This window comes from Variovorax sp. RO1 (assembly GCF_002849325.1).
Classification (GTDB): Bacteria; Pseudomonadota; Gammaproteobacteria; order Burkholderiales; family Burkholderiaceae_C; genus Variovorax.
Genome location: NZ_PKMT01000007.1, coordinates 1 through 111417 on the forward strand (window position 1 = coordinate 1; position 111417 = coordinate 111417).

Consider the following 111417-nt stretch of genomic DNA (forward strand, 5'->3'; position numbering starts at 1 on the left):
CGCGCAGGTGCACCTGAGCGCCTGGAACGTCGACGGCAAGCGCCAGCTCACAGGCAGCGCGCCGGCGCGCTTTCCGGTTGGCGGCAAGAACGCCCCGCGCCTGGAGTACGACGACGTGCTCGGCCTGAACGACCGCAGCCGCGGCTGGGACACCAACCGCACGCTCGAGCGCTATGCGGCCTTGATGATGGAAGCGGCCGAATGCCGCGCCGACGTGATGCTGGGCCACAGCACCGTGCGCACCTTGCGTGCGGGCACGCGCATCGAGATCGACGACGCACCCGCGCTGGGCTTGCAGGCCAAGCCTGCGCTGCTGCTGGACACCGTCGAGCATGTGGGCATCAACAACCTGCCCAAGGACACGGCAGCGTCGATTGCGGCGCAGCTGGGCGAGCCGACGGAACACCTGGTGTTCGACCAGCCGTGCGCACCCGTGACGGCCGAGTCCGATGTGTTCGGGCTGGTGTCCGCCGCAACGGGTACGCGCAGCGACGACGCCATCCACCCGCAGCCCCAGAACCTCGCGACCGCGCAGGCCCAGGGCTACGCCAACAGCTTCTCAGGCGTGCATGCCCCTCGCCCCTGGCGCCCCGCACTGGCCGCAGCCGACGGCGCGCGCCTGCACGCCAAGCCCACGGCCAGCGGCGTGCACAGCGCCATCGTGGTCGGCCCGTCGGGTGAGACCTCGCCCAATGGCGCCGACGAGCTGTACTGCAACGACCGAGGCGACGTGCGCGTGCGCTTCCACTGGCAGAACGGATCGAACGACAACGGCAGCAACAACGCCGACAGCGCCCAGGACAACCGCAGCACCCGCTGGATTCGCGTGGCCCAGCGCCAGGCCGGTCCCGGCATGGGCTGGCAGTGGCTGCCGCGCATCGGACAGGAAGTGCTGGTCAAGTTCGTCGACCTCGATGTCGACCAGCCCGTCATCGTCGGCGCGCTGTACAACGGCCGCGGCGACGGCGGCATCGCCCCCACGCCCGGCGGCGCATCGCGAGGCAGCGAGGCCCATGAAGACGTCTTCGCCCAAGCGGGCAACGCCTCGTCCAGTGCCCAGGCCAACCTGGCTGCGGGCCACGCCCCGCCCTGGCACGGCGCCAGCGCCGACGACAAGGGCCACCGCAACGCAGCCGCCCTGAGCGGCTTCAAGACCAAGGAGTTCGGCGGCGAGGGCTTCAGCCAGCTGGTGTTCGACGATTCGAACCAGCAGCTGCGCGTGCAATTGCACGCGAGCACCGCCCACAGCCAGCTGAACCTGGGCCACCTGATCCATCAGGCCGACAACTTCCGGGGCAGCTTCCGCGGCCAGGGTCTCGAGCTGCGCACTGACGGCTATGCCGCCCTGCGCGGCGGCAAGGGCGTCTTGCTGAGCACGTACCACGGCGCAGGCGGCCAGAAGCTGGAGCCCGTGGGCGACTTCGCCGCCGGCATGGCGCTGCTCAAGCAGGTGCAGCAGCTGGGCCAGGCCTTGAGCGATGCAGCCAAGACCCACGAGACCGTGCAACTGGCCGGGCACATCGGTGCCAACAAGGCCAACGAATCGCAACTGGACAAGGAGCGTGCCCCCTACGCCGCGATGGAGCGCACCGCCAGCGGCATGGTCGCTGCCGACGCGCTCGACACCGCCTACGCGGATGCAGCAGACAAAGCCATCGCCACCGGCGAAGGCAAGGTGCCGCACACGAGCGACGCCGTGATCGCACTGGCCGCACGCGGCGGCCTGGCGATGGTGGCAGGTCAGCAGCTGCAGATCGTCAGCGGCGAGACCGCCACACTGGCCAGCGGCGGCGACATCAACCTGGCGCTGGCCGACGTGCTGCGCGTGCACAGCGGGCAGGCCATCGGCGTGCTGGCCGGGGCGCAGAAGGCCGATGCCGAAGCGGGCCTGTCGGTCATCGCAGGCAACGACGACCTGGACTTCCAGGCGCAGCACGATGAGCTGCGCATCCAGGCCAAGGAGGCGCTGAAGATCGCGAGCACCGACCACACGGTGGAGTTCGCGGCCAAGAAGAAGATCCGCATCGCGACCGCGCAGGGCGCGTCGATCACGCTGCAGGATGGGGACATCACCTTCGAGTGCCCGGGGAAGATCACTTATCACGCGGTGCAGCGGAAGTTGGCGGGGCCGGTGCAGAAGAGCTATCCGCTGCCGGCGTTTCCCAAGAGCATCTGCGTGGCGTGCCTCTTGAAGTCGCTCAAGTCGGCGCCGGCCTTCACCCAGGTGGAATAACGCACGATGAATCTGATCGACAAGCACGCGCCCGGATGGATCGACGCCCTGTTTGCGGACGATGGCCTTCTTGCCTCGGATGCTGAGGGATTTCGCTACGCCTTGATCGACTGCGCATTCGCCCCGCAATGCCATCAGCTGCTCAAGAGCCACCTGGGCTCCGGCTCTTTGCGGTCGCTCTACGAGAACATGCCCGGCGCTTCAGACGAAGCGATCCGGCATTCACCGATCCTGCTGAACATCGACGCTGTCGAGAGGCCTTTGCTCGATCGTGTGCTGCAGCTGACGAATGGCTTGCCGATGCTCAGCTTCATCCACTCGGGCGAACCGCTCGAATCGCTGTTCGAACGCTTGAGCCCCTGGTGCATCGTGAATGCGGACGGGCAGTATTTCGTGCTGCGCTTTCCCGACACGCGCCGCCTGCCGGATGTGCTGGCTGCGCTGTCACCGTTGCAGCAGATGGCGTTCTGCGGTCCCGGCACCACCTGGCATTTCCGCCAGCGCGACGCGAGCTGGAGAACTTTTCTTGCACCCTGGCAAACGGCCGCTTCCACGTCGCTGCCTCCATGCGCACCGGTGCTCGATGGTGATCAATGCGCGGCGCTCATTGCCGGCAGCGAAGCGGACGAGATGATCGCGAACCTGCTGCAGCTTTCGCCAGCCTACGAAGCGAAGCATTCGCCCTGGGCCCTGCACGCGCTTGCGACATGCGGGCTCGCCGCAGCCAATGCCATGCAGTTCGACACGGTGGCGCAACGGATGAGACTGTGCGAGGTGTTTTGGCAGCAGCCCGAACTCAGCCGCAGCGGTCGCCCGGACCATGAAGCGCTGCGCGCCCTGATGGCTTAGCGCCTCGCAGCAGGAACAACTAACAGATGCTTCTCAAGAACTGGCTCCTTCTTCCCCTCGTGCTTCTTGCATCCCTGGCTGCGACAGGGTGTGCCATCGGCCGTGCCGACACGGTTCCAGCGTCGGTCAGCGGCGTCAACTACACCGACCAGGACATCCACTACCGGCTGTTCGATCCCAAGGATCCGAAGCAGACCACACTTGCCTCCGAAGACATTGGCCCATTTGCCGCCGGAGGCGTGATCTGCTGCTACGAAGTACCGAAGACCTGGGCGCCTGGCATTCAGGTCGGTGTGATATTGCGGAGCTACGACAACGAGGCGGGCGACTATCGACCACCCCAGACCTTCATCGTTGATCTGCCGCCTTACGACAAGAGTGGCAAGGCGGGGGGTGTTTGGTTCATCAACTATCCAGATGGAACAGTGGGCGTGGTCTCGACCGCTTACCGGCCCAACGGCGAGGAGTGGCCTGGGAAGATCAAGGGGTGGCCCAAGCCTTCTTTGGCTTTTCAGAGGGAGTTGTGGGAGCGGGATATGAGGTTGGCGCAGGAGAGTTTCAGGGCGAGCAAGGAGTCAGCGGCCGAGTTCGATCGGAATCCCACAGCCTTTCTCAAGAAAAAATGGGATTTCTATTTGGAAGAGCTGAAGCAAAAACGACCGCCGAAAGAGCTTCAAATGTTCGCGGGTCCAGTTGACCCGGAATTTCTTGCTTACGAACGTCAATGGCGAATGCGGTTGCTGGAGCATTCGCAAGACAAAGTTGATCGACTTCTGAAAGTAAAGCCATGACAACGCAACTCGTAGGTTCGATGGATGCGGCAATTGATGCTGATCTTTCGAATCAAAGAGGTCTTCTCGAAAGCCAGGTTGGCAATATCGGAAAAATCCGTGTTGCCGGACTGCGCAGGAACTGGCTGTTCCCGTTCGTGCTTCTCGCATCACTGGCCATTGGCGGTTGTGCTCTAGGCCACGCCGAGACGGTTCCGGCCTCGGTCAGCGGCGTCAACTACACCGACCAAGACATCCGCTACCGGTTGTTCGATCCCAAGGATCCGAAGCAGACTGTGGTCGCTTCCGAAGAGATCGGTCCGTTTGCCGCAGGAGGCGTGATCTGTTGCTACAACGTGCCGAAGACCTGGGCGCCTGGTATTCAGGTCGGCGTGATCCTGCAGAGCTTCGACAACCAGGCGAAACGCTATCGGCCGCGCCAGACCTTCATTGTTGATCTGCCGCCCTACGACAAGAGCGGCAAAGCAGGGGATGTCTGGTTCATCAACTATCCCGACGGCACGGTGGGCGTGCTCTCCACCGCGTACCGCCCTAACGGTGACGAGTGGCCCGGGAAGATCAAGGGATGGCCCAAGCCCTCTTTGGCCTTTCAGATGGAGTTGTGGGAGCGGGACATGAAGTTGGCACGTCAGGCCTTGGAAGCTGATCAGAGAGCGATGGATGAATTTCGGAAAGACTCAAAAAAATATCTCAAGGAAACGTGGGATCAATTTGAGAACGAGCCCGCTTTTCGAAGCAAGCTAGAGCCATTCTCAGGACCGGATGATCCTGTATTCTTCGCAGATCGAAAGGCCGCACTAGAGAAGCTTGTGGCTTGGGATCTAGAGAAAGTCGATCGACTGATGAAGATCAAACCATGACCGCACAGCTCGTAGCGCCGATCAACGAGGAAGTATTTTCCGACCCATCGAATCGGGAAGTTTTTTTTGGAAAAGCGAGCGTAACAATTCGAGAAAACTACGAAATCAAACGCGAGCTTCGTCCAATAGGTCAACCCGGGAAGTCCTGCGACGTGAACCTGTTCATGGGGTTCTTTTTCGACGGCACGCGCAACAACTACGACCGCAGCACCGACGACAAGGACTACACGCATTCCAACGTTGCCCGCCTGTATGGTGCTTATCCAGGCCAGAGCGTGCCCGGTGTACCGAGCGACCCCGATGCGCAGTGGACCACTGACTCTGACAACTACCAGCATTTCTTCAAGGTGTATGTGCCGGGTGTGGGAACACCCTTCAGACAGGTGGACGACAGCGGCACTGGCAAGGATGCGCTGCTGGGCAACGCCACGGCTCGCTACGGAGAGCGCCGCATCCTCTGGGCATTGGCGCAAGCGCTCAACTGCGTTTACCGCTACCTCACTCAGAGCGGCAATGGGCCAGGGTTGTTCTCCATCGAAGAGGTACTGCAGTTTTGCAAGGCCTTCGATCTCGGGCGAGAGGAACTGCTGGAAGCGGGAAAAGGGCCCGCCGAGAAGCGCCAACGCGAGAACAAGAACCGCCGCACGCTTGAGTCGATGCTCAATAAATTGCACGAGTCGGTCAAGCCGCACATGATTGATCCCGAGACGGGGCAGTGCAGCAAAGTCGATCCGGGGCGCGTGCAACGCATCTTCGTCAGCGCATTCGGCTTTTCGCGGGGGGCAGCGGAGGCCCGGGTCTTCGTCAACTGGTTCCTGGCGATGTGCGAGATCGATGCTGAACTTCGCGGGCAGACCGGGCCGACGCTGGCTTCGTTTCCGGTGACCTTTGACTTCCTGGGATTGTTCGATACGGTCGCGTCGGTCGGGGTGGCAGCTTCGTCCTTGTTCGCTGATGGGCATGGCGGATGGGCTGATGCGGACACTTCGATGCGCATCCCGGCCGACGTGCCCTGTTTGCACATGGTGGCCGCGCACGAGTTTCGTCGCAGCTTTCCATCGGACTCGGTTCACGTCGGCAATACGTTGTCGGAGAACTGCCGGGAGTGGGTGTGCCCCGGCATGCACTCGGACATCGGTGGAGGCTACATGCCAATGGAGCAGGGCAAGGGAGTGGCCGAGGAGGGTGAAGATATGCTCTCGCGCATTCCCTTGGCGCTGATGTACCGCGAGGCAAGAGTGCGGGGCGTGCCACTGAAGCTGGAGCTGGCACGTCCAGTCATCAAGGCGCAGTTCATGGTCGCCAAGGATCTGATTCGTGATTTCAACGCTTACCTTGCCGTATGCCGGGTCAAGGAAGGGGTTCTGCGCGACATCATGGCGGAGCAGCGCAAGCTGTTCATCCTGTGGCGCAAATCATGGGCCGGTCGCCCGTTGGAGATGGATTTTGTCCTGCGCGCGTCGGCCCCAGACCGGGCGGACCTTTTGTCGGCCGACGAGCAGTTCGTCAAGGAAGTGAAGGACTTCGAAGCCTGGCTCAAGAAAAAGAAGCGGATCAGCGGCCGTAACAGCCCGGATGGCACACCGCACGAAATCGACAACGTGCCCGGCATCGATTCGGAGCGGGTGGGCGAGTGGGGCCGCATCGAGCCGTACTGGAACGAGCCCGTGCTCACCAGCAAGCTGTTCGAAGACCGTGTGCACGATTCGCATGCATGGTTCAAGCTCACCGGGCCCGAAGCGGCCGAGTTCAAGGAGCAGCTCGACAAGCTGGTGGCTCGGAAGAAAAGGGCGGACGAGGCGCGCGGGCAGATCGATCCACCCAGAGGCGGGGCGCCCGCCGGGCTGACGCGCCGGCAAGAGCAATGGGTGAACCTGTACCTGACCAAGGGCGAGTACGCGCCCGAATTCACGGAAGGGCGCGAATGGTATGCATGGGGTGCCGGCTACTTGCGCTATCGCCGTGTGTACGCAGGCGCGGACGAGACACGGCTGACTCAGAACCGTCGACCCGCAGAAAGGGAGTCGCCGGAGCCGATGACGGCCTGATGCGAACGGCAGGGCGGTGCCCTGCCGTTCCCTTGTTCAAAACGGATACTGCCGCGCCGTCGTCTGCACCGTAATCCACCGCAGCTCCGTGAACGCCTCCACCCCCGCGCGCCCCCCGAACCGCCCATACCCCGAAGCCTTCACACCGCCAAACGGCATCTGCGCCTCGTCATGCACCGTCGGCCCGTTGACATGGCAGATCCCCGCCTCGATGCGCTGCGCCACGTTCCACGCGCGCGCCACGTCGCGGCCGAACACGGCGGACGACAAACCGAACTCGTTGTCGTTGGCCACCGCCACGGCCTCTTCGACGCCGTTCACCCGCACGACCGCCTTCACCGGACCGAACGACTCCTCGCGGTAGATGTCCATCGCGGACGTGACGTGGTCGAGCACGGTGGCGGGCATCAATGTGTTCTGCGCCTTGCCGCCGCACACGAGCACGGCACCCTTGGCGAGCGCGTCGTCGATCAGCGCGTTGCAGCGCGTCACGGTGCTCATGTCGACCACCGAGCCCAGCACCACCGGGCCTTCGCGTGGGTCGCCCAGCGGCAACGCCTGCGCGCGGGCGGCGAACTTCAATACGAACTCGTCGGCGACAGCGTTGTCGACGACGATGCGTTCGGTCGACATGCAGATCTGGCCCGAGTTGGCGAAGGCGCCGAAGATCGCACCGTTCACGGCCGCGTCGATGTCGGCGTCGTCGAGGACCACGAAGGGCGCCTTGCCGCCGAGCTCGAGCACGGCGGGTTTCAAATACGTGGCGCAGGTCTGCGCGATGAGGCGGCCCACGCGCGTTGAGCCCGTGAAGTTGACGCGCCGCACCGCCGGGTGCGCGACCATGGCCTCGACCACGGCGCCGGCATCGGCCGGCGCGTTGGTGACGAAGTTGACGGTGCCCTTGGGCAGGCCGGCCTCGGCCAGTGCTTCGATGATGAGTGCGTGCGTCTCGGGGCACAGTTCGGACCCCTTGAGCACGACGGTGTTGCCGCAGGCCAGCGGCGTGGCGATGGCGCGCGTGGCCAGGATCACGGGGGCGTTCCACGGCGCGATGCCCAGCACCACGCCGGCCGCCTGCCGCACGCCCATGGCGAGGCTGCCGGGCACGTCGGACGGAATCACCTCGCCGGCGATCTGCGTGGTGAGCGACGCGGCCTCGGTGAGGATGCCGGCCGCGAGGTGCACGTTGAAACCGGCCCACAGCGCCGAGGCGCCGGTCTCGCGCGCCATGGCCTGCACGAAGGCGTCGGCGCGCGCTTCGAGCGCGTGCGCGGCCTTCAGCAGCAGGGCGCGGCGTTCGTTGGGGCCGGTCTGCGACCAGGTGGCGAAGGCGCGATGGGCGGCGTCGACGGCGGCCACGGCATCGGCGGGCGTGGCGGCGGGGGCGCGCGTGGCGATGCCGCCGTCCAGCGGATTGCGCCGCTCGAAGGTCTTGCCGCCCGTGGCGGCGCAGCGTTCGCCGTTGATGAACATGGAAATGTCGGTCATGGGTGTCCTTTGCGAAAGAAGAGGAAGAGGGGTGTTCAGGCCACGCCCAGGTAGGCCTGGCGCACGGCGTCGGAATGCAGCAGCGCCTGTGCCTCGCCCGAAGCGACCACGCGCCCGCGTTCGAGCACGTAGCCGCGGTCGGCGGCCTGCAGGGCCTTGCGCACGTTCTGTTCGACCATCAGCACGGTCACGCCCTGGTCGGCGATGCGGCGCACGATGGCCAGCAGTTCGTCGACCATGCGCGGCGCGAGGCCGAGCGAGGGCTCGTCGAGCATCAGCAAGCGCGGGCCGCTCATCAGGGCGCGCGCCACCGCGACCATCTGTTGCTCGCCGCCGCTCATGGTGCCGGCGAGCTGCGTGGCGCGTTCTTTCAAGCGTGGAAAGTCGTCGAAGGCGCGCGCGAGCCGCTCGGCGCGCAGCCGCGCGGGAATCAGCCAGCCGCCGAGTTCGAGGTTCTCGGTGACGGTCATCTGCGGGAACAGCTGGCGGCCCTCGGCGACAAGCGCCAGGCCGCGCCGCACGCAGGCGGTGGCATCGGCAGACGGCAGCGCCGCACCATCGAGCACCGCTTCGCCCGTGCGTGGCAGCAGCCCCGCGAGCGCCTTGAGCAGCGTGGTCTTGCCTGCGCCGTTGGGCCCGAGCACGACGGTGACGCCGGGTGTCACGTCGAGGTCCAGGCCCTGGATGACCTCGAAGCCGTGGTAGCCGGCCGACAGGCCGCGCACGGTCATGAATGTGTCGCTCATGCCGTCGCCTCCATCTCGTCGCCCAGGTAGGCCTCGACCACCTCGGCATTGCGCACGACCTCGGCCGGCGTGCCGTCGGCGATCTTGCGGCCCTGGTGCAGCACGAGCACGCGCTCGACGTACTTCAGCAGCGTGGTCACCGCGTGCTCGATCCACACGACGGTGAGGCCGTGGTCGTCGCGCAGGCGGCGGATGCGCCGGGCCATCGCATCGACCTCCGCTTCGGTGAGGCCGGCCGCCACTTCGTCGAGCAGCAGCACGCGCGGCCGGGTGCCGAGCGCCATGCCGATTTCCAGCAGCCGCTGCTGCGAGGGCGTGACGTCGGCGGCGATCTGCGTCGCGAGGCCGCCCAGGCCCAGCATGTCGAGGATCTCGCCTGTGCTGCCCAGGCCCGCGATGGGCGCGCGACGGCGCCCGGCGAACTGCATGCCGAAGCGCACGTTGTCTTCGAGCGTCATGTCGGCCATGACGCGCGGCGTCTGGAAGGTGCGCGCGATGCCGTGCGCGGCGTACAGGTGCGGGCCGCGCCGTGTCAGGTCGACATCGCCTTCCACCAGCAGCCGTCCCGAGGTCGGCATGACCACGCCCGAGATCGCGTTGAAGAAGGTCGTCTTGCCCGCGCCGTTCGGGCCGATGATGCCGACCAGCTCGCCCGCGTGCAGCGTCGCGCTCACGGCATCGACCGCAGTGAGTCCGCCGAAACGCACCGTGAGGTCGCGGGCTTCGAGAAGAGGCGTTGCCTTCATGGCGCATGCCTCCGCAGGGCCGCCCGCTTGCGCTGCCACAGCGACGCGAGGCCGTTGGGCAGGTACATCACGCACAGGATCAGCAGCAGCCCCAGCACCATCATGTAGCCGTAGGGCAGCTGCAGCCGCAGCGTCTCCGACAGCAGGCTGAACACGATGGCCGCGGCCACCGGTCCGCCGATGCTGGCGGCCCCGCCGATCATCGCGATCAGCACGGTCTGGAAGCCGATGAAGGGGCTGAACACGGCTGCCGGTTCGATGTAGGTCCAGCGCACCGCCATGGCTGCACCGACCGCACCGGCGAAGGCGGCGGTGAGCGCAAAGCCGGCGATCTTCACGCGGCGCGTGTCGACGCCCAGTGTCTGCGCACGTTGCTCATCGGCGCCGATGCCGGCCAGCGCGAGGCCGAAGCGGCTGCGTTTCACGAGCAGCGCCGTCGCGATTGCAACTCCCGCAATGACCAGCACCGTGAGGTACACCGTCTCGTTCGACGGCACCACGGTGAGCACGCGGCCCACCGTGCCCGAGACCTGCTTCTCGACGAAGGTCACGGCATGGCGGATCAGCTCGGTCATGCCGAAGGTCAGCACCGCGAAGTAGGTGCCGCGCAGGTGCAGCACGGCCGCCCCCATCAGCACCGCGACCGCGCTCGCGATGGCCGCGCCGCTCAGGATGACCAGCGGCCAGGGCAGCACCTCGAGCAGCGTCGCACTCGCGTACGCGCCGAGCCCGAAGAAGGCCGAGGTGGCGAGCGACAGGTAGCGCGTGGCACCGCAGAACAGCGACCAGCTCGTGGCCAGCGCGATGTACATCAGGCAGCCGAGCGCGACCGATGCGATGAACTCGCTCGCGACCCACGGCACGGCGGCTGCCAGCGCGAGGCCGATGGCGAGCACCCACCAGGGCTTGTTTTGAATGAGTGAAATCATCTTCTGGAGAACAGTCCGTTGGGCCGCCAGATCAGCACGCCGATGAACACGGCGTACGACAGCAGCATCTTGAGCGAGGGGCTCGTGTAGTACATGCCCAGCGCTTCGACCACGCCCAGCAGCAGGCCGCCGACGAGGCTGCCCGCGATGCTGCCGAAGCCGCCGAGGGTGATGACGATCAGCGCCGTCACGGTGTAGGGCTCGCCCATCGAGGGCGAGATCTCGTAGGTCATCGACAGCAGCGCACCGGCCACGCCCGACAGGCCCAGGCCGACGCCGAACATCAGCGGGTGCAGCCGCTTGGTGTTGATGCCCACGAGCTGCGCGCCGGTAGGCGACTGCATCAGCGCGCGCACCGCCTTGCCCAGCAGCGTGAGCTTGAGCAGCGCGATGAGCACGAGGCTCAGCGCCAGCGCCACGCCGAACAGCACGAGCTTGTTGGCGGTGAAGCGCATCTCGCCCAGCTGCACCGGCTCGGCCAGGTAGTCGTAGCCGCGCAGGTCGCCGCCCCACACGAGCAGGGCGGTGTTCTGCACGAAGAACATCAGGCCGAAGCCGACCATCAGGCTGCGCGCCTCGAACACATCGACGTTCGGCGCGCGCGCCGCCACCTGCCGGAAGCACAGCCAGTGCACCGCCATGCCCAGCGCCATCAGCAGCGCGAAGGCCACCGGCATGAACAGCAGCGGCGAGATGCCCAGCGCCGTGTGCGCCCACCATGTCAGAAACGCGCCGAGCATCAGGAACTCGCCGTGCGAGATGTTCATGATGCGCATCAGCCCGTACTGCAGGTTCAGTCCGATGGCCACCAGCGCGTAGATGCCGCCCGTGATCAATCCGCCGGCCAGGAGCTCGGCCCATCCAGAGAACGACACGCTGTTATTTCCAGGCCGGCTTGGGCATCAGTTGCGCGGTGGCGCGGTCTTTCGGCCACACCACTTCGAAGTCGCCGCCCTGCCATTGCGACACGGTGCCGGGAATCGACGCGTTCTCGCTGCCCTCGAAGCGGATCGGCCCGAGGATGGTCTTGAACTCGTTCTTCGCGATCTGCTCGCGCAGCGCCTTGCGATCCAGGCCCACTTTCTCCACCGCCTGCTGCAGGATCTGCAGGCCGGCCCACGCGTGGCCACTGGCCCAGCGGTCGGGCTCCTTGCCGAACTTCTTGGTGTGCGCATCGAAATAGGCCTTGGCCTCGGGGCTGGTCTTGCCGTTCCACGAGCCCATGCCGATCACGCCCTCGGTGTTGGCGGCCATCACGTTCTTGTAGAGCTGGAAGGCGGTGCCCACCGAGGCGTAGAAGTACTTCGGGTTGAAGCCCACCTCGCGCGCCTGCCGGCTCGCAAGAATGGTGTCCGGCGGGTAGGTGATGCCGATGAAGGCGTCGGGGTTCAGGTCCTTCATGCTGCGCAGCACGGGCGCGAGGTCTTTCACGCCGAGCGGGTAGCTCTTGCGGTCGAGCACCTGGATCTGCGTCTTCTTCAGCGCGTTGTTCAGCGCCGCGAAGTTCTCCAGCCCGAACAGGTCGTCCATGTAGACGATGGTGATCGTCTTCACGTTCTGCGCCACCAGCATGTCGACCAGCGCACCCATCATCTTGTCGGGCTGCTGCAGCAGCGAGAAGAAGAAGGGCAGGCGCATGTCGATGAGCTTGCGCGACAGGGCGGTGGGCGCGAGCAGCGGGTAGCCGAAGCGGTTGGCCAGCGGCGCGACCGCGAAGTTGGCGCCCGATCCCCAGGGCGGCAGCACGAGGTCGACCTTGTCGCTGCCCATCAACTTCTCAAACGTGCGCACGCAGGTCTCGGTCTCGCTGCGGTCGTCGTAGCCGATCAGCTCGATGGGCCGCTTGGCGCCCTTCACCGACAGCCCGCCCGCGGCGTTGACCTGCTCGGCCCACAGCAGGTAGTTGGGTTCCTGGCTCACCTGCGCGCCCGCGGCCCAGGGGCCGGTGCGGGCGATGGCGTAGCCGATGCGAACGGGGGCGCTTTGCGCGAACAGCTGCGGCGCAACGGCGGCCGCGCCCAGCGCGGTGGCCGTGCCCTGGATCCAGTGGCGGCGGGTGGGGTGAAGCATGAGGGTCTCCTTCCGGGCGTCGGTATGCGCCCGCTGACCGGGATCGTAGAAACGGACGCACTTCGCCGCTGTGCCCGCCGCGCACAAAGCACTTGACGCAGCGTGCAGGGGCCTAGTGGTTAACCCGCAAAGGCGAGGGCCTTGCGGGCACTCCACAATGCGCGGCACCCCGGCTCCGTGCTGCAATCTTTCGTCTTCACTGCTTTCGCCCCATGACCGCGTCCCTGCTCCTGTCCACCGACGAGATCCCGCCGAAGGAACGCGGGCCGCTGTGGTGCGAATGGGTGTGGCGCCACTTCGGCGGGCTGGGTTCCGACCTGTACGGCGACAGCGATTTCGATGGCCACCTCGCGTCCTCGCACGCGGGCGACGTGATCCTCACGCGGCTCGAGGCCAACCGACATCGCGTGCTGCGCACCCCGCAGATGGCGCGCCTGAGCGACGCGCCGTACCTGAAGATCGTCGCGCCCTGGCAGGGCTCGGCCGAGGTCACGCAGCGCGGGCGCGCGGCGGCCGTGCGTGCGGGCGGCTGGACGCTGTACGACACCACGCTCGACTACACCGTGGCCAACCCCGAGCGCAGCGACCACCTCATCGTGATGCTGCCGAAAGACCAGATCGCCTCGCCCGCATTGCCGCTGGGCGACCTCGTCGCGCGGCGCATCGGCGGCGACAGCGGCATCTCGCGCGTGGCGCTGGAGACCATGCGCAACACCTACCTGGAGCTGCCCTACATGAGCGAAGCCGCCGCGCGCGGCGCGGGCGAGCTGCTGATCCAGCTGGTGCGCCTGTCGCTCATGGAGCTCGCGGGCCAGAGCACGGCGCAGACCCAGCGCGAGGCGCTGAAAGACCGCATCCACCGCCACGTGGCGCAGAACCTGCGCGACCCCGCGCTGTCGATCGACGGCATGGCGCTGGCGCTGCGTTGCAGCAAGCGCCTGCTGCACCAGGCCTTCGCGGGCGATGACGACACGCTCACCGGCTACATCCAGCACCAGCGGCTGGCCGCCAGCATCCGCGACCTGATCGACCCCGCGAACGCCGCGCGCTCGATCACCGACATCGCGCTGGGCGCGGGCTTCGGCAACCTCTCGCACTTCAGCCGCGTGTTCCGCGCGCACACGGGCGGCAGCCCGAGCGAGTTCAGGCGGCAGGCGATGGTGCCGCACTGACCACGCGCGCGTGCGCGATGTGCGCCGCGCCGGCGGGCTGCAGCCCGTTGCGTCCGGCGGGGTCGTAGCGCGCCAAGGCCGCGTGGCCGTCGATGTCTTCGAGCAGGTCGAGCCCGGTGCCGCGCAGCAGCGCCGCCAGCGTCTGCGGATCGAAGCCCGACAAAAACTCTTCGCCGACCGAGGCCACGTCGCTGCGCAGCTTCTGGAAGGCTGCGGGGCCTGCGTGCAGCGCGGCCTCGTCGATGTAGGTGAAGACCAGTTCGCTTCCCGGCGCTGCGCAGGTAGCGATATCGCGCAGCGCGGCAAGGTTGGCCTCGCGCGTCAGGTACACCGTCACGCCGAGCCACGAGAAGAAGGTCGGCTGCGCGGCGTTGAAGGGCGAACGCGCGAGCGCCGCGCCGAGGCTTTCGGCCGACAGGTCCGCTTCGACGAAATGCACCGACGGGGAAGGCGGCACGCCGCAGGCCGCGAGGCGCTGGCGTTTCAGCGGCTGCGTGGCCGGGTGGTCGACCTCGTAGATGTCCAGGCCCTGCGCCCAGGCGGGGATGCGGCACACGAAGCTGTCGAAGCCCGCGCCGATCAGCACGTACTGCGTGATGCCGCGTGCGACCGCATCCTGCAGCGCATCTTCCGTGTAGCGCGAGCGCAGGATCACGTCGGGGTAGGCGGCGTTGGCGCGCATCGCGTCGTCGAGCGCTGTTTCAGATGTGCCTGTCGCGGACGCATCACGCCGCGCCAGTGCGCGTTCGCGGAAGGCGGCGCGTACGGTGTCCGGCACGAGGCGCTCGCCCCAGCGGTCGTCCAGCAGCGGCGCGGGCGCGCTGCGCGAATGGATGGACCGCATGAGCGCGGTGGCGAGGGCGGTGCGGCTGGCTTGCGAAGAAGGATTCAAGGGCGGGGCTCCGGTGTTGCGAGGGTGCAAGGGCGCGAAGTTTCTGCCCGCGCGACGCGTCTGTACAGTGCATTGTTCAAAGCAATGACCTGCACCAAATGAATTCCATGGACCTGAACTTGCTGGCCGCACTCGATGCCCTGTTGAGCACCGGCAGCGTGAGCGCGGCCGCCGAGTGCATGCACCTGAGCGCGCCGGCCATGAGCCACACGCTCGCGCGCATCCGTGAGGCGCTGGGCGATCCGATCCTCGTGCGGGCCGGTCGCAAGCTGGTGCCGACGCCGCGCGCGGTGGCGTTGCGCGATCCGGTGCGCCGCCTGATCGCCGACGCGCGCCTGCTGATGCAGCCCGACGGCGGCGTGCCGCTGGCGCGTGTGACGCGCGAGTTCACGGTGCGCGCGCCCGAAGGCATGGGCATCGTCTACGGCGCCACCTTGCTGGCCGCGCTGCGACGCGACATGCCATTGGCGCGCCTGCGTTTCGTGCCCGAAAGCGACAGCGATGCGATGGCCTTGCGCGAAGGGCGCATCGACCTCGACGTGGGCACGCTGCCCGACAGAGGCCCGGAGACACAGACCGCGCTGCTGTACGAGCAGCGCATCGTCGGCGTGGTCGGGGCCGGGCACGAACTGCTGAAGGCGCGCGTCACGCCCAAGCGCCTGGCGGCCCAGCAGCATGTGGCGGTCACGCGGCGCGCCAGGTCGGTCGAGCCCCTCGACAGCCTGCTCGCGGCACAAGGCTGCGCGCGGCAGATCGCATTGACCGTGCCCAGCGCCTATGGCGCGCTGATGGCCGCCGCGCGCTCGTCGCTGGTGGCTTGCGTGCCCGAGCCGCTGGCGCGCACCGTGGCGGCGAGCCTCGGCCTGGCGATGTTCAAGCTGCCGGTGGCCGTGCCGCCCGAGCAGGTGCTGCAGGCCTGGCATCCGCGCGACGAGGTCGACCCGGCGCACCGCTGTCTTCGTGAGGCGGTGTCGGCCGTGTCGAAAGATGCGCGCTTCGGTCCGCTCACGGGCCGCGACGCGCAGGCCCCGATGCGCGGGCGTGCGCTGGCCGCCCACCGCGCACTGCTTGCAGAGTTGCCATGAATGCTTAAGCAGCGGTTGTGTCGAAGAGGGTATCAAACTTAAATCTTCTTGATTAACTGGCTCTGCGGCAGGCGTCGTTCGTTCAAAAAAAAGGTGCCGTAACGCCCGCGAAGCCTCGAGAGTGACGCTTCTCGCTGGTATCTTCGTGCGCGCAATTCAGCTCCACGCCACCACGCCCGTTGTCGACGCATTGGGTACTTGCTTCACATGCCCCTTCGTCACGACCGCATCTTTCCGCGCTACGCGTTCTACTGTGTGCTGGCCGGCCTGGCCGCCATCTATGTCTTCTGCGCCATGGTGCTGGTGCCGGCCAAGATCTACATCCTTCCGTACCTCATCACGCCGGACTTCGTGCGCTACAAGGGCGCGTTCTTCGTGCTGGTGCTGGCGATTCCGGCTGCGATCTATTTGATCTGCTGGAAGGGCAGTGACTTCTTTGCGTGGCTGCGAAGCCCGCAGGTGCTGACGCTGAACGCGCGGGGCCTGCAGTTCGGCACACAGACCATTGCCTTCGCCGACGTGACGCGGCTGCGCCATCGCCACAACCGCAACCACCTGCTGCTCACCACCCGCGACGGAAAGACGCTGCGCCTGCGGCTCGACCTGTGGGACGACGCCTTCGAGTTGCTCGCCGAAGTGGAAGAAGCCGTCGGCGAGGTGCTGCGGCACGACGTGGAGCGGCGCCTGCATGCGGGCGACACCGTGCCCTTCGGCGCGCTGGCGCTGAATGCGGAAGGGCTGGTGCACAAGGGCCAGCTCATCGCGTGGTCGAGCATCGACACCATCCGCACGCAGTCGGACGCCGAAGCCATGGACGTCGACGAGCACCTGGTGATCGTCGCCAACGGCAAGACCCGCAAGATCGATCGCTCGAAGATCGACAACGAGCCGGTGCTGATGGGCTGCCTCATGCAGCGCCTGCCGTCGGCCTGAGCCCTGCTTCTTTTTCTTTTCTTCATCTCCAAAGTACAGCGATACCGGGACTCAAAAAAAATGGAAATCTACAGCTCCGCCAACCAACAGGAAAAAACCCGCCAGGACCGCCCGGTCTTCTACTCCCGCACGCGGCTGATCGCCGGTGCCACGCTCTGGGTGGTGGTGACGGTCGTGCTCGCCGTGCTGTGCATCCGCGCGCAGGACAAGAACATCGGCATCCTCATTGCGGCGGGCTTCGGCCTGCTGGCCGCGTGGCTGGCCGTCAAGTGCATCCGCACGCTGGCCAACATCGCCACGCCCGCGTTCGTCATCGGCCGCCAGGGCCTGACCTTCGAGAACGGCCTGCTGCTTCCGTGGGGCAACATCGTCGAGAACACCTGGGTCAACCAGGACTACATGGGCATTCCCATCGGCAAGCAGATCCAGATCAAGACCGATCTGCCCAAGCCGAAGGCCCGCGTGCTGCGCCGTGCGACGGCGCTGGAGATTTCGGGCGACGAGTACCTCGCCCTGTGCGACGCCTACGCGGCGTAACGGGCAACAGCCGGGCGTTTGAGCAACCCGGCACCTGCTGGTAGGCTGGCGGGCCTCCATCCTCCGGGCTCGCCTTCGCGGGCCCTACGCGCATGAACGCCTCTCACCGCCGGCCGGTTCCGTTGAACAAGGCCTACCGTCTCCTGAACCACGGACCCACTGTCCTCGTGAGCGCCGCGCACGATGGCCGGCGCAACATCATGGCCGCGGCCTGGGCGATGCCGCTGGACTTCGATCCGCCCAAGGTGGCGGTCGTGCTCGACAAGAGCACCTGGACGCGCGTGCTGCTCGAAGGCGCAGGCACCTTCGCACTGCAGGTGCCCACGCGCGCGCAGCTCGACCTGACCGATGCACTGGGCAACAGCTCGGGGCGCGAGATCGCCGAGCGCGACGGCAGCGACAAGTTCGCGGCCTACGGCCTCTCGACCTTCGCGGGTGAGGCCACCGGCGCACCGCTGCTCGAAGGCTGCGCGGCCTGGCTCGAATGCCGGCTGCTGCCCGAGCCGCCGATCCAGCAACGCTACGACCTGTTCCTCGGCGAGGTGATCGCGGCGCAGGCCGACGCGCGCGTGTTTTCTGAAGGGCGCTGGCATTTCGAAGGGCACGACGAGTTGCGCACGCTGCACCACGTGGCGGGCGGGCACTTCATCGTCGATGGCGAGGCGGTCGATGCGAAGGCGCTGCCGCGCGTGACACCGTAGCCTGCATGCCGGAGCTGAGCCAGGTCATCACCGTCGTCGCCTACAGCCTCATGGGCCTGCTGGTGGCCATGATGGGCTCGCTGGGTCTGGCCGCGCTGTGGACCTGGCGCGACTGGCCTGGCGCCGACCGCCTGACCGGCCTGGCCGCGCGGCTCGCGATCCTGACGTGGATGGTGGGTGGCGTGATGCTGATCGTCGGCGGGCTGGCGATGGCCGGGCTGGCGACGTGGGTCATCTTCTGGGCGTCCAAGCCGCTGCCGTCCACCGTGCTCGGCATCGCGGGCTACGTGGCCTCGCGGGCCGTGCTCGTGGTCATGGCGGTGCTGCTGGTGCGCAAGGGCGGGCTGGTCCTCGCGGCCTGGTGGGGCGCGCGCACAGAAGACGGCGCGCCCGAAAAATCCAGCGCTACAGCAGGAAAGGAATGAAGCGCCGCGTGTCGCGCATGTACTCGCGGTAGGCGTCGCCGAAATGCGCGAGGCATTCCTTTTCGTCGCGCAGCGCCGTCAGGAACAGGAACAGCGTGGCCGCCAGCACCAGCGCCAGCGTGAGCCAGGTGAACTGCTTGAGAAAGGCGCCCCAGGCCAGCAGCATCAGCGCCGTGTACATCGGGTGGCGGATGTAGCGGAAGGCGCCGGAGGTCACCAGTGCCGAGGTCTTCTCAAAACCGTACAGCGCCGGGTCGTCGTTGCGCACGTCGCTTGGCTTGCCGTGCGCCTTGAGCAGTCGCACCGCGTGGATGGGCAGCCAGATCGACAGCGCCAGCAGCACGCAAGAAATCAGTTGCGTGGCCGAGAACGGATCGACATGCCACACCGGCAGGTTCAGCACGATCAGCACCAGCATGCATTCCCACGCGAAGAAGCGGAAGAAGCCGTGGGAGCCGGGCTGGCTGAGCGGGCCGCGCGACACGTACAGCAGCGCGGCCGTGCCGACGACAAAAAGAAAGAGCTGGAACCAGAAGAGCATGGCGGCCGAATTTACACGGCCCGCAGGGCTCAGCCGGAGATCGAAAACCCGCCGTCGACGGGAATGGCGGTGCCGGTCACGTAGTCGGACGCGGCGCTCGCCAGGAACACGGCGGTGCCTGCGATGTCCGAAGGCTGGCCCCAGCGGCCGGCGGCGGCGCGCGTCTTCACGCGCTCGTACAGGCCCGGAATCTGGGTGCGCGCGCCGTCGGTCAGCTCGGTCTCGAACCAGCCCGGAAGGATGGCGTTGACCTGGATCTGGTCGGCCGCCCACGAGAGCGCGGTCGACTTGGTGAGCTGCACGATGCCGGCCTTGCTCGCGGCGTAGGCCGGGGCGTAGGGCGCGCCGAAGATCGACATCATCGAGCCGATGTTGATGATCTTGCCGCCGCCCGCGGCCTTCAGGTGCGGGTGCGCGGCGCGGCTGCACAGGAAGGCGCTGGTGAGGTTGGTGTCCATCACCTGGTGCCACTCGGCCAGCGCGAGCTGGTCGACGGGCTTGCGCACCGTGGTGCCGGCGTTGTTGACGAGGATGTCGAGCCGGCCGCAGCGCGCCACGACCTCGTCGAAGGCCTTCTGCACCGAGGCTTCGTCGGTCACGTCGAGTGCGAGCGCGAAGCTGTCGCTGCCCAATGCCTTCAGCGATTCGACCGCGGCGGCCGACTTCTGTGCATTGCGCGCCGCGACGATGACGCGGGCGCCAGCTTTGGCGAGGCCCTGTGCCATGCCGAGGCCGATGCCGCCGTTGCCGCCGGTGACGAGCGCGACTTTTCCTGTGAGATCGAACATCAGTTGGTTTCTGGTTTCTTGGAGACAAGGGTCAGGATATCGTAGCTCGCGACCAGCTCGCCCAGCTGGTTGGTCACCTCCACGTCCCAGGCCACCACGCCCTGGCCCTGGCCGCTCGCGTCCTTCTTGTTGCGGTCGATCTTGCGCTTGCAGGTCAAGCGCGCCTGGATGGTGTCGCCGATGCCCACGGGCTTGACGAAGCGCAGCGTGTCCAGGCCGTAGTTGGCCAGCACCGGGCCCGGCGAGGGCGAGACGAACAGGCCCGCGGCGGCCGACAGCACGAAGTAGCCATGCGCGATGCGCTTGCCGAAGGGCGAGGCCTTGGCCGCCTCTTCGTCGAAGTGCATGTAGAAGTAGTCGCCCGAGATGCCGCCGAAGGCGACGATGTCGGCCTCGCCCACGGTGCGGCGGTGCGTGAGCAGCGAGTCGCCGATGCGCAGCTCTTCGAAGTAGCGGCGGAAGGGATGCACTTCGCTCTCGCGCAGCGCGGCGCCGCGCACGTGCTCGCCGGTGACGGCCGCCAGCATGGTGGGCGAGCCCTGCAGCGCGGCGCGCTGCAGGTAGTGCTTCACGGCGCGCAGGCCGCCGAGTTCTTCGCCGCCGCCCGCGCGGCCCGGGCCGCCGTGCTTCAGCACCGGCAGCGGCGAGCCGTGGCCGGTCGATTCCGCAGCGGCCTCGCGGTCGAGCACCAGCAGGCGGCCGTGCCAAGCGGCAGCGACCGGAATCGCCTTGGCGGCGATGGCCGGGTCGCGCGTGACGAGCGTGCCCACGAGGCTGCCCTTGCCGCGCGCGGCGAGCGCCAGTGCTTCGTCGATGCCGTCGTAAGGCATGAGCGTGCTGACGGGGCCGAAGGCCTCGATGTCGTGTGCGGCGTCGTGTTCGAGCGGTTTGCGGCTCAGGAGCAGCGTGGGCGCGAAGAACGCGCCTTCGCTCACGCCGTCGCCCACGGGCGAGAAACCGTCGCGTTCGCCGTACACCAGCTCTGCGCCCTGCAGCAGCGTGGCGACGCGCTCGGCCACGTCGGCCTGCTGGTCGCGCGAGGCGAGGGCGCCCATGCGCACGTCTTCGCGCGACGGGTCGCCGATGACGGTCTTGGCCAGGCGGGCGCGCAGCTTCTCGGCCACCGCATCGAGGTGCTGGCGCGGCACGATCGCGCGGCGGATGGCCGTGCACTTCTGGCCGGCTTTTGTGGTCATCTCGCGCGCCACCTCTTTCACGAAGAGATCGAACTCCTCGTCGTCGGGCGTCACGTCGGGCGCGAGGATCGCGCAGTTGAGCGAGTCGGCTTCGGCGTTGAACGGGATCGACTGGCGCACCAGGTTCGCGTTCACGCGCAGCTTGGCGGCGGTGTCGGCCGAGCCGGTGAAGGTGACCACGTCGGGGCCTTCGAGGCGGTCGAGCAGGTCGCCCGTGCTGCCGATCACCAGCTGCAGGCTGCCCTCGGGCAGGATGCCCGACTGCACGATGAGCTTCATCAGCGCTTCGGTGAGGTAGCTGGTGGCCGTGGCCGGCTTGCCGATGCAGGGCATGCCCGCGAGGAAGCTGGGCGCGAACTTCTCGAGCAGGCCCCACACCGGGAAGTTGAAGGCGTTGATGTGCACCGCCACGCCGCCGCGCGGCACCAGGATGTGCGTGCCCGCGAAGCCGCCCTTCTTGCCAAGCGGAAAGGCCGGGCCTTCGTGCACGAGGTTGCCCGAGGGCAGCTCGTTGGTGCCGATGCTGGCGTAGGCGCTCAGCGTGCCGGCGCCGCCTTCGATGTCGATCCAGCCGTCGGCGCGCGTGGCGCCCGTGTGGGCCGAGACGGCATACAGCGCTTCCTTGTTGGCGGCGAGGTACTTGGCCAGCGCCTTCAGGCGCTCGGCGCGCTGCTGGAAGTCGAGCTTCATGAGCGCGGGAATGCCGACGCGGCGCGCATGCGCCAGCGCCTCCGCGAAGTCGATGGCCTCGGCGTGCGTGCTCGCCACGGCCTGGCCGTTGACAGCGCTGCGCAGCGATTGCGCGGCTTCCTGGCCGATCCAGCGGCCGGCGATGTAGCTTTGAAGGGTGGTCATGGTGATGTCCTTTGGCTGTTGTGTTGCTCCTTCCCCTTCCGGGGGAAGGCTGGGATGGGGGCAGGCGGCGCTGGTTCGGCGCGGTGCTTTATCGATCGCCGCTGGCCCCCACCCCGACCCTCCCCCGGAAGGGGAGGGAGGAAAACGGGGGCGGCGTCATTTCTTGTTCCCGATGCCCAGGTAGGTATCGATGATTCTTTGGTCGTGCAGCAGGTCGCCGGCATTGCCTTCGAGCGCCACCGCGCCCATCTCGAGCACGTAGGCGCGGTCGGCCACCTGCAGCGCGGCGCGGGCGTTCTGTTCCACCAGCAGCACCGAGACGCCATGCTTGCGCAGCTGCGACACCACGCGCAGCACCTCGCGCACCACCAGCGGGGCGAGGCCCAGCGAAGGCTCGTCGAGCATCAGCAGGCGCGGGCGCGCCATGAGTGCGCGGCCGATGGCCAGCATCTGGCGCTCGCCGCCGGAGAGCGTGGAGGCCATCTGCGGACGGCGCTCCTTCAGGCGCGGAAAGATCTCGAAGACCTCGTCCATGCGCGCGCGCTGGTCGCGCTTGCCCTTGCGCCACTGGTAGAAGCCGCCGAGCAGCAGGTTGTCTTCGACTGACATCTCGCCGAACAGCTCGCGCCGCTCGGGCACCAGCGCCACGCCGCGCGCCACCATGGTCTCGACGCCGGGGCGCGCGATGCGCTCGCCGTCGAGCGACAGCTTGCCGCTCGACACCAGCAAGCCCATGGCCGCGCACAGCAGCGTGGTCTTGCCGGCGCCGTTGGGGCCGATCACGGTGACGATCTCGCCTTCGTTCACGTGCAGGCGCACGCTGTGCACCGCCTCGACGGTGCGGTAGGCGACGCAGAAGTCTTCCAGTTGAAGAATGGGGTGGCTCATCGGGCGTCTTCCAGCAGTTCGTCGTCGGCGCCACCGAGGTAGGCCTCGAGCACGCGCGGGTTGGCCTGCACTTCGGCCGGTGTGCCGGTGGCGATCACGGTGCCGAACTCGAGCACGGTGATGCGGTCGGCGAGGTTCATCACGAACTCCATGTCGTGCTCCACCACGAGGATGCCCAGGCCTTCGGCGCGCAGCTGGCCCAGCAGCTCAGAGAGCGCGCGCTTTTCAAGATGGCGCAGGCCGGCTGCGGGTTCGTCGAGCAGCAGCACCGACGGCTGGCCGGCGAGCGCGCGTGCGATCTCGACCACGCGCTGCTGTCCCAGCGAGAGCGAAGCGGCCGGTGTGTCGGCATGCGCGCCGAGGCCGCAGCGCTCGATCTGCTTGCGCGCCTCGGCCATCAGCGCGGCTTCTTCGGCGCGGTCCAGCCGCAGCATCGCGGCGAGCCAGCCGCGCTTGGCGCGCAGGTGGGCACCGAGCGCCACGTTCTCGACCACGCTGCGCTGGCCCAGCAGGCGCACGTGCTGGAAGGTGCGGCCCAGGCCGCGCGCCGCGAAGGCGCGCGAGGGACGGCCCGACATGGCATCGCCTTCGAGCCGCACTTGGCCCGAGCTGGGGTCGTCCACGCCCGAGATCATGTTGAAGAAGGTGCTCTTGCCCGCGCCGTTCGGGCCGATCAGTGCGTGAATCTCGCCGGCCTTCAGCGTCATCGAGATGTCGTTGTTGGCGATGAGGCCGCCGAAGCGCTTGCTGACCGCGTCGGCCTGCAAGAGCATCGTGCCCGCCGCCGGCAGCACGCGCTGTGCGAGCTGCGCCGCCGGGGCCGTCGATGTACCGGCTGCGGGGGCCTTGGCCACCGGCCGCACCCAGCGGCTCACCAGCCGCGCCAGCGTGGGCCACAGGCCGTCGGCAAAGCGCTGCAGCACGAACAGCATCAGCAGGCCGAACACCACCACCTCGAAGTTGCCGCTGGTGCCCAGCAGCGCGGGCAGGATGTCCTGCAGCTTCTCTTTGAGCAGCGTGATCAGCGTGGCGCCGAGCACCGCGCCCCACAGGTGGCCCGCGCCGCCGACCACCGCCATGAACAGCATCTCGATGCCGATGTTGAGGTTGAAGGGCGTGGGGTTCACGAAGCGCTGCATGTGCGCGTAGAGCCAGCCCGACACGGCCGCGAGCAATGCGGCCAGCACGAACAGCTTGATGCGGTGGCGCGCCGTGTCGACGCCCATCGACTCGGCCATGAGCCGGCCGCCCTTGAGCGCGCGGATGGCGCGGCCTTCGCGCGAGTCGAGCAGGTTGTGCAGCGCCCACAGCGCCAGCAGCAGCACGGCCCAGATCACCACGCCGAGTGCGCGCGGCGAGGCCAGCGAGATGCCCGCGACCACCAGCGGCGGCACGCCCGTGATGCCGGTCTGGCCGCCCAGGAACTCCATGTTGCCGAGCAGGAAGTACAGGCTCAGGCCCCAGGCGATGGTGCACAGCGGCAGGTAGTGGCCCGACAGCTTGAGCGTGACCGCGCCGAGCGCCCAGGCCAGCGCGAAGGTCAGCACCAGCCCGAGCAGCAGGCCGAGCCACGGCACCAGCGCCGAACCGGCGAGGCCGCCGAGCCAGCCCGCGGCCGTGGGCGAGGTGCAGATCCACGCAGTGGCATAGGCGCCCATGCCGACGAACGCGGCCTGGCCGAAGGAGGTCATGCCGCCCACGCCGGTCAGCATGACCAGCCCGGCGGCCACCAGCGCATACAGGCCGATGTTGCCGAGCACCGCGACGGTGAAGTCGGGCAGCCAGCCCCAGGCCAGCGCGAGCGCGACGATGCACGCCAGCGTGAGCGTGCGCGGCGTGACCAGCGGACGGCCCGCGTGGGCCGTGTTGGAAGAAGTGGTGGGCGACGCGCTCATTCCTCGTCCTCCACGTGGTGGCTGCGCAGCGAACGCCACCACAGCACTGGAATGATCAACGTGAACACCAGCACTTCCTTGTAGGCGCTGGCCCAGAACGAAGAGAAAGCTTCCAGCAGGCCGACCAGCAATGCGCCCGCGAGCGCCAACGGGTAGCTCGCCAGTCCGCCGACGATGGCGGCCACGAAGCCCTTCAGGCCGATGAGAAAACCGGTGTCGTAGTAGACCGTGGTGATCGGTGCGATCAGCAGGCCCGACACCGCGCCGATGAGCGCCGCGAGCGCAAAGCTCAGGTCGCCCGACAGCTCGGTGGGGATGCCCGAGAGCCGTGCGCCCACGCGGTTGATGGCGGTGGCGCGCAGCGCCTTGCCGACCATGGAGCGGCCGAAGAACCAGAACATGGCGATCACCAGCAGCAGCGTGACGCCCACCACCACGATCGACTGGCCGCTCACGGGGATGCCGCCGATGTCGAAGCGCACGTCGGAGAACGGCGTGGTGCGCGAACCTTCGGCGCCGAAGAAGAACAGGCCCAGGCCGACCAGCACGCCGTGCAGCGCGACCGAGACGATCAGCAGCATCAGCACCGTGGCATCGGCCAGCGGGCGGTACGCCAGGCGGTACAGCAGAGGGCCCAGCGGCGCGATCAGCACCAGCGTGGTGACCGCCTGCAGGGTCATCGACGTGGGCTTGACGCCCAGCACCAGCACCGCGGCGACGGCCGGGAAGGCGACGCACCACGTGAAAGCCGAGCGCCAGTCGATCGTCGCGCCGCGCTTCCAGCGCCACACCTCCACGACGAGCGCCATGGCGCCCAGCGCCACCAGCAGCCACAGCGTGGCCGGCGTGCGCCCGCCCTGCAGCGCGGCCATCGAGAGCGCACCGAAGGCGACGAACTCGCCCTGCGGAATGAAGATCACGCGCGTGACCGAAAACACCAGCACGAGCGCGAGCGCCATCAGTCCGTAGACCGCGCCGTTCACGATGCCGTCCTGCCCCAGCAACAGGGCAATCTGCAAGTCCATATGAAAACCTTCGGGCGGGGCCCGTGTGTCGAGTCAGTGTCTGTTGCTAGCGCTGTCGGTCGCGCGCGCTGCTGTCTGTCTGCGTCTGTATTGCTCCTTCCCCCTCTGGGGGAAGGTTGGGATGGGGGCTGCCCCCGCATTCGGAGCCGTGCGGCATTCAATGCCGCCGTGCCCCCMCCCCCGCCCYCCCCCGGAAGGGGAGGGAGCAAGGCAGGAAGGCTCAGGGCTGGTATTTCCAGGCGCCGTTTTCGATCTTCACCATCACGCGCGCGCGCTGGTCCAGCCCCAGGTGATCCGCCGCCGTCATGTTGAACACGCCATGCGCGCCCGACACATCCTTGGTCTGCTCGAGCGCATCGCGCAGTGCGGCGCGGAACTCGGGCGTGCCCGGCTGGGCCTTCTTCAGCGCGACCGGCACGGCCGAGCTCATCAAGAGGCCCGCGTCCCAGGCGTGCGCGCCGAAGGTCGAGACCGTGCCCTTGCCGTAGGCGGCTTCATAGGCGGCGACGTAGGCGAGCGCAGACTTCTTCACCGGGTTGCTGGCGGGCAGCTGGTCGGCCACGAGCACCGGGCCGGCCGGCAGGAAGGTGCCGTCGACGTCCTTGCCACCCACGCGCAGGAAGTCGGCATTGGCCACGCCGTGCGTCTGGTACATCTTGCCGGTGTAGCCGCGCTCCTTGAGCGTCTTCTGCGGCAGCGCGGCCGGCGTGCCGGAGCCGGCGACCAGCACCGCATCGGGCTTGGCCGACATGAGCTTCAGCGCCTGGCCGGTGACCGAGGTGTCGGAGCGCGCATAGCGCTCGTTGGCCACGATCTTGATCTTCTTCAGCTCGGCGGCTTTGGCGAACTCCTGCGACCAGCCTTCGCCGTACGCGTCGGAGAAGCCGATGAAGCCGACCGTCTTCACGCCGTTGGCGGCCATGTGCTCGGCGATGGCCAGCGACATCATGATGTCGTTCTGCGGCGTCTTGAAGACCCACTTCTTCTTCGCGTCCATCGGCTCGATGATGCGGGCCGAGGCGGCCACCGAGATCATCGGCGTCTGCGCTTCGCTGGCCACGTCGATCATCGCGAGCGAGGCCGGGGTGGTGGTCGAGCCCAGGATCACGTCGACCTTGTTCTCGGCGATCAGCTTGCGCGTGTTGTTCACGGCGGCCGTGGTGTCGGAGGCATCGTCCAGCACGATGTAGTTGATCTTCTGCCCGCCGATGGTCTTGGGCATCAGCGAGATGGTGTTCTTCTCGGGGATGCCGAGCGACGCCGCCGGCCCGGTGGCCGAGATGGTCACGCCGACGTTGACGTCGGCCCAGGCCGAGAAGGCCGTGGCGCACAGGGCGGCGATCAGCAGAGGCTTGAAGAATGTCATGGTTGGTTTGTCTCCGGGTTGGTATGGGAAAGGCCGAGGGAAAAGCGGGCGTTCAGCGCTCGTCGAAAGACAGCGTGACGCGTTCGGTCAGGGGGTGGGCCTGGCAGGTCAGCACGAATCCCGCGGCCACTTCATTCTTGTCGAGCGCAAAGTTTCTTTCCATGCGGACTTCCCCGTCCACGCACTTCGCGCGGCAGGTGCCGCACACGCCCGAGGTGCACGAGAACGGCACTTCGAGCCCGGCCGCCGACGCCGCATCGAGGATGCTGGGCTGGCCCTCGGTGTAGGTGATCTCGCGCTGCAGGCCGTCGCGCACGATGGTCACGCGCGCCTGCTTGGCATCGCCCGGCTGCGCCTCGTGCACCACCGCGCCGACCTGGTTGGCCGACGTGGCCGAGGGCAGCGCGACGCCGAAGCGCTCGATGTGGATGCGGTCTTCGGGCACGCCCGCGGCGAGCAGCGCGGCCTCGGCCTCGTCGTTCATCTGGAACGGGCCGCACACGTACACCTGGTCGATCTGCGCGGCGGGCACCACCGAGGTCAGGAACTCGCCGATCTTCTCGCGGTTCATCACGCCGAAGCCCAGCGGCGAATCGGTGTGCTCGTCGGAGAACACGTGCTGCAGCACGAGGCGCGTCATGTAGCGGTTCTTCAGGTCCTCGATCTCTTCCTTGAACATCGTGGACTGCAGCTGGCGGTTGCCGTAGATCAGCGTGAAGCGGCTCTTCGGCTCGCGCGCCAGCACGGTCTTCATGATCGACAGGATCGGCGTGATGCCGCTGCCGCCCGCAATGCCCACGTGATGCCGCGCGGCCTCGGGCTCGATGGGCACGAAGAAGCGGCCTTGCGGCGCCATCACCTGCAGGCTGTCGCCGGGCTGCAGGTGGGCGTTGATCCAGTTGGAGAACACGCCGCCGCGCACCTTGCGCACGCCGACGCGCAGCTCGCCGTCGTCGATGCCGGCGCAGATCGAATAGGAGCGGCGCAGGTCCTGGCCGTCGATGTCATGGCGCAGCGTGAGGTACTGGCCCTGCGTGAAGCCGAAGACTTGCTGCAGGTCGGCCGGCACCTCGAACGAGACGATGACGGCCTCGTGCGTGTCGGGCTCGATGGCCTTCACGCGCAGGGGATGGAAGAGGGTGCTCATCGTGGGCGTGCTTCAGATAGGCTTGAAATGTTCGAAGGGTTCACGGCAGGCCATGCAGCGGTACAGCGCCTTGCAGGCGGTCGAGCCGAAGGCCGAGAGCCGCTCGGTGCGCTCGCTGGCGCAGCGGGGGCAGGCGATGCGTTCGCCGGCCATGCGGCCGAAGAGCTTGATCGGCACGGCGGTGGTGGAGGCCTGCTCGGGCGTGAGGTGCGCCGGCGGCGCGATGCCGTAGGCCTTGAGCTTGTCGCGGCCTTCGTCGCTGATCCAGTCGCTGGTCCAGGCGGGTGCGCGGCGCAGCGTGGCGCGGGCGCGGCCCAGGCCGGCCTGTTCGATGGCGGCCAGCACATCGTGCTCGATGGCTTCGGTGGCGGGGCAGCCGGAGTACGTTGGCGTGAGCACGACCTCCAATCCGTCGTCGTGCTCGATCACCTCGCGCACGATGCCCAGGTCGCAGACCGACACGGCCGGCACTTCGGGGTCGGGCACGGTGTGCAGCACGGCCCAGGCGGCCTCGACACGCGATGCCACTTCGGTGGTCACCACACGCCTCCGGGGAAGCTGCGCTGCAGGTGCTGCATCTCGGCCAGGATGTAGCCCATGTGCTCGCTGTGCACGCCGTGCTTGCCGGTGCTGCGGAAGGCGGCTTCCTTCGGCATGGCGAGGCCGGCCGCGTCGAGCACCTGTTGCATGTCGGCAAGCCAGGGCTCGCGCAGTTCGCTCCAGGCCGGGCCGAGGCCGCTGGCGCTGGCTTGCGCATCGACGTCGTCGCTCTCGAACAGCTCGGGCACGTAGAGCCACAGCTGCTTGAGCGCCTTCTCGGTGCGGCGGCGCGACTCGTCGGTGCCGTCGCCCAGGCGCACGACCCAGTCGGCCGAATGCTGTTGGTGGTAGCGCGCTTCCTTCAGCGCCTTGCCGGCGATGGCGGCCACTTCGGCGTCGCTCGATGCGGCCAGGCGCTGCCACAGCAGCTTGAGCAGCGTGGCGACCATGGTGTTGCGCAGCACGGCAAAGGCGAAGTCGCCGCGGGGCAACTCGACCAGCGTGAGGTTGAAGTAGTCGCGCTCGTCGCGCAGGTAGGCGAGCTGGTCTTCGTCGTGCGCGCGGTCAGCCCCTTCGAGCTTGCCGGCGTGCGTGAGCACCGCGCGGGCCTGGCCGACGAGGTCGAGCGCGATGTTGGCCATCGCGATGTCTTCTTCGAGCACCGGTGCGTGGCCGCACCATTCGCCCAGGCGCTGCGCGAGCACCAGGCAGGTGTCGCCGATGCGCAGCAGGTAGTGCACGGCGGGCGTGCGGTTCAGTTCGATCGAGGCTTGCATGGCGTGCCGTCCTGGGCTCACATGTGGTCCACGGACTTGGGCAGTGCGTAGAAGGTGGGGTGGCGGTAGACCTTGTCTTCGGCCGGGTCGAAGAACATGTCCTTGTCGCCCGGGTCGCTGGCCACGATCTGGTCGGAGCGCACCACCCAGATGCTGCTGCCTTCCTGGCGGCGCGTGTAGACGTCGCGCGCCATCTGGATCGCCATCTTCGGATCGACCGCGTGCAGGCTGCCGCAGTGCTTGTGATCGAGGCCGGCCTTGCTGCGCACGAACACTTCCCACAGGGGCCACTCTTGCTTCACTTCGGTGCTCATGCTGCTTCCTTCAGAGGTTGTTTGTTGGCGTGGGCCATCGCGGCTTCGCGCACCCAGGCGCCGTCGTCCCAGGCGTCCACGCGGGCCTGCAGGCGTTCGCGGTTGCAGGGGCCATCGCCGGCGATCACGCGCCAGAACTCGCTCCAGTCGATGACGCCGAAGTCGTGCGACTGGCGTTCTTCGTTCCACTTGAGGTCGGGGTCGGGCAAGGTCACGCCGAGGATTGCGGCCTGCTCGACGGTGGCGTCGATGAACTTCTGGCGCAGCTCGTCGTTGCTGAAGCGCTTGATGCCCCAGCGCATCGACTGCGCCGAGTTGGGCGACTGGTCGTCGGGCGGGCCGAACATCATGATCGAGGGCCACCACCAGCGGTTGACCGCGTCCTGCACCATGGCCTTCTGCGCGTCGGTGCCCTGCTTCATCATTGTCAGCAGTGCTTCGTAGCCCTGGCGCTGGTGAAAGCTCTCTTCGCGGCAGATGCGGATCATGGCGCGCGCATACGGTGCGTACGAGCAGCGGCAGATCGGCACCTGGTTCATGATGGCCGCGCCATCGACCAGCCAGCCGATGGTGCCCATGTCGGCCCAGCTGAGCGTGGGGTAGTTGAAGATCGAGCTGTACTTGGCCTTGCCCGTGTGCAGCGCGTCGAACATCTGGTCGCGCGAGGTGCCCAGCGTTTCGGCGGCGGCGTACAGGTACAGGCCGTGGCCGCCTTCGTCCTGCACCTTGGCCAGCAGGATGGCCTTGCGCTTGAGCGTGGGCGCGCGGCTGATCCAGTTGCCCTCGGGCAGCATGCCGACGATTTCGGAGTGCGCGTGCTGGCTGATCTGGCGCACCAGCGTCTTGCGGTAGTGCTCGGGCATCCAGTCTTTCGCCTCGATGAAGTCGCCGGCGTCGATGCGGGCGTCGAAGCGTTCCTCGAGACGCAGCTCGTCGGCGGAGCGCACGGCCTTCTGCTTGCCGTCGCCTGCGTCCTTGCCCATCGTGTCCATGGCCTGGGTGTACATGTGCGTGTCCTTTCGGTGCGGTGTGTGGGGCGCGCGGGCGGCTCAGCGCGGGCGCGTGTCGATCACGCGGCGGGCCTTGCCGGTCTGCGTGCGTTCCATTTCGTCGGGGCCGTGCACGACCACGCGGGTGGAGATGCCGATGAGCGTCTTCACGCGGTGCTGCACCCAGTCGGAGATGGCATTGCGGTCGGCCGCGGCGGCCTCGTGCGGTGTGAGTTCGCAGTGCACCTCGACCTGGTCGAGCAGGCCTTCGCGGCTCACGCGCACCTGGTACAGGCCGGTGAGGGCGCTGTGTGCGAGCACGATCTCTTCCACCTGCGTGGGGAAGACGTTCACGCCGCGGATGATCATCATGTCGTCGCTGCGCCCGACGATCTTGCCCATGCGGCGGAACGCGCGCGAGGTGGGCGGCAGCAGGCGCGTGAGGTCGCGCGTGCGGTAGCGCACGATGGGCATGGCCTCCTTGCTCAGCGAGGTGAAGACGAGCTCGCCTTCTTCGCCATCGGCCTTCAGCGCGCCCGTTTCGGGGTCGATGATCTCGGGGTAGAAGTGGTCTTCCCAGATCACCGGACCGTCCTTGCTCTCGACGCATTCGCTGGCCACGCCCGGGCCCATCACTTCGGAGAGGCCGTAGATGTCGACCGCATCGATGCCGGCGCGCGTCTCGATGTCGCGGCGCATGGCTTCGGTCCACGGCTCGGCGCCGAAGATGCCGACCTTGAGCGAGCTGTCTTTGGCATCGAGGCCCTGGCGCTCGAACTGCTCGATGATCACCTGCATGTAGCTGGGCGTGACCATGATGATGTCGGGCTTGAAGTCCTGGATCAGCTGCACCTGCTTCTCGGTCTGGCCGCCCGACATCGGAATGACGGTGCAGCCCGCGCGCTCGGCGCCGTAGTGCGCACCCAGGCCGCCGGTGAAGAGGCCGTAGCCATAGGCGACGTGGATCATGTCGCCGGGCCGTCCGCCCGCTGCGCGGATGGAGCGCGCGACCAGGTCGGCCCAGGTGTCGATGTCGTTCTTCGTGTAGCCCACCACGGTCGGCTTGCCGGTGGTACCCGACGACGCGTGGATGCGCGCCACCTGCGTGCGCGGCACGGCGAACATGCCGAAGGGGTAGTTGTCGCGCAGGTCGGTCTTCACCGTGAACGGGAACTTCGACAGGTCGGCCAGCGACTTCAGGTCGTCGGGGTGCACGCCCTTCGCATCGAAGGCTTTGCGGTAGTGCGGCACGTTGTCATAGGCGTTGCGCAGCGTGGCGCGCAGGCGCGTGAGCTGCAGCGCGGCGATTTCGTCGCGGCTGGCGGTTTCGATCGGGTCGAGGTCGCCGGGGGCGGGGCGTTTCACGGTCATGGTGTCTTGTCTCCTCAAGCCGGCACGGCCGGGCGGCCCTTGGCGGTGTACGAGCGGCCGCGGAACATCGCGATGCGCTCGCCGCGCTGGTTGGTGATTTCGGTGTCGTACACGCCGGTGCGGCCGGCCTTCGACACTTCGAAGCAGCGCGCGGTGAGCACGTCGCCCTCGCGCGCCGGCGCGAGGAAGTCGATGGCGAAGCCCGAGGCCACGGTCAGCTCGTTGTACGAGTTGCAGGCGAAGGCGAAGGTGGAATCGGCCAGCGTGGCCATGAAGCCGCCATGGCAGATGGCGTGGCCGTTGAGCATGTCGGGGCGCACGCGCATTTCGAGCGTGGCCTGGCCGGGGCCGACCTCCACGATGCGCATGCCCAGGCCCTTGCTGGCGTTGTCGTTCGCGAACATGCCGTCGCGCACGAACTCGGCGGTCTGTTGCGGGGTGCGGGAGGAAGCGTCGGTCATCTCAGCGGTCCTTGAACACCGGGGCGCGCTTGGCGCGGAAAGCCTCGACACCTTCGCGGTAGTCGTCGGCATTGCCCATCTCACGTTGGATGCGCGCTTCTTCGGCAAGTGCCGCGCCGAGGTCGAGGTTCTGTGCTGCGGCCATGGCCTCGCGGGTGGCGACCAGTGCGCGCGTGGGCATGCCGGCCAGGCGCGACGCCAGCGCAGCGGCGGTGTCGGCCAGGGCCGTGTCGTCCACGCACTGCCAGATCAAACCGATGCGCGCGGCTTCTTCGGCGGGCAGCTTGTCGCCCAGCATCGCGATGCCCAGCGCGCGCGCCGGGCCCACGAGGCGCGGGAGCAGCCAGGTGCCGCCGGTGTCGGGCACGAGGCCGATCTTGGTGAAGGCCTGGATGAAGCTGGCCGAGCGGCCGGCCACGACGAGGTCGCAGCACAGCGCGAGGTTGGCGCCCGCGCCGGCCGCCACGCCGTTCACGGCGGCAACCACCGGCACCGGCATCGAGCGCAGGCGCGCGACCAGCGGGCCGTAGTAGGTGGAGATGACGTGGCCCAGGTCCTTGGGCGCGGCGTCGGGCGTCGGGTCGGGCGCGACCGATGGGTCGGCCAGATCCTGCCCGGCACAGAAGGCGCGGCCGGCGCCGGTGAGCACCACGCAGCGCACGCTGCTGTCGGCGGCAGCGGCTTCGAGCGCGGCCAGCAGTTCGGCGTGCAACCCGGTCGTGAAGCTGTTGAGCGCCGCAGGGCGGTTCAGGCTCAGCGTGCGGACGGCGCCGCTGTCGCTGATGAGTACCAAAGGCTCAGTCATGCGTGTCTCTTTCATCCTTTGTGGGGCCGGATCGGCAGGCAAACACTATTGACCGACCGTTCGGTTGATTTTAGGATCGACCTCGATTCCGGCACAAGCGGGGTGCCTTCAGGGCAAACCCTAGGAAGGTGTGAACGAACCCGGCATGCCCGCTCATCCCGCCCAGACACGCCCCCTCGGCGTTGCAAATGCTCGCCATAGCCCGAGCTATGGCTGCGCTTTGCGCCTTGAGGGGGCGCGCCTGGGCGGGCTGCTCGGCCACGCCGGATTCATTCACACCTTCCCCAGCCCGCGAAAAAACAAGGAGACCGAATGCCCAGCTATTCCATCGACGGCGTGATCCCCGTCGTCGACCCGAGCGCCTACGTGCATCCCACGGCCGTGCTGATCGGTGACGTGATCGTCGGCCCGCACTGTTATGTGGGCCCCTGCGCCAGCCTGCGCGGCGACTTCGGCCGCATCGTGCTGCAGGAGGGCTCCAACGTGCAGGACCACTGCTGCATCCACGGCTTTCCCGACAACGACACGGTGGTGGAGGTCAACGGCCACATCGGCCACGGCGCGATCCTGCACAGCTGCATCGTGCGGCGCGACGCGCTGGTCGGCATGAACGCGGTGGTGATGGACGAGGCCGAGGTGGGCGAGCAAGCCATCGTCGCGGCCTGCGCCTTCGTGCCCGCCGGCATGAAGGTGCCCGCGCGCTCGCTCGCGGCCGGCATTCCGGCCAAGGTGCGGCGCGAGCTCAGCGACGAAGAGATCGCCTGGAAGCTCGAAGGCACGCACACCTACCAGGCGCTGACGGTGCGCAGCCTCGCGAGCCTGCACGAGGTGGCGCCGCTCGCCGAGGTCGAAAAAGACCGGCCGCGCCTGCCCGCCACCGACGTGAAATCCCTGATCGCCACCCGCCGCGGGTAGCCCTGCGGCTTCATGCAAGATCGAGCCTGCTGCATGCCAGCAACCGACAGATAACCCAGGAAGAAGACCCGATGCCGCGTGGAAGATCCGCCACCTACGACGACCAGCGCGAACTGATCCTTGCGCAGGCCGCACAGCTGTTCGCCCGCCGTGGCTACCCCGCGACCTCGATGAACCAGGTCGCCGAGGCCTGCAACCTCTCGAAGGCCACGCTCTACCACTACTACAAGGACAAGAGCAGCCTGCTCATCAGCATCGCCGAGACGCATGTCTCGAAGCTGGCGGCGCTGGTGGCCGAGGAAGAGGCCAATCCGCACACCGACGAGGAGCGGCTGCGCCGCTTCATCTACCGCATCGTCGAGGAGTACGCCGGCGCGCAGGACGCGCACCGCGTGCTCACCGACGACGTGCGTTTTCTCGCAGACGAAGACCGCGAGCGCGTGCTCGACCAGGAGCGCGCCGTGGTCGCGGGCTTTGCGCGTGCCGTGTCGGCGCTGCGCCCCGGCGCGCCGAGCGATGAACTCGCCAAGCCGCTGACCATGCTGCTGTTCGGCATGATCAACTGGATGTTCACCTGGATGAAGCCCGGCGGCCGGCTCGACCATGCGGCCATTGCGCCGATCGTGGCCGACCTGTTTTTGGGCGGGGTGGGGGCGGTGAAGATGCCGCCCGCTGCACCCTCACAGAGCGCTAAAGAATCCGGTTGAACCAGAGCAGCGACAGCCCCGCCGACAGCAGCGTGAGCACCGCGGCGGCCAGCGCGAACAGGGCCGACACCTCGGTCTCCTTCTTCTCGACGGTGAGCTTGGAGCTCAGCGTTTCGTAGACCTTCTTCAGGTCGCTCGCGGTGCCGGCGTAGAAGTACTCGGCGCTGGTCTTGTTGGCGATGGCCTTGAGGGTTTCTTCGTCGAGCCGCACGCGCATCGACCAGCCTTCGAAGCCGATGGTTTCGCCGTCGACCGTGCCCACGCCCACCGTGTAGATGCGCACGCCGCGGTCGGCCGCGGCCTTGGCGGCGTCGAGCGGGTCGACACCGGTGGTGCGCTGGCCGTCGGTCAGCATGATGATCGCGGCCGAGGTGAACGAGCCGGGCGCCACGGGCGTGAACTCTTTCAGCTGCTTCTCGTTCTGGTCGATCGGAATGCCGCGTTGGCGGCTCGGCGCGCTGAACTGCGAGATGTCGATGCCCGCGTCGGGGAACAGCGTGGCCAGCGACACCACGATGGCGTTGCCCGTGGCCGTGGCGCGCTGCAGCTGAAAGCTGTCGATGGCCGTCACGAGGTCGTCGTGGTTGGTGGTGGGCAGCTGCGCCACCTGCGCGCTGCCCGCGAAGGCGACGATGCCGACCTTCACGTGGCGCGGCAGGTCCTTGATGAAGCTCTTGGCCGCCTCCTGCGCCGCCACGAGGCGGTTGGGCAGCACGTCGGCCGCGCGCATGCTGCCCGACACGTCCATCGCCAGGATGATGGTCTGCTGGTTCGACGGCAGCACCACCACCGCCATCGGCCGCGCCGCCGCCACGAGCATCGCGGCCATCGCCACCAGGAACAGCAGCGGCGGAATATGGCGCCGCAGGCTCTGGCCCGGGCCCATGGCCTCGCGCACGATCGACAGGCTGGCGTAGCGCACCGCCATCTTCTTCTTGCGGCGGATCAGCCAGACATACAGCAGCACCAGCAGCGGCAAGGCCGCCAGCAGCCAGAGGAATTGAGGCCAGAGGAATGTCATGCCGCCACCACCGCCTTCCCGCCACCCGCTGCGACCCCGCGAACCCGGCGCTTGCGCAGGTCCGCGAATCGCACGATGGCTTCGACCAGGTCGTCATTGGTCGAGAGTTCGAGGGCGTCGACGCCGGCCCGGGCCAGCGTGGTGCGCAGGGTGGTCTCGCGCTCGGCGGCCAGCCGCGCAAAGCGTTTGCGGAACCCCGCGTCATGGGTGTCGACCCACAGCTGCTCGCCGGTTTCGGCATCGCGCAGCGGCACCAGGCCGAGGTCGGGCAGCTCGAGTTCGAGCGGATCGAACAGGCGCACGGCAATCACTTCATGCCGCTGCACCAATTGGCCCAGCGGGCGCTCCCAGCCGGGCTCGCTGAGAAAGTCGGACACCACGAACACGGTGGAACGGCGCGGCATGAGCGAGGCGGCCGAGGTCAGCAGGTCGGCCAGGCGCGTCATGCCTTTTTGCGTGGGCGCGGCCTCGGCCTGGTTCGCGCGCTTTTCCATCGCGTGCAGCAGGTGCAGCACATGGCGGCGGCCGGTGCGCGGCGGAATCACGGCCTCGAGGTCGCGGCCGTAGACCAGCGCACCGACCCGGTTGCCGTGCCGCGTGAGCAGCCGCGCGAGCACGCCGACGAAGCCGGCCGAAATCTCGCGCTTGGCCTTCAGGCCCGAGCCGAAATCGACCGAACGGCTCAGGTCGAGCACGAACCAGGCGGACATCTCGCGGTCTTCGGTGAACACGCGCACGTGCGGCGTCTGCAGCCGCGCGGTGACGTTCCAGTCGATGTGGCGCACGTCGTCGTGGTGCTGGTACTCGCGCAGGTCGGCTAGGTCGAGGCCGCTGCCGCGCATCAGCGTGCGGTAGTCGCCTTGCAGCAGGCCGTCGAGGCGGCGGATCACGGTCCATTCGAGCCGGCGCAGCGCGCGTTCGGCCCCGCCGGCTTCGAGCGCGAGCCGGTCGTCGTTCGCGGCCTCGGGGGCCTTACGCCACCAGCTTTTCATGTTCGAGCGGTTTGGGGGGAGCGGGAACGGCCTTCATGATCTTCTCGATCAGCCCGTCGGGCGTGAGCCCTTCGGACAGGCCTTCGTAGGACAGCGTCACGCGGTGGCGCAGCACGTCGGGCACCAGCGCGCTCATGTCTTCGGGCAGCGCGTAGCTGCGGCCGCGCAGCAGTGCCAGGGCGCGCGCGCCTTCGGTGAGGCTGATGCTCGCGCGCGGGCTGGCGCCGAAGGTGATGAAGCGGCGCAGGTCTTTCAGTCCGTGTTTTTCGGGCGTGCGCGTGGCCGACACCAGCTTCACGGCGTACTGGATCAGCGAGGGGTCGACGTACACGCGCCGCGCCTCGGCCTGCAGCTCGGCCAGCTGGTCGGTGGTGGCGACCGGCGTGGCCGAGACGGGCGGGCCGATCACGCGCTGCACGATCACGAACTCTTCTTCGTCGCTCGGGTAGTCGACCATCACCTTCATCATGAAGCGGTCGACCTGCGCCTCGGGCAGCGGGTAGGTGCCCTCGGTCTCGATGGGGTTCTGCGTGGCCATCACGAGAAAGGGGCGCGGTACCTTGTGCGTTTCGCCGGCGATGGTGACTTGGCGCTCCTGCATCACTTCGAGCAGCGCGCTCTGCACCTTGGCCGGCGCGCGGTTGATTTCGTCGGCCAGCAGCAGGTTGGCGAACACCGGGCCCAGCGAGGTGCTGAACTCGCCCGTCTTCTGGTTGTAGATGCGCGTGCCCACCAGGTCGGCCGGCACCAGGTCGGGCGTGAACTGGATGCGCTTGAACTGGCCGCGCACGGTGTCGGCCAGCGTCTTGATGGTGAGCGTCTTGGCCAGCCCCGGCACGCCCTCGACCAGCAGGTGGCCGCCCGCGAGCATCGCGACCATCACGCGCTCGAGAAAGCGGTCTTGCCCCACGACCACGCGCTTCACCTCGTAGAGGATCTGCTCCATCAGCTCGGCGGTGGCGGGCGCTGTGGAAAAGGTCGAGGAGGTCGGGTTTTCTGTGCTCATGCGAAGGGCTTTCTTTCGAAGAAATCAGAAAGGCGGCGAGCCTGCCGCAGAGGCGGCGTTCTCGATCGGCACCGCGAAGCCGATGCCGATGAAGGTGCGCTGCTGCGTCGGGTTGAGGATGGCGGTGACGATGCCGAGCACCTCGCCGTCCATGTTGATGAGCGGCCCGCCCGAGTTGCCGGGGTTGGCGGCGGCATCGAACTGGATCAGGTTACCCAGCTCCTGCTTGCCTTCGGGCGAACGGAAGGAGCGCTTCAGGCCCGACACCACGCCGGCCGACACCGAAGGCCCGATGCCGAACGGAAAGCCCACGGCGGCCACCTGGTCGCCGGAGCGCAGGTCGGCGGTGGAGCGCATCACGGCGGGAATCAGGTCGTCGGGAATCTTCTGTGCCTGCAGCACCGCGAGGTCGTTCTCGGGCTGCACGCCGGTGATGACGGCGATGGCTTCGAGGCCATCGGCGAAGGTGACCTTGATCTTCTCGGCGCCGGCGACCACGTGCAGGTTGGTGAGGATCACGCCCTTGTCGACGATCACCACGCCCGTGCCCACGCCGCGCTCGACCTCGCCCGGCGTGCCGCCGTCGGCGGGCGCCTCGGGCGCCTTGCCCTTGGCCATGTTGCGGCCACGCTTCTGGGTCTTGGCCTCGGGCGTGGCCTTCTCGGGGCCATAGCCGACCACGCGCACCACCGAGGGCCGCACGATGTCGGCGGCCCTGGCAGCCGGCGAGGGGAGGGTGTTGGTCTGCAGCGTGCGCAGCACGGCGGCGTCGATGTCTTTTTGCGTGAGCGCCTTGGCGCCGTGGTGCGGTGCCCAGTAGGCGCCGCCGGCGGCGATGGCGATGCAGCTGACGGTGAGCAGTGCGAAGGCGCGGCGCCCGGGTTGCCAGCGTGCGCGAGGTGGTGGGGCTTGCACGGCGTTGGCCTCGGCCACAGCCGCGGCATCCGCCGGCGACCCGGCCGCCGGTTCTGCGGCCGGTGGCAGCGTGCGGGGCGAGCGGCTGTAGAAAGCGGGCCTGCGCATCGGAGCACCTCCGGCAAAAAAGACGCGTGAAGGAGTTCACAGTAGCACGCTTTCCGCGCCTGTGCATCCCTTCGGGCATCATGGCGCGATGGCTGCGTTTGTCGATACCCACTGTCACCTCGATGCGCCCGAATTCGGTGCGGAGATGCCAACGATTCGCGCCCGTGCGGCTGCGCAGGGCGTGGTGCTGTGCGTCATTCCGGCCGTGGCGGCCTTCAACTTCGCCACCGTGCGCGAGCTGGCCCACACGCAGGGCGACGCCTACGCGCTGGGCATCCACCCGCTGTGCACGGGCGAGGCGAGCGATGCCGACCTGCAGACGCTCGATGCCGAACTGCACGCGCGACGCGACGATCCGCGCCTGGTGGCGGTCGGCGAGATCGGGCTCGACTACTTCGTCGAAGGCCTGGACGCCGATAAACAGGAACGCTTCTTTCACACTCAGTTGCAACTGGCGCGCAAGCATGGGCTGCCGGTGCTCATCCATGTGCGGCGCTCGGTCGACAAGGTGCTCAAGCATTTGCGGCAGACGGCGGGCGGGCGGCCGTGGCACGGCATCGCCCACGCGTTCAACGGCAGCGAACAGCAGGCGCAGGCCTGCATCGAGGTCGGGCTCAAGCTGGGTTTCGGTGGCGCCGTGACCTTCGAGCGCGCGCTGCAGTTGCGCCGCCTCGCGGCCACCTTGCCGATGGACGCGCTGGTGATGGAAACCGACGCGCCCGACATCCAGCCGCACTGGCTCTACCGCACGCAGGCGCAGCGCGACGCCGGGCAAGCGCAGGGCCGCAACGAGCCCGGCGAACTGCCGCGCATCGCCGAAGTGGTCGCGCAACTGCGGGGCATCGACATCGACTCGCTGGCCGAAAACACCACGCGCAATGCGGTCGCAGCCCTGCCAAAGCTCCAAAGTCTGCTGAACGTGTCGGAGGGGCGTCCGCCCGCCGCGTAGGTCAAGGTCCCGAGTTGCGCCAGCGCAGGTTATCGGGCCGTTTTTGCTGTCATCCTTGAAGTTCGAAGTGACGTTGGTTGTCCAGTGGCACTGTCGTCACTCCGCTAGTTCACTCAAAAAAGGAGTCTTTCATGACCACATCTTTTGTTCGTACCCTGCCTGTCACGCTCGCACTGGCGCTGGCCTCCATCGGTATGTCGGCCGTCGCGCAAACCACCGCGGCACCCGCCACGGCCGAGCCCACGACCACCGAGAAGGTGAAGGAAGCCGGCAAGGACGCCGTCGACGCGACCGCACGCGGTACCGAGAAGGCCTGGGACGCCACCAAGAGCACGACCAAGAAGGCCGTGAACGCGACCGAGAGCGGCGCCGAGAAGGCCTGGGATGCCACCAAGAGCGGCACCAAGAAGGCAGCCAACGCCACCGAGCGCGGCACCAAGAAGGCCTGGAACGCGACCAAGAACACCACCAAGAAGGCCACCACCGCCACCAAGAAGGCCGCCGTGAAGACCGGCGACGCTGTTGAAAACGCCGGCCACAAGTCGGCCGACGGCATGCGCAGCACCGGCAAGGCGATCGGCGAGAAGGTGCCGGGCACGGCCGAGCACGACGCAGCCAAGAAGCCGTAAATCCACGCACCGGGCTTCGGCCCGTGCTTCAAGAAAGAACCCGCTTCGGCGGGTTTTTTCATGGGCGTTCAAGGCGTCTGCGCGGCAATGCCAAGATACCGCCCATGAAACCGACCGCCGCCCCGTCGCCGACCGTTGCTGCCGCCACCGCCGGCACGGTGCTGACCGGTCTCGCGCCCCTCGTCTCTTCGAACACACGTGTGCTCATTCTCGGCAGCTTCCCGGGCGTCAAGTCGCTCGTGCAGCAGCAGTACTATGCGCATCCCCAAAATCAGTTCTGGAAGATCTTGCAAGCCCTCTGGCCCGACCCTGCGCTTCCGACGGGCGCGGACAGCTACCCTCAGCGTTGCGCGTGGCTGCTCGATCGCGGCCTCGGCGTGTGGGACGTGTACGGCGCCTGCGAGCGCGAGGGCAGCCTCGACACGGCGATCCGCTCGCCGGTCGTGAACGACATCGCCGGCCTGCAGCTGCCCAAGCTCGCGGCCATCGCCCACAACGGCGGCGAGAGCTTCAAGCACGCACGCCACACGCGCACCCTCGGCGTGCCGGTCTATTCATTGCCATCCACCAGCCCCGCCAACGCGTCATGGTCCTTCGAGCGCAAGCTCGCGGCCTGGCGCGAGGTCTTCGTTGCCCACCACCTTCTCTGATGGCTTCCTCCGCAAATAAGAAAACCCTCGTCCTGCCCGAAGTCAATTTTTCCGACTGGGGCGACATCCGCTACCTGCACCTGGGCACCGAATGGGTCCAGGGCTCGATGAAGCTCGACGCACCTTTTGATATCGAGCTCGAGTACGTGCAGCGCATGATGGCCTGGCTGCTGTTCGTCGACAGCAAGGGCGTGGGCAACCGCCACGCGATGCAGCTCGGCCTGGGCGCGGCCACGCTCACCAAGTTCAGCCGCAAGACGCTGCGCATGCGCACCACCGCGGTCGAGCTGAACCCGCAGGTGGTGGCCGCCTGCCGCGGCTGGTTCAAGCTGCCGGCCGACGACCTGAAGCTGCGCGTGGTGATCGCCGATGCGGCCGAAGAAATCCGCAAGCCCGAATGGCAGGGCACGGTCGATGCACTGCAGGTCGACCTGTACGACCACGAGGCCGCCGCGCCGGTGCTCGACAGCGAAGACTTCTATGCCGACTGCCGCGCGCTGCTCACCGAAGACGGCTGCATGACGGTCAACCTGTTCGGCCGCTCGTCGAGCTACGAGCGCAGCCTCGAGAAAATCGCCGCCGCCTTCGGCGCCGATGCGGTGTGGGCCTTCAAGCCGACGCGCGAAGGCAACACGGTGGTGCTGGCCCAGCGCACGCCGTCGCGCCCGAAGCGCGAGGTGCTTGCCGAGCGCGCCCAAACCATCCAGACTCGCTGGGGCCTGCCCGCGCCCAAGTGGCTGCGGGTGTTCAAGCCGATGACGCTTTCCCTCACCACCTGATTTCCGGTTCATGAGCGCTGTACCCGCCGCCGCCTCCGCTGCTGCTCGCCACGAAGGTCCGCTCGACCTGCGTCGCCTGATCGAATGGCTCGCCACCGACGGCGTGATCTCGCCGATGGAAGCCAAGCGCACCATCGCGCGCTGCGCCCAGGCCGAGAGCCGGCAGGCGCCGCTGGTGCGCCTGGCCAATGTCGCCATGACGCGCGAGGCCGACGGCAAGCCGCTCGACCTCGAAGCGCTCACGCAATGGCTCGCCGGCCGCGCCGGCTTGGCCTACCTGCGCATCGATCCGCTCAAGGTCGACGTGGGCAAGGTGGCCGACACCATGAGCGCCGGGTATGCCGAGCGCCACAAGGTGCTGCCGGTGCAGGTGCTGCCGAACGAGGTGGTGGTGGCCACGGCCGAGCCCTTTCTCACCGACTGGATCGCCGAGGTCGAGCGCCAGTCGAAGCGAACCGTGCGCCGCGTGGTGGCCAACCCGTCGGACATCCAGCGCTACACGGCCGAATTCTTTGCGCTCGCCAAGTCGGTGCGCGCCGCGCAGAAGGCCGGCGGCAACACCGGCGGTGCGAGCTTCGAGCAGTTGGTCGAGCTCGGCAAGAGCACCAAACAGCTCGACGCGAATGACCAGAGTGTGGTGCAGGTGGTCGACTGGCTCTGGCAGTACGCCTTTGACCAGCGCGCCAGCGACATCCACCTGGAGCCGCGCCGCGAGCAGGGCGTGATCCGTTTCCGCATCGACGGCATCCTGCATCCGGCCTACCAGATGCCGATGGGCGTGATGAACGCGATGGTCGCGCGCATCAAGCTTTTGGGCCGCATGGACGTGGTCGAAAAGCGCCGCCCGCTCGACGGTCGCATCAAGACCCGCAACATGCGCGGCGACGAAGTCGAAATGCGCCTGTCGACCTTGCCGACCGCCTTCGGCGAGAAGATGGTGATGCGGATCTTCGACCCCGACACCGCGGTGAAAGACCTCGACGCGCTGGGCTTTGCGCAGCACGACGCGCAGCGCTGGGAACAGCTCGTCACGCGGCCCAACGGCATCATCCTGGTGACCGGGCCCACGGGCTCGGGCAAGACCACCACGCTGTACTCCACGCTCAAGCGCGTGGCGACCGAAGAGGTCAACGTGAGCACGGTCGAAGACCCGATCGAAATGATCGAGCCCTCGTTCAACCAGACGCAGGTGCAGCCGCAGCTCGACTTCGGTTTCACCGAGGGCCTGCGCGCGCTGATGCGGCAGGACCCGGACATCATCATGGTCGGCGAAATCCGCGACCTCGCCACCGCCGAGATGGCGGTCCAGGCCGCGCTCACCGGCCACCTGGTGTTCAGCACGCTGCACACCAACGACGCGCCGAGCGCCATCACGCGGATGATGGAACTCGGCGTGCCCTCGTACCTCATCACCGCCGTGATGCTGGGCGTGCTCGCGCAGCGCCTGGTGCGCACGCTGTGCCCGCATTGCAAGCAGCCCGACGACGCGGTCACGCGCGAAAGCCTCGAAGCCATCGTCAAGCCGTGGCAGATCACCGGCTCGGTGCGGGCCTACAAGCCGGTGGGGTGCGTCGATTGCCGCATGACCGGCTACATGGGCCGCATGGGCCTGTACGAACTGCTGAGCGTGACCGAGCCCTTCAAGGACAAGGTCACCAAGGAGCCCAACCTCACGGGCCTGCGGCGCCAGGCCGTGATCGACGGCATGCGGCCGTTGCGGCTGGCCGGCGCGCTGCGCGTGGCCGAAGGCGTGACGACCATCGAAGAAGTGCTCAGCGCCACGCCCCCGCTTGAGTAGAAACACGTGCCCCCCGCGCGACGGGGCATGAGTCATTTCGGGTTATCCCTAGTCTTCCGGTTAGTGGAATCCACATCAGCCTGACCGGAGGCTGACTCGACAATTCCGCATCGAAATTGTTCGAGGAGACTGTTCGTGAAAATCAAAAGTCAGAAAGACTTTTTCTCGGGACTGATGTTCACCGTCGTGGGCGTGGCGTTCGCATGGGGCGCCACCACCTACAGCGTGGGCAGCGGTGCTCGCATGGGCCCGGGTTACTTCCCGTTGATGCTCGGCATCCTGATGTCCTTCATCGGCCTGGGCATCATGTTCAGCGGGCTCACCGTTGAAACGACCGACGGCGAAAAAATCGGCAAATGGGCCTGGAAGCAGGTCGTGTTCATCCTGGGCGCCAACATCGCCTTCGGCATCCTGCTGGGCGGTCTGCCGAGCCTGGGCGTGCCGGCCATGGGCATGATCATCGCCATCTACGCGCTCGTGATCATCTCGAGCCTGGCGGGCCATGAGTTCAAGCTGCCCACCGTGCTGATCCTGGCCACCGTGCTGGCCGTCGGCAGCTACGTCGCGTTCATCTGGGCGTTGAAGCTCCAGATCCAGGTCTGGCCGACCTTCATCACCGGTTGAGAAGAAAGCTGCTCACACCATGGAACTGTTTGAACACCTCTCGCTGGGTTTTGGCGTTGCCTTCACCTTCACCAACCTGCTGTACTGCCTGGCCGGTTGTATTCTGGGCACGCTGATCGGCGTGCTGCCGGGCATCGGCCCGGTCGCGACCATCGCGATGCTGCTGCCCGCCACGTACGCGCTGCCGCCCGTGTCGGCGCTGATCATGCTGGCCGGCATCTACTACGGCGCGCAATACGGTGGCTCGACCACCGCGATTCTGGTGAACCTGCCGGGCGAATCGTCGTCGGTGGTGACCGTGATCGACGGCTACCAGATGGCGCGCAAGGGCCGTGCAGGTCCGGCGCTCGCCGCTGCGGGCCTGGGCTCGTTCTTCGCGGGTTGCGTCGGCACGCTCATCCTGGCCGCCTTCGCACCGCCTCTGACCGAGCTGGCCTTCAAGTTCGGCCCGGCCGAGTACTTCTCGCTGATGATCCTGGGCCTGATCGGCGCCGTGGTGCTGGCGTCGGGTTCGCTGCTCAAGGCGATCGCGATGATCGTGCTGGGCCTGCTGCTGGGCCTGGTCGGTACCGACGTGAACTCGGGTGTCGCGCGCTTCAGCTTCGACGTGCCTGAACTCACCGACGGCATCGGCTTCGTGGCCATCGCCATGGGCGTGTTCGGTTACGGCGAAATCATTGCCAACCTGTCGCGTCCGGACGAAGAGCGCGAAGTCTTCACCGCCAAGGTCTCGGGCCTGTTCCCGACCAAGGAAGACTTCAAGCGCATGCTGCCCGCCGTGCTGCGTGGTACCGCGCTGGGTTCGTCGCTGGGCATCCTGCCCGGTGGCGGTGCGCTGCTGTCGGCCTTTGCGGCCTACACCATCGAGAAGAAGACCAAGCTGCATCCGGGCGAAGTGCCCTTCGGCAAGGGCAACATCCGCGGCGTGGCCGCGCCTGAAGCCGCCAACAACGCCGGCGCGCAGACCTCCTTCATTCCGCTGCTGACGCTGGGCATTCCGCCCAACGCCGTGATGGCGCTGATGGTCGGTGCCATGACGATCCACAACATCCAGCCGGGTCCGCAGGTCATGACCAGCAACCCCGAGCTGTTCTGGGGCCTGATCGCCTCGATGTGGATCGGCAACGCGATGCTGGTGATCCTGAACCTGCCGCTGATCGGCCTGTGGATCAAGCTGCTGTCGGTGCCCTACAAGTTCCTGTTCCCGGCGATTGTGCTGTTCTGCGCGATCGGCGTGTACTCGACCAACAACAACACCTGGGACATCTGGATGGTGGGTGTGTTCGGCTTTGTCGGCTACACCTTCTTCAAGCTCGGCTGCGAACCCGCACCGTTGCTGCTGGGATTCATCCTGGGCCCGATGATGGAAGAGAACCTGCGCCGTTCGCTGCTGCTGTCGCGTGGCGACTGGAGCGTGTTCGTCACGCGCCCGATCTCGGCCGGCCTGCTGATCGCTGCAGCCCTGCTGCTGATCATCGTGCTGTTGCCTGCAGTGAAGTCCAAGCGCGAAGAAGCCTTCGTCGAAGACTGATCGACGGCCTTTGCCTTCACGCACAAACGGCGCCTTCGGGCGCCGTTTTTCGTTGGGGCTTCGACGTGGCACGATTGATGCGTTGGATTCATATATCTATCCGATAAATCCATTTCCCTTTTCAATGCCCTGCGAGTCCAATCCTGCGGCCACGTCGGACAAGGCACGCCTCGACACACCACCTCGGACACAATGAATTCCATGAAACGAACCACCCGTATCGCGCTCGCCGCGGCCGCGCTGGTGCTGGCCGCGGTGCCTGCCCTGGCCCAGCAGACCTATCCGAACCGTCCGATCCGGTTGATCGTGCCGTTCCCGGCGGCCGGCGCCACCGACCTCTTCGCCCGCACGCTGGGCCAGAAGATGAGCGAGAAGCTCGGCACCCAGCTGATCATCGACAACAAGCCCGGCGCGGGCGGCGCGATCGGCTCCGACCTCGCGGCCAAGGCACTGCCCGACGGCTACACGCTGCTGCTCGCGACCACGAGCACGCACGCCATCGGCCCGGCCATCACGGCCAGGCTGCCCTACGACACGGTGCGCGACTTCGCGCCCATCGCCCACGTGGGCGATGCGCCGAGCATCATGCTGGTGCCGGTCAACACGCCCGCCAAGACGGTGCGCGAGTGGATCGACCACGCGAAGAAGAACCCCGGCAAGCTCAACTACGCATCGAGCGGCAACGGCACCATCGTGCAGCTCACGGCGGAGCTGTTCAAGGCGCAGGCCGGCGTGTTCGTCACGCACATTCCCTACCGCGGCACGGCGCTCGCGGTGCCCGACCTCATCAGCGGCAAGGTCGACGTGCTGTTCGATTCGCTGCCCACCGGCATGCCGCATGTGCGCGACGGCCGGCTGCGCGCACTGGGCGTCACATCGCTCAAGCGCAGCCCGCTGGCGTCCGAGCTGCCGCCCATTGCCGACACGCTGCCGGGCTTCGAGTCGAACACCTGGTTCGGCTTCTACGGCCCGAAGGGGCTGCCGGCCGACATCGTGGCGCGCGTGAACAAGGCCGCCAACGAAGCGTTGGCCGACCCCGAGCTGAAGGACAAGCTCGCCCGCCTGGGCATCGAGCCGGCGAACGCGGGCACGCCCGAGCAGTTCGCAAAGATGGTGGCCGTTGACGCCGCCAAATGGAAAAAGATCGTCGTCGATCGCAAGATCACCAACGACTAACGAGAGCACGCCGACATGAACTTCGACTTCAACAACCCCTACCTCTCGACCCGTCTGCCGGTGTTTGCGCGCAACGTGGTCGCCACGTCGCACCCGCTGGCCGCGCAGGCCGGCCTGCGCATGCTTCAGCAGGGCGGCAACGCGGTCGACGCGGCCATTGCCACGGCCGCGGTGATGACGCTGGTCGAGCCCGTGAGCAACGGCCTGGGCAGCGACGCCTTCTGCATCCTGTGGGACGGCAAGGAACTGCACGGCCTCAACGCCTCGGGCCCCGCGCCGAAGGCATGGACGCCCGCGTACTTCAAGGCCAAGTACGGCGCCGACGCCGCCACGCCGCCGATGCGCGGCATCGACTCGGTCACCGTGCCCGGCGCGGTGCGCGGCTGGGTTGCGATGAGCGACCGTTTCGGCAAGCTGCCTTTCGCCGACCTGATGGCGCCCGCCATCGACATCGCCGAGCGCGGCTACCTCGTGCCGCCGGTGGTGCAGGGCAAGTGGGCGGCGGCCACGCCGATCCTGCAATCGCAGCCGGGCTTCGCCCAGGCCTTCCTGCCCTGGGGCCGCGCGCCCGAGATCGGCGAGCTGTTCCGCTTCACCGCGGCGGCCCGCGCGCTCAAGGCGATTGCCCGCACCAAGGGCGAGGCCTACTACAACGGCGAGATCGCCGAAGCGATCGCCAAGTTCTCGCAAGAGCAGGGCGGCGCGCTCACTGTGGCCGACATGGCGGCCTACCAGCCCGAGTGGGTCAAGCCCATCTCGCGCGACTACCGCGGCCACACGCTGCACGAGATTCCGCCGAACGGCCAGGGCATCGCGGCGCTGATCGCGCTGGGCATCCTCGAGAAGTTCGACATCGCCTCGCTGCCGGTCGACTCGGTGCAGTCGCAGCACCTGCAGATCGAGGCCATGAAGCTGGCTTTCGCCGACGTGTACCGCTACGTGTCGGAGCCATCGTCGATGACGGTGACCCCCGCGCAAATGCTCGATGACGCGTACCTCGCTTCGCGTGCGAGACTCATCGACGTGAACAAGGCGCAGGACTTCAAGGCCGGCAACCCGGTCAAGGGCGGCACCATCTACCTCACCGCGGCGGACGAGAGCGGCATGATGGTGAGCTTCATCCAGAGCAACTACATGGGCTTCGGCTCGGGCTGCGTCGAACCCGAGTTCGGCATCAGCCTGCAGAACCGCGGCCACGGCTTCAGCCTCAAGGCCGAGAGCCCGAACGTGGTGGCGCCGGGCAAGCGCCCGTTCCACACCATCATTCCGGCCTTCCTCACGAAGGACGGCCAGCCGGTGATGAGCTTCGGCGTGATGGGCGGCAACATGCAGCCCCAAGGCCACATGCAGACGCTGGTGCGCATGCTCGACTACGGCCAGAACCCGCAGGCCGCGTGCGACGCACCGCGCTGGCGCTTCAACGCGGGGCTCGAGATCAACGTCGAGGCCGCGATGAAGGCCGACACCGTGCAAGGCCTGCGCGACCTGGGCCACCACCTGGACGTGATCAACGACTCTTACCAGGACTTCGGCGCCGGCCAGTTCATCTGGCGCGCGGGCGAGCCGTCGGTCGAAGGCTATGTCGCTGCAAGCGACCCGCGCCGCGACGGCCTCGCTGCAGGCTACTGAGGATCAAGGGATGATCGGGGGATGAACAAAGCAGCCGCATCGGCCGGCATTCCCCCGCACGGACACGAGGCCGCCCGCAAGGGCTACGCCACCGGCCTCGTCCTTGCCACGCTGGGCGCCATCGCCTTCAGCGGCAAGGCCATCATCGTCAAGCTGGCGTACCGCTACGGCGTCGACGCCATCACGCTCATCATGCTGCGCATGCTCTTTGCGCTGCCGCTGTTCGCGCTCATGGCGTGGTGGGCCGGGCGCGGCAAGCCCGCACTCACGACGCGCGACTGGCTCGGCATTTTGGGGCTCGGCTTCTCGGGCTACTACCTCGCGAGCTTTCTCGACTTTGCCGGGCTGGCCTACATCTCGGCCAGCTTCGAGCGGCTGATCCTGTACCTCAACCCCACGCTGGTGCTGTTCTTCGGCTGGCTGCTGTACCGGCGCCGCCCGACGCGCCCGCAGGTGTTCGGCATGGTCGTGAGCTACGCCGGCGTGCTGCTGGTGTTCGGCCACGAGCTCTGGACCGGCGGCGACGGCAAGGGCGGCGGCGCGGCGGCATGGGGCGCGTTCCTCGTGTTCCTGAGCGCGGTGAGCTATGCGGGCTACCTTGTGTACAGCGGCGAGTTCGTCAAGCGGCTGGGCTCGCTGCGGCTCGTGGGGCTGGCGACCACTGTGGCCTGCCTGTTGTGCATCCTGCAGTTCGTGCTCACGCGGCCCATGAGCGCGGCGATGGCAGTGGCGCCCGAGGTGATCTGGCTGTCGGTGCTCAACGCCACGTTGTGCACGGCGGTGCCTGTCCTCATGGTGATGATGGCCATCGAGCGCATCGGCCCCGCCATTGCGGCGCAAACCGGCATGATCGGGCCCCTGTCCACCATCTTCATGGGGGTGGTCATATTGGGTGAGCCGTTCACCGCGTGGATCGCGGCCGGCACGGTGCTCGTCATTGCGGGCATCTTCGTTTTCACACGCAAGGGGCGCTAGCCGCCCCTGCACGATCAATCGATCGATCGACTGGAGCAAACACATGGATCTGGGCATTGCAGGCAAGACCGCGCTGGTGTGCGGCGCGAGCAAGGGGTTGGGCTACGGCTGCGCCGAGGCGCTGGTGCGCGAAGGCGTCAACGTGGTGATCGTGGCGCGCGGCGCCGAGGCGCTCGATGCTGCAGCCAAGCAGCTGGTGGCAGCGGCCGGCCCGTCGGGTCCGTTCGTCAAGCAGATGGCGGCCGACATCACCACCGAAGCCGGCCGCGCGGCCGTGTTCGCGCTGGGCCACGACTTCGACATCGTCGTCACCAACGCCGGCGGCCCGCCGCCCGGCGACTTCCGCAACTGGGACCGCGAGGCGTGGATCAAGGCGGTCGACGCCAACATGCTCACGCCCATCGAGCTCATCAAGGCCACGGTGGACGGCATGGCGAAACGCGGCTTCGGTCGCATCGTCAACATCACGTCGAGCTCGGTGAAGTCGCCGATCGACATCCTGGGCTTGTCGAACGGCGCGCGCAGCGGCCTCACGGGCTTCGTGGCCGGCGTGGCGCGCACCTCGGTGGCGGCGCAGGGCGTGACCATCAACAACCTGCTGCCGGGCTCCTTCGAGACCGACCGCCTCAAGGGCACGATGGCTGGCGCCGCGCAGAAGTCGGGCCAGGATTTCGACACCGTGTGGGAAGCGCGCAAGAAGAACATTCCGGCCAAGCGCTTCGGCAACCCGGCGGAGTTCGGCGCGATCTGCGCGTTCCTCTGCAGCATGCAGGCCGGCTACATGACCGGGCAAAACGTGCTGGCCGACGGCGGCGCGTACCCGGGCACTTACTGACCGACGCAGCGGCGCGCGTTCAGCGCCGCGACGACACCACGATCCCGCCGACGATCAGCACGAACGCGGCGCCGTGGTACCAGTGCGGCGCCTCACCGAGGAAGGCCGCCGACAGCACGGCCGCGAACAGCGGTGTGAGGTTCATGAAGATGCTCGCTGCCTGCGGCCCCGCGCGTTGCACGCCGGTGCCCCAGCAGCGGTAGGCCAGCACGGCGGGGCCGATGCCGATGAACAGCATCGCCGCAATGAGCGGCCAGCCCAGGTCGATGTGGGCGTCGGTCAGCGTCCATTCGCCGGCGGCCAGCGCGCCCGACCATGCGAGGCCGAACACCAGTTGCGCCATGAGGAAGGCGGCCCAGTCGTTGCGCACATCGCCGGGTTCGTGCGTGCGCGCCAGCAGCCAGCTGTAGAAGGCCCAGGTGATGGTGCCCACGATCATGTACAGGTCGCCCGGCACCAGCCGCAGCGCCAGCAGCTGCTGCCATTCGCCGCGGCTGAGCACCAGCAGCACGCCGAGCATCGACAGCAGCGCGCCACCCACCGTGCGCCGGCTGGCACGCGCGCCGAAGCACAGCGTGCCCACGGCCAGCATCCACAGCGGCAGGCTCGAGCCCACCAGCGTGACGTTGATCGGCGTGGAGGTCTGCAGCGCCAGGTATTGAAAAGCGTTGTACAGGCCGATGCCCAGCAGGCCCAGCAGCGCGTAACGCTTCCAGTGCGCCCACAGCGGGCTGCTCCGTCGCAGCACCCACGCTGCCAATGGCAGCAGCAGCACGAACGCGATCACCCAGCGCACGAAGTTCAGCGTCAGCGGCGACACCAGCGCGCGCACCAGACGGCCGACCACCGCATTGCCGGCCCACAGCAGCGGCGGCACGGTGAGCAGAAGGGCGGTGAGGGGCGTGAGGCGGGGGTGCGATGCGGAAGACATGGCCGCCGACTCTACCGGGCCGCACGATCTCCGCGCAGTGCCCATGGCCCGTCGCGAAAAGGCCAAACGTGGCACGATGCCCGTCCCATTCTTTTTTCCCCTGCGTGGAGACAGCAACGATGTTGAGCAAAGCCGTCCGTATCGACCGCCATGGCGGTCCCGAGGAACTGAAGGTCGTCGAGGTCGAGGTGGGCGAGCCCGGCCCCGGTGAGATCCGCATCCGCCACAAGGCCGTGGGCCTGAACTTCATCGACACCTACCAGCGCACCGGCCTGTACCCGTTCCAGATGCCGCTGCAACTGGGCATGGAAGCTTCGGGCATCGTCGAGGCGGTGGGCGAGGGCGTGACGCACCTGAAGGCCGGCGACCGCGCCGCCTACGCGAGCCAGCCGCCCGGCGCGTATTGCGAGCTGCGCGTGATGCCCGCCAAGTGCGTGTGCAAGCTGCCCGACGACATCTCCTTCGAGACCGGCGCGGCCATGATGCTCAAGGGCCTCACCGCGCAGTACCTGCTGAAGAAGACGCTGCCCGCCGAAGGCCTGCAGCCCGGCGACTTCGTGCTGTTCCATGCGGCGGCCGGCGGTGTCGGCCTCATCGCCTGCCAGTGGGCCAAGGCGCTCGGCCTGCAGCTCATCGGTACGGCCGGCAGCGACGCCAAGTGCAAGCTCGCGCTGGCGCACGGCGCGGCGCACGCCATCAACTACAGCACCGAGAACTTCGCGGCGCGCGTGAAGGAGATCACCGGCGGCAAGGGCGTGAAGGTGGTGTACGACTCGGTCGGCAAGGACACCTTCGAAGGCTCCGTCGACAGCCTGCGCCCCTTCGGCCTGCTGGCGATCTTCGGCAACGGCTCGGGCCCGGTGCCGCCGATCAACCTCGGGCTGCTGGCCTCGAAGGGCTCGCTCTACGTGACGCGTCCGACGCTGTTCACGCACATCGCCACGCGCGAGAGCACGCAGGCCATGGCCGACGACCTGTTCGCGGTGGTGCGAAGCGGCGCGGTGAAGATCCCGATCGACCAGCGCTACGCCCTGGCCGACGTGCAGCAGGCGCACCGCGACCTCGAGGCGCGCAAGACCACGGGCTGCACGATCCTCACGCTCTGAACCAGCGCAGAGGCCGGCGGGTGATGTCCTACGCGCGGTGGGGTGTCACACCTTCGACTTGTGGCGGGCGCAATTTGTAGCCTCATTCGTCCCCTCCGCAGAGCCCGCCATGACCACCGTCCGCGCCTTCATCGTCGAAGACAACCCCGCCCTCCGCGCGAGCCTGGCGGGCACATTGCGCGAGATGGCGCGCATCGATCCGGTCGGCCAGGCCGAGTCGGAAGCCGAGGGCACGCGCTGGCTCACGCACAACCCGGCGCTGTGGGACCTGGCCATCGTCGATCTGTTCCTGGGCGACGGCACCGGCTACAGCGTGCTCGAGGCCTGCCGCAACCGCGACCCGAAACAGAAGATCGTGGTGCTGAGCAACCACGCCACGCCCGAGACGCGCCGCAAGTGCGCGCAGCTCGGCGCCGACGCGGTGTTCGACAAGGCCACCGAGGTCGAGGACCTGATCGACTATTGCGTGCGCCAGCGGCAGGAGCGCTTTTTCAGCGCGCCTTCGTCGTTGGTGAAGCCGCCGATGGCGCCTCACTGAGCGCGGCCGTCTCGCGCACCATGCGCCAGACCCGCTGCGCCAGCGGCGACAGCTCGCGGTTGCGGCGCCGGATCAGCATGATCGCGCGCTGCACGTTCGGCACCAGCGGACGCACCACCAGACTCGCCAGCCCCTCGGGCGGCAGCGACAGCCCTGGCATCACGCTGATGCCGATGCCGGCCTCGACCATGCGGAACACGGTGGTCGCATGGCCCAGCTGCTGCTTCACGTCGCAGCGCGCGCCGTGCCGCTCCAGCGCCAGGTCGATGAGGCGCCGGCTGCCCGAGGCGTGATCGAGCAGCACCAGCGGCTGGCCGTCGAGCGCCGACCAGTTCACCGAGGCCTTTTTTTGCGTCAGCCGGTGGCCGGGCAGCGTGACCACCATGAAGGGGTCGGCGAGGATCGATTCGCAGTGCAGGTCGTCGGCTTCGGAGGGCTCGATCACCACGCCGAAATCGACCTCGCCGCTGCGCACGCTGTCCAGCACGTCCTGCTGGATGCGGTCGAGCAGCAGAAACTGGATGCCCGGCGCCTGCACCGCGCAGGCCGCGATGCAGTCGGGCATGAGGTTGGCCGACAGCGTGGGGCTGCTCGCCACGCGCACCTTGCCGCCGCGCGCGCTGGCCAGGCCCGCCACGTCCTGCAGCGTCTGGTCGAGTTCGTCGAGCACGCGGTCGAGCCGGGCCGCGAACGACTGGCCGGCCTCGGTCAGCACCACCTCGCGCGTGGTGCGGTCGAGCAGCTTGAGGCCGAGCTGGGCTTCGAGTTCCGAGATCGACCGGCTCACCGCCGGCTGGCTCAGGCCCACCTGGTCGCCGGCGCGGCTGAAGTTGCGGCCCTCGGCCACCGAGCGGAAGACGCGGAGTTGGCGCAGCGTGACGTTCATGCGCTCAAATCATATATCCATCCGATAAATCCATTTCTCTTTTGAATGGGCGAAAGGTCCAATGCAGGCCATGGCACGTTCACGCTTTCTTCCTGACAACTTCACGCTCACGCTCGTCGCGGTCGTCACCCTGGCCAGCCTGCTGCCCGCAAGCGGCCGCGTGGCGCATTTCTTCGAAGGCCTGACCACGGTCGCGATCGGGTTGCTGTTCTTTCTGCACGGCGCCAAGCTGTCGCGCGAGGCGATCCTTGCGGGCATCACGCATTGGCGGCTGCACCTGCTGGTGTTCGCCTGCACGTTCATCCTGTTCCCGTTGCTGGGGCTCGCGCTGCGGCCCGTGCTGGGGCCGCTGGTGACGCCGCAGCTGTACACGGGCGTGCTGTTCCTGTGCGTGCTGCCTGCGACGGTGCAGTCGGCGATTGCGTTCACGGCGATGGCGCGGGGGAACATGCCGGCTGCGATCTGCAGCGCTTCGGCCTCGACGCTGCTGGGCGTGTTCATCACGCCGGTGCTGGTGAGCCTGGTGGTGTTGCCTGAAGGCGGCGCGGTGGCGTCGTCTTCGTCGCTCGATGCGATCGGGCGGATTCTGTTGCAGCTGTTGGTGCCGTTCGTGATCGGGCACCTGTCGCGTCCGTTGATCGGGAAGTGGATTCAGAAGCGGGCTGCGGTGCTGAAGTTTGTGGACCAGGGGTCGATTCTTTTGGTGGTCTATACGGCGTTCAGCGCGGCTGTGATCGAAGGGCTTTGGAAGCAGATTCCTGTGAGTGCGTTGTTGGGGCTGCTGTTGGTTTGTGGGGTGTTGCTGGCGTTGGCGCTGGGGCTCACGACGTTCATGGCGCGGCGCTTTGGCTTCAACATCGAAGACGAGATCACCATCGTCTTTTGCGGCTCTAAGAAGAGCCTGGCGAGTGGGATTCCGATGGCGAAGGTGCTGTTTGCTTCGCACGCTGTGGGGGCCATCGTTTTGCCGTTGATGCTGTTTCACCAGATGCAGCTGATGGTGTGTGCGGTGCTGGCTCAGCGGTATGCGCGGCGGGCTGCTGTCGCTGCTGCTGCTGGGTTGAGAGCTGCTGAGTAGTTTTTTTCCGAGGCCGGGACTCGCCCCGGCGGGCGACTTACTTTCTTTTGCTTCGCCAAAAGAAAGTAAGCAAAGAAAAGGCGACCCCACTGTCTGCGACCCTCCGCTTCGCTGCGGGCAACCTGCGGTGCTCGCGTTTCGCGGGGTCTCGCAGAACTCGCTTCGCTCAAACAGCTGCGAGCCCTGATCCGCAAAACGCTGCGCTCCTCGGCGCAGCCAGAGGGGCTTCGATACCGGGCGGGCCATCGCTTCGCTCGGCCCGGGAACTTCCAACAGCCGGATGCAACGGCTTTGCTCGTGCTCGTGCTCGTGCTCGTGCTCGTGCTCGTGCTCGTGCATGTGCAGGTGACAGCGATAACGCCCATGTCGAGGCCATCAATCGCCCCTACCAACCCCCGCCGCAGCAGGCGCGAAGCGCCTGCTGCGGCCCACTGGCCGAGCGCAGCGATGGCCCGTGAGGTATCCCAACCCCTTCTGTATGCGCCGAGGAGCGCAGCGTTTCGCGGATCAGGGCTCGCAGCTGTTTGAGCGCAACGCAGTGGAGCGAGTTCTGCGAGACCCCGCGAAACGTGAGCACCGCAGGTTGCCCGCAGCGAAGCGGAGGGACGCAGACAGCAGGGTCGCCTTTCTTTTGCCTACGTTTCTTTGGCGAAGCAAAGAAAAGTAGGTCGCCCGCCGGGGCGAGACCCGGCCTCGGGAGAAAAAACGATCAGCCCTCGATCTTCCCAAGCCGAGACTCACGAAGCCGGCTAGGTGCCAACGCCCCAGCCGATTCAAGAATCGGATAAGCAATCGAGCAGATGTGCGAATTGATCCGCTTCAAATCGCTGATCAAGTCGATGTGCAGCGAACTCGTCTCGATGCTGAGAGTGGTCCGATCCGACAACCGGTCCAGGTGAGTCGTTGCATAAGCCCGCTCCAGATCACGAAACCGCGCCTTCTCTTCCAGAAGCTTCTGCGCATCCCGCACATTCCCATTCAAGAACACACTCATGCTCAACCGCAGATTGGCAATCAACCGCCCATGCAGCTCCACAATCTCCGCCATCCCCGCGGCCGAAAAATTGCGCTGCGGCTTGATCTTCTTGTCCTCGATATCGATGATCACCCGCTCGATGATGTCCCCGATCTGCTCCATGTTGATCGTGAAGCTGATGATGTCCGTCCAGCGCCGGCTTTCCTCTTCGCCCAGCGCCTCGCGCGAGATGCGCGTCATGTAGTACTTGATCGCCGAGTACAGCTCGTCCACCGTGTCGTCGAGTTGCCGCAGCTCCTGCGCCAGCCGCAGGTCGTTGTTGCGGATCACGTCGAGCGTGCCGATGAGCATGGTCTCCACGATGTCGGCCTGGTGCAGCGCCTCGCGCGCGGCATTCGAAATGGCGAGCGAGGGTGTCGATAGCGCCGAGGGGTCGAGGTGGTGCGGCCGGCTGGTGCCCACGGGCTGTGGCGGCACGGGCAGCATGCGCGTCACCAGCTTGGCGACCCATTGCGTGAGGCCGATGAAACCGATGCTGATCACGACGTTGAACGCCAGGTGGAACAGCACCACGCCGTGCGTCTGGTTGGGCAGCTGGGGCTGCACGTAGCGAATCCACAGGCCGACGAACGGCGTGACCAGCGCCACGCCGAGTGCCTTGAACAGCAGGTTGCCGACGGTCACCTGCCGCACCGACACCGCCGATTTGGCCGTGGTCAACACCGCGAGCAGGCCGCTGCCGAGGTTGGCGCCGAGCACGAGGCCGAGCGCGACGTCCAGCGGCACCACGTTCGACGTCGCCATGGCCGCCACCAGCAGCACCACTGCCAGGCTCGAATACGCCACGATCGCCAGCGCGGCGCCGAGGGTGATCTCCAGCAGCACGTCGCTGGTGATGGACGCGAGCAGCGCGCGCACAGCCGGCGATGAGAAGAGGGGCTCGGTGGCCGCGACCACCAGCTGCAGCGCCAGCAGCATCAGCCCCAGCCCGATCAGCACCCGCCCGACGCGGCCGGCCACAGTGGCCGAACGCGTGATGAACAGCACCACCCCCACGAAGATGAACATCGGCGAGAGCCATGAGAGGTCGGCCGAGAAGAGCACCGAGATCAGCGCCGTGCCCACGTCGGCGCCGCGCATCACCGCCAGCGCGGCCGGTAGCGTGACCAGCCCCTGCCCGACGAAGGACGAGGTCATGAGCGACGTGGCCGTGCTCGACTGCACGAGCGCCGTGACGCCGATGCCCGAGAGCGCCGCCGTGAAGCGGTTGCGCATGCTCTGCACGAGGATCTTGCGCAGGTTGGCGCCGAAGACGCGCAGCACGCCGGTGCGCACGAGGTGCGTGCCCCAGACCAGCAGGGCGACGGCGGCAAGCAGATTCAGAAGGTGCTTCATGGAGGGCGGGGTCTGACCTTTCTCTTGTTTTCGTTTTGGTTCGTTTCAGCCCCATTTTCCACAAGTGGACGCTTCAGTCGATCAGGGCTCCGTTGTCGTGGAAAGGATAAGGGCCTTCGAAGCTGCCGGAGGCCGCCAGGTGGGTGACGAGCCGGCGCCCGGCCGGCGACCAGGCATGCACGCGGAACGAGGGCGGCTCCAGCGTCCAGGCCGAGGCGGCGTCGGGCGCCAGGTCGAGGCAGACCTGGTGGGCCTGCGCCGGCGAGGTCGAGGCGATGGTGCCGCCGAAGCGCACGTCGATGGCGCGGTGCAGGTGGCCACAGATCACGCGCTCGACGTTCGTGTAGCGGCGCAGCAGGGCTTCGAGCGCGTCGGCGCCCTCGAGCAGGCCGATCTCGTCCATGTGGCCGATCAGCGTCTCGAAGGGCGGGTGGTGCATGGCGACCACCACGGGCTCGTGGCGGCAGGCGTCGAGCTGGGCTTCGAGCCAGGCCAGGCGTTTGTCGCACAGCGTGCCGTGGCTGGCGCCGGGCACGCAGGTGTCGAGCGTGAGCAGCCGCAGGTCGCCGACGCGCACCGAATACTGGACAAAGCCGTGCGTGTCGGCGCCCGTGCCCAGGTAGGCGTGGCCGGGGAAGCTGCGGCGCAGCTGGTCGCGGTCGTCGTGGTTGCCGGGCAGCAGGTAGACGGGCATCGCCAGCGGGGCGAGCAGGGCGGCCAGGTGTTCGTACTCGGCGGCGCGGCCGAAGTCGGTGAGGTCGCCGGTGATCACCACGGCGTCGGGCGGCTGGCGCAACGCGAGCACCGACTGCACGGCACGCGCGAGGTACGGCGCCGTGTCGATGCGGCCATAGGCCAGCCGACCGGGCTCGCGGATGTGCAGGTCGGTCAGCTGGACCAGGAAGGTGTTGGGGTTCGCGGTTGTCGTGGTCATGCGCTGGTTTCCTGCGAGGTCATCAGGCGGTCGGCGGGGATGCGCAGGCCCACCGCGTCGCCCGGCCCGAAGGGGTTGTCGCGCCCCACGTCGGCCACCAGCACGGGCTGGTCCTGCACGCGCAGGTGCAGCTGCACGCGGTCGCCGAGGAAGGTGCGGCGTTCGACCATGGCGCGGCCCCAGCCGGGCGTGTCGTCGGGCGGGGGCGCGCCGATCTCGATGTCTTCGGGTCGCACCAGCAGCGTCGCATGCTGCTGCCAGGGCGCGGGGCAGGGCAGGTACGACCCTCCGAGTCGGACAACGCCCTGCGCGATGGCGTCGGCGGCGCGCTCCAGCCGATTGACCCGGCCCAGGAACTCGGCCACGAAGGGGTGCGCGGGCGCGCGGTACAGGTCTTCGCCGCGGCCGACCTGCACGATGCGCCCGGCGCGCATCACCGCGAGCCGGTCGGCGATGGCCAGCGCTTCCTGCTGGTCGTGCGTGACGTGGATGGCCGTGATGTGCAGGCGGCGCAACAGCTCGGCCAGTTCGTCGCGCAGCGATTCCTTGAGCTTGGCGTCGAGCGCGGCCAGTGGCTCGTCGAGCAACAGCACGCGCGGGCGCACGGCCACGGCGCGCGCCAGGGCCACGCGCTGGCGCTGACCGCCCGAGAGTTCGGCGGGACGCTTGTTCTCCAGGCCGCCCAGGCGCACGAGGTCGACCAGCTCGCCGACGGCGCGTTTCTCTTCCGCGGGCGACACGCCGCGGATGCGCAGGCCATAGCCGATGTTGGCTGCCACGGTCATCTGCGGAAAGAGCGCGTAGCTCTGGAACACCATGCCCACGCCGCGGTGCTCGACCGGGCGCTGCGTGACGTCCTGGTCGCCGAAGACGATGCGGCTGCCGTTGTCGGGCGCCTCGAGCCCGGCGATGAGGCGCAGCAGCGTGGTCTTGCCGCAGCCGGAGGGGCCGAGCAGCGCGAGCACCTCGCCGGCCTCGACCTTGAGGCTCGTGGGTCGCAGGCCGCGCGTGCCGTCGGCATAGGTCTTCGCGCAGTTCGAAATGTCGACGGGGATGCGTTCAAGTTCCATGGCGTTTCTGCATCAGGTTGGCGAGATATTGAAGGCCCCACAGCACGGGAAGGATCACGGCGAAGAAGACCAGCGTGTAGGCCGATCCGATCTCGATGCGCATCGAGGCGTAGCTGTCGGCCAGGCCCACGGGCAGCGTGCGCGTGAGCGGCGTGTGCAGCATCCAGGTGAGGTTGAACTCGCCCACCGAGAGCGTGAACACCATCAGGCTGCCGGCCACGATGGCGGGGAACACAGCAGGCACCAGGATGCCCATGAAGCGCTGGCGGAAGTTCGCGCCCAGCGAGCGTGCGGCCTCTTCGAGCGCGAGCAGGTCGTCGCGCTGGAAGGCGGAGCTCACGGTGCGCACCATGAAGGGCAGCGTGAAGACGATGTGGCCCACGAGGATGAAGGCGAAGCTGGTGCGGAAAGCCGTGAGCTGGCCGTAGGCGAGGATGAGCGCGAGCGCCGTCGCCAGCCCCGGCACCGCGACCGGCAAGGTCAGCAGCTCTTCGAAGATGCGCGCCGCACGCGAGCGGCTGCGTGCCAGCGCATAGGCGCAGGGCACGCCGAGCAGCACGGTGCACACGACGCAGGCCACGGCCAGCGCGAGCGACCAGCCGACGGTGCCGCCGTAGTTCTCCCACACCTCGCCGAGCCAGCGCAGCGTGAGGCCGCTCTTGAGGCCCACGCTGTAGTTGTTGACGAGGCCGGCCATCACCGACAGCAGCATCGGCGCGATCATGAAGAGGCTCACGATCACCGTGATGGCGAGCAGGAACGGGGCGCGGGGTTGTGAAGGTGTCTTCATCATCGGGCGACCGGGTTGGCGCCGAAGCGGCGTGCCACGAAGAGCACCAGCCAGGTCACGACGCCCAGCGAGATCGACAGCGACGCGGCGAGCGCGAAGTTGGCGTAGTTGGTGAACTCGTTGTAGATGGTGATCGGGATCACCTCGAACTTGCTGGCCAGCGTGAAGGCCGTGCCGAAGGCGCCCATCGAGGTGGCGAACAGGATGGCGCCGCAGGCCAGCGTGGTGGGCGCGAGCTCGGGCATCCACACGTCGCGCGCCACGCGCAGCTTCGAGGCACCGAGCGAACGCGCCGCTTCTTCGAGCTGCGTGTTCATCGACTCGGCCGCCGCGGCATAGGTGGCAATGGCGCGCGGCAGCGAGAAATACAGGTACGCCAGGAACAGCCCGAGCAGCCCGTAGGCGAAGGTGATGCGCTCGCCGATCAGCGTGTCGCTCAGATCGGCCACCACGCCCTGGCGCCCGCCGAGCAGGATCACGAAGAAACCGATGATCACGCCCGGGAACGACAGCGGCAGCGTGAGCAGCGACAGCAGCATGCGCTTGCCGGGAAAGGCATGGCGCGCGAGGTAGATACCCACGGCCGCGCCCAGCACCAGCGTGGCCAGCGTCACCGCCACCGACAGCGCGACGGTGTTGGCCATGCTTTGCAGGTAGCGCGCATCGGTCAGCACCGCGAAGTAGGTGGCGGCGCCCTTGTCGGCCGGCAGCGCCAGCAGGCGCACCACCGGCAGCAGCCAGAAGGCCGCGAAGAAGACGGCCGCCGGCGCGACGCAGGCCAGCAATCGCCAGCGCGGGTTCCAGGCGTTGGAGGATGTGGAGCTGCGTGTCATCGCGCGCGGCGCCGGGTCAGCGCACTTCCTTCAGGTACTGGTCGGAGAAGGCGCGCTGCGCTTCGGCCATGCGGGCGTAGTCGACGGTTTTTGCACGCGCGTAGTCGCTCGCGGGCAGGAACTGCGCTTCGATCTCCTTGGGCATGGCGCTCGCGCGCACCGGGCGCAGGTAGGCCTTGGCCCAGATCGCCTGGCCTTCGTCGGACAGCGTGAAGTCGAGCACCTTCTTCGCGTCGGCTGCGTGCGGCGCCTTGGCGACCAGGCTCATCACGTAGGGCACGGCCAGCGTGCCTTCGCTGGGAATGACGAAGGCGACGTTGGCCTTGTCCTTGTACTTGGCGCGGTAGGCGTTGAAGTCGTAGTCGAGCAGGATCGCGATCTCGCCCGACAGCACGCGCGCGTACGAGGTCTGCTTGGGCACGATGGGCTCGTTCTTCTGCAGCGCCTTGAAGTAGTCGATGCCCGGCTTGAAGTTGTCGAGCGTGCCGCCGCGCGCCTGGTTCACGGCCACGGCGCCCACGTAGCCCACGAAGGCCGAGGCGGGGTCGAGATAACCGATGAGGCCCTTGTATTCGGGCTTGAGCAGGTCGGCCCACGACTTCGGCACCGGCTTGCCCTTGAGCGCGTCGACGTTGACCATGAAGCCGAGCGTGCCCGAGTGGATGGTGAACCAGTTGCCTGCGGGGTCCTTCAGGCCGTCGGGAATGTCTTTCCACGCAGCCGGCTTGTAGGGCTCGATCACGCCGTCTTTCGCGGCCTGCACCGCGAAGGTCACGCCGAGGTAGGTGACATCGGCGACGGGGCTGGCCTTTTCGGCGACCAGCTGTGCGAGCGATTGGCCCGAGTTCTTGTTGTCGGCCGGCACGGTGATGCCCGTCTTGGCCTTGATGGCCTTGAGCTGGGTGCCCCAGTCGGCCCATTCGGTCGGGCAGTTGTAGCAAATGGCGGTCTGGGCCATGGCGCCGCTGGCGGCGACGAGGGCGGCGGCCAGCACGCCGAGGCGGGCGAGTCGGTGGAAGCGTAGGGACATGGAAGAACTCCTGGGAGGGGTGGTGAGGTCAGGACACTGCGGCGTCGTTGTCTTCGCGCGCACTTGCGCACGACTCGCCGTCTCGGAAGGCATGAGGAAGCAGCAGGCTCGCGTCGGCCCGCAGCGCGCGGCCGCCGGCGATCGCCTGCACCAGCAGCTCGACGCTGTGGCGGCCGATGTCGCTGTTGGGCTGCGCGATGGTGGTGAGCGCAGGCGTGAGGTCTTCGCCGAGCGCGATGCCGTCGAAGCCGACGACGCTGAGGTCGTCGGGCACGGCAAGGCCGCTCAGGTGCGCGGCGCGGATGCTGCGGATGGCCAGCAGGTCGTTCGAGCAGACCAGCGCGGTGGGGCGGCTGCGCGGGCGCAGCTCGGCGCACAGCGCATCGACGGCGGTCTCGACGAACGGCACTTCGATCAGCGGCGGCGCCGCGAGGCCGGCCTCGGCCATGCCGCGCTGGTAGCCGCGGTAGCGCTGCTGCGCGCGGTCCGACGCGGCCAGCGTGCCGCTGACCATCGCGATGCGGCGGTGGCCCAGCAGCACGAGGCGCGTGACCGCATCGGCCACGGCGCCTTCGCTGTCGACCGACACACAAGGGTGGTCGGCGTGCCGGTTGTAGGCCAGCACGTAGGGCACGGCGGCGGCCTGCAGGCGCTGCAGCGCGGCCGACGTGGACGGGTTCGACACCACGAGGATCAGCCCGTCGACGTTGCCCGCCAGCAGCAGCTGGACGGCGCGCTCTTCCTCGTCGAGCCGGTAGCCCGTGGTGACCGGCAGGATCGCATAGCCGCCCGCGACGGCCGCGCGCGCAATGCCCTGCAGGCATTCGGCGAAGGTCGGGTTCAGCAGCGTGGGCAGCACCACGCCGAGCGTGCGGCTGCGCTGGGTGCGCAAGGTGCGGGCGCTGGCGTTGGGCAGGTAGTTGAGCTCGCGCGCCACGCGCTCGACCAGTTCACGCGTGGCCGGCGTCACCTTGTCGGGGAAATTGAAGGCGCGCGAAACCGTGGCCACGGAGACCCCGGCTTGGGCGGCTACAGCTTGGATGCTCATCGTGCGGGGTCCGTGGTGTGGTTCATGTAATCGATTACATTGGACCGGCGCAGTATGACTTCGCGATGACAGGGTGGGGAAGTGGGGAGAACCCCGGGGCCGCCGGCGCAGCGTGCGGCCCAAAGAAAAAGGGGCCCGTGGGCCCCTTTGGTCGAGAACTGGCTTACTTGCCCCGGCGCACTCGCCGGATCTCGTCGACGATCAGGCAGATGGCCCCGAGCGTGATGGCGCTGTCCGCCGCGTTGAACGCCGGGAAGTACCAGTTGCCCCAGTGGAAGCTCAAAAAGTCGACGACGTAGCCGTGCATCATGCGGTCGACCACGTTGCCGATGGCGCCGCCCAGGATGCAGGCCATCGCGAACGAGAAGAGCTTCTGGCCCGCGTGCGACCGCAGCATCCAGACGATGAAGATCGCCGCCGCCACGCCGATGGCCGTGAAGAACCAGCGCTGCCAGCCCGAGTGGTCGGCCAGGAACGAGAAGGCGGCGCCCGTGTTGTGCGCGCGCACGACGTTGAAGAAGCTCGTCACGTAGGTCGCGTCGCCGAGCTTGTAGTAGCCCAGGATCAGCGTCTTCGTGAACTGGTCGATGATCACGATGATCGTCGCCAGCCCGAGCCAGGGCCAGATGCTGGCCCCGCGCGAACGCGAGGCCGACGAGGCGGAGCGTGCGGTCGCCATCAGGCCACGCTGCGCGATTCACCCGCGCCGAACAGGTTGCTCGTGCAGCGGCCGCAGATGGTCGGGTGCGCCGGGTCGTGGCCCACGTCCTCGCGGTAGTGCCAGCAGCGTTCGCATTTCTGCGCGGTGCTCGGCGTGACCACGGTCGACAGCGTGTCGCCCGCCGCCAGCGCCACGGCCGAGGCGATGAACACGAACTTCAGGTCGTCGCCCAGCGAGCCCAGCAGCGCGAGGTCGTCGGCCGGTGCGTTCAACTGCAGGGTGGCCTGCAGCGACGAGCCGACCTTGCCTTCGGCGCGCACTGCCTCGATGTCCTTGTTGACGCCGTCGCGGATCTCGCGGATGCGGCTCCACTTGGCGAGCAGTGCTTCGTCGGGTGCGGCGAACTGGCTGTAGGTCTGCGTGAAGATCGACTCGCCGGCCTTGCCGGTGCCCACGATCTTCCAGGCCTCTTCGGCCGTGAAGCTCAGGAACGGCGCCATCCAGCGCAGCATGGCTTGCGAGATGTGCCACAGGGCCGTTTGCGCACTGCGGCGCGCGAGCGAGCCCGGGGCCGTCGTGTAGAGGCGGTCCTTCAGGATGTCGAGGTAGAAGCCGCCCAGGTCTTCCGAGCAGTAGATCTGCAGCTTGGCCACCACCGGATGGAACTCGTACACCTGGTAGTGCGCAAGGATCTCGGCCTGGAACTGCGCCGCGCGCGACATGGCGTAGCGGTCGATCTCGAACAGCTGGTCGAGCGGCACCGCGTCTTTCGCGATGTCGAAGTCGCTGGTGTTCGCAAGCAGGAAGCGCAGCGTGTTGCGGATGCGGCGGTAGGCGTCGACGACGCGCGCGAGGATCTTGTCGTCGCCCGCGATGTCGCCCGAGTAGTCGCTCGCAGCCACCCACAGGCGGATGATTTCCGAGCCCAGCTTGTTGCTGATTTCCTGCGGGTCGATGCCGTTCTTGAGCGACTTGCTCATCTTGATGCCCTTGGCATCCACCGTGAAGCCGTGCGTGAGCAGGCCCTTGTACGGTGCGCGGTCTTCCAGCATGCAGGCGATCAGCAGCGACGAGTGGAACCACCCGCGGTGCTGGTCGTGGCCTTCGAGGTACAGGTCGGCTTCGGGGCCGGTCTCGTGGTGCACGTTGGGGTGCGTGCCGCGCAGCACGTGCGAGAAGGTCGAGCCCGAGTCGAACCACACCTCGAGGATGTCGGTGCTCTTGGTGTAGCTCGGTGCGTCTTCGGCGCCCAGGATGTCTTCGACGGTGACGCGGCTCCAGGCCTCGATGCCGCCCTTCTCGACGATGTCGGCGGCCTGGTCGAGGATTTCCATGGTGCGCGGGTGCAGTTCGCCCGAATCCTTGTGCAGGAAAAACGGGATCGGCACGCCCCAGCTGCGCTGGCGGCTGATGCACCAGTCGGGCCGGCCGGCGATCATGTCGTGCAGGCGGGCCTTGCCGTTCTCGGGGTAGAAGCTGGTCTGCTCGATGGCGTCGAGCGCGGTCTGGCGCAGCGTCTTGGGCGCCTTGTCCTTGGTGAACACGCCTTCGCCCTCGTCCATGCGCACGAACCACTGCGCGGCCGCGCGGTAGATCACCGGCGTCTTGTGGCGCCAGCAGTGCGGGTAGCTGTGGGTGATGGTCTCGGTGGTCAGCAGGCGGTTGGCGTCGCGCAGTGCGGCGATGATCACCGGCACGGCCTTCCAGATGTTCTGGCCGCCGAACAACGGGAAGTCGGGCGCGTAGCTGCCGTTGCCCTGCACCGGGTTCAGGATGTCGTCGTACGCCACGCCGTGGGCGATGCAGGAGTTGAAGTCGTCCACGCCGTAGGCAGGCGAGGAGTGGACCAAGCCCGTGCCGTCGGTGGCGGTGGCGTAGTCGGCCAGGTACACGGGCGACAGGCGCTGGTAGCCCGCATCCGCGTCGTACAGCGGGTGCTCGAATTCGAGGCCGCCGAGCTTCTCACCCTTGACCGTGGCCAGCACCTTGCCGTCGAGCGCGTAGCGCGTCATGCACATCTCGACCAGCGAGTTGGCCAGGATCAGCAGGCCGCGCTCGGTGTCGACCAGCGAGTACTCGAGCTCGGGGTTGAGGTTGATCGCCTGGTTGGCGGGGATCGTCCACGCGGTGGTGGTCCAGATCACGGCAAAGATGTCGCCGAGGATCGTGTGGTCGGTCTCGAAGGCCTTGAGCACCTTCTCGCGCTCGTGCGCCTTGAAGGCCACGTCGATGGTCTGGCTCTTCTTGTCGGCGTATTCGATCTCGAACTCGGCCAGCGACGAGCCGCAGTCGAAGCACCAGTACACGGGCTTGAGGCCCCGGTACACGAAGCCGCGCTCGATCACGCGCTTGAACGCGCGCAGCTCGCCGGCTTCATTGGCGAAGTCCATCGTCTTGTAGGGGTGGTCCCATTCGCCCAGCACGCCCAGGCGCTGGAAGTCGACCATCTGCTGGGCGATCTGCTCGGTGGCGTAGGCGCGGCTCTTGGCCTGCATCTCGTCGCGGCTCAGGTTGCGCCCGAACTGCTTTTCGATGGCGTTCTCGATCGGCAGGCCGTGGCAGTCCCAGCCGGGCACGTACAGCGCGTCGAAGCCTTCGAGCTGGCGCGCCTTGGTGATCATGTCCTTGAGGATCTTGTTCACCGCGTGACCCATGTGGATCTGGCCGTTGGCGTACGGCGGGCCGTCGTGCAGGATGAACTTGGGCGCGCCGTGTCGGGCGTCGCGCAGGCGGTGGTAGCGGCCTTCGTCGTTCCATTCTTTCACCCAGCCCGGTTCGCGCTTGGGCAGGTCGCCGCGCATCGGGAAGGGGGTGTCGGGCAGGTTCAGCGTGGAACGGTAATCTTTGGGGGAAGCAGCGTCAGACATGTTGGGTGCGGCGAAACAGAGGGGGCTTCGACAGGCTCAGCCCGAACTGCATTGAGCGGTCGGTGCGGAAGATATAGCCGTTCGCCCTGAGCTTGTCGAAGGGCGGCAGCACGGGGCGTGCAGGGCTAAATTCGGTCGCGCGTGGTCTGGCGGTGGGTCTCGGCGTGGGTCGATGCGAAGAACGCGCGTGCGTCGCGGCCATCCTTCGCGATGCCCGCAGTGAGGGCTTCGAGGCTGGTGTAGCGCAATTCGTCGTGCAGTTTGTGCAGGAGTTCCACGCGCACGATTTTACCGTAGGCCCCTTCGGCCCCCAGATGCGAGGGCCACTCCAGGCAATGCGTCTCGAGCAACACGCGCCCGGCGTTGACGTCGTTGGCGTCCAGCGAGGGCCGCACGCCGAGGTTGGCCACCCCGGGCAGCGGCTGGTCGGCCAGGCCATGGACCAGCACCGCGAAGATGCCGCTGGCGGCCGGTTTCCAGTGCTTGAAGCGCAGGTTGAGGGTGCGAAAACCGTCGTCCTTGCCCGGCGACGAGGCGCCCAGCGCCCGGCCCAGCTTGCGGCCATGGACCACGTGGCCAGAGATCGTGTAAGGGCGGCCCAGCAGGGTGTGGGCGTCGGCCATGCGACCTTCGGCCAGCGCCTCGCGCACGGCCGAGCTGGACACGCGCAGGCCGTGCACCTCGTAGCTGTTCATGCGGGCGACGTCGAAACCGTGGGCTTCACCGGCGGCATCGAGCATCGCGTAGTCGCCGGCGCGCTTGGCACCGAAGCGGAAGTCGTCGCCCACCAGCACGTAGCGCGCGCCCAGGCCGTCGATCAGCACGTTCTGGATGAAGGCCTCGGGCGACTGGGACGCCAGCCGGCCGTCGAAGGGCAGCACGATGGTCTGGTCGACGCCGCAGGACGCCAGCTCGGTCAGCTTGTCGCGCAGCGTGCCGATGCGGGCCGGGGCCAGGTCGGGTTTCTTGGTGACGGCGGCGAAATAGTCGCGCGGGTGCGGCTCGAAGGTCAGCACGCAACTGGGCAGCCCGCGATGGCGGGCCTCGGTCTGCAACAGCGCCAGCATGGCCTGGTGGCCGCGATGGACGCCGTCGAAATTGCCGATCGTGAGGGCGCAGGCCGGAGCTACGCCCGGGTGTCGGAAGCCGCGGAAAACCTGCATGGGAGAGTATCTTTTTGATAGCGCCTGATGCCCGTCGAATGGGCAAATCAGGCCGATTTGTCACAAAGCCGGTATATTGTGACGCAGTGCGTGGGTTGGCGTGAGTCACCGATGCACCCCGAGTCTCTGGTCTCTGCGTGGTTTTCTCGTTCGAGGAGGCGTGTGTGAAGGTCTTGAAGCTGTCGGCCCAAGGGCTGCCCCAGTCATGGATATCGCTGGAACAGGCGGTGATCCACTACGCAGCGGACGAAGTTCGCTGGGAAGTGGGCGCGCAGGTGGCCGTGTTCCGTGGCGGCCATAACGCGGTCACGGGCGAGCAGTCGCAGATTGCGATCAACAGCATCATCGGCACCAAGGGCGTGCCGCGCATCAACCCCTTTGCGCAGCGTCCGGGTCTCACCAACAGCAAGCTGTTTTCGCGCGACCGCAACGTCTGCGCCTACTGCGGCGGCCATTTCCACGAAGATGAACTCACGCGCGAGCACATCATTCCGTTCGCGCAGCGCGGCATCGACACCTGGATGAACGTGGTCACGGCCTGCAAGCCCTGCAACCACCGCAAGAGCAGCCGCACGCCTGAGCAGGCGAACATGCCGCTGCTGTATGCGCCGTATGTGCCCAGCCTGTGGGAAGACTTCATCCTGCGCAACCGCCGCATCCTGGCGGACCAGATGGAGTTTTTGATGGCGCACCTGCCGCAGTCGTCCCGGTTGCACGACATCTAAAAAAAAGAGGCTTCGAGCCTCTTTTTTTTAACCCTTCCAGGCCGGCGGCCGTTTCTCGATGAAGGCCTGCACGCCTTCCAGCGCGCTTTCGTCCATCATGTTGCAGGCCATGGTCTGGCTGGCGTCGGCCAGCGCGGCCTCGATGCCGGTCTCGAGCTGGCGATAGAACAGCGCCTTGCCCAGCGCGAGCGCCGTGCGGGGCTTGGCGACGATGCTGGCGACCAGCGCTTCGACCGCGGCGTCGAGCCCTTCGAGCGGCGCGACCCGGTTGACCAGGCCTTTCTCGCGCGCGTCTTCGGCGCTGATGAATTCGCCCGTCACCAGCATCTCGAAGGCTTCCTTGCGCCCGAGGTTGCGCGACAGCGTGACGCCGGGCGTGGCACAGAACAGCCCCACGTTGACGCCGCTGACGGCAAAGCGCGCATCGCTGGCGGCCACCGCGAGGTCGCAGACCGCGACCAATTGACAGCCTGCCGCAGTCGCAATGCCATGCACGCGCGCGATCACCGGCACGGGCAGCCGCTGGATCGACAGCATCATCGCGCCGCACCGGTCGAACAGCTGCTGGTAGTAGCCGAGCGACGGTTCGGCGCGCATCTCCTTCAGGTCGTGGCCCGCGCAGAAGGCCTTGCCTGCTGCAGCGATGACGACGGCGCGCACCGTGTCATCGGCGGCAACGGAACCGAGCGCCTCTTCGAGCGCGCCCAGCATGCCTTCGGAGAGCGCGTTGAAGGCGGCGGGGCGGTTCAGCGTCAGCGTGACCACGCCGCGTGCGTCGCGCGCCGTCAGGACAAAGGGGGACGTGTCGTTCATGCCGTTCAGTACGTCAGCTCGAGCACCGTCGTGTGCCCTTGCGCGGCGGGCCAGCTCTGGCCGGTGAGGCGTTCGCCGTTGAACTCGGCACTGACCGTGCGCTGCGGCGCGCCGGCCGCGATGCGCAACCGCGAGGTCGACTGTCCCGCGCCCTGGGCTGGCACGCCGGCGGGCGGGCTCTGGCCGTCGAATTGCATCGTGTCGCGCTGCGCATCGAAGTAGCCGCGCGGACGCGTGAAGACGACCACCGCACCCGCACCGCTTTCGGCCGACGCCAGGCGCTCGGGCCGCAGGTTGACGAAGCCGCTGCTGCGCACGAACGGGCTGCGGTAGATGTGCGTGGTGCCCTGGCCGGGCACGTCGAGCACGAACTCGTAGCGCGCCGCCGGCTGCGCGCTGAACGGCCCCCAGCGGCCGTCGGCGCCGACCGTCTGCTGGTGCGCCGCCTCGCCGCGCCGCGCGCCCGAGGCCGGATCGACCGCAAAGACCGTGACACGCGCGCCGGTCAGCGCGAGGTTGTCCGCACCGATCGCGCGGCCGTCGAGCACGACCTTCGATTCCGGCGCCACCGCCGTGCTGGCGGGCGCCTGCCCGGTCAGGAAGCGCCAGGTCGCTGCGAAGGCAGCGGGAGAGAACGAGGTCTCGCGGTGGTCCACGCGCGGCAGCACGAGGTTGGTCGCGCCCTTGAGCGCCGGCCCGTCGAAGCCGATGTTCGTCGGCTGACCGGGTGCGCCGATCCACAGGCCGTCGGGCTGGGCGTACTTGTCGTTGGTGTCGGAGCGCAGCGTGAGCCACTGCACGCCGGGCGCGACCTCGTCGCCGTTCGGGCCCTTGGGCGCATTGAGCTGCTGCATGAAGGCCGAGAGCCCCGAGAACTCGTTGTTTTCGCGCAGGCCCTTCACCTTCCAGATGCCGTGCGCGGGGTTGCCGCCGAGCACGACATGGCTCACCACGGCCGCGCCGCCTCCGTTCTGCACGTAGTTGCGGATGGTGTTGCCGCCGCGCGAATTGCCGATGAGCACGACCTTGGGCGCGCCCGTGGCCTTCAGCACTTTCTCGACCTCGGCGCGCAGGAACGCGGCCGACTCGGCGGTGGAACTGCGCCCCGGCTGGGCCACGGCGTCGTCGTCGCGGGCCAGGGGATTCGGCTGGTCGACGGCAAACAACCGCTCGCGCGGCCAGCCGTTCGATTCGAAGCGCCAGACCGTGGTCTGCCACAGCGCCGCCGAGTCGCCGTTGCCGTGCATGAAGACGATGGGCGGGCGCTCGGTGGAAGAGGGCGTGGAGGTCGCGCAGGCGGTCAGCAAGGTGACGGCGGCGGTTCCGGCAAGGGCCGAGGCAAGCAGGGTGCGGCGGGAAGGCATGTCTGTCTCTCTCCTGGCAGGGGGCTCGGGCCCCGCAAGTGAAAACGCCCGCCGGCGCAAGGCGGGCGGGCGTTGGATGCTATCGACAAACAGCCGTCAGGCGAAGACGCCGGCCGTGTCCTGCATGCGTGCCGACACTTCACCCAGGTGGTGCAGCGTGTCGCCGAAGGTGAGTTCGAGCTGCGTGAGCTTGCGGAAGTAGTGGCTGCCGATGTACTCGTCGGTCACGCCGATGCCGCCATGCAGCTGCACCGAGTTCGCGGCCACGTAGCGCATCGACGTGCCCAGCTGGTACTTGGCGCGGGCCAGCGCCTGGCGGCGTTCGTCGGCCGGGGCGTTGAGCTTGAGCGTTGCGTAGTAGCTCATCGAGCGTGCCAGCTCCAGCTGCATCTTCATGTCGGCGATGCGGTGGCGCAGCGCCTGGAAGCTGGAGATGACCACGCCGAACTGCTTGCGCTGGTTCATGTAGTCGATCGTGACGTCGAGCGTCTTGTCGAGCACGCCGACCGCTTCGGCGCAGGTGGCGGCGATGCCGACATCCACTGCGTATTCGAGCGCGGCTTGGCCGTCGGCCGTGACCAGCGTGGCGTCGGCCTTGTCGAACACGACCTCGGCCGCACGGCCGCCGTCCTGCGTGCCGTAGCCGCGGGCTTCGACGCCGCTGGCGCTGCGCTCGACCAGGAAGAGGGCGATCTTGCCGTCGACCTTGGCGGGCACGAGGAAGGCATCGGCTTCGTCGCCCACGGGCACCACGCTCTTGGCGCCGGTCAGCGAATACCCGTTGCCCGACTTGACGGCGGTGGCGTCGCACACGTCGAGGCGGTAGCGCGCCTTGCGCTCCTGGTAGGCCAGCACCACGAGGGCCTGGCCGCCGGCGATGCGCGGCAGCCAGTTTTCCTTGGTGGCCGCGTCGGCGTAGCCGCCGAGCACGGCGCCGGCGATCAGCGTCTGCGCGAAGGGCTCCAGCACGATGCCGCGGCCCAGTTCTTCCATCACGACCATGCCGGCCACCGGGCCCATGCCCAGGCCGCCGTCGTCTTCGCTGATGTACAGGCCGCCCAGGCCGAGCTCGGCCAGTTCGTCCCAGGCCTCCCGCGAGAAGCCGCCCTTGGCCTCGATGCCGCGACGGCGCTCGAAGTCATAGCCCTTGTCGACCCACTTGCGAACGGCGTCGCGCAGCTGGTCCTGGTCTTCCGAAAAATTGAAATCCATGTTGGTGTCTCCTCAGCCCAGGACGGTTTGCGCCACGATGTTGCGCTGGACTTCGTTCGAGCCGCCGTAGATCGTGGTCTTGCGCATGTTGAAGAAGGTCGATGCCAGCGGTGCCAGCGCCGGGTTGCCGCCGGGGAAGTTGCCTTGCCAGCCGGCTTCCATGGCTTCGCGGATCAGCGGCAGCGAATAGGGGCCGCCGGCCAGCATCATCAGCTCGGCGTAGCGCTGCTGGATCTCGCTGCCGCGGATCTTGAGCAGGCCCGCCACGTCCAGCGAGTTCTTGCCCGAGGTGGCGGCCGAGAGCACGCGCAGCACCATCATCTCGAGGGCGACGATGTCGACTTCGAGCTTGGCGATCTCGTCGCGGAAGCGCAGGTCGTCGTACACGCCTTCGCTCTTGGCGATGCGCTTCAAGCGCTCGAGTTCGCGCTTGGCGCGGTTCACGTCGGCGATGTTGGTGCGCTCGTGCGAGAGCAGGTGCTTGGCGTAGGTCCAGCCCTTGTTCTCTTCACCGATCAGGTTTTCGGCGGGCACTTCGACGTTGTCGAAGAACACCTCGTTCACCTCGACACCGCCGTCGATCAGCTTGATCGGGCGCACGGTGACGCCGGGCGACTTCATGTCGAGCAGCAGGAAGCTGATGCCCGTTTGCGGCTTGCCTTCGTTGCTGGTGCGCACGAGGTTGAACATCCAGTCGCCGTGCTGGCCGAGCGTGGTCCAGGTCTTCTGGCCGTTGACGATGTATTTGTCACCCTTGCGCTCGGCCTTGGTCTTGACCGAGGCGAGATCGGAACCCGAGCCGGGTTCGCTGTAGCCCTGGCTCCACCAGACTTCACCGCTGGCGATGCCGGGCAGGAAGCGTTTTTGCTGCTCGGCGTTGCCGAAGGCCATGATCACCGGGGCCACCATGACGGGGCCGAACGGGATGATGCGCGGCGCGCCGGCGAGGGCGGTTTCTTCCTCGAACAGGTGGCGCTGCACGGCGGTCCAGCCGGGGCCGCCGAATTCCTTGGGCCAGCCGTAACCCAGCCAGCCCTTCTTGCCAAGAATCTTGGCCCAGCCTTGCAGATCGTCGCGCGTCAGTTCGAGCGCGTTGTGCACCTTGTGCGAAATCTCCTGGGGGAGGTTGTCCTTGACCCATGCGCGAACTTCTTCGCGGAACTTCTGTTCTTCGGGTGTGAAGCTCAAATCCATGCGTGCCTCGCTGTGTTGATCGGTCCACCGCAGACGCGGGGTGTCTCCGGAATTGCGAGTTTTAGCACGGTCGTGCTGCGATCCGGTGTCCGCGTCGCGACAAGCCCGCCGGTGCGTGGGGCGGCGGGAGGCGTCGGCGGGGCACGGATAATCCCGGCCTCCCATGAAGAACATCGTGATCCTGATCTCCGGCGGCGGCTCGAACATGGCGGCCATCGTGCGCGCCGCCGAGCGCGACCGCTGGGCCGAGCGCTTCGGCGCGCGCATTGCCGCCGTCATCAGCAACAAGCCGGAGGCCGGCGGGCTGGCGCTGGCCAGGTCGCACGGCATCGCGACCGCCGTGGTGCCGCACCAGGCCTTCGACAGCCGCGAGGCCTTCGACGCCGCGCTGGCCGAGGCGGTCGACGCCCACGCGCCCGCGCTGGTCGTGCTGGCGGGCTTCATGCGCATCCTGACGCCGGGCTTCGTGGCGCGCTACGCGGGGCGGCTGGTGAACATCCACCCCTCGCTGCTGCCGGCGTTTCCGGGGCTGCACACGCACCAGCGCGCCATCGACGCGGGCTGCAAGGTGGCCGGGGTGACGGTGCACCAGGTCACGGCCGAGCTCGACCACGGGCCGATCCTGGCGCAGGCCGTGGTGCCGGTGCTGCCCGACGACACGGCCGCCACGCTGGCCGGCCGGGTGCTGTCCCAGGAGCACCTGCTGTATCCGCGCGCCATCGCTGGATGGCTTTTGGATACATTGAGTCACAAAGCTTAAAGTTGTTTATATTCGCGGGTTTTCGGGAGCACAGAACTTTGAAAACCCAATCGCTACTGTTGACGATGGCCACCGTGGCCCTGCTGGCCGCCTGCGCCGCCCCGGCCCCCGCGCCGGCACCGGGCAGCGCTGCTGCCGCTGCACCTGCCGCGCCGGCCGAGCCCGTCTTTCAGTGCAACGCCGAAGGCGCCCGCTTTGCCGTGGCCCAGCAGGTGACGCCTCAGCTCGAAGCCGCCGCGCGCGCACGTGCCGGCGCCGGCACGGTGCGGGTGCTCAAGCCCAACCAGGCAGTGACGATGGAACTCAACGCCGGTCGGCTCAACCTCAGCGTGGACGCGCGCGGCCGCGTCAAGGACGTTCACTGCGGCTGAGCGTCGATCGGGGTGAACCGGCGTTGCGGCCGGCCCTCGATCTCGATGGTTTCTTCAAACATCGCGGCGGGCCGGACCCACAGGCCGCGGGCACCGTAGAGGGCGCGGTACAGCGTCATCGGCTCCAGCGTTTCGCTGTGGCGGACGGTGCCGATCACGTCGTACTCGCCGCCCTTGTAGTGGCGGTAGCGACCGGGGGGCGTTTCGATCAGGGGAGGGAGGTCTTCGTCGTTCAACGGGGCACTTCTTTCTTCGAATAACAACTGTCGGATGTGTATTTGACGGGAGTCGGATGGACCGTGCGGATTTTGTTCACCTGGTTCGCCTGAGCGAGCACGCAAGTGCGGACGACAGCGCGCGCTACCGGCGTGGCGTCGCGGCGTTTGCCGCGCTCGGCTATCTCTGGGTGCTGGCCTGCCTCGGCCTGGCGGTGGGCATTGTGGCCTGGGTGGTCGTGTCGGTGGCCGAGGGGCGCTTCAACTTCACCCGCGGCTGGCTGCTCGTGTTTGCGCTGGGCCTGTTCTGGGCGACCCTGCGCGCGCTCTGGGTGCACTTCGACGAGCCCGACGGCGAGCTGCTCACGCGCGCCGACGCACCCGGATTGTTCGAGGCGCTGGACCGCATCCGCGAGCGGATCAAGGGACCGCCGGTGCACCGCGTCTACCTGGACGACAACTTCAACGCCAGCATCAGCCAGGTGCCGCGCTTCGGCCTGTTCGGCGGCGCGCTCAACTCGCTGAGCATCGGCCTGCCGCTGCTGATGATGCTGGACCGGCAGCGCCTGCTGTCGGTGCTGGCCCACGAATACGGGCACCTGCGCGGCAACCACGGCCGCCTCAGCGCCTGGATCTACCGCACCCGGCTGTCGTGGCTGCGGCTCGATGCCAGCCTGCAGCGCGACGAGGGCGTGATGGCGCTGGTCTCGCAGGCCTTCTTCCGCTGGTACTTTCCGCGCTTTGCCGCCAAGACCTTCGCGCTGGCCCGCCAGGACGAGTACGAGGCCGACCGCATCTCGGGCCGGCTGCTCGGCACCGAGGTGGCCGCGGCCGCGCTCACCGAAGTAGCCATCAAGGGCAACTGGTACGCCAGCGAGTTCTGGCCCTGGCACTGGGCGCGCGCCGAGCGCGAGCCGCTGCCGCCTGGCCCGTTCGCCGCTTTGCGGCAGCGCGCCCGCACGCCGCCGAGCGAGGAGTTCGCACGCCAGGCACTGCGCGAGGCCATGCGCCGCGTCAGCGACCTGGACGACACCCACCCGGTGCTGCGCGACCGGCTGGAAGCACTGAACCAGAAGGCGGCGCTGCCGGCCTGGTCGCAACGGCCCGCGCTCGACATGCTGGCCGACAAGCACAAGTGGATCTCGCATTTCGACAACGCCTGGCGCCGCGCCCACGCAGCCGACTGGAAGCAGCACCACGCGCACCGCTCGCGCATCCGCGAGCGCATCGCCGTACTGGCGGCCCGCGGCGAGCGCAACACGCCCGACGAGATGGTCGAGTGGGCCGACGCCGAGCGCCGGCTCGACCCGGCGGCGCCGGTGCGCGCGCGCTACGAGAGCGCCTTGCGGATCGCGCCGGACCACCCGGGCGCCCTGCGCGGGCTGGCCCAGATGCTGCCCGTGCGCGAGCGCGCCGAGCGCCTGGCGGTGCTCGAGCGGCTGCACCAGTCGGGCGTGGCCAGCCGCTGGTGGGCGGCCAAGAACGCCGTCGCCTCGCTCGAAGATCCCGAAGCGGGGCCGCACGACGAGCAGGGGCTCAAGCTGTGGCGCGCGCGGCTCAAGGAGGCGGAGGAGGCCGAGGCGCGCGCCTGGGAAGAGATCACCGACACGCCGTTCTTCAGCCAGATTTCGCGCCACGACCTGAACGACCACGAGCTGGGCGAGCTGCGCGCGGACATCGTGCGCTGCCTGCCCGTGTCGCGGCTGTGGGTGGTGCGCAAGAACCTGCGCGAATTCGCATGGCGGCGGGCGTACATCGTGTTCGTCGACGTGCCGGGGCTCGGCGACGAAGACCGCTGGCACCTGTGCCGCGAACTCGAGCAGACCCTGACCCTGCCGGGGGCGGCGCTGGTGCTCTGGGCGGGGCATTCGCCCACGCTGGAAGACATCGAGCGGCAGGCATTCGGGACCGTCTGGGTGCGCGGCGCCTGAGGCGTTTCGGCCGCGAGGCCGGCCGGCTGAGACAATCGGGGCTATGCATCCCAAAGCCCTGTTGGAGGCCACCGCCGATCTGGTCGGCCTTGTCCTGAAATTCGATCACCCGGCCGACCAGGTCGTTTCGCGCTTTTTCCGCGACCACCGCGAGTTCGGCCCGCGCGAGCGCGCGACGCTCGCCGAGACCGTCTACACCGTGCTTCGCAAGAAGCTGCTGTTCGATCACCTGTCGCCCTCGGGCAGCGGTTCGAAGGAGCGCCGCATGGCGATCCTGGGCTTTCACGGCCCGCGCGATTTTCTGAAGAGCGCGCTCAATGACACCGAGAAGCGCTGGCTCGACAACTGCGATGCCGTCACACCCGACGACCTGCTCGAACGCCATCGCCACAACCTGCCCGAATGGCTGGTCGCGCCGCTCAAGGCGCAGCTGGGCGACGGCTTCTGGCCGATGGTCGAGAGCCTGCAGCAGCCGGCGCCGCTCGACCTGCGCGTCAATGCGTTCACCGACAAGCGGGCCGAAGTGAAGGCGGAGCTTGCGAAGGCTGCTATCAAATCGGTAGTAACTCCGTTCTCGCCCTGGGGGCTGCGCATCGAGGGCAAGCCCGCGCTGACCAAGCTCGACGCGTTCGTTCGCGGCGCCATCGAGGTGCAGGACGAAGGCTCGCAGCTGCTGGCGCTGCTGCTGGACGCCAAGCGCGGCGAAATGGTGGTCGATTTCTGCGCCGGTGCCGGCGGCAAGACCCTGGCCATCGGCGCGACCATGCGCAACACCGGCCGGCTCTACGCCTTCGACACCTCGGCCCACCGCCTGGACGCGCTCAAGCCGCGGCTGGCTCGCAGCAAGCTCTCGAACGTGCATCCGGCCGCCATCGCCCACGAGCGCGACGACCGGGTCAAGCGCCTGGCCGGCAAGATCGACCGCGTGCTGGTCGACGCGCCCTGTTCGGGGCTCGGCACGCTGCGCCGCAACCCCGACCTCAAATGGCGCCAATCGGCCAAGTCGGTGGCTGAGCTGACGGCCAAGCAGACCGCCATCCTGCAAAGCGCGGCCCGGCTCGTGAAGTCGGGTGGCCGGCTGGTGTACGCCACCTGCAGCGTGCTGCCAGAGGAAAACGAGGCCATCGCCGAGGCTTTTGCCGCCGCGAACCCCGATTTCGAGCCCATGGATGCGGCGGAATTGCTCCAAAGCCTCAAGGTGGAGGGCGCCGAGGCCCTCTGCGCGGGTGGAGAAGACGGCCGCCGCTACCTGCGGCTGTGGCCTCATCGCCACGCCACCGACGGCTTTTTTGCCGCCGTGTGGAACAGGAAATAGGGACAGGGCTCCAAACTAGGGTAAATCTGCGGTGTGACAAAAGGACAAAAGGCCTCGTTTTGGCCCTGGCATCCTAAAATCGCGGGTTACTTACCTGAAGGCTGCACCTTCGTGTGGCCATGGAGTACCTGACTCAATGATGCTTCCTGACTCCGCCGTTCTGAACGCGGTCATCCAATGGCTCGGACACGGCCTGTGGGACATTGCCTGGTGGCAAGTCGTGCTGTACACGCTCGTCACCACGCACTTCACCATCGCAGCGGTCACGATCTTTCTGCACCGCACGCAGACGCACAAGGCGATGGACCTCGGTCCGATCCCCTCGCACTTCTTCCGTTTCTGGCTCTGGCTCGGCACCGGCATGGTGACAAAGGAATGGGTCGCCATTCACCGCAAGCACCACGCGAAGTGCGAAACCGTCGACGACCCGCACAGCCCGCAAGTCAAGGGCATCGACGAAGTCTTCTGGCGCGGCGCCGAGCTGTACCGCAAGGAATCGAAGAACAAGGAAACGATGGAGCGCTACGGTCACGGCACGCCCGATGACTGGATCGAGCGCAACCTGTACACGCGCTACAGCTGGCAAGGCGTGGGCCTGATGCTGGTGATCAACCTGGCGCTGTTCGGTGGGCTTGGCCTGACCGTGTGGGCGGTCCAGATGCTCTGGATCCCGATCACCGCCGCCGGCATCATCAACGGCATCGGCCACTACTGGGGCTACCGCAATTTCGAGGCGGCTGACGCCAGCCGCAACATCATGCCCTGGGGCCTGATCATCGGTGGCGAAGAGCTGCACAACAACCACCACACCTACCCGACTTCGGCCAAGTTCTCGGTCAAGAAGTACGAGTTCGACATCGGCTGGCTCTACATCCAGGTGTTCCAGAAGCTCGGCTGGGCCAAGGTCAAGAAGGTGCCGCCGAAGATGCAGATGGGCGACGTCCAGCCCGTGGCCAACGAGAAGACGCTCGAGGCCGTCATTGCCAACCGCTACGAAGTGATGGCCGGCTACGCCCGCGAAATGCGCCGCGCGACCAGCGAGGAAATCGAAGTGCTGAAGGCCAAGGGCGCCGACCTGTCGGTGCTCAAGGCGGCCAAGCGCTGGCTGCACCGCGACGACGACAAGGTGCCCGCCTCGGCTCGCACCCACCTGGTGCAGGCCCGTGCCGCGCACCCGGTGCTCGACAAGATGGTCACGATGCGCGAAGAGCTGCGTCAGCTCTGGCTGAACACCTCGCAATCGCGCGAGCAGTTGGCGGCCGATCTGGCGGCCTGGTGCCACCGTGCGGAAGCCAGCGGCATTGCCGGCCTGCGCGAGTTCTCGACCCGCCTGCGCGCTGCGCGCGCCTGAGAAAGCAAAACGCCAGCGCCTCGCGCGCTGTTGCTCTTGCTCAATAGAGAATAAAAAAGCCGACCTGAGGGTCGGCTTTTTTGCGCCTGTCTTTTTCTGCTTTTGCAAAAATGACAGGCAATAAAAAACCCGCTGGGTGAGCAGCGGGTTTTTTGGGAGAGCAGACTGAATTACTTCAGCTTGATTTCCTTGTATTCGACGTGCTTGCGTGCCTTGGGGTCGAACTTCATGATCGACATCTTTTCAGGCATCGTCTTCTTGTTCTTGCTCGTCGTGTAGAAATGGCCGGTACCCGCAGTGGATTCCAGCTTGATCTTTTCGCGTCCGCCTTTGCTCGTTGCCATGATTCAGCTCCTTAAGCTTGGCCGCGGGCACGCAGGTCTGCGAGCACGGCATCGATACCGTTCTTGTCGATCAGGCGCAGTGCAGCGCTCGAAACGCGCAGGCGAACCCAACGGTTTTCAGTCTCGACCCAGAAACGGCGGTATTGCAGGTTCGGCAGGAACCGGCGCTTGGTTTTGTTGTTGGCGTGGGAAACGTTGTTTCCGACCATCGGGCCTTTGCCCGTTACGTCGCATACGCGTGCCATGTGGACACTCTTTCTTGAACAGCTGGCACCGGCGCAATCAGGGCGATTGCAGGGTGTTTTGCAGCTTGACCTCGCCAGAAACGGGTGGCGGTACCCCGGATTTGCCGCAACCCGACTCCCGGTAGGAGTTGGACCTTATTTCGGCAAAGCCTTGGATTATAGCCCTTTCGGGCTGCCGCACCGCAGATGCGGGAAACCAGGTCCTGTGGACCGGTTCTCGTCCTCCAGGGGCAAGCCTCAGTGCTCCTCGAGGAAGCGCTGCGCGTCGAGGGCCGCCATGCAGCCCGTGCCGGCGCTCGTGATGGCCTGGCGGTAGATGTTGTCCTGCACGTCGCCAGCCGCGAACACGCCGGGCACACTGGTCATCGTCGCGAAGCCCTTCAGGCCCGAGCGGGTCACGATGTAGTTGTCCTTCATTTCCAACTGGTTCTGGAAGATGTCGGTGTTCGGATGGTGGCCGATCGCGATGAAGCAGCCCTTGAGCGTGATCTCTTCGGTCGCACCGGTCTGCGTGTTCTTGATGCGGATGCCGGTCACGCCCGTACCGTCACCGAGCACCTCGTCAAGCTGGTTGTGCAGCTTCAGCACGATCTTGCCTTCGGCCACTTTTTCCATGACCTTGTCGATCAGGATGGGCTCGGCGCGGAACTTGTCGCGACGGTGCACGAGCGTGACTTTGTTTGCAATGTTGGAGAGGTACAGCGCTTCTTCGACGGCCGTGTTGCCGCCGCCGATCACGCAGACCTCTTGCTCACGGTAGAAGAAACCATCGCAGGTCGCGCAGGCGGAGACGCCGCGGCCCATGAACTTTTCTTCGGAATCCAGGCCGAGATACTTGGCCGATGCGCCCGTGGCGATGATCAGCGAATCGCACGTATAGGTGCCGCTGTCGCCCGTGAGCGTGAACGGGCGCTTGCTCAGGTCGACCTTGTTGATGTGGTCGAACACGATCTGCGTCTTGAAGCGTTCGGCGTGCTCGAGAAAGCGCTGCATCAGCTCCGGGCCCTGCACGCCGTGCACGTCGGCGGGCCAGTTGTCGACCTCGGTCGTGGTCATGAGTTGGCCGCCTTGTGCGATGCCCGTGATGAGCAACGGCTGGAGGTTGGCGCGTGCGGCGTAGACGGCGGCGGTGTAGCCGGCCGGGCCGGAGCCCAGAATGAGAACCTTGGCGTGTTGGGGTGCGGACATGAGTAGAAAACCTCGGATAGACGCTGCGTCAGCGTGTACATTTTCAGGGTGGTAGCGATACGTGGGGAGTATCACCGCCCGGTTCAACACCGGGTGCACGGTGTTTTCAATGCGCGCGATTGTAGTAATCCATGGGCTCAGCATCAGGATCACATCAGCGCGCTGTTTCAGGGATTGATTAATGTCGATGCTGTCCAACCTTGAATTGCTTCGGCGCGTTCCATTGTTCGCGTCGTTGACGGCCTCGCAGTCCGCAAGCATTGCGGATGCGATCATCAAGAAGCGCTTCAAACGCGCCGAGGTCGTTGTAGAGCAGGGCAAGAAATCCGATGCGCTGTACATCATCCTGACCGGCCGCGCCCGCGTCACGAGCGCCGACAGCCGCGGTCGCGAGGTGATCCTCGCCACGCTGCATCCCGGCGACTATCTCGGCGAGATGAGCCTGATCGACGATGAGCCGCATTCGGCCACCGTGCGCACCGAAATCCAGTGCGACGTGCTCATGCTGGGCCGCGACGCCTTCGCGCGCTGCCTGCCCGAGAACTCCTCGATGGCCTACAACATCATGCGCGGCCTGGTGCAGCGCCTGCGCCACGCCGACCGCAAGATCGAGTCGCTGGCACTGATGGACGTGTACGGCCGCGTGGCCCGCGCGCTGCTCGAGTTCGCCAGCCAGGACGGCCTGGGCAACCTCAAGGTCCGTGACAAGATCTCCCGCCAGGACCTGGCCAAGATGGTCGGCGCGTCGCGCGAAATGGTGAGCCGCGTCATGAAGGACCTGGAAGAGCGCGGTTTCGTGCAGTCCCAGGAAGACGGCTCGGTGATCATCAAGGACCGGCTCCTGACGCTGACCTGAGCCTATAGGCCGGGCGCTTTCGGCGTCCACGGCCTTTTGTTGTAGTGTTCGGGCGGCCGGCCTTCGTTTTTTCGGGCCGGACGCCGTGCTTTTCATGACCTATTCGCTTCATACGCTTCAATCGTCGTCCTCTTCTTCTTCCGCTGCCGAAGGGCAACCCGTGCGCCTGCGCGCCCTGCGCTTCGCCCACGAAATCACCTTGATCGCCGGGTTCGCAGCCCTCCTGTTCTGGCTGCTGGCGATGCTGAGCTTCACCCCGTCCGATGCCGCCTGGTCGACCTCGGGCACGGGCGGTGAGGTCAAGAATTGGGGCGGCCGCATCGGCGCCTGGCTGGCCGATGGCAGCTACTTCCTTGCCGGCTATTCCGTCTGGTGGTGCCTCGCGGCGGGCCTGCGCGCGTGGCTCTCGTCGCTGGCCGGCTGGCTGCGCGGCGGTGAACCGACGCCGGCGGTCGAACAGCCCCCGCGCGGTCGCTTCAACCGCAGCCGTCTCGCTTTCTGGTTCGGCCTGGTTCTGCTGCTGTGCGCGAGCGCGGTGCTCGAGTGGTCGCGCCTGTACCGGCTCGAATCCCACCTGCCGGGTTCGGGTGGCGGCGCCCTCGGCTTCCTCGTGGGACCGGCAAGCGTGCGCTGGCTGGGCTTCACGGGCTCGGCGCTGGTCGCCATTGCGGGCGGCGTGATCGGCTCGGCGCTGGTCTTCCGTTTTTCGTGGAGCCTGATCGCCGAGCGCATCGGTGCCCGTGCCTACTCGCTGTTCGAGTCGCGCCGTGAAAAGCGTGAAATGGCGGCCGACATCGCCATGGGCAAGCAGGCCGCGCGCGAACGCGCCGGCGACGAGGAAGAGCTGCCCCCCGCGCCGCGCGCCAAGAAAATGCGTCCCAGCAAGGAGACCGCATTCGGCGAAGCCGGCCCTCTGGATCCGAGCTTCGACGACGAAGAGGAAGAGGTAGCGCCCAGGCGCCGCCCCGCATCGCCGCCCGTGCAGATCGAGCCCGCGATGACCGAGGTGCCCCGCAGCGACCGCGTCGTCAAGGAACGCCAGAAGCCGCTCTTCAACGAACTGCCCGACAGCAAGCTGCCGCAGGTCGACCTGCTCGACGCCGCGCTGGTGCGCCAGGAAACGGTGTCGTCCGACACGCTCGAGATGACCTCGCGCATGATCGAGAAGAAGCTCAAGGACTTCGGCGTCGAGGTGCGCGTGGTGCTCGCTTCGCCGGGCCCCGTCATCACGCGCTACGAAATCGAGCCCGCCACCGGCGTCAAGGGCTCGCAGATCCTGGGCCTCGCCAAAGACCTGGCGCGTTCGCTCTCGCTGGTGTCGATCCGCGTGGTCGAAACGATCCCCGGCAAGAACTACATGGCGCTCGAACTCCCGAACGCCAAGCGCCAGTCGATCAAGCTCAGCGAAATCCTGGGCTCGCAGGTCTACAACGAAGGCAAGTCGATGCTCACGATGGGCCTCGGCAAGGACATCATCGGCAATCCCGTGGTGGCCGACCTCGCGAAGATGCCGCACGTGCTGGTGGCCGGTACCACCGGTTCGGGCAAGTCGGTCGGTATCAACGCGATGATTCTTTCGCTGCTCTACAAGGCCGAGGCACGCGACGTTCGCCTGCTCATGATCGACCCGAAGATGCTCGAAATGTCGGTCTACGAAGGCATTCCGCACCTGCTGGCGCCCGTGGTCACCGACATGCGCCAAGCGGCCCACGGCCTGAACTGGTGTGTGGCCGAGATGGAGCGCCGTTACAAGCTCATGAGCAAGCTCGGCGTGCGCAACCTGGCCGGCTACAACACCAAGATCGACGAAGCCAAGGCGCGCGAGGAGTTCATCTACAACCCCTTCAGCCTCACGCCCGACGATCCGGAACCGCTGCGCCGCGAGCCGCACATCGTCGTCATCATCGACGAGCTGGCCGACCTGATGATGGTCGTCGGCAAGAAGATCGAAGAGCTGATTGCCCGCCTCGCGCAGAAGGCGCGCGCCGCCGGCATCCACCTGATCCTGGCCACGCAGCGGCCCAGCGTCGACGTGATCACCGGCCTCATCAAGGCCAACATCCCCACGCGCATCGCGTTCTCGGTGGGTTCCAAGATCGACAGCCGCACCATCCTCGACCAGATGGGCGCCGAGGCGCTGCTGGGCATGGGCGACATGCTCTACATGGCCAGCGGCAGCGGCCTGCCGATCCGCGTGCATGGCGCCTTTGTGAGCGACGAGGAAGTGCACCGCGTGGTGGCCTACCTCAAGAGCCAGGGCGAGCCCGACTACATCGAGGGCGTGCTCGAAGGCGGCACGGTCGATGGCGACGGTGACGGCGACCTGCTCGGCGGTGGCGGCGATGCCGAAAAGGATCCGATGTACGACCAGGCGGTCGAGGTCGTGCTCAAGAACCGCAAGGCCAGCATCTCGCTGGTGCAGCGCCACCTGAAGATCGGCTACAACCGCGCCGCGCGCCTCGTCGAAGACATGGAAAAAGCCGGCCTCGTGAGCGCCATGAGCGGCAGCGGCCAGCGCGAAATTCTCGTGCCCGCGCGCCAGGCGGAGTGAGCCCCCGGCGCGCCATCGACGACCCCTGCCACCGGGCCGGTTACGTGCTGAGAGGCAATTTGCAAACGCGCACCGGTGCCGCTGCAAATCTTCATCAAAGCCTACAGATGCCGGCATCTGCTGCGGGTAGTGTCGATGGACATCGCAGCAACGTTTTTCCGAGGAACCTCCCATGAAGAAAACCCGCCTCTGGCTGTTGGCCGGCCTGTTCTGTACCGTGGCCGGCAGTGCCTGGGCCGACGGGCTCGAAAGCCTCGAAGCCTTCGTGAAGACGGTCAAGTCCGGCCGCGCCGAGTTCACCCAGACTGTGACGGCCCCGCCGCGCGAGGGCCAGCCGGGCCGCGTGAAGACCTCGACCGGCACCTTCGAATTCCATCGCCCCGGCAAATTCAAGTTCGACTATCGCAAGCCCTTTGCCCAGAGCATCGTGGCCGACGGCAAGACGCTCTGGCTCTACGACGCCGACCTGAACCAGGTCACGCAGCGCACCCAGGCGCAGGCGCTGGGCTCGACGCCCGCGGCGCTGATTGCCTCCGCCGCCGACCTGCGCGCCCTGCAGGCCGATTTCGCGCTGGAAGCCGCACCCGAGCGTGACGGCCTGCAGTGGGTCAAGGCCACGCCGAAGAACAAGGACGGCCAGCTGCAGAGCGTGATGGTCGGCTTCCAGGGCGACGCGCTCGCGGCCCTCGAGATCCTGGACAGCTTCGGCCAGCGCTCGATGCTCAAGTTCAGCAAGGTCGAGGTGAACCCGGCCTTGCCCGCCAGCACCTTCGAGTTCAAGGCGCCTGCGGGCGCGGACGTGCTCAAGCAGTAATCTCCAGCAGCAAGACGGTAGTTCCGGTTTGGCCACGCGCTCCCACCAGCCCCTCGCCGAGCGCCTGCGTCCCAAGACGCTCGGCGACGTGATCGGCCAGCAGCACCTGCTCGGTCCGGGCATGTCGCTGCGCATCGCCTTCGAGTCGGGCCAGCCGCACTCCTGCATCCTCTGGGGCCCGCCGGGCACCGGCAAGACCACCATCGCGCGGCTCATGGCCGACGCGTTCGACGCGCAGTTCCTGAGCATCAGCGCGGTGCTGGGCGGCGTGAAGGACATCCGCGAGGCGGTCGAGCAGGCCACGGTGGCGCGCGACGGGCTCACGCAGCAGCGCACCATCGTCTTCGTGGACGAGGTGCACCGCTTCAACAAGAGCCAGCAGGACGCGTTCCTGCCGCACGTCGAGTCGGGTCTGTTCACCTTCATCGGCGCGACCACCGAGAACCCGTCGTTCGAAGTCAATTCGGCCTTGCTCTCGCGGGCGGCGGTGTATGTGCTGCAGTCGCTCAACGAGAGCGATCTGAAGCAGATCGTCACCCGGGCGCAATCGATCCAGGCGGTTCCGGCCATCGACGAGGCGGCCATCGACCGCCTGGTCGCCTACGCGGACGGCGACGCGCGCCGCCTGCTCAACACGCTCGAGACGCTGGCCGTGGCGGCCGGCGCCGAGAAGCTCACCAACATCACCGACGAGTGGCTGCTGCGTGTGCTCGGCGAGCGCATGCGCCGCTACGACAAGGGCGGCGAGCAGTTCTACGACACCATCAGCGCGCTGCACAAATCGGTGCGTGGCAGCGACCCCGATGCCGCCCTGTATTGGTTCGTTCGCATGCTCGACGGCGGCGCCGACCCGCGCTACATGGCGCGTCGCCTCGTGCGCATGGCCAGCGAAGACATCGGCCTGGCCGACCCGCGCGCGCTGCGCCTGGCGCTCGACGCGGCCGAGGTCTACGAGCGACTGGGTACCCCCGAAGGCGAGCTGGCACTGGCCGAATGCGTGGTCTACCTGGCCATCGCGCCCAAGTCGAACGCGGTCTACAAGGCCTACAACGCGGTGCGCGCGCTGGTGAAGAAAGACAGCACGCGCCCGGTGCCGATGCACCTGCGCAATGCGCCGACCAAGCTCATGAAAGAGCTCGACTACGGCAAGGGCTACCGCTACGCGCACGACGAGGAGGGCGGTTTCGCCGCTGGCGAGCGCTATTTGCCCGAGGGCCTGGAAGGCCAGGTCTTCTATGAGCCGGTCGAACGCGGGCTCGAAATCCGTATCTCAGAAAAGCTGCGCGAACTGCGCCGCCGCAACGCTGAAAAAGACGATTGATACTGTCTTGCAACATGCGCTCACGCCGCGCATGACCTCACCCACATACAGCATGAGGTGAGCGGGTAAACCCCGGTCATCCCGCCCCAAAACAGCGCCGGGGCATGTCTAAAATCCCGCCCACCAAACCTACCGACGGCACATGTTGGCTGGTTTTTTGCTTGTCAAGCCAGAGGCGCCAAACCGGTGCCTCGGTAGGTGAATGGCACCCGCAAGGTGCAACACATAGGGAATCGCGTTATGGAAATATTGCTGCAGCAGATCATCAACGGTCTGGTTCTCGGCAGCATGTATGCCTTGATAGCCTTGGGCTACACCATGGTGTACGGCATCATCAATCTGATCAATTTTGCGCACGGTGAAGTGCTGATGGTGGGGGCGCTCACAAGCTGGACCATCATCGGGCTCATGAAGGACGGCATGCCCAACACACCGGGCTGGCTGATTCTTCTCGTCGCGTTGATCATTGCCTGCGTCGTCGCGGCAAGCCTCAACTTCGTGATCGAAAAAGTGGCCTACCGGCCGCTGCGCAACAGCCCCAAGCTCGCACCGCTCATCACCGCCATCGGCGTGTCGATCCTGCTGCAGACGCTGGCCATGATCATCTGGAAGCCGACCAACAAGGCTTACCCCAACCTGCTGCCGACCGACCCCATCCACGTGGGCGGCGCCGTGATCTCGCCGACGCAGGTCATGATCCTCAGCGTCACGGCGTTCTCGCTCGTGGTGCTGATGTGGCTGGTCAACTACACCAAGCTCGGCCGCGCGATGCGCGCCACCGCCGAGAACCCGCGCGTCGCGGCGCTCATGGGCATCCGGCCCGACATGGTCATCTCGGCCACCTTCATCATCGGCGCCGTGCTCGCAGCCATCGCCGGCGTGATGTACGCATCGAACTACGGCATCGCGCAACACGCGATGGGCTTCCTGCCCGGCCTCAAGGCCTTCACCGCGGCCGTGTTCGGCGGCATCGGCAACCTGGCCGGCGCAGTGGTCGGCGGCATCCTGCTGGGCCTCATCGAGGCCATCGGCTCCGGCTACATCGGCACCCTCACGGGTGGCGTGCTGGGCAGCAACTACAGCGACATCTTCGCTTTCATCGTGCTGATCGTGATGCTCACGCTGCGGCCTTCGGGTCTGCTCGGCGAGCGCGTGGCGGACCGGGCCTGAGGAGCAGCACACCATGAAAAACAGCAAGAACCTCGCGCTCTACATCCTCGGCGTGGTCGCCGTGCTGGCGCTGCCGATCCTGTTGCAGACCCAAGGCAATGCCTGGGTGCGCATCGCCGACATCGCATTGCTCTACGTGATGCTCGCGCTCGGCCTGAACATCGTGGTCGGCTATGCCGGCCTGCTCGACCTGGGCTACGTGGCCTTTTTTGCGGTCGGCGCGTACCTCTACGCGTTGATGGGCTCGTCGCACCTCTCGGACACCTTTCCGTGGTTCAAGGCGATGTTCCCGAACGGGCTGCACACCTCGCTCCTGATTGTGGTTCCACTCGCGCTGGTGGTGGCCGGGGTGCTCGGCGCGATGCTGGGGGCGCCCACGCTGAAGCTGCGCGGCGACTACCTCGCGATCGTCACGCTCGGCTTCGGTGAAATCATCCGGGTGTTCCTGAACAACCTCGACCAGCCGATCAACATCACCAACGGGCCGAAGGGCATCACGGCGATCGACTCCATCAAGTTCTGGGGCCTCGACCTCGGCAAGGCGTGGAAGTTCGACGGCTTCACGATCTCCTCGGTCACGCTGTACTACTACCTGTTCCTGGCGCTGGTGGTGGCCACCATCATCATTTCGCACCGGCTGCAGATCTCGCGCATCGGCCGCGCCTGGATGGCCATCCGCGAAGACGAAATCGCTGCCAAGGCGATGGGCATCAACACCCGCAACATGAAGCTGCTGGCCTTCGGCATGGGCGCCAGCTTCGGCGGCGTGTCGGGCGCGATGTTCGCGGCCTTCCAGGGCTTCGTGTCGCCCGAGTCCTTCAGCCTGATGGAGTCGGTGATGATCGTCGCCATGGTCGTGCTGGGCGGCCTCGGGCACCTGCCCGGCGTCATTCTGGGCGCCGTGCTGCTGGCCGCGCTGCCCGAAGTGCTGCGCTACGTGGCGGGCCCGCTGCAGGCGCTGACCGACGGCCGCCTCGACGCGTCCATCCTGCGCCAGCTGTTCATTGCGCTGGCCATGATCATCATCATGCTGATGCGCCCGCGCGGCCTGTGGCCTTCGCCGGAACACGGCAAGACATTGACCAAGAAGAACGGCGCGCCCATCGACCCGACCCATGCGGCCGTGGCGCCCGGTTCGCTGCAGACCCATGCACCGGGCATCGACAGCCCCGCTGACGAAGTGCCGGGTGCGGCATCGCGTCCCATGTCCATCAATCCGTGAGCCCAGGAAACACAGACATGACGACAGACACCATCCTCGAAGTTCGCGGCATCTCCAAGCGTTTCGGTGGGCTGCAGGCCCTCTCCGACGTGGGCATCACCATCAAGCGCGGTCAGGTCTACGGCCTGATCGGGCCGAACGGCGCCGGCAAGACGACCTTCTTCAACGTGATCACCGGGCTGTACACGCCCGACAGCGGCACCTTCGAGCTGGCCGGCAAGCCCTATCAGCCGACGGCCGTGCACGAAGTGGCCAAGGCCGGCATTGCGCGCACCTTCCAGAACATCCGCCTCTTCGCCGAAATGACGGCGCTCGAGAACGTGATGGTCGGGCGCCACATCCGCACGCACTCCGGCGTGTTCGGCGCGATGCTGCGCACCAAGGGCTTCAAGGCCGAAGAAGCGGCCATCGCCAAGCGCGCACAAGAGCTGCTCGACTACGTGGGCATCGGCAAGTTCGCCGACTACAAGGCGCGCACGCTGAGCTACGGCGACCAGCGCCGCCTCGAGATCGCCCGCGCACTGGCCACCGACCCCCAGCTCATCGCGCTGGACGAGCCGGCCGCCGGCATGAACTCGACCGAGAAGGTCTTGCTGCGCGAGCTCATCGACCGCATCCGCAAGGACAACCGCACGATCCTGATCATCGAACACGACGTCAAGCTCATCATGGGCCTGTGCGACCGCGTCACCGTGCTCGACTACGGCAAGCAGATTGCCGAGGGCAACCCGGTCGAGGTACAGAAGAACGAAAAGGTGATCGAGGCCTACCTCGGCACCGGAGGACATTGAGATGAGCACCGCAGAAGCAACGATGGCAACCACGACGGCAGCGGCCGCCGCCAAGGCCGCAGGCAAGAACCTGCTCAAGGTTCGCGGCCTGAAGGTGGGCTACGGCGGCATCCAGGCCGTGAAGGGCGTGGACTTCGACGTGTTCGAGGGTGAGCTGGTCTCGCTCATCGGCTCCAACGGCGCCGGCAAGACCACCACCATGAAGGCCATCACCGGTACGCTGCCGGCCGGCGCGGGCGAGATCGAGTTCATGGGCCGCAGCATCAAGGGCCGCGGCGCCTGGGACCTGGTGGGCGAGGGCCTCGTGATGGTGCCCGAGGGCCGCGGCGTGTTCACGCGCATGACGATCACCGAGAACCTGCAGATCGGCGCCTACATCCGCAACGACAAGGCCGAGATCGCGAGCGACATGGAGCGCGTGTTCGTGACCTTCCCGCGCCTGCGCGAGCGCAAGGACCAGCTGGCCGGCACGATGTCGGGCGGCGAACAGCAGATGCTGGCCATGGGCCGCGCACTCATGGCGCGCCCGAAGGTGCTGCTGCTCGACGAACCCACCATGGGCCTGTCGCCGATCATGTGCGACAAGATCTTCGAGGTGGTGCAGACCGTGGCCTCGCAGGGCGTCACGATCCTGCTGGTGGAGCAGAACGCCAACCGCGCGCTGCAGCTGGCCGACCGTGGTTACGTCATGGAGTCGGGCCTCATCACGATGAACGGCGACGCCAAGGAACTGCTGCGCGATCCGCGCGTGCGCGCCGCCTACCTCGGCGAGTAAGCGCCAGCCAGTGCCAACCGGCCAGCACCGCAGCGCGCGGTGGCTGGCCGTTTTTACGTCTATCCCATCATCGCGGCGGCGGCCTTGATCGCCTCGCGGATGCGGCCGTAGGTGCCGCAGCGGCACACGTTCTCGATGGCGTCGATGTCGGCATCCGTCGGGGTGCGGGTGCGGCGCAGCAGGTCGACCGCGGCCATGATCTGGCCCGGCTGGCAGAAGCCGCATTGCGGCACATCGAGGTTCATCCAGGCCTGCTGCACGGGGTGCAGCGTGTTGCCGTTGGCCAAGCCCTCGATGGTCGTCACCTGGCGGCCGCGCACGTCGGACACGCGCACCGAGCAGGTCGTCACGGCCTTGCCGTCGACGTGGCAGGTGCAGGCCTTGCACACGTTGATGCCGCAGCCGTACTTCGGGCCGGTGATGCCGAGCTTGTCACGCAGCACCCACAGCAGCGCCAGGTCGTCGGGCGCCTCGACGTCGACGTTCTGGCCGTTCACCTTGAAAGATTGCACAGGCATGGTGGGTCTCCTCAGGCGGGAATCGGAACGTTGACGGGCGTGGGCAGCTTGCCCGGCGGGATCGGCGTGAAGTCGACCGGGAAGTTCAGCGGGAAGCTGCGCGGCTTGATGCCGGTGGCGCGCCCATAGGCGTTGGCGATCGCACCCGAGCTCGCCGACAGGCCGACCTCGCCCAGGCCGCCGATGGCCTCGCCATTGGCCGGCATGATGATGATCTTCACGTCCTTCGGGTAGTGCTTCATGCGCGAGAAGTGGTACTGCGAGTAGCTGCCTTCCAGCGGCAGGCCGTTCTGGATGTGCAGGCCTGCGGTGAGCACCAGCGCGATCGACTCGCACAGCCCGCCCTGCAGCTGCGCCTCGATGCCCGAGGGGTTGATCGGCGTGCCGACATCGATGGCGATGGTCGCGCGCACCACGCGGGCCTGCGCCGGCACGCGCGCATCGATCTCGACGATGCAGGCCGTGAACGACTTCGACTCCTGGTGCACGGCCACGCCCTGCGCAAAGCCCGCCGGCATCGCCTTGCCCCACTGCGCGGCCTCTGCCACGGCCTTCAGCACCGCGCGGGCGCGCGGCAGGCGCAGGTACTCGAGCCGGAAGGCGATCGGGTCCTTGCGCGCGGCGCGGGCCATCTCGTCGACCAGGATCTCTTCCACCAGCCGCGCGGGCTGGATGTGCACAGAGCGGTACGAGCAGGTGTTCATGTCCATCGCCACCGGCGTCAGCAGCTTGGTCGTGACGCCGAAGTTGTACGGCGAGGTCACCATGGTCTTGAACATCACCTGTTCGATCGCGAAGTTGCCTACCGTCTGCGGGAAGGCATTGGGCAGTGCGATGGCGGCGGCCTCGAGCATGTTGCCGAAGCCGTGGCGCGTGTCCAGCCGCACGCTGGCGATGCGCTGCTCGAAGGCTATGACCTGGCCCAGCAGCATCGTGGCGCGCGCCTTCTGGTAGATCGGCGGGCGGATGCGCGTGTGGCGCATGTCGTCGGTGCGGTGGTACATCAGGCGGCAGGGGCGCCCCAGCGCCTTCGACACCTGGATCGCCTGCAGCACCGGGTCCCAGAACAGGCGCCGCCCGAAGGAGCCGCCCGAGGGCACCGCATGCACGACCACCTTGTTCAGCGGCAGGCCCAGTTCGGCGGCCACCGCCTGCTGGGTGACGATGGGGCTCTGCAGCCCGGCCCAGATCTCGGCGCGATCAGCGCGCACATCGGCAATCGCGCATTCGACTTCCATCGGGCAGTGCGCGGCCGGCGCGAACTCGAACTCGGCCTCGACCGTCAGCGCACCCAGCGGCGGCAGCGCAAAGGGCAGCAGCGACGACTTCAGCTTGCGCATGATGGTGGCGTTCGACTCGCCATCGAGCGGCCCTGCGGCCCAGGTCACGTCGAGCGCGTTCACGGCGGCCCAGGCCTGACCGAAGGTCTCGGCCATCACCGCCACGCCCGGTGGCGTCGGCGTGATGCCGTTGGTCGACGGAATCGGCACCACGCCGATCACACCCGGCATCGCCATCACCGTGTTCATGTTGTTGATGCCGACGAACTTGCCGTTGATGGTTGGCGGGCGCCGCACCATCGTCGGCTTGGCGTTGGGCACCGCCTGGTCGAGCGTGAACTTCTTGCGCCCGGTGACGATGTCGAGTGCATCGAGCCGCGTCACGCGCTGCCCGACCACCGAGGGCGTGGAGCCCGAGAGCAGGCCGCCGAGGCCGCCCAGCAGCGGCATGCCCGCGTGCATCGAGCGCACGCTCGACGAGCCGCCCGTGAGCTGGTTCCAGATCAGCTCGGGGCTCGCGTCGGCCGACGTGACTTCGATGGCGCTCAGCGGCAGGCGCAGCTTGTCGGCCAGCATCATGGCGCTGGCCGTGGCGATGCCTTGGCCCACTTCGAGGCGCGGCAGCGCGAGCCGCACGCGGCCGTCGCCGGTGTTCGTCACCTTCACGAGCGGCATGGTCGGCAGCGACGTGAGCGTGACCGCGTCGCCGATGTCGATCAGGTCGGTGGTGTCGGGCGGGGTCATGGGCAGCAGCGCAGCGACCGCTGAGGCGGGCGCCGTGAGGGCACCGAGCCCCGCGATGCCGGCCGCCGCCGAGGCCAGTGGCGCGGCCGTGGCATAGCCCAATACATCGCGCCGGCGCAGGCCGTGCGCATCCCCGTCGTCCGGTCCGCGCGCGGGGCGCGGGTCCTTGTTCGAACGCTTCATCGTTGTCTCCTTGTTGTTTGGCGAACGCGAATGACTGTGGCACCATCGCCGCGCCGAAGATGTCGTTGCAACGACACTTCTTACGGTACCCCGCCGACCGGCGCCTGCGACGGATCGGCCGATGCGATGTCACGAGGGAAGACAGCAGGAGGCGCGATGTCGGACGCGTTGGAGAACATGCTCCGCGAGAGCTTGTGGGCGCGCTCGCTCACGGACGACGAACTCGATCGCGTCGTGCAGGAGTCGCACGAGCGCGTGGTCCCGGCCGGCGGCTTCGTCGTGCGGCGCGGCGAGCCCGCTGATCACTGGATCGGCGTGATCGACGGCCTCATGAAGATGTCGGTGTCGCTGCCCGACGGGCGCGTGTCCACATTCACCGGCGTGACCGCTGGCGGCTGGGGCGGCGAAGGTTCTCTGCTCACCCCCGGATGCTGGCGCTACGACGGCGTGGCGCTGCGGCCGACGCGCGTGGCCTGCGTGCCGCGACACAGCTTCGAGCGGCTGATGTCCACCAGCATCGACTTCAATCGGTTTCTGTTGTTACACATCAATGCGCGACTGAGCCTGTTCATCGGCCTCATGGAGTTCGATCGGCTGCTCGGTCCGGACGCGCGCGTGGCGCGTTGCCTGGCCAGCCTGTTCGACCCCATCCTCTATCCGCGCGCGACCCGTTTCGTGCGGCTGAGCCAGGATGAGATCGGCCTCTTGTCGGCGGTGTCGCGCCAGCGTGCCAACCGCGCGCTGCATGCGCTGCAGCGCGACGGCCTGTTGCGCATCGAACACGGTGGCGTGGAAGTGCTCGACCTCGCGGGCCTGCGCACGTACCAGAGCGGGGCGGCCGAAGCGGCGGCGGCCGTTGCGGCGGCCACCGACACAGAAGCAAGCGCGCCCCTGGACGACCTCGTCAGTCCACCTTCGCCCCGGTGGCCTTGACCACCTTCTCGTACTTGACCAGTTCGCTCTTCATGAAGCTGCCGAACTGCTCGGACGAGTTGCCGACCGGCTCGGCCAGCATCGAGGCGAAACGGGTCTTCGTTTCCGGCGCGTTCAGCGCGGCGACGAAGGCCTGATTCAGTTTTGCGACCACGTCGGGCGGCGTGCCGGCCGGCGCGACCAGGCCCCACCACGTGTCGATCGAGAAGCCCTTGAGCGTGTCGGCCACGGGCGGCACGTCGGGCAGGGCGCTGCTGCGCTGGAGCGTCGTGACCGCAATCGCCTTCAGCTTGCCCGAGCGGATGTTCGGTGCGGCCGTGGCGAGGTTGTCGAAGTTGAAATCGACCTGGCCCGAGAGCAGCGCGAGCTGCGCCGGGTTGCCGCCGTTGTACGGAATGTGCACCGCGAAGATGCCCGCTTCTTTCTTGAACAGCTCGCCCGCGAGGTGGCCGGCGCTGCCGTTGCCGCCGCTGGCGTAGTTGAGCTTGGCCGGGTTGGCCTTGGCGTAGCGGATCAGGTCGGCCAGCGTGCGGATGTTCAGGCGGTTGGCCGTTTCGGCATTCATGACCAGCACGTTGGGCACGCGCACCATCTGCGTGATGGGTGCGAAGTCGGTCGCGGCGTTGAACGGCATCTTGCTGTACAGCCACGGGTTCACCGCGTTCGTGGCCGTGGCCGCGATGCCGATGGTGAGGCCGTCCGCCGGCGCCTTGGCGACGAAGTCGGCGCCGATGTTGCCGCCCGCGCCGGGCTTGTTGTCGATGATGACCGGCCCACCCAGCGTGTCCTTCACCTGCTCGGCCAGGATGCGCGCCGTGTTGTCGATCGGGCCGCCGGCCGCGTAGGGCACGATGAGGCGGATCGGGCGATGTTGTTGAGCCACCGCGTGGCCGGTTGCGAGCGTCGCTGCGCCGGCGATCAGGGTCAGGAGGAAGTGTCTCGTCTTCATGTTGTTCTACGGAAAAAGAAAAGGGGAACGCGAAGGCTCAGGGCAGCGCCTTGTCGGCTTCGGTGGTGAAGGCGTCGGCGAAGAACTCTTCTTCCGGCAGGCCGGCCAGCGCCACGTAATCGCGCTTGGCCGAGTCGACCACGATCGGCGCGCCGCAGGCATACACCTGATGGCCCGACAGGTCCGCGAAGTCTTCCAGCACCGCCTGGTGGACGAAGCCGGTGCGGCCGGTCCAGTTGTCTTCGGGCGTCGCGTTCGACACCACCGGCACGTAGCGCAGGTTCGGCATTTCGGCCAGCTGCGCGCGCAGCCAGGCGTCCATGTACAGGTCTTCGGGGCGGCGTCCACCCCAGTACACCGTGGCGGGCCGGTCGATGCCCTTGAACTTCATGTGCTCGAGCAGCGCCTTGATCGGCGCGAAGCCCGTGCCCGAAGCCAGCAGGATCAGCGGCTTGTCGGAGTCCTCGCGCAAGAAGAAGCTGCCGAACGGGCCTTCGATGCGCAGGATTTCCTTTTCCTTCATCGCGCCGAAGACGTGGTCGGTGAACTTGCCGCCCGGCAGGTGGCGCAGGTGCAGTTCGAGGCCCGTGCCCGGCACGGCGACCGTGTGCGGTGCATTGGCCATCGAGTAGCTGCGCCGCGCGCCGTCGCGCAGGATGAACTCCACGTACTGGCCCGCATGGAACTGCAGCGGCTCGCCGGCCGGCAGCTGCAGGCGCAGCAGGATCACGTCGTGCGACTGGCGTGTGAGCGCCATCACGCGCACCGGCATCTTGCGGATCGGCAGCGCGCCGGCCTCGGTGACCTGGCGCGACTCCAGCACCACGTCGCTCGTCGGGTGGGCGCAGCAGGTCAGCACGTAGCCGGCCAGTTGCTCCTCGGCGCTCAGCGCCTTGCTCTGGTGCGGGCCGAGCGTGACCTCGCCCGACAGCTTCTTGCACTTGCAGGAACCGCAGGCGCCGTCCTTGCAGCCGTAGGGGAGGCCGATGCCCTGGCGGATGCCCGCGGCGAGGATCGTTTCGTCGCCCTGGACCACGAAGTGGCGCCCGCTGGGTTCGACGGTGATGGAAAAGCCCGCTTCGTGCGGCGCTGTAGCAGTCATCGGTATTCTTCGGGGGTGAACTTTCCCGGCTGCGTGCGGCCGGGACAACTGAAAAGAGACAGGAACCCGGATTTTGCCTTCAATCAATAGCCCCTCCGGCGCACTGCCGGCCCGGTTCCGGCGCGAGCGCCTGCTGATCGTCGGCTGCGGTGACATCGGCCAGCGCGTGGCACGCGACCTGCGCGGGCGCATGCAGCTGGTCGCACTCACGTCCTCGGCCGACCGCGTCGCGGCGCTGCGCGCGGCCGGCATCCGGCCTTTGGTGGGCAACCTGGACGACAGCGCCACCCTGCGTCGGCTGGCGGGCATCGCCACCCGCGTGCTGCATCTGGCGCCGCCCGCGCGCGACGGCGGGGCCGCCTGGTGGCGCGACCAGCGCACCGTGTCGCTGGCGCAGGCGCTGCGGCTGCGCTCGCTGCCCTCGTCGCTGGTCTACGGTTCGACCAGCGGCGTGTACGGCGACTGCGGCGGCGCGCGCGTGAGCGAAACGCGCGGCGTGCGCCCCGACACCCCGCGCTCCCACCGGCGCGTCGATGCCGAGCGCGCCGTGCGCTGGTTCGGCCGCAGCACCGGCGTGCGCGCCAGCATCCTGCGCATTCCGGGCATCTACGCGCCCGACCGCGAGAACGGCACCCCGCGCGGCCGCCTGGAGCGCGGCACGCCGGTGCTGCGCCGCGAGGACGACGTCTACACCAGCCACATCCACGCCGACGACCTCGCGCGCGCCTGCATGGCGGCGCTGTTCCGCGGCAAGCCCCAGCGCGTGGTGCATGCGTCGGACGACACCGAACTGCGCATGGGCGACTACTTCGACCTGGCCGCCGACCTCTACGGCATGCCCCGCCCGCCGCGCGTGGCGCGCGACGAGGCGCAGCGGCAGCTGCCGGTGCAGTTGCTGAGCTTCATGGGCGAATCGCGCCGGCTCGACAACACGCGGCTCAAGCGAGAGCTGCGCGTGCGGCTGGCGCACCCGACGGTGCATACCGGCCTGCAGCCGGCAGAAGCCTGAAAGGACGCCACCCGTGAGCAAACAGAGCGTCCGCATCCCCGACGGCCATCCGACCTTCGGCTCGACCGCCGTCTTCGACACCTTCAAGTACGCGCCCGGCGTGAAGGCCGGCGGCCTGCTGTTCGTGGCGGGGCAGGTCGGCCTGCGTGCGGACGGCAGCGTGCCCGACAGCGCCGCGGAACAGGCCGACTGGGCTTTCCGGCGGTTGGGTGTCGTGCTCGAAAGCGCGGGACTCGGCTTCGCCGACCTGGTGGAGATCGTGAGTTATCACGTGGACGTCGGCAGCGAACTCGCGGGCTTTCGCGAAGTGAAGGACCGCTACATCACCGAGGATTTCCCGGCGTGGACGATCCTCGGCGTGGCGGCGCTGGCGCGGCCGGCGCTGCGAGTGGAGATTCGCGCGGTGGCGGCGTTGAAGACCGCGCAGGCGGGCTGACCGAAGCGGGTGCCCGGGGCCGGCATCGCAGACCGAGCCGGGCGTACCATGGCGGGACGGGTGCCAGATCGAACCCGTCGAAGCGAACGAAACGTATGCCAAAAACAATTGAAACGTTGCTTGCCGATCAAGGCGCGCAGGCGGTCCTCGCCTACTTGAACGCGCGTGTACCGCATCGGTACACCGGGATCTACAAGATTCGCTCCGACCTGGTCACGAGCCTTTATCTGCATGACAAGCAAGGCGAACTGATCCCCGAAAACATTGCCGTCGTTCCCTTCGAGGCGAGCATCTGTCCCTTTGTGTTGCGTGACGGGTGGTTCCGGACCGACGACTCGAGTGCGGACGAACGCTTTGCAACGCATCCCGGGCGGGACTACACCATCAGCTACCACGGCGTTCCGTTGTTGAACCCTGCAGGCGCGGTCGCCGGGACCTTGTGTCACTTCAACTTCACGGCCGTTCCGCTGCCGGACGACGAGTTCGAGCTGCTTCACCGGGCCGCCTTGTCGCTCCAGGTGAAGCTCGCTGGCGTTCTTGGCTAGGGAGGGGCATTGCCCGGTCCGAGAGGGCTCGAAGCAAAGAAAAACCCGCTGCGCCGATGAAGCGAGCGGGTTTCTTGATGTGGGGTGAGACGCTGTCGTCTCATGGTGCCCGGGGCCGGAATCGAACCGGCACACCTTTCGGTGGGGGATTTTGAGTCCCCTGCGTCTACCAATTTCACCACCCGGGCACATCCGGAAGGAAGCCCAAAATTATGGCACAGTGGCTGGCATGAATTATCCGACGATCGAAGACGCCATCGGCAAGACCCCCCTGGTTGCCCTGCAACGCATCCACGCGGCAGAAAACGCCAAGCGCGGCAACGTGATTCTCGGGAAGCTCGAAGGCAACAACCCGGCGGGTTCGGTCAAGGACCGGCCGGCGCTGTCGATGATCAAGCGGGCCGAGGAACGCGGTGAAATCAAGCCCGGCGACACGCTGATCGAGGCCACTTCGGGCAACACCGGTATCGCGCTGGCGATGGCCGCGGCCATCAAGGGCTACCGCATGGTGCTGATCATGCCGGAGGACCTCTCGGTGGAACGCGCCCAGACCATGAAGGCCTTCGGCGCCGAGCTGGTGCTCACGCCCAAGAGCGGCGGCATGGAATACGCGCGCGACCTGGCCGAGCAGATGGTCGGCCAGGGCAAGGGCCGCGTGCTCGACCAGTTCGCCAACCCCGACAACCCGCGCATCCACTACGAGACCACCGGCCCCGAGATCTGGACCGACACACAGGGCAAGATCACGCATTTCGTGAGCGCCATGGGCACCACGGGCACCATCACCGGTGTCTCGCGCTACCTGAAGGAAAAGAACCCGGCGGTCCGCATCGTCGGTGCGCAGCCGGCCGAAGGCTCGCGCATTCCCGGCATCCGCAAGTGGCCCACTGAATACCTGCCGAAGATCTACGACCCGAGTTGCGTCGACGAAGAAATCAGCGTGACCCAGGACGACGCCGAGGAAATGTGCCGGCGCCTCGCACGCGAAGAGGGCATCTTCGGCGGCATCTCGGCAGCCGGCGCGCTGTGGGCGGCCATCGAGGTGTCGAAGAAGGTCGAGAACGCGACCATCGTCTTCGTCGTGTGCGATCGCGGCGACCGCTACCTGTCGACGGGCGTCTTCCCCGCCTGATCCCGCTGTCCTGCTGCGGCGCTTTCATCGGCGCCGCAAGCCCTGAGAAAAAAACAGAGACTCCCCATGCCCCACCCCAAGTTTTGCCAAGCTTGTGCCACCCCGCTCGAATGGATCGCGTTGATGGAAGACGGCGGTCCCAAGGAGCGCCTGCGCTGCCCCAACTGCGGCCACACGCACTGGAACAACCCCACGCCCGTGCTCGCGGCCATCGTCGAGTACCGCGGTCAGGTGCTGCTGGCGCGCAATGCGGCCTGGCCGGGCAAGATGTTTGCGCTCATCACCGGCTTCATGGAAGCTGGCGAGACGCCCGAGGAGGGCATCGCGCGCGAGGTGAAGGAAGAAACCAACCTCGACGTGAGCGCGACGAAGCTCGTCGGGGCCTACGACTTCCAGCGCATGAACCAGATCATCATCGCGTACCACGTGGTGGCCGACGGCGAGGTGAAGCTCTCGCCCGAGCTGGTGGACCACCGCCTCTACGACCTGCCCGACCTGCGGTGCTGGCCCGCCGGCACCGGCTATGCGCTGGCCGACTGGCTGCGCACGCGCGGCCACGAGCCCGTGTTTTTCACCGCTGCGGAAAACGAAGAACGTCGCCGCGGCCTGAATCTGCCGCCGGAGCCTGGCAATGCAAGTTGACCGCGAAATCGACACGCGCGGCCTCAACTGCCCGCTGCCGATCCTGAAGGCGAAGAAATCGCTCAACGACATGGCGAGCGGCCAGCTGCTGAAGGTGGTGTCGACCGACCCGGGCTCGGTGCGCGACTTCCAGGCCTTTGCGCGCCAGACGGGTAACGAGCTGATGGCGCAGGAGACCGTGGGCAGCGACTTCATCCACGTGCTGAAGCGGCGATAGCGCGCTGCTGGTAATCGTCAAAAAGAAAGGGGCCTCACGGCCCCTTTTTCGTTGGTGCTTCTGAGCGCTCTCACAGCTTCAGGCTCTTGAGGTACTCGCGGAACTGCTCGCCCACCTCCGGGTGCGCCAGCGCCAACTCCACCGAGGCCTGCAGGAAGCCTTCCTTGCTGCCGCAGTCGTAGCGGACGCCCTTGTACGCATAGGCGTAGACCGATTCCTTCTTCATCAGCGCGGCGATGCCGTCGGTCAGCTGGATCTCGCCGCCCGCGCCCTTGGGCTGGTTGCGGATCTCGTCGAACACGCCGGGCGTGAGGATGTAGCGGCCGGCCACGCCCAGGCGCGAGGGCGCGTCTTCGGGCTTGGGCTTCTCGACCATGCGGTTGACCTTCACGAGGCCCTCTTCCACGGTCTCGCCGGCCACGATGCCGTAGCGCTTGACGTGTTCCAGCGGCACTTCCTGCACGGCCAGCACCGAGGCGCCCAGGCGCGCGAAGGCTTCGGTCATCTGTGCCAGCACCGGCAGGCCGCCAGCAGGGCCGACCATCAGGTCGTCCGCCAGCAGCACGGCGAAGGGCTCGTTGCCCACCAGGTGTTCGGCACACAGCACGGCGTGGCCCAGGCCCAGCATGCGCGGCTGGCGCACGTACGAGCAGGTCATGTCGTCGGGCGACACCGAGCGGGCGATTTCAAGCAGCGCGTGCTTGCCGCTGGCTTCGAGCTGGCTTTCGAGCTCGTAGGCGGTGTCGTAGTGGTCTTCGATCGCACGCTTGTTGCGCCCGGTCACAAAAATCATGTCGCGGATGCCCGCGGCATAGGCCTCTTCGACGGCGTACTGGATCAGCGGCTTGTCGACAACCGGCAGCATTTCCTTCGGCTGCGCCTTGGTGGCGGGCAGAAAGCGGGTGCCGAAGCCTGCAACAGGGAATACGGCCTTGCGGATGCGTGTCGGGGAAGAAGTGGACATGGGCGGTTCAGTGTCGTTTCAAAGAGGAAAGAAGAGGGTTGGGAGAGGATGCAGCGCAAAGCCTGCATCCGCATCCTAAGCCCCCACTCTGGCCTCGTCTGTCAGCCGAGGCGTACAAGCTGGTCGCGCAGGCGCTCCAGCGTGGCGGTGAAATCGGCCAGGCGCGTGCGCTCCTGTTCGATCACGGCGGGCGGCGCCTTGGCCACGAAGGCCTCGTTGCCGAGCTTGCCGTGCACCTTGGCGATCTCGCCCTCGATGCGTGCAATTTCCTTGCCGATGCGCAGCTTCTCGGCCGCCTTGTCGATCTCCATGTGCAGGCACAGGCGCGTCGCGCCCACCACCGCCACGGGCGCGGCTTCGGCGGCGGCCTGCCACGAGGCCTCGTCGTCGAACACCTTCACTTCCTTGAGCTTGGCCAGCGCCTGCAGCACCGGGGCCGCGTCGCGCAGGAAGGCCGCGCCCTCGGCGTCGTCGGCCACCGCGTACAGCGGCAGGCGCGTGGCGGGCGACACGTTCATCTCGCCGCGCAGCGTGCGGCAGGCGTCGACCAGCGCCTTCAGGCGCGCCACGTGCGCCTCGGCCGCTTCGTCGATCTTCTCGGGCTGGCTCTGCGGATAGGCCGCGATCATGATCGACGCGCCTTCACGGCCCGCGACCTTCGAGACCTTCTGCCAGAGCGCTTCGGTGATGAACGGGATGATCGGATGCGCCAGGCGCAGCAGCGCCTCGAGCACGCGGATCAGCGTGCGGCGCGTGGCGCGCTTTTGCGCGTCGTCGCCGGTCTGGATCTGCACCTTGGCAATCTCGAGGTACCAGTCGCAGAACTCGTCCCAGGCGAACTGGTAGATCGCGTTGGCCACGTTGTCCAGGCGGTATTCCTCGAAGCCCTTGGCCACTTCGGCTTCCACACGCTGCAGCTGCGACACGATCCAGAAGTCGGCGCGGCTGAACTTCAGGTAGCCGTGCGCCTTGCCGCCGACCTGGCAGTCTTCCTTGGTGTGTTCGAGCAGGCCGCAGTCCTGGCCTTCGCAGTTCATCAGCACGAAGCGCGTGGCGTTCCACAGCTTGTTGCAGAAGTTGCGATAGCCCTCGCAGCGCTTCGAGTCGAAGTTGATGCTGCGGCCCAGCGAGGCCAGCGAGGCAAATGTGAAGCGCAGCGCATCGGCACCGAAGGCCGGAATGCCGTCCGGGAATTCCTTCTGCGTGTTCTTGCGCACCGCCGGTGCGGTCTCGGGCTTGCGCAGGCCCTGCGTGCGCTTGTCGAGCAGCTGGGGCAACTCGATGCCGTCGATCAGGTCGACCGGGTCGAGCACGTTGCCTTCGGACTTGCTCATCTTCTTGCCCTGGGCGTCGCGCACCAGGCCGTGGATGTACACGTCCTTGAACGGCACCGTGCCCATGAAGTGCTTGGTCATCATGATCATCCGGGCGACCCAGAAGAAGATGATGTCGTAGCCCGTGACGAGCACGGTCGAGGGCAGGTACAGCGCCAGGTCTTGCGTCTTCTCGGGCCAGCCCAGCGAAGAGAAGGGCACCAGCGCCGACGAGTACCAGGTGTCGAGCACGTCTTCGTCGCGCGTGAGCGTCTTGCCCGGTGCCTTGGCTTGTGCCTCGGCTTCGGTTTCGGCCACGTACACCGTGCCGTCTTCGTCGTACCAGGCGGGAATCTGGTGGCCCCACCAGAGCTGGCGCGAGATCGTCCAGTCCTGGATGTTCTCCATCCAGTGGTTGTAGGTGTTGACCCAGTTCTCGGGCACGAAGCGCACCTCGCCCGACTTCACCACGTCGATCGCCTTCTGCGCGATTGACTGGCCGTCGGCGCCGGGGCGCGTCATGGCCACGTACCACTGGTCGGTGAGCATCGGCTCGACCACCGCGCCCGAGCGCGCGCAGCGCGGCACCATCAGGCGGTGCTTCTTCACCTCGACCAGCAGGCCCAGCGCCTCGAGGTCGGCCACGACGGCCTTGCGTGCCACGAAGCGGTCCAGGCCGCGGTACTTTTCAGGCGCGTTGTCGTTGATGGTCGCGTCGAGCGTCAGGATGCCGATCACCTCGAGCTTGTGGCGCTGGCCGACGGCATAGTCGTTGTAGTCGTGCGCGGGCGTCACCTTCACCACGCCGGTGCCGAACTCCTTGTCGACGTAGTCGTCGGCAATGATCGGAATCAGTTTGTCCACCAGCGGCAGCTTCACGTGCTTGCCGATCAGGTGCTTGTAGCGTTCGTCTTCGGGGTGGACCATCACGGCCGTGTCGCCGAGCATGGTTTCGGGGCGCGTGGTGGCCACCGTGAGCGTGCCGCTGCCGTCTTCGAGCGGGTAGGCGATGTGCCAGAGCGAGCCGTCTTCTTCCTCGCTCTCGACTTCGAGGTCGCTCACCGAGGTCTTGAGCACGGGGTCCCAGTTGCCCAGGCGCTTGCCGCGGTAGATCAGGCCTTCTTCATAGAGCTTCACGAAGGTGTGCGTGACCACCTTCGAGAGGTCGTCGTCCATCGTGAAGTATTCGCGGCTCCAGTCGACCGTGTCGCCCATGCGGCGCATCTGCTCGGTGATGGTGCTGCCCGACTTTTCCTTCCACTCCCACACGCGCGCCACGAAGTTCTTGCGGCCCAGGTCGTGGCGGCTGACCTTCTGCTCCTGCAGCTGGCGCTCCACCACGATCTGGGTGGCGATGCCCGCGTGGTCGGTGCCCGGCACCCACAGCGTATTGGCGCCCTTCATGCGGTGGTAGCGCGTGAGGCTGTCCATGATCGTCTGGTTGAACGCATGGCCCATGTGCAGCGTGCCCGTCACGTTGGGCGGCGGCAGCTGGATCGCGAACGACTCGGCGCCTTCCTTGGGCTGCTGCGTGCCGCGGAAACCCGCCTTGGCGTAGCCGCGCTGCTCCCATTCCGGGCCCCAGTGCGCCTCGATGGCGGCGGGTTCGAACGATTTGGAGAGGCTCTCGAGGCCGGGCTGGGAGGTAGGTTCGCTCATGGGGGATGCAAAACGGCACCCTCGGGTGCCGTTGGTGACAAGGTGGGATTGCCCGGGATTTTACCGGCGTGGCCCGGGGTAACCCCAGCCCCACATAATCGACCGATGCTGTTCCTGCTTTCCCCCGCGAAGTCGCTCGACTACGACACCCCCGTCCCTTCCGAAACCCCCGCCACCCAGCCCCATTTCGAAGCCCCGCGCGGCCCCTCGGCCGAACTCATCAAGCTGCTGCGCGAGAAGTCGCCCCAGGACATCGCCGAGCTGATGCACCTGTCGGACAAGCTCTCGGCCCTCAATGTGGCCCGCTACGCCGCCTGGGCGTCCAAGAGCACCGACAAGAACGCCCGCCAGGCCGCCTTCGCCTTCGACGGCGACGTCTACGGCGGTTTCGACGCCCGCAGCCTCACCGCCACCCAGCTCGCCTGGGCCCAGGACCACGTCGGCATCCTCAGCGGCCTGTACGGCCTGCTGCGCCCGCTCGACCGCCTGCAGCCTTACCGGCTCGAAATGGGCACCGCGCTGGCCAACCGCCACGGCAAGGACCTGTACGCCTTCTGGGGCTCGCGCATCGCCGAGCACCTGAACGAGCGCCTCGCGGCCGACCGCACGCCGGTCGTCATCAACGTCGCCTCGCAGGAGTACTTCAAGTCGGTCGACCAGAAAGTGCTCAAGGCGCGCGTGGTCGAATGCGTGTTCCAGGAATGGAAGGGCGACAAGTACAAGATCGTGAGCTTCTTCGCCAAGCGCGCCCGCGGCCTGCTGGCGCGCTGGGCCGTGCTGCACCAGGCGGCCACGCCCAAGGCGCTGGAAAAATTCGATCTCGAGGGTTATGGTTTCGACGCAAGCGTGTCGACAGCCGAAAGGCTGGTGTTCAGAAGGAAAGTCTGATGTCCCAAGCGATCAGTCCGGAATTGCGCGAATGGCTGGTGGCCCAGCTGGCCGCCGGTCATTCGGTGCCCGCACTGCGCATGTCGATGCGCGAGGCTGGCTGGCACGATTCGGCCACCGACGCGGCACTGGCCCAGCTCGAGGCCGGTTTCCCCGAGGCCGAGACAGCCCTGGCGCCGGCCCGCACCGAGATGCCCGGCCCCGACCTGGACGGCGCGCCGTTGTACATCGAGGCCGGCGACCGCCGCGTGCAGGTGCTGCAGACCGTGCGGCATCCGCGCGTCGTCGTGTTCGGCAACCTGCTGTCGGCCGAGGAATGCGAAGGCCTGATCGCTGCCGCGCGCGTGCGGCTGGCCCGTTCGCTCACCGTCGAGACCCGCACCGGCGGCGAGGTGCTCAACGTCGATCGCACCAGCGACGGCATGTTCTTCGAGCGCGGCGAGAACGAGATCGTCGCGCGCCTCGAGCAGCGCCTGGCCATGCTGCTGCGCTGGCCGCTCGAATACGGCGAGGGCCTGCAGATCCTGCGCTATGCGCCCGGCGCGCAGTACCGCCCGCACTACGACTATTTCGATCCGCACGAGCCCGGCACGCCCACCATCCTCAAGCGCGGCGGCCAGCGCGTGGCCACGCTCGTGATGTACCTGCAGGAGCCCGAGCAGGGCGGCGCCACCACCTTCCCCGACATCGGGCTCGAAGTGGCCCCGGTGCGCGGCACCGGCGTCTTCTTCAGCTACGACCGGCCCGACCCCGCCACCCGCACGCTGCATGGCGGCGCGCCGGTGCTGGCGGGCGAGAAGTGGGTCGCCACCAAGTGGCTGCGCGAGCGCGAATTCAAGTAGCAGAAAAAGAAACAACAGGGAACCGATGAAAGTCACCGCCAACGGCCTGCAGATCGAAGTCGACGACACCGGCGGCGAAGGGCGCCCCGTCATCCTGCTGATCATGGGGCTGGGCATGCAGCTCGTCGCCTGGCCCGACGGCTTCGTGCAGCAGCTGGTCGATGCCGGCTTTCGCGTGGTGCGCCACGACAACCGCGACATCGGCCTGAGCCAGGGCTTCGACCACCTCGGCACCGGCAACCTCGTGTGGGAAACCATCCGCCACCGCGTCGGCCTGAAGGTGCGCAGCGCCTACACGCTGCAGGACATGGCGCTCGATTCGCTCGGCGTGCTCGACGCGCTGGGCATCCAGAAGGCCCACATCGTCGGTGCCTCGATGGGCGGCATGATCGCGCAGCGCATCGCCGCCACCGCGCCCGAGCGCACCGCCAGCCTCGTGAGCATCATGAGCTCCAGCGGCGCGCGCGGCCTGCCGGGCCCGCGCCGCGAGGTCGGTGCCATGCTCATGCGGCGCCCGCGCAGCCACGAAGAGGCCGCGCTGGTCGCGCACAGCATCAAGCTGCTGCGGCTCATCCAGAGCCCGGCCTACCCGCAGACCGACGAGCAACTGGCCACGCGCCTCACCTTCAGCATGCGCCGCGCCTACCACCCAGCCGGCCTGATGCGCCAGATGCTGGCCATCGGCGCCGACGACGACCGCCCGCAGGTGCTGGCCCGCATCCAGCGCCCGACGCTGGTGCTGCACGGCGACGCCGACGCGCTCGTGCCCATCGCCTGCGGACAGGACTCCGCCCGCCGCATCTCCGGCGCGACCTTCACTGCCATTCCGGGCATGGGCCACGACCTGCCGCCCGAGGTCTGCACGATCCTCGCCAACCACATCGCTCCGTTCGCACACGCGGCGGATGCCGGAACCGCCCCATGAGCCACGACCCGACCAACCCCAACACCCCCGAGCAATCGCAGCTCGGCCGCGCCTCGGCCTACGCCGACAAGTACGACCCATCGCTGCTGTTCCCCATCGCACGCGCCACGCAGCGCGAAGCCATGGGCATCAAAGCCGGCGCCTTGCCCTTCTTCGGCGCCGACCTCTGGACCGCCTTCGAGCTGAGCTGGCTGAACCCGCGCGGCAAGCCGCAGGTGGCCATCGCGCACTTCACCATTCCCTGCGAAACGCCGAACATCATCGAGAGCAAGTCGTTCAAGCTGTACCTCAACAGCTTCAACAACAGCACCTTCGCCAGCATCGATGCCGTGCGCGAGCACCTGCGCACCGACCTCGCCGAAGCCGCATGGCGCGGCAGCGACCAGTCGGCCGGCATCGGCGTGAAACTGCTCACGCCCGACCTGTTCGACCGCGAGCCGGTGCACGAGATCGACGGCCTCGACCTCGACCGCCTCGACATCGAATGCACCCACTACCAGCCCGCGCCCGAACTGCTGAGCAGCGACACGACGCAGGTGCACGTGAACGAAACCCTCACCAGCCGCCTGCTCAAGAGCAACTGCCTCGTCACCGGCCAGCCCGACTGGGGCAGCGTGCAGATCCGCTACAGCGGCCCGCCCATCGACCAGGCCGGCCTGCTGGCGTACATCGTGAGCTTTCGCAACCACAACGAGTTCCACGAGCCCTGCGCCGAGCGCATGTTCACGGACATCTGGCGCCAGTGCCAGCCGACCAAGCTCGCGGTGTATGCGCGCTACACGCGGCGCGGCGGGCTGGACATCAACCCGTTCCGCACGAGCTGGCCGCAGACGCTGCCGGCGAACATCCGTACGGCGCGGCAGTAGCCAGCCAGCCGGCCTTCGCGCCGTCGCTTAAGCCCCTCTTCGGAATTCCTGAACCCGCAGCCCACCCCCTGTGGCATTCTGAAATTCCCCCGCGAACTCGCGGGCGAACGAACATCCGAAGCAGAGGCAAGACACATGGTTGAAGGAAAAGTGATCGTCGTCACCGGCGCGGGCGGCGGCATCGGGCGGGACATCGCACTGGCGATGGCGCGGCATGGCGCGAAGGTGGTGGTCAATGACATCGGCGCGGGGCTCGACGGGGCGGGCGGCAGTGCCGGGCCGGCGCAGCAGGTGGTCGAGGAGATCCGTGCGGCGGGCGGGCAGGCGGTGCCCAACACCGACAGCGTGGCCGAGGCCGCGAGCGCGGGGCGCATCGTGGAATGTGCGGTCGACAGCTTCGGGCGCATCGACGCGGTGGTCAACAACGCGGGCATCCTGCGCGACCGGTTCTTCCACAAGATGTCGGTCGACGAGTGGGACGCCGTGATCAAGGTGCACCTGTACGGCGCCTACTTCGTGAGCCGCGCGGCCGCGACGCACTTCAAGGAGCAGAACGCGGGTGCGCTGGTGCACATGACCTCCACCTCGGGCCTGATCGGCAACTTCGGCCAGGCCAACTACGCGGCGGCCAAGCTCGGCATCGCGGCGCTGTCGAAGTCCATCGCGCTGGACATGCTCAAGTTCAACGTGCGTTCCAACTGCATTGCGCCTTTCGCCTGGAGCCGCATGATCGGCGCGATTCCCACCGACACCGACGAGCAGCGTGCCCGCGTCGACAAGATCAAGCAGATGACGCCCGCCAAGGTGGCGCCGCTCGCGGTGTACCTGGCGAGCGATGCGGCAAGTGCGGTCAACGGCCAGATCTTCTCGGTGCGCAACAACGAGATCTCGCTCATCAGCCAGCCGCGCCCGGTGCGCTCCGTGCACCGCTCGGAAGGCTGGACGCCCGAGAGCATTGCCGAGCACGCCATGCCCGCGATGCGCGCCAGTTTCTTCCCGCTGGACCGCTCGGCCGACGTGTTCAGCTGGGACCCGGTCTGAGGACAAACCCGCAAGCGGCTGCAGGCGGCGCCGTTCGCCGGACAATGCGCGTTCCTCCCGCTTCCTTCGTGCCTGCCCGGTGAATCTGCACTTCGACCTGTTCGACCTGAAACTGTTCGTCTACGTGGCGGACGCGCGCAGCCTCACGCGCGGCGCCGAGAAGGCCTGCATCTCGCTGGCCGCCGCCTCCACGCGCATCAAGCAGATGGAAGAAGCGGTGGGCGGCAAGCTGCTGCACCGCAGCGCGCAGGGCGTCACGCTCACGGCCGCGGGGCAGGCGGTGCTGTACCACGCCAAGCGCGTGATGCAGCAGATGGAGCACCTGCGCTGCGACATGCAGGACTTCGGCAAGGGCATCAAGGGCCATGTGCGCGTGTTCGCCAACACCACCTCGATCACCGAGTACCTGCCGCAGAAGCTGGCGGGCTTTCTCACGCAGCACCCGGCCGTGCAGGTCGACCTGCGCGAATACCTGAGCGAGGAAATCGTGCGCGCCGTGGCCGACGGCGAGGCCGACATCGGCATCCTCGCGGGCGACGTGCACACCGGCGAGTTCGATGCGCGCCCCTTCGGCCGCAACCAGCTCGTGCTGGTGGTGCCGCCCACACACCCGCTGGCGGGCGCGTCGTCGGTGGCCTTTGCCGACACGCTCGACGAGCAGCACGTGGGCCTGCACCACGGCAGCGCGATCCACCGCTTTCTGCAGCGCCGCGCCGAACTCGCAGGGCGCGGCTTCAACCCGCGCATCCAGGTGAGCAGCTTCGAGGCCATCTGTCTGATGATCGAAGCGGGCGTGGGCGTCGGCGTGCTGCCGTCGTCGTCGGCGCACCGGCTGTCGATGGCGATGCGCATCTCGACCGTGGCGCTCAGCGACGCCTGGGCCGAGCGTGAGCTCAAGCTCATCGCGCGCAACCGCGAACAGCTGCCGGCCTCCGCGCGCGAGCTGTTCGATCACCTCATCCTGACCTGAGGCGCGACCGGCCATGTCCGCCGACCTGAAGTCGCTGCGCCTGTTCGTGGCCGTGTCCGACCACGGCAGCATCAGCGAAGGTGCCAAGCGCTGCCACATCGCGCTGGCGGCTGCCAGCAAGCGCATCTCCGATCTTGAAGCCCGTGCCCGGCTGCCGCTCTTGGTGCGCCATGCGCGCGGCGTCACGCTCACCTCGGCGGGCCATGGCCTGCTGCTGCATGCGCGTGCCGTGCTGTCGGCCATGGACCGGCTGGGCGCCGAGCTCGACGATTTCCAGAACGGCGTGGCGGGCGTGGTGAGCATCACGGCCAACGCCTCGACCATCGCGCAGTTTCTGCCGGCGCAGATCGGCTCGTTCCTGCGCCTGCACCCGGTGCTCAAGATCGACCTGCAGGAGCGCGCCAGCACCGAGGTGGTGAAGGCCGTGCAGGCCGGCCTGGCCGACATCGGCGTGATCGAGGGCCAGACGCCGGCCGACGGCCTCGAATGCCTGCCCTACCGCACCGACGAGCTGGCCGTGGTCGTCGCGCGCGACCACCCGCTGGCGCGCCGCAAGCGCATCGATGTGGCGGAGGTGCTGCGCCACGACCATATCGTGGTGCGCGAAGGCACGGCGCTGCACCGCGTGCTGCTCGCGGCCGCGCTCGAGGCGCAGGTGCCGCTCAAGGTGCGCATGCAGGTCGGCAGTTTCGACATGGTCTGCCGCATGGTGGAGCAGGGCGTGGGCATCGGCGTGCTGCCCTATGCGGCCATCCTGCCGCAGCTGCAGATTCTCAAGCTGCGCTGCCTCAAGCTCGACGCGCCCTGGGCGCTGCGCCGCCACCTGCTGTGCGTGCGCCGCCAGCAGGACCTCACAGCTGCCGCGCGCTCGGTGCTCGAACACCTCGGCCGTCCCGACTGAGCTGAGGCGGGCGGTCCATCGGGGCGACGAGCCTTCGCGCCGCGCGAAGGCTCGAACTCGCCAAAAACGAATTGTTCTCCTGCGGCCCTCGCGCAAAGATGCGTGCACACCAAAGGAGACACCCTTGAAGATCATTCGCGTCAGCGCCACGCCGCTGAACATTCCCGTGACCATCGACGTGGTCGGCCTGAACAAGCAGACCTCGCTGTCGCTGTGCCTCACCGAGATCGAGACCGACACCGGCCTCGTCGGCCACGGCATGACCGCCATCACCGAAGAAGAAATCATTGCCGCCGCCGTGCGCGAAGTGGCCGGCCCCGCGCTGATCGGCGAAGACCCGATGGCCACCGAGCGCCTGTGGGAGAAGCTCTACTGGCTGCTCTCGCCGCGCGGCCAGACCGGCTACGCGAGCCACACCATCGCCGCGCTCGACATCGCGCTGTGGGACCTCAAGGGCAAGGCGCTCGGCCAGCCGCTGTGGCGCCTGTTCGGCGGCGCACGCGCCAAGGTGCCGGTGTACGCCACCTTCGGCTTCGGCTTCTTCGAACGCGACCAGCTCGCCGCCGCCGCCAAGCTGTGGGTGTCGCAAGGCTTCCAGCGCCTGAAGATGACCGTCGGCAACCACGCCCTCGCGCGCCGCGACGAGCCGCGCCCGCTCGACGAAGTCATTGCCGAAGACGTGCGCCGCGTGGCCGCCGTGCGCGAGGCCGTGGGCCCCGACGTCAAGCTGTATGTCGATGCCAACTGCGGCCTCGACCTGTTCCACGCCACCGAACTCGCGCAGCGCATCGAGCCCTACGGCATCAGCTTCTTCGAGGAGCCG

The 111417-nt window shown here is 67.4% G+C and carries 108 protein-coding genes and 1 tRNA gene (1 of these 109 only partly in view); 56 read left to right on the forward strand and 53 right to left on the reverse strand.

Annotation, left to right across the window (positions count from 1 at the left end; genetic code table 11):
- From CY658_RS26865 to CY658_RS26885, 5 genes are all read left to right on the forward strand, one after another.
- On the forward strand, nucleotides 1-2233 hold a 2233-nt coding region (locus CY658_RS26865; protein ID WP_101493102.1), incomplete at its 5' end, for a type VI secretion system Vgr family protein.
- Between the two features lie 6 nt (nucleotides 2234-2239).
- Nucleotides 2240-3082: a DUF4123 domain-containing protein gene (locus CY658_RS26870; RefSeq protein WP_101493103.1), complete on the forward strand. Its 843-nt coding sequence runs from the start codon at nucleotides 2240-2242 to the stop codon at nucleotides 3080-3082.
- A gap of 26 nt (nucleotides 3083-3108) precedes the next feature.
- On the forward strand, nucleotides 3109-3873 hold the full coding sequence (locus CY658_RS26875) for a DUF3304 domain-containing protein (RefSeq protein WP_101493104.1): 765 nt from the start codon (nucleotides 3109-3111) through the stop codon (nucleotides 3871-3873).
- On the forward strand, nucleotides 3870-4733 hold the full coding sequence (locus CY658_RS26880; protein WP_101493105.1) for a DUF3304 domain-containing protein: 864 nt from the start codon (nucleotides 3870-3872) through the stop codon (nucleotides 4731-4733). Before CY658_RS26875 ends, CY658_RS26880 begins: the two co-directional genes overlap by 4 nt.
- Nucleotides 4730-6781 (forward strand): T6SS phospholipase effector Tle1-like catalytic domain-containing protein, encoded by a 2052-nt coding sequence (locus tag CY658_RS26885; protein WP_101493106.1) that lies wholly within the window; start codon nucleotides 4730-4732, stop codon nucleotides 6779-6781. The genes CY658_RS26880 and CY658_RS26885 overlap by 4 nt, the downstream gene beginning before the upstream one ends.
- Before the next feature lie 36 nt (nucleotides 6782-6817).
- Here the strand turns inward: CY658_RS26885 and CY658_RS26890 are convergent, their stop codons facing one another.
- The 6 genes from CY658_RS26890 to CY658_RS26915 are packed head-to-tail and all read right to left on the reverse strand — an operon-like array spanning nucleotide 6818 to nucleotide 12760.
- Nucleotides 6818-8269, reverse strand: coding sequence for an aldehyde dehydrogenase (locus tag CY658_RS26890; protein ID WP_101493107.1), 1452 nt, complete (start codon nucleotides 8267-8269; stop codon nucleotides 6818-6820).
- Between the two features lie 35 nt (nucleotides 8270-8304).
- On the reverse strand, nucleotides 8305-9015 hold the full coding sequence (locus CY658_RS26895) for an ABC transporter ATP-binding protein (protein WP_101493108.1): 711 nt from the start codon (nucleotides 9013-9015) through the stop codon (nucleotides 8305-8307).
- Nucleotides 9012-9761, reverse strand: a complete 750-nt coding sequence (locus CY658_RS26900; protein WP_101493109.1) for an ABC transporter ATP-binding protein — start codon at nucleotides 9759-9761, stop codon at nucleotides 9012-9014. Before CY658_RS26900 ends, CY658_RS26895 begins: the two co-directional genes overlap by 4 nt.
- Entirely contained in the window at nucleotides 9758-10690 is a 933-nt protein-coding gene (locus CY658_RS26905) for a branched-chain amino acid ABC transporter permease (protein ID WP_101493110.1), read from the reverse strand. Before CY658_RS26905 ends, CY658_RS26900 begins: the two co-directional genes overlap by 4 nt.
- Nucleotides 10687-11565: a branched-chain amino acid ABC transporter permease gene (locus tag CY658_RS26910; RefSeq protein ID WP_101493111.1), complete on the reverse strand. Its 879-nt coding sequence runs from the start codon at nucleotides 11563-11565 to the stop codon at nucleotides 10687-10689. Before CY658_RS26910 ends, CY658_RS26905 begins: the two co-directional genes overlap by 4 nt.
- 4 nt (nucleotides 11566-11569) lie before the next feature.
- On the reverse strand, nucleotides 11570-12760 hold the full coding sequence (locus tag CY658_RS26915; protein ID WP_099795375.1) for an amino acid ABC transporter substrate-binding protein: 1191 nt from the start codon (nucleotides 12758-12760) through the stop codon (nucleotides 11570-11572).
- 212 nt (nucleotides 12761-12972) lie between these two features.
- On the opposite strand from CY658_RS26915, the gene CY658_RS26920 reads away from it, so the two are divergent.
- Nucleotides 12973-13932, forward strand: a complete 960-nt coding sequence (locus tag CY658_RS26920) for a helix-turn-helix domain-containing protein (RefSeq protein ID WP_101493112.1) — start codon at nucleotides 12973-12975, stop codon at nucleotides 13930-13932.
- Here CY658_RS26920 and CY658_RS26925 read toward each other — a convergent pair.
- On the reverse strand, nucleotides 13904-14824 hold the full coding sequence (locus tag CY658_RS26925) for a class I SAM-dependent methyltransferase (protein WP_101493113.1): 921 nt from the start codon (nucleotides 14822-14824) through the stop codon (nucleotides 13904-13906). The two genes, CY658_RS26920 and CY658_RS26925, sit on opposite strands and share 29 nt — an antisense overlap.
- A 107-nt stretch (nucleotides 14825-14931) precedes the next feature.
- Here CY658_RS26925 and CY658_RS26930 point away from each other — a divergent pair, with 107 nt between their 5' ends.
- The 5 genes from CY658_RS26930 (at nucleotide 14932) to CY658_RS26950 (ending at nucleotide 18505) form a co-directional block, all read left to right on the forward strand.
- Nucleotides 14932-15909: a LysR family transcriptional regulator gene (locus tag CY658_RS26930; RefSeq protein ID WP_257885003.1), complete on the forward strand. Its 978-nt coding sequence runs from the start codon at nucleotides 14932-14934 to the stop codon at nucleotides 15907-15909.
- A 207-nt stretch (nucleotides 15910-16116) separates the two neighbouring features.
- Nucleotides 16117-16842 carry a hypothetical protein gene (locus CY658_RS26935; protein ID WP_101493115.1) on the forward strand — a complete coding sequence of 242 codons (726 nt, stop codon included), beginning with the start codon at nucleotides 16117-16119 and terminating at the stop codon, nucleotides 16840-16842.
- Nucleotides 16843-16902: 60 nt separating this feature from the next.
- Nucleotides 16903-17379: a hypothetical protein gene (locus CY658_RS26940; protein ID WP_101493116.1), complete on the forward strand. Its 477-nt coding sequence runs from the start codon at nucleotides 16903-16905 to the stop codon at nucleotides 17377-17379.
- A gap of 92 nt (nucleotides 17380-17471) precedes the next feature.
- A complete protein-coding gene (locus CY658_RS26945) occupies nucleotides 17472-18080 on the forward strand; it encodes a flavin reductase family protein (RefSeq protein WP_101493117.1) in 609 nt (202 codons plus the stop codon).
- A gap of 5 nt (nucleotides 18081-18085) precedes the next feature.
- Nucleotides 18086-18505 (forward strand): hypothetical protein, encoded by a 420-nt coding sequence (locus CY658_RS26950; protein WP_101493118.1) that lies wholly within the window; start codon nucleotides 18086-18088, stop codon nucleotides 18503-18505.
- Here CY658_RS26950 and CY658_RS26955 read toward each other — a convergent pair.
- From CY658_RS26955 to CY658_RS27025, 15 genes are all read right to left on the reverse strand, one after another.
- A complete protein-coding gene (locus CY658_RS26955) occupies nucleotides 18486-19046 on the reverse strand; it encodes a methyltransferase family protein (protein WP_101493119.1) in 561 nt (186 codons plus the stop codon). The two genes, CY658_RS26950 and CY658_RS26955, sit on opposite strands and share 20 nt — an antisense overlap.
- A 29-nt stretch (nucleotides 19047-19075) precedes the next feature.
- Nucleotides 19076-19834 (reverse strand): SDR family NAD(P)-dependent oxidoreductase, encoded by a 759-nt coding sequence (locus CY658_RS26960; RefSeq protein WP_101493120.1) that lies wholly within the window; start codon nucleotides 19832-19834, stop codon nucleotides 19076-19078.
- Nucleotides 19834-21885 (reverse strand): phenylacetic acid degradation bifunctional protein PaaZ, encoded by a 2052-nt coding sequence (paaZ, locus tag CY658_RS26965; RefSeq protein ID WP_101493121.1) that lies wholly within the window; start codon nucleotides 21883-21885, stop codon nucleotides 19834-19836. The genes CY658_RS26960 and paaZ overlap by 1 nt, the downstream gene beginning before the upstream one ends.
- A 156-nt stretch (nucleotides 21886-22041) precedes the next feature.
- Nucleotides 22042-22773 (reverse strand): ABC transporter ATP-binding protein, encoded by a 732-nt coding sequence (locus CY658_RS26970; RefSeq protein WP_101493122.1) that lies wholly within the window; start codon nucleotides 22771-22773, stop codon nucleotides 22042-22044.
- Nucleotides 22770-24668: a branched-chain amino acid ABC transporter ATP-binding protein/permease gene (locus CY658_RS26975; protein WP_101493123.1), complete on the reverse strand. Its 1899-nt coding sequence runs from the start codon at nucleotides 24666-24668 to the stop codon at nucleotides 22770-22772. The genes CY658_RS26970 and CY658_RS26975 overlap by 4 nt, the downstream gene beginning before the upstream one ends.
- Complete coding sequence (locus tag CY658_RS26980; protein ID WP_101493124.1) at nucleotides 24665-25693, reverse strand: branched-chain amino acid ABC transporter permease; 1029 nt, start codon at nucleotides 25691-25693, stop codon at nucleotides 24665-24667. The genes CY658_RS26975 and CY658_RS26980 overlap by 4 nt, the downstream gene beginning before the upstream one ends.
- Before the next feature lie 220 nt (nucleotides 25694-25913).
- Nucleotides 25914-27059, reverse strand: a complete 1146-nt coding sequence (locus CY658_RS26985; protein WP_101493125.1) for an ABC transporter substrate-binding protein — start codon at nucleotides 27057-27059, stop codon at nucleotides 25914-25916.
- 52 nt (nucleotides 27060-27111) lie between these two features.
- On the reverse strand, nucleotides 27112-28206 hold the full coding sequence (paaE, locus tag CY658_RS26990) for a 1,2-phenylacetyl-CoA epoxidase subunit PaaE (RefSeq protein ID WP_101493126.1): 1095 nt from the start codon (nucleotides 28204-28206) through the stop codon (nucleotides 27112-27114).
- Between the two features lie 12 nt (nucleotides 28207-28218).
- A complete protein-coding gene (gene paaD / locus CY658_RS26995; protein WP_101493127.1) occupies nucleotides 28219-28746 on the reverse strand; it encodes a 1,2-phenylacetyl-CoA epoxidase subunit PaaD in 528 nt (175 codons plus the stop codon).
- A complete protein-coding gene (gene paaC / locus CY658_RS27000) occupies nucleotides 28743-29522 on the reverse strand; it encodes a 1,2-phenylacetyl-CoA epoxidase subunit PaaC (RefSeq protein WP_101493128.1) in 780 nt (259 codons plus the stop codon). Before paaC ends, paaD begins: the two co-directional genes overlap by 4 nt.
- A gap of 17 nt (nucleotides 29523-29539) precedes the next feature.
- Complete coding sequence (gene paaB / locus CY658_RS27005; protein ID WP_056578133.1) at nucleotides 29540-29836, reverse strand: 1,2-phenylacetyl-CoA epoxidase subunit PaaB; 297 nt, start codon at nucleotides 29834-29836, stop codon at nucleotides 29540-29542.
- Nucleotides 29833-30843, reverse strand: coding sequence for a 1,2-phenylacetyl-CoA epoxidase subunit PaaA (gene paaA / locus CY658_RS27010; protein ID WP_099795399.1), 1011 nt, complete (start codon nucleotides 30841-30843; stop codon nucleotides 29833-29835). The genes paaB and paaA overlap by 4 nt, the downstream gene beginning before the upstream one ends.
- 42 nt (nucleotides 30844-30885) lie before the next feature.
- Nucleotides 30886-32196 (reverse strand): phenylacetate--CoA ligase PaaK, encoded by a 1311-nt coding sequence (paaK, locus tag CY658_RS27015; protein ID WP_101493129.1) that lies wholly within the window; start codon nucleotides 32194-32196, stop codon nucleotides 30886-30888.
- A 14-nt stretch (nucleotides 32197-32210) separates the two neighbouring features.
- Complete coding sequence (gene paaI, locus CY658_RS27020) at nucleotides 32211-32657, reverse strand: hydroxyphenylacetyl-CoA thioesterase PaaI (protein WP_101493130.1); 447 nt, start codon at nucleotides 32655-32657, stop codon at nucleotides 32211-32213.
- Between the two features lies 1 nt (nucleotide 32658).
- Nucleotides 32659-33462 carry an enoyl-CoA hydratase-related protein gene (locus CY658_RS27025; protein WP_101493131.1) on the reverse strand — a complete coding sequence of 268 codons (804 nt, stop codon included), beginning with the start codon at nucleotides 33460-33462 and terminating at the stop codon, nucleotides 32659-32661.
- Nucleotides 33463-33774: 312 nt separating this feature from the next.
- Between CY658_RS27025 and CY658_RS27030 the strand changes: the two genes are divergently transcribed.
- Together CY658_RS27030 and CY658_RS27035 are read left to right on the forward strand one after the other, a co-directional pair.
- Nucleotides 33775-34377 (forward strand): phenylacetic acid degradation protein PaaY, encoded by a 603-nt coding sequence (locus CY658_RS27030; protein WP_101493132.1) that lies wholly within the window; start codon nucleotides 33775-33777, stop codon nucleotides 34375-34377.
- Between the two features lie 71 nt (nucleotides 34378-34448).
- Nucleotides 34449-35084 carry a TetR/AcrR family transcriptional regulator gene (locus tag CY658_RS27035; RefSeq protein WP_101493133.1) on the forward strand — a complete coding sequence of 212 codons (636 nt, stop codon included), beginning with the start codon at nucleotides 34449-34451 and terminating at the stop codon, nucleotides 35082-35084.
- Here the strand turns inward: CY658_RS27035 and CY658_RS27040 are convergent.
- The 4 genes from CY658_RS27040 to CY658_RS27055 are packed head-to-tail and all read right to left on the reverse strand — an operon-like array spanning nucleotide 35068 to nucleotide 39126.
- Nucleotides 35068-36105, reverse strand: a complete 1038-nt coding sequence (locus CY658_RS27040; RefSeq protein WP_101493134.1) for a VWA domain-containing protein — start codon at nucleotides 36103-36105, stop codon at nucleotides 35068-35070. The two genes, CY658_RS27035 and CY658_RS27040, sit on opposite strands and share 17 nt — an antisense overlap.
- Nucleotides 36102-37097 carry a DUF58 domain-containing protein gene (locus CY658_RS27045; RefSeq protein WP_101493135.1) on the reverse strand — a complete coding sequence of 332 codons (996 nt, stop codon included), beginning with the start codon at nucleotides 37095-37097 and terminating at the stop codon, nucleotides 36102-36104. The genes CY658_RS27040 and CY658_RS27045 overlap by 4 nt, the downstream gene beginning before the upstream one ends.
- Nucleotides 37078-38103, reverse strand: a complete 1026-nt coding sequence (locus CY658_RS27050) for an AAA family ATPase (protein WP_101493136.1) — start codon at nucleotides 38101-38103, stop codon at nucleotides 37078-37080. The genes CY658_RS27045 and CY658_RS27050 overlap by 20 nt, the downstream gene beginning before the upstream one ends.
- Before the next feature lie 24 nt (nucleotides 38104-38127).
- Nucleotides 38128-39126: a S1C family serine protease gene (locus CY658_RS27055; RefSeq protein WP_101493137.1), complete on the reverse strand. Its 999-nt coding sequence runs from the start codon at nucleotides 39124-39126 to the stop codon at nucleotides 38128-38130.
- Between the two features lie 88 nt (nucleotides 39127-39214).
- Here CY658_RS27055 and CY658_RS27060 point away from each other — a divergent pair, with 88 nt between their 5' ends.
- From CY658_RS27060 to CY658_RS27110, 11 genes are all read left to right on the forward strand, one after another.
- Nucleotides 39215-40075: a TatD family hydrolase gene (locus tag CY658_RS27060; RefSeq protein WP_101493138.1), complete on the forward strand. Its 861-nt coding sequence runs from the start codon at nucleotides 39215-39217 to the stop codon at nucleotides 40073-40075.
- A gap of 131 nt (nucleotides 40076-40206) precedes the next feature.
- Nucleotides 40207-40704 (forward strand): hypothetical protein, encoded by a 498-nt coding sequence (locus CY658_RS27065; RefSeq protein ID WP_101493139.1) that lies wholly within the window; start codon nucleotides 40207-40209, stop codon nucleotides 40702-40704.
- 104 nt (nucleotides 40705-40808) lie between these two features.
- Nucleotides 40809-41354, forward strand: a complete 546-nt coding sequence (locus CY658_RS27070; protein ID WP_101493140.1) for a DNA-deoxyinosine glycosylase — start codon at nucleotides 40809-40811, stop codon at nucleotides 41352-41354.
- Nucleotides 41354-42133 (forward strand): spermidine synthase, encoded by a 780-nt coding sequence (locus CY658_RS27075; protein WP_101493141.1) that lies wholly within the window; start codon nucleotides 41354-41356, stop codon nucleotides 42131-42133. The genes CY658_RS27070 and CY658_RS27075 overlap by 1 nt, the downstream gene beginning before the upstream one ends.
- Nucleotides 42134-42143: 10 nt before the next feature.
- Complete coding sequence (locus CY658_RS27080) at nucleotides 42144-43931, forward strand: GspE/PulE family protein (RefSeq protein ID WP_101493142.1); 1788 nt, start codon at nucleotides 42144-42146, stop codon at nucleotides 43929-43931.
- A gap of 135 nt (nucleotides 43932-44066) precedes the next feature.
- A complete protein-coding gene (locus tag CY658_RS27085) occupies nucleotides 44067-44555 on the forward strand; it encodes a tripartite tricarboxylate transporter TctB family protein (RefSeq protein WP_101493143.1) in 489 nt (162 codons plus the stop codon).
- Nucleotides 44556-44574: 19 nt separating this feature from the next.
- Entirely contained in the window at nucleotides 44575-46086 is a 1512-nt protein-coding gene (locus CY658_RS27090; protein ID WP_101493144.1) for a tripartite tricarboxylate transporter permease, read from the forward strand.
- 192 nt (nucleotides 46087-46278) lie between these two features.
- On the forward strand, nucleotides 46279-47262 hold the full coding sequence (locus tag CY658_RS27095) for a Bug family tripartite tricarboxylate transporter substrate binding protein (protein WP_374221136.1): 984 nt from the start codon (nucleotides 46279-46281) through the stop codon (nucleotides 47260-47262).
- Nucleotides 47263-47277: 15 nt separating this feature from the next.
- Complete coding sequence (locus CY658_RS27100) at nucleotides 47278-48891, forward strand: gamma-glutamyltransferase family protein (RefSeq protein WP_101493146.1); 1614 nt, start codon at nucleotides 47278-47280, stop codon at nucleotides 48889-48891.
- Between the two features lie 21 nt (nucleotides 48892-48912).
- Nucleotides 48913-49866, forward strand: a complete 954-nt coding sequence (locus CY658_RS27105; RefSeq protein ID WP_101493147.1) for a DMT family transporter — start codon at nucleotides 48913-48915, stop codon at nucleotides 49864-49866.
- Between the two features lie 43 nt (nucleotides 49867-49909).
- Nucleotides 49910-50701 (forward strand): SDR family oxidoreductase, encoded by a 792-nt coding sequence (locus CY658_RS27110; RefSeq protein ID WP_101493148.1) that lies wholly within the window; start codon nucleotides 49910-49912, stop codon nucleotides 50699-50701.
- Nucleotides 50702-50720: 19 nt separating this feature from the next.
- Here the strand turns inward: CY658_RS27110 and CY658_RS27115 are convergent, their stop codons facing one another.
- Entirely contained in the window at nucleotides 50721-51632 is a 912-nt protein-coding gene (locus CY658_RS27115; RefSeq protein ID WP_101493149.1) for a DMT family transporter, read from the reverse strand.
- Between the two features lie 119 nt (nucleotides 51633-51751).
- Here CY658_RS27115 and CY658_RS27120 point away from each other — a divergent pair, with 119 nt between their 5' ends.
- Together CY658_RS27120 and CY658_RS27125 are read left to right on the forward strand one after the other, a co-directional pair.
- Nucleotides 51752-52738 carry a quinone oxidoreductase family protein gene (locus CY658_RS27120; protein ID WP_101493150.1) on the forward strand — a complete coding sequence of 329 codons (987 nt, stop codon included), beginning with the start codon at nucleotides 51752-51754 and terminating at the stop codon, nucleotides 52736-52738.
- Between the two features lie 109 nt (nucleotides 52739-52847).
- Entirely contained in the window at nucleotides 52848-53276 is a 429-nt protein-coding gene (locus CY658_RS27125; RefSeq protein ID WP_101493151.1) for a response regulator, read from the forward strand.
- Here the strand turns inward: CY658_RS27125 and CY658_RS27130 are convergent.
- Nucleotides 53230-54162, reverse strand: coding sequence for a LysR family transcriptional regulator (locus CY658_RS27130; protein ID WP_101493152.1), 933 nt, complete (start codon nucleotides 54160-54162; stop codon nucleotides 53230-53232). The genes CY658_RS27125 and CY658_RS27130 overlap by 47 nt on opposite strands.
- A 70-nt stretch (nucleotides 54163-54232) precedes the next feature.
- Here CY658_RS27130 and CY658_RS27135 point away from each other — a divergent pair, with 70 nt between their 5' ends.
- The gene (locus CY658_RS27135) at nucleotides 54233-55240 is read left to right on the forward strand and encodes a bile acid:sodium symporter family protein (protein WP_101493332.1); all 1008 of its coding nucleotides are present in this window, start codon (nucleotides 54233-54235) and stop codon (nucleotides 55238-55240) included.
- Between the two features lie 709 nt (nucleotides 55241-55949).
- On the opposite strand, the gene CY658_RS27155 is transcribed toward CY658_RS27135, so the two are convergent.
- From CY658_RS27155 to CY658_RS27200, 10 genes are all read right to left on the reverse strand, one after another.
- Nucleotides 55950-57611: a Na/Pi cotransporter family protein gene (locus tag CY658_RS27155; protein WP_101493154.1), complete on the reverse strand. Its 1662-nt coding sequence runs from the start codon at nucleotides 57609-57611 to the stop codon at nucleotides 55950-55952.
- Between the two features lie 73 nt (nucleotides 57612-57684).
- A complete protein-coding gene (locus CY658_RS27160; protein ID WP_101493155.1) occupies nucleotides 57685-58545 on the reverse strand; it encodes a phosphodiesterase in 861 nt (286 codons plus the stop codon).
- A complete protein-coding gene (locus CY658_RS27165) occupies nucleotides 58542-59615 on the reverse strand; it encodes an ABC transporter ATP-binding protein (protein WP_101493156.1) in 1074 nt (357 codons plus the stop codon). The genes CY658_RS27160 and CY658_RS27165 overlap by 4 nt, the downstream gene beginning before the upstream one ends.
- The gene (locus CY658_RS27170) at nucleotides 59605-60405 is read right to left on the reverse strand and encodes an ABC transporter permease (protein WP_099797419.1); all 801 of its coding nucleotides are present in this window, start codon (nucleotides 60403-60405) and stop codon (nucleotides 59605-59607) included. The genes CY658_RS27165 and CY658_RS27170 overlap by 11 nt, the downstream gene beginning before the upstream one ends.
- Complete coding sequence (locus tag CY658_RS27175) at nucleotides 60405-61238, reverse strand: ABC transporter permease (RefSeq protein WP_101493157.1); 834 nt, start codon at nucleotides 61236-61238, stop codon at nucleotides 60405-60407. Before CY658_RS27175 ends, CY658_RS27170 begins: the two co-directional genes overlap by 1 nt.
- A 16-nt stretch (nucleotides 61239-61254) precedes the next feature.
- The gene (locus CY658_RS27180) at nucleotides 61255-62268 is read right to left on the reverse strand and encodes an ABC transporter substrate-binding protein (RefSeq protein ID WP_101493158.1); all 1014 of its coding nucleotides are present in this window, start codon (nucleotides 62266-62268) and stop codon (nucleotides 61255-61257) included.
- Between the two features lie 28 nt (nucleotides 62269-62296).
- Nucleotides 62297-63316, reverse strand: a complete 1020-nt coding sequence (locus CY658_RS27185; protein WP_101493159.1) for a LacI family DNA-binding transcriptional regulator — start codon at nucleotides 63314-63316, stop codon at nucleotides 62297-62299.
- Between the two features lie 163 nt (nucleotides 63317-63479).
- Complete coding sequence (gene lspA, locus CY658_RS27190) at nucleotides 63480-63995, reverse strand: signal peptidase II (RefSeq protein WP_062480914.1); 516 nt, start codon at nucleotides 63993-63995, stop codon at nucleotides 63480-63482.
- Nucleotides 63995-66844: an isoleucine--tRNA ligase gene (gene ileS, locus CY658_RS27195; protein WP_101493160.1), complete on the reverse strand. Its 2850-nt coding sequence runs from the start codon at nucleotides 66842-66844 to the stop codon at nucleotides 63995-63997. The genes lspA and ileS overlap by 1 nt, the downstream gene beginning before the upstream one ends.
- A gap of 125 nt (nucleotides 66845-66969) precedes the next feature.
- On the reverse strand, nucleotides 66970-68007 hold the full coding sequence (locus CY658_RS27200; protein WP_101493161.1) for a bifunctional riboflavin kinase/FAD synthetase: 1038 nt from the start codon (nucleotides 68005-68007) through the stop codon (nucleotides 66970-66972).
- A 164-nt stretch (nucleotides 68008-68171) separates the two neighbouring features.
- On the opposite strand from CY658_RS27200, the gene CY658_RS27205 reads away from it, so the two are divergent.
- Complete coding sequence (locus CY658_RS27205; RefSeq protein WP_099795431.1) at nucleotides 68172-68732, forward strand: HNH endonuclease; 561 nt, start codon at nucleotides 68172-68174, stop codon at nucleotides 68730-68732.
- Nucleotides 68733-68759: 27 nt separating this feature from the next.
- On the opposite strand, the gene CY658_RS27210 is transcribed toward CY658_RS27205, so the two are convergent.
- The 4 genes from CY658_RS27210 to CY658_RS27225 form a co-directional block, all read right to left on the reverse strand.
- Complete coding sequence (locus CY658_RS27210; RefSeq protein ID WP_101493162.1) at nucleotides 68760-69545, reverse strand: enoyl-CoA hydratase; 786 nt, start codon at nucleotides 69543-69545, stop codon at nucleotides 68760-68762.
- A 5-nt stretch (nucleotides 69546-69550) separates the two neighbouring features.
- Nucleotides 69551-70909 carry an alpha/beta fold hydrolase gene (locus CY658_RS27215; protein WP_101493163.1) on the reverse strand — a complete coding sequence of 453 codons (1359 nt, stop codon included), beginning with the start codon at nucleotides 70907-70909 and terminating at the stop codon, nucleotides 69551-69553.
- A 96-nt stretch (nucleotides 70910-71005) separates the two neighbouring features.
- Nucleotides 71006-72121: an acyl-CoA dehydrogenase family protein gene (locus tag CY658_RS27220; RefSeq protein ID WP_101493164.1), complete on the reverse strand. Its 1116-nt coding sequence runs from the start codon at nucleotides 72119-72121 to the stop codon at nucleotides 71006-71008.
- Nucleotides 72122-72133: 12 nt separating this feature from the next.
- Entirely contained in the window at nucleotides 72134-73315 is a 1182-nt protein-coding gene (locus tag CY658_RS27225) for an acyl-CoA dehydrogenase family protein (protein WP_062482930.1), read from the reverse strand.
- 163 nt (nucleotides 73316-73478) lie between these two features.
- Here CY658_RS27225 and purN point away from each other — a divergent pair, with 163 nt between their 5' ends.
- Together purN and CY658_RS27235 are read left to right on the forward strand one after the other, a co-directional pair.
- A complete protein-coding gene (gene purN / locus CY658_RS27230) occupies nucleotides 73479-74075 on the forward strand; it encodes a phosphoribosylglycinamide formyltransferase (RefSeq protein WP_101493165.1) in 597 nt (198 codons plus the stop codon).
- 38 nt (nucleotides 74076-74113) lie between these two features.
- Entirely contained in the window at nucleotides 74114-74446 is a 333-nt protein-coding gene (locus tag CY658_RS27235; protein ID WP_101493166.1) for an I78 family peptidase inhibitor, read from the forward strand.
- On the opposite strand, the gene CY658_RS27240 is transcribed toward CY658_RS27235, so the two are convergent.
- Nucleotides 74434-74682 (reverse strand): DUF1653 domain-containing protein, encoded by a 249-nt coding sequence (locus tag CY658_RS27240; RefSeq protein ID WP_101493167.1) that lies wholly within the window; start codon nucleotides 74680-74682, stop codon nucleotides 74434-74436. The genes CY658_RS27235 and CY658_RS27240 overlap by 13 nt on opposite strands.
- A 56-nt stretch (nucleotides 74683-74738) precedes the next feature.
- Between CY658_RS27240 and CY658_RS27245 the strand changes: the two genes are divergently transcribed.
- The 3 genes from CY658_RS27245 (at nucleotide 74739) to CY658_RS27255 (ending at nucleotide 79258) form a co-directional block, all read left to right on the forward strand.
- The gene (locus tag CY658_RS27245; protein ID WP_101493168.1) at nucleotides 74739-76592 is read left to right on the forward strand and encodes a M48 family metallopeptidase; all 1854 of its coding nucleotides are present in this window, start codon (nucleotides 74739-74741) and stop codon (nucleotides 76590-76592) included.
- A 43-nt stretch (nucleotides 76593-76635) separates the two neighbouring features.
- Nucleotides 76636-77907 carry an RsmB/NOP family class I SAM-dependent RNA methyltransferase gene (locus CY658_RS27250; protein ID WP_101493169.1) on the forward strand — a complete coding sequence of 424 codons (1272 nt, stop codon included), beginning with the start codon at nucleotides 76636-76638 and terminating at the stop codon, nucleotides 77905-77907.
- A gap of 136 nt (nucleotides 77908-78043) precedes the next feature.
- Nucleotides 78044-79258, forward strand: coding sequence for a DesA family fatty acid desaturase (locus CY658_RS27255; protein WP_101493170.1), 1215 nt, complete (start codon nucleotides 78044-78046; stop codon nucleotides 79256-79258).
- A 170-nt stretch (nucleotides 79259-79428) separates the two neighbouring features.
- Here the strand turns inward: CY658_RS27255 and rpmG are convergent, their stop codons facing one another.
- The 3 genes from rpmG to trxB all read right to left on the reverse strand — a co-directional run bounded on the left by rpmG (nucleotide 79429) and on the right by trxB (nucleotide 81035).
- Nucleotides 79429-79602, reverse strand: coding sequence for a 50S ribosomal protein L33 (gene rpmG / locus CY658_RS27260; RefSeq protein ID WP_007830291.1), 174 nt, complete (start codon nucleotides 79600-79602; stop codon nucleotides 79429-79431).
- An 11-nt stretch (nucleotides 79603-79613) separates the two neighbouring features.
- Complete coding sequence (gene rpmB / locus CY658_RS27265; RefSeq protein ID WP_007830293.1) at nucleotides 79614-79847, reverse strand: 50S ribosomal protein L28; 234 nt, start codon at nucleotides 79845-79847, stop codon at nucleotides 79614-79616.
- Between the two features lie 237 nt (nucleotides 79848-80084).
- On the reverse strand, nucleotides 80085-81035 hold the full coding sequence (trxB, locus tag CY658_RS27270) for a thioredoxin-disulfide reductase (RefSeq protein WP_101493171.1): 951 nt from the start codon (nucleotides 81033-81035) through the stop codon (nucleotides 80085-80087).
- Nucleotides 81036-81216: 181 nt separating this feature from the next.
- On the opposite strand from trxB, the gene CY658_RS27275 reads away from it, so the two are divergent.
- From CY658_RS27275 to CY658_RS27310, 8 genes are all read left to right on the forward strand, one after another.
- A complete protein-coding gene (locus tag CY658_RS27275) occupies nucleotides 81217-81891 on the forward strand; it encodes a Crp/Fnr family transcriptional regulator (RefSeq protein ID WP_056572305.1) in 675 nt (224 codons plus the stop codon).
- 94 nt (nucleotides 81892-81985) lie between these two features.
- On the forward strand, nucleotides 81986-84442 hold the full coding sequence (locus tag CY658_RS27280) for a DNA translocase FtsK (protein WP_101493172.1): 2457 nt from the start codon (nucleotides 81986-81988) through the stop codon (nucleotides 84440-84442).
- A gap of 172 nt (nucleotides 84443-84614) precedes the next feature.
- Entirely contained in the window at nucleotides 84615-85256 is a 642-nt protein-coding gene (gene lolA / locus CY658_RS27285) for an outer membrane lipoprotein chaperone LolA (protein WP_101493173.1), read from the forward strand.
- A 28-nt stretch (nucleotides 85257-85284) separates the two neighbouring features.
- Entirely contained in the window at nucleotides 85285-86577 is a 1293-nt protein-coding gene (locus CY658_RS27290; RefSeq protein WP_101493174.1) for a replication-associated recombination protein A, read from the forward strand.
- Nucleotides 86578-86817: 240 nt separating this feature from the next.
- The gene (locus CY658_RS27295) at nucleotides 86818-87747 is read left to right on the forward strand and encodes a branched-chain amino acid ABC transporter permease (RefSeq protein ID WP_056572297.1); all 930 of its coding nucleotides are present in this window, start codon (nucleotides 86818-86820) and stop codon (nucleotides 87745-87747) included.
- A 13-nt stretch (nucleotides 87748-87760) separates the two neighbouring features.
- Complete coding sequence (locus CY658_RS27300; RefSeq protein ID WP_101493175.1) at nucleotides 87761-88969, forward strand: branched-chain amino acid ABC transporter permease; 1209 nt, start codon at nucleotides 87761-87763, stop codon at nucleotides 88967-88969.
- Between the two features lie 17 nt (nucleotides 88970-88986).
- A complete protein-coding gene (locus tag CY658_RS27305) occupies nucleotides 88987-89760 on the forward strand; it encodes an ABC transporter ATP-binding protein (protein ID WP_101493176.1) in 774 nt (257 codons plus the stop codon).
- 1 nt (nucleotide 89761) lies between these two features.
- Nucleotides 89762-90535, forward strand: coding sequence for an ABC transporter ATP-binding protein (locus tag CY658_RS27310; RefSeq protein ID WP_225616932.1), 774 nt, complete (start codon nucleotides 89762-89764; stop codon nucleotides 90533-90535).
- A gap of 59 nt (nucleotides 90536-90594) precedes the next feature.
- Here CY658_RS27310 and CY658_RS27315 read toward each other — a convergent pair whose 3' ends face one another.
- Nucleotides 90595-91053 carry a (2Fe-2S)-binding protein gene (locus tag CY658_RS27315; RefSeq protein ID WP_056572291.1) on the reverse strand — a complete coding sequence of 153 codons (459 nt, stop codon included), beginning with the start codon at nucleotides 91051-91053 and terminating at the stop codon, nucleotides 90595-90597.
- A gap of 11 nt (nucleotides 91054-91064) precedes the next feature.
- A complete protein-coding gene (locus CY658_RS27320) occupies nucleotides 91065-93260 on the reverse strand; it encodes a xanthine dehydrogenase family protein molybdopterin-binding subunit (protein WP_101493177.1) in 2196 nt (731 codons plus the stop codon).
- Nucleotides 93261-93416: 156 nt separating this feature from the next.
- On the opposite strand from CY658_RS27320, the gene CY658_RS27325 reads away from it, so the two are divergent.
- Entirely contained in the window at nucleotides 93417-94193 is a 777-nt protein-coding gene (locus tag CY658_RS27325) for a Crp/Fnr family transcriptional regulator (protein WP_101493178.1), read from the forward strand.
- Here CY658_RS27325 and CY658_RS27330 read toward each other — a convergent pair.
- Complete coding sequence (locus CY658_RS27330; protein ID WP_101493179.1) at nucleotides 94165-95142, reverse strand: Bug family tripartite tricarboxylate transporter substrate binding protein; 978 nt, start codon at nucleotides 95140-95142, stop codon at nucleotides 94165-94167. The two genes, CY658_RS27325 and CY658_RS27330, sit on opposite strands and share 29 nt — an antisense overlap.
- 37 nt (nucleotides 95143-95179) lie before the next feature.
- Entirely contained in the window at nucleotides 95180-96244 is a 1065-nt protein-coding gene (locus tag CY658_RS27335; RefSeq protein WP_101493180.1) for a CDP-6-deoxy-delta-3,4-glucoseen reductase, read from the reverse strand.
- A gap of 73 nt (nucleotides 96245-96317) precedes the next feature.
- Here CY658_RS27335 and CY658_RS27340 point away from each other — a divergent pair, with 73 nt between their 5' ends.
- The 3 genes from CY658_RS27340 to CY658_RS27350 all read left to right on the forward strand — a co-directional run bounded on the left by CY658_RS27340 (nucleotide 96318) and on the right by CY658_RS27350 (nucleotide 98234).
- Nucleotides 96318-97253 (forward strand): NAD-dependent epimerase/dehydratase family protein, encoded by a 936-nt coding sequence (locus CY658_RS27340; RefSeq protein WP_101493181.1) that lies wholly within the window; start codon nucleotides 96318-96320, stop codon nucleotides 97251-97253.
- A gap of 13 nt (nucleotides 97254-97266) precedes the next feature.
- Nucleotides 97267-97689 carry a RidA family protein gene (locus CY658_RS27345; protein WP_101493182.1) on the forward strand — a complete coding sequence of 141 codons (423 nt, stop codon included), beginning with the start codon at nucleotides 97267-97269 and terminating at the stop codon, nucleotides 97687-97689.
- Between the two features lie 95 nt (nucleotides 97690-97784).
- Nucleotides 97785-98234: a GAF domain-containing protein gene (locus CY658_RS27350; RefSeq protein ID WP_101493183.1), complete on the forward strand. Its 450-nt coding sequence runs from the start codon at nucleotides 97785-97787 to the stop codon at nucleotides 98232-98234.
- A gap of 103 nt (nucleotides 98235-98337) precedes the next feature.
- On the opposite strand, the gene CY658_RS27355 is transcribed toward CY658_RS27350, so the two are convergent.
- Nucleotides 98338-98422 (reverse strand) — tRNA-Leu (locus CY658_RS27355).
- Nucleotides 98423-98463: 41 nt separating this feature from the next.
- Here CY658_RS27355 and cysM point away from each other — a divergent pair.
- The 3 genes from cysM to CY658_RS27370 all read left to right on the forward strand — a co-directional run bounded on the left by cysM (nucleotide 98464) and on the right by CY658_RS27370 (nucleotide 100225).
- Complete coding sequence (gene cysM / locus CY658_RS27360; RefSeq protein WP_099795456.1) at nucleotides 98464-99366, forward strand: cysteine synthase CysM; 903 nt, start codon at nucleotides 98464-98466, stop codon at nucleotides 99364-99366.
- Nucleotides 99367-99432: 66 nt separating this feature from the next.
- Entirely contained in the window at nucleotides 99433-100008 is a 576-nt protein-coding gene (locus CY658_RS27365; protein WP_101493184.1) for an NUDIX domain-containing protein, read from the forward strand.
- Nucleotides 99998-100225, forward strand: coding sequence for a sulfurtransferase TusA family protein (locus tag CY658_RS27370; protein WP_099795458.1), 228 nt, complete (start codon nucleotides 99998-100000; stop codon nucleotides 100223-100225). Before CY658_RS27365 ends, CY658_RS27370 begins: the two co-directional genes overlap by 11 nt.
- Nucleotides 100226-100295: 70 nt before the next feature.
- Here CY658_RS27370 and galU read toward each other — a convergent pair whose 3' ends face one another.
- Complete coding sequence (gene galU, locus CY658_RS27375) at nucleotides 100296-101189, reverse strand: UTP--glucose-1-phosphate uridylyltransferase GalU (RefSeq protein ID WP_099795459.1); 894 nt, start codon at nucleotides 101187-101189, stop codon at nucleotides 100296-100298.
- 101 nt (nucleotides 101190-101290) lie between these two features.
- A complete protein-coding gene (locus CY658_RS27380) occupies nucleotides 101291-104161 on the reverse strand; it encodes a valine--tRNA ligase (protein WP_101493185.1) in 2871 nt (956 codons plus the stop codon).
- 105 nt (nucleotides 104162-104266) lie between these two features.
- On the opposite strand from CY658_RS27380, the gene yaaA reads away from it, so the two are divergent.
- From yaaA to CY658_RS27420, 8 genes are all read left to right on the forward strand, one after another.
- Nucleotides 104267-105049: a peroxide stress protein YaaA gene (gene yaaA / locus CY658_RS27385; RefSeq protein ID WP_101493186.1), complete on the forward strand. Its 783-nt coding sequence runs from the start codon at nucleotides 104267-104269 to the stop codon at nucleotides 105047-105049.
- Nucleotides 105049-105891 (forward strand): 2OG-Fe(II) oxygenase, encoded by an 843-nt coding sequence (locus tag CY658_RS27390; protein ID WP_101493187.1) that lies wholly within the window; start codon nucleotides 105049-105051, stop codon nucleotides 105889-105891. Before yaaA ends, CY658_RS27390 begins: the two co-directional genes overlap by 1 nt.
- 25 nt (nucleotides 105892-105916) lie before the next feature.
- The gene (locus CY658_RS27395; protein WP_101493188.1) at nucleotides 105917-106816 is read left to right on the forward strand and encodes an alpha/beta fold hydrolase; all 900 of its coding nucleotides are present in this window, start codon (nucleotides 105917-105919) and stop codon (nucleotides 106814-106816) included.
- On the forward strand, nucleotides 106813-107682 hold the full coding sequence (gene queF, locus CY658_RS27400) for an NADPH-dependent 7-cyano-7-deazaguanine reductase QueF (RefSeq protein WP_101493189.1): 870 nt from the start codon (nucleotides 106813-106815) through the stop codon (nucleotides 107680-107682). The genes CY658_RS27395 and queF overlap by 4 nt, the downstream gene beginning before the upstream one ends.
- A 135-nt stretch (nucleotides 107683-107817) precedes the next feature.
- The gene (locus tag CY658_RS27405; protein ID WP_101493190.1) at nucleotides 107818-108723 is read left to right on the forward strand and encodes an SDR family NAD(P)-dependent oxidoreductase; all 906 of its coding nucleotides are present in this window, start codon (nucleotides 107818-107820) and stop codon (nucleotides 108721-108723) included.
- Nucleotides 108724-108802: 79 nt separating this feature from the next.
- Nucleotides 108803-109693: a LysR substrate-binding domain-containing protein gene (locus CY658_RS27410; RefSeq protein ID WP_101493191.1), complete on the forward strand. Its 891-nt coding sequence runs from the start codon at nucleotides 108803-108805 to the stop codon at nucleotides 109691-109693.
- 13 nt (nucleotides 109694-109706) lie between these two features.
- On the forward strand, nucleotides 109707-110594 hold the full coding sequence (locus CY658_RS27415) for a LysR family transcriptional regulator (protein WP_101493192.1): 888 nt from the start codon (nucleotides 109707-109709) through the stop codon (nucleotides 110592-110594).
- Between the two features lie 124 nt (nucleotides 110595-110718).
- Nucleotides 110719-111417, forward strand: the 5' portion of a protein-coding gene (locus CY658_RS27420; RefSeq protein WP_101493193.1) for a mandelate racemase/muconate lactonizing enzyme family protein. 456 nt of this gene lie beyond the right edge of the window; only the first 699 of its 1155 coding nucleotides appear in the window; the start codon lies at nucleotides 110719-110721; its stop codon lies beyond the right edge, outside the window.

Excerpts from the sequence above, each read along its gene's own strand:
- CY658_RS27050 (WP_101493136.1), bottom strand. The coding sequence starts at position 38,103 with ATGAGCACAGAAAACCCGACCTCCTCGACCTTTTCCACAGCGCCCGCC.
- CY658_RS26885 (WP_101493106.1), top strand. The coding sequence starts at position 4,730 with ATGACCGCACAGCTCGTAGCGCCGATCAACGAGGAAGTATTTTCCGAC.
- CY658_RS26935 (WP_101493115.1), top strand. The coding sequence starts at position 16,117 with ATGCCCCTTCGTCACGACCGCATCTTTCCGCGCTACGCGTTCTACTGT.
- paaI (WP_101493130.1), bottom strand. The coding sequence starts at position 32,657 with ATGACCGACGCTTCCTCCCGCACCCCGCAACAGACCGCCGAGTTCGTG.
- CY658_RS27035 (WP_101493133.1), top strand. The coding sequence starts at position 34,449 with ATGCCGCGTGGAAGATCCGCCACCTACGACGACCAGCGCGAACTGATC.
- CY658_RS27135 (WP_101493332.1), top strand. The coding sequence starts at position 54,233 with ATGGCACGTTCACGCTTTCTTCCTGACAACTTCACGCTCACGCTCGTC.
- CY658_RS27165 (WP_101493156.1), bottom strand. The coding sequence starts at position 59,615 with ATGGAACTTGAACGCATCCCCGTCGACATTTCGAACTGCGCGAAGACC.
- CY658_RS27185 (WP_101493159.1), bottom strand. The coding sequence starts at position 63,316 with ATGAGCATCCAAGCTGTAGCCGCCCAAGCCGGGGTCTCCGTGGCCACG.
- CY658_RS26895 (WP_101493108.1), bottom strand. The coding sequence starts at position 9,015 with ATGAGCGACACATTCATGACCGTGCGCGGCCTGTCGGCCGGCTACCAC.
- CY658_RS27405 (WP_101493190.1), top strand. The coding sequence starts at position 107,818 with ATGGTTGAAGGAAAAGTGATCGTCGTCACCGGCGCGGGCGGCGGCATC.
- cysM (WP_099795456.1), top strand. The coding sequence starts at position 98,464 with ATGAATTATCCGACGATCGAAGACGCCATCGGCAAGACCCCCCTGGTT.
- trxB (WP_101493171.1), bottom strand. The coding sequence starts at position 81,035 with ATGTCCGCACCCCAACACGCCAAGGTTCTCATTCTGGGCTCCGGCCCG.
- CY658_RS27065 (WP_101493139.1), top strand. The coding sequence starts at position 40,207 with ATGACCACATCTTTTGTTCGTACCCTGCCTGTCACGCTCGCACTGGCG.
- CY658_RS27330 (WP_101493179.1), bottom strand. The coding sequence starts at position 95,142 with ATGAAGACGAGACACTTCCTCCTGACCCTGATCGCCGGCGCAGCGACG.
- galU (WP_099795459.1), bottom strand. The coding sequence starts at position 101,189 with ATGTCCACTTCTTCCCCGACACGCATCCGCAAGGCCGTATTCCCTGTT.
- CY658_RS27100 (WP_101493146.1), top strand. The coding sequence starts at position 47,278 with ATGAACTTCGACTTCAACAACCCCTACCTCTCGACCCGTCTGCCGGTG.
- CY658_RS27200 (WP_101493161.1), bottom strand. The coding sequence starts at position 68,007 with ATGCAGGTTTTCCGCGGCTTCCGACACCCGGGCGTAGCTCCGGCCTGC.
- CY658_RS26940 (WP_101493116.1), top strand. The coding sequence starts at position 16,903 with ATGGAAATCTACAGCTCCGCCAACCAACAGGAAAAAACCCGCCAGGAC.
- paaK (WP_101493129.1), bottom strand. The coding sequence starts at position 32,196 with ATGACCGTGAAACGCCCCGCCCCCGGCGACCTCGACCCGATCGAAACC.
- paaB (WP_056578133.1), bottom strand. The coding sequence starts at position 29,836 with ATGAGCACCGAAGTGAAGCAAGAGTGGCCCCTGTGGGAAGTGTTCGTG.
- CY658_RS26890 (WP_101493107.1), bottom strand. The coding sequence starts at position 8,269 with ATGACCGACATTTCCATGTTCATCAACGGCGAACGCTGCGCCGCCACG.
- CY658_RS27210 (WP_101493162.1), bottom strand. The coding sequence starts at position 69,545 with ATGAACGACACGTCCCCCTTTGTCCTGACGGCGCGCGACGCACGCGGC.
- CY658_RS26915 (WP_099795375.1), bottom strand. The coding sequence starts at position 12,760 with ATGCTTCACCCCACCCGCCGCCACTGGATCCAGGGCACGGCCACCGCG.
- CY658_RS26980 (WP_101493124.1), bottom strand. The coding sequence starts at position 25,693 with ATGGACTTGCAGATTGCCCTGTTGCTGGGGCAGGACGGCATCGTGAAC.
- CY658_RS27070 (WP_101493140.1), top strand. The coding sequence starts at position 40,809 with ATGAAACCGACCGCCGCCCCGTCGCCGACCGTTGCTGCCGCCACCGCC.
- CY658_RS27310 (WP_225616932.1), top strand. The coding sequence starts at position 89,762 with ATGAGCACCGCAGAAGCAACGATGGCAACCACGACGGCAGCGGCCGCC.
- CY658_RS27095 (WP_374221136.1), top strand. The coding sequence starts at position 46,279 with ATGAATTCCATGAAACGAACCACCCGTATCGCGCTCGCCGCGGCCGCG.
- CY658_RS27295 (WP_056572297.1), top strand. The coding sequence starts at position 86,818 with ATGGAAATATTGCTGCAGCAGATCATCAACGGTCTGGTTCTCGGCAGC.
- CY658_RS26970 (WP_101493122.1), bottom strand. The coding sequence starts at position 22,773 with ATGAGCCACCCCATTCTTCAACTGGAAGACTTCTGCGTCGCCTACCGC.
- purN (WP_101493165.1), top strand. The coding sequence starts at position 73,479 with ATGAAGAACATCGTGATCCTGATCTCCGGCGGCGGCTCGAACATGGCG.
- CY658_RS27160 (WP_101493155.1), bottom strand. The coding sequence starts at position 58,545 with ATGACCACGACAACCGCGAACCCCAACACCTTCCTGGTCCAGCTGACC.
- CY658_RS27275 (WP_056572305.1), top strand. The coding sequence starts at position 81,217 with ATGTCGATGCTGTCCAACCTTGAATTGCTTCGGCGCGTTCCATTGTTC.
- CY658_RS26985 (WP_101493125.1), bottom strand. The coding sequence starts at position 27,059 with ATGACATTCTTCAAGCCTCTGCTGATCGCCGCCCTGTGCGCCACGGCC.
- lspA (WP_062480914.1), bottom strand. The coding sequence starts at position 63,995 with ATGGCGACCGCACGCTCCGCCTCGTCGGCCTCGCGTTCGCGCGGGGCC.
- CY658_RS27300 (WP_101493175.1), top strand. The coding sequence starts at position 87,761 with ATGAAAAACAGCAAGAACCTCGCGCTCTACATCCTCGGCGTGGTCGCC.
- CY658_RS27395 (WP_101493188.1), top strand. The coding sequence starts at position 105,917 with ATGAAAGTCACCGCCAACGGCCTGCAGATCGAAGTCGACGACACCGGC.
- CY658_RS27320 (WP_101493177.1), bottom strand. The coding sequence starts at position 93,260 with ATGAAGCGTTCGAACAAGGACCCGCGCCCCGCGCGCGGACCGGACGAC.
- CY658_RS27220 (WP_101493164.1), bottom strand. The coding sequence starts at position 72,121 with ATGGATTTCAATTTTTCGGAAGACCAGGACCAGCTGCGCGACGCCGTT.
- CY658_RS26955 (WP_101493119.1), bottom strand. The coding sequence starts at position 19,046 with ATGCTCTTCTGGTTCCAGCTCTTTCTTTTTGTCGTCGGCACGGCCGCG.
- CY658_RS27390 (WP_101493187.1), top strand. The coding sequence starts at position 105,049 with ATGTCCCAAGCGATCAGTCCGGAATTGCGCGAATGGCTGGTGGCCCAG.
- CY658_RS27030 (WP_101493132.1), top strand. The coding sequence starts at position 33,775 with ATGCCCAGCTATTCCATCGACGGCGTGATCCCCGTCGTCGACCCGAGC.
- CY658_RS27155 (WP_101493154.1), bottom strand. The coding sequence starts at position 57,611 with ATGAAGCACCTTCTGAATCTGCTTGCCGCCGTCGCCCTGCTGGTCTGG.
- yaaA (WP_101493186.1), top strand. The coding sequence starts at position 104,267 with ATGCTGTTCCTGCTTTCCCCCGCGAAGTCGCTCGACTACGACACCCCC.
- CY658_RS27115 (WP_101493149.1), bottom strand. The coding sequence starts at position 51,632 with ATGTCTTCCGCATCGCACCCCCGCCTCACGCCCCTCACCGCCCTTCTG.
- CY658_RS27090 (WP_101493144.1), top strand. The coding sequence starts at position 44,575 with ATGGAACTGTTTGAACACCTCTCGCTGGGTTTTGGCGTTGCCTTCACC.
- CY658_RS27045 (WP_101493135.1), bottom strand. The coding sequence starts at position 37,097 with ATGAAAAGCTGGTGGCGTAAGGCCCCCGAGGCCGCGAACGACGACCGG.
- CY658_RS27335 (WP_101493180.1), bottom strand. The coding sequence starts at position 96,244 with ATGACTGCTACAGCGCCGCACGAAGCGGGCTTTTCCATCACCGTCGAA.
- CY658_RS27415 (WP_101493192.1), top strand. The coding sequence starts at position 109,707 with ATGTCCGCCGACCTGAAGTCGCTGCGCCTGTTCGTGGCCGTGTCCGAC.
- CY658_RS27365 (WP_101493184.1), top strand. The coding sequence starts at position 99,433 with ATGCCCCACCCCAAGTTTTGCCAAGCTTGTGCCACCCCGCTCGAATGG.
- CY658_RS27325 (WP_101493178.1), top strand. The coding sequence starts at position 93,417 with ATGTCGGACGCGTTGGAGAACATGCTCCGCGAGAGCTTGTGGGCGCGC.
- CY658_RS27380 (WP_101493185.1), bottom strand. The coding sequence starts at position 104,161 with ATGAGCGAACCTACCTCCCAGCCCGGCCTCGAGAGCCTCTCCAAATCG.
- CY658_RS27055 (WP_101493137.1), bottom strand. The coding sequence starts at position 39,126 with ATGCGCAGGCCCGCTTTCTACAGCCGCTCGCCCCGCACGCTGCCACCG.
- rpmB (WP_007830293.1), bottom strand. The coding sequence starts at position 79,847 with ATGGCACGCGTATGCGACGTAACGGGCAAAGGCCCGATGGTCGGAAAC.
- CY658_RS26880 (WP_101493105.1), top strand. The coding sequence starts at position 3,870 with ATGACAACGCAACTCGTAGGTTCGATGGATGCGGCAATTGATGCTGAT.
- CY658_RS27175 (WP_101493157.1), bottom strand. The coding sequence starts at position 61,238 with ATGACACGCAGCTCCACATCCTCCAACGCCTGGAACCCGCGCTGGCGA.
- CY658_RS26900 (WP_101493109.1), bottom strand. The coding sequence starts at position 9,761 with ATGAAGGCAACGCCTCTTCTCGAAGCCCGCGACCTCACGGTGCGTTTC.
- paaE (WP_101493126.1), bottom strand. The coding sequence starts at position 28,206 with ATGAGCACCCTCTTCCATCCCCTGCGCGTGAAGGCCATCGAGCCCGAC.
- CY658_RS27080 (WP_101493142.1), top strand. The coding sequence starts at position 42,144 with ATGAGCGCTGTACCCGCCGCCGCCTCCGCTGCTGCTCGCCACGAAGGT.
- CY658_RS27370 (WP_099795458.1), top strand. The coding sequence starts at position 99,998 with ATGCAAGTTGACCGCGAAATCGACACGCGCGGCCTCAACTGCCCGCTG.
- CY658_RS26960 (WP_101493120.1), bottom strand. The coding sequence starts at position 19,834 with ATGTTCGATCTCACAGGAAAAGTCGCGCTCGTCACCGGCGGCAACGGC.
- CY658_RS27250 (WP_101493169.1), top strand. The coding sequence starts at position 76,636 with ATGCATCCCAAAGCCCTGTTGGAGGCCACCGCCGATCTGGTCGGCCTT.
- CY658_RS27245 (WP_101493168.1), top strand. The coding sequence starts at position 74,739 with ATGGACCGTGCGGATTTTGTTCACCTGGTTCGCCTGAGCGAGCACGCA.
- CY658_RS27060 (WP_101493138.1), top strand. The coding sequence starts at position 39,215 with ATGGCTGCGTTTGTCGATACCCACTGTCACCTCGATGCGCCCGAATTC.
- paaZ (WP_101493121.1), bottom strand. The coding sequence starts at position 21,885 with ATGACCACCCTTCAAAGCTACATCGCCGGCCGCTGGATCGGCCAGGAA.
- CY658_RS27350 (WP_101493183.1), top strand. The coding sequence starts at position 97,785 with ATGCCAAAAACAATTGAAACGTTGCTTGCCGATCAAGGCGCGCAGGCG.
- CY658_RS27180 (WP_101493158.1), bottom strand. The coding sequence starts at position 62,268 with ATGTCCCTACGCTTCCACCGACTCGCCCGCCTCGGCGTGCTGGCCGCC.
- CY658_RS27280 (WP_101493172.1), top strand. The coding sequence starts at position 81,986 with ATGACCTATTCGCTTCATACGCTTCAATCGTCGTCCTCTTCTTCTTCC.
- rpmG (WP_007830291.1), bottom strand. The coding sequence starts at position 79,602 with ATGGCAACGAGCAAAGGCGGACGCGAAAAGATCAAGCTGGAATCCACT.
- CY658_RS27110 (WP_101493148.1), top strand. The coding sequence starts at position 49,910 with ATGGATCTGGGCATTGCAGGCAAGACCGCGCTGGTGTGCGGCGCGAGC.
- CY658_RS27105 (WP_101493147.1), top strand. The coding sequence starts at position 48,913 with ATGAACAAAGCAGCCGCATCGGCCGGCATTCCCCCGCACGGACACGAG.
- CY658_RS27305 (WP_101493176.1), top strand. The coding sequence starts at position 88,987 with ATGACGACAGACACCATCCTCGAAGTTCGCGGCATCTCCAAGCGTTTC.
- CY658_RS26905 (WP_101493110.1), bottom strand. The coding sequence starts at position 10,690 with ATGATTTCACTCATTCAAAACAAGCCCTGGTGGGTGCTCGCCATCGGC.
- CY658_RS26950 (WP_101493118.1), top strand. The coding sequence starts at position 18,086 with ATGCCGGAGCTGAGCCAGGTCATCACCGTCGTCGCCTACAGCCTCATG.
- paaA (WP_099795399.1), bottom strand. The coding sequence starts at position 30,843 with ATGTACACCCAGGCCATGGACACGATGGGCAAGGACGCAGGCGACGGC.
- CY658_RS27215 (WP_101493163.1), bottom strand. The coding sequence starts at position 70,909 with ATGCCTTCCCGCCGCACCCTGCTTGCCTCGGCCCTTGCCGGAACCGCC.
- CY658_RS26975 (WP_101493123.1), bottom strand. The coding sequence starts at position 24,668 with ATGAGCGCGTCGCCCACCACTTCTTCCAACACGGCCCACGCGGGCCGT.
- lolA (WP_101493173.1), top strand. The coding sequence starts at position 84,615 with ATGAAGAAAACCCGCCTCTGGCTGTTGGCCGGCCTGTTCTGTACCGTG.
- CY658_RS27170 (WP_099797419.1), bottom strand. The coding sequence starts at position 60,405 with ATGAAGACACCTTCACAACCCCGCGCCCCGTTCCTGCTCGCCATCACG.
- CY658_RS27130 (WP_101493152.1), bottom strand. The coding sequence starts at position 54,162 with ATGAACGTCACGCTGCGCCAACTCCGCGTCTTCCGCTCGGTGGCCGAG.
- CY658_RS27225 (WP_062482930.1), bottom strand. The coding sequence starts at position 73,315 with ATGGATTTGAGCTTCACACCCGAAGAACAGAAGTTCCGCGAAGAAGTT.
- CY658_RS27025 (WP_101493131.1), bottom strand. The coding sequence starts at position 33,462 with ATGACTGAGCCTTTGGTACTCATCAGCGACAGCGGCGCCGTCCGCACG.
- CY658_RS26920 (WP_101493112.1), top strand. The coding sequence starts at position 12,973 with ATGACCGCGTCCCTGCTCCTGTCCACCGACGAGATCCCGCCGAAGGAA.
- queF (WP_101493189.1), top strand. The coding sequence starts at position 106,813 with ATGAGCCACGACCCGACCAACCCCAACACCCCCGAGCAATCGCAGCTC.
- CY658_RS26870 (WP_101493103.1), top strand. The coding sequence starts at position 2,240 with ATGAATCTGATCGACAAGCACGCGCCCGGATGGATCGACGCCCTGTTT.
- CY658_RS27315 (WP_056572291.1), bottom strand. The coding sequence starts at position 91,053 with ATGCCTGTGCAATCTTTCAAGGTGAACGGCCAGAACGTCGACGTCGAG.
- ileS (WP_101493160.1), bottom strand. The coding sequence starts at position 66,844 with ATGTCTGACGCTGCTTCCCCCAAAGATTACCGTTCCACGCTGAACCTG.
- CY658_RS26875 (WP_101493104.1), top strand. The coding sequence starts at position 3,109 with ATGCTTCTCAAGAACTGGCTCCTTCTTCCCCTCGTGCTTCTTGCATCC.
- CY658_RS27040 (WP_101493134.1), bottom strand. The coding sequence starts at position 36,105 with ATGACATTCCTCTGGCCTCAATTCCTCTGGCTGCTGGCGGCCTTGCCG.
- paaC (WP_101493128.1), bottom strand. The coding sequence starts at position 29,522 with ATGCAAGCCTCGATCGAACTGAACCGCACGCCCGCCGTGCACTACCTG.
- CY658_RS27125 (WP_101493151.1), top strand. The coding sequence starts at position 52,848 with ATGACCACCGTCCGCGCCTTCATCGTCGAAGACAACCCCGCCCTCCGC.
- CY658_RS26930 (WP_257885003.1), top strand. The coding sequence starts at position 14,932 with ATGGACCTGAACTTGCTGGCCGCACTCGATGCCCTGTTGAGCACCGGC.
- CY658_RS26945 (WP_101493117.1), top strand. The coding sequence starts at position 17,472 with ATGAACGCCTCTCACCGCCGGCCGGTTCCGTTGAACAAGGCCTACCGT.
- CY658_RS27075 (WP_101493141.1), top strand. The coding sequence starts at position 41,354 with ATGGCTTCCTCCGCAAATAAGAAAACCCTCGTCCTGCCCGAAGTCAAT.
- CY658_RS27120 (WP_101493150.1), top strand. The coding sequence starts at position 51,752 with ATGTTGAGCAAAGCCGTCCGTATCGACCGCCATGGCGGTCCCGAGGAA.
- CY658_RS27255 (WP_101493170.1), top strand. The coding sequence starts at position 78,044 with ATGATGCTTCCTGACTCCGCCGTTCTGAACGCGGTCATCCAATGGCTC.